The sequence below is a fragment of the Microbacterium sp. 1262 genome, assembly GCF_040544895.1.
GTDB lineage: Bacteria > Actinomycetota > Actinomycetes > Actinomycetales > Microbacteriaceae > Microbacterium > Microbacterium plantarum.
Window position 1 is genome coordinate 2,375,244 of sequence record NZ_JBEPKU010000001.1, and the last position, 115,343, is coordinate 2,490,586.

94 protein-coding genes (2 of these 94 cut by a window edge) are annotated in these 115,343 nt (G+C 70.5%); 38 read left to right on the top strand and 56 right to left on the bottom strand.

The window, feature by feature from the left end:
• From ABIC53_RS11340 to ABIC53_RS11355, 4 genes are all read left to right on the top strand, one after another.
• Positions 1–408, top strand: partial view of a malate dehydrogenase gene (locus ABIC53_RS11340; protein ID WP_354451513.1) — the end only. Its footprint begins 597 nt before the window's first position; the window shows 408 of its 1,005 coding nt (coding positions 598–1,005); the start codon falls outside the window, past its left edge; its stop codon occupies positions 406–408.
• Positions 409–423: 15 nt separating this feature from the next.
• The gene (locus tag ABIC53_RS11345; RefSeq protein WP_354451515.1) at positions 424–2,124 is read left to right on the top strand and encodes a cation:proton antiporter; all 1,701 of its coding nucleotides are present in this window, start codon (positions 424–426) and stop codon (positions 2,122–2,124) included.
• Between the two features lie 47 nt (positions 2,125–2,171).
• Positions 2,172–2,627, top strand: a complete 456-nt coding sequence (locus ABIC53_RS11350) for a recombinase family protein (protein ID WP_023952973.1) — start codon at positions 2,172–2,174, stop codon at positions 2,625–2,627.
• Between the two features lie 332 nt (positions 2,628–2,959).
• Complete coding sequence (locus ABIC53_RS11355; protein WP_354451517.1) at positions 2,960–4,660, top strand: ATP-dependent nuclease; 1,701 nt, start codon at positions 2,960–2,962, stop codon at positions 4,658–4,660.
• 178 nt (positions 4,661–4,838) lie between these two features.
• Here the strand turns inward: ABIC53_RS11355 and ABIC53_RS11360 are convergent, their stop codons facing one another.
• From ABIC53_RS11360 to ABIC53_RS11405, 10 genes are read right to left on the bottom strand one after another with little or no spacing between them, the layout of a single operon-like run.
• A complete protein-coding gene (locus ABIC53_RS11360) occupies positions 4,839–5,858 on the bottom strand; it encodes a LacI family DNA-binding transcriptional regulator (protein WP_354451519.1) in 1,020 nt (339 codons plus the stop codon).
• A 12-nt stretch (positions 5,859–5,870) separates the two neighbouring features.
• Positions 5,871–6,713, bottom strand: a complete 843-nt coding sequence (locus ABIC53_RS11365; RefSeq protein WP_354451521.1) for an aldose epimerase family protein — start codon at positions 6,711–6,713, stop codon at positions 5,871–5,873.
• Positions 6,710–7,315: a bifunctional 4-hydroxy-2-oxoglutarate aldolase/2-dehydro-3-deoxy-phosphogluconate aldolase gene (locus ABIC53_RS11370; protein ID WP_354451523.1), complete on the bottom strand. Its 606-nt coding sequence runs from the start codon at positions 7,313–7,315 to the stop codon at positions 6,710–6,712. Before ABIC53_RS11370 ends, ABIC53_RS11365 begins: the two co-directional genes overlap by 4 nt.
• Positions 7,312–8,259 carry a sugar kinase gene (locus tag ABIC53_RS11375; RefSeq protein ID WP_354451525.1) on the bottom strand — a complete coding sequence of 316 codons (948 nt, stop codon included), beginning with the start codon at positions 8,257–8,259 and terminating at the stop codon, positions 7,312–7,314. Before ABIC53_RS11375 ends, ABIC53_RS11370 begins: the two co-directional genes overlap by 4 nt.
• Positions 8,256–9,548 (bottom strand): apiosidase-like domain-containing protein, encoded by a 1,293-nt coding sequence (locus ABIC53_RS11380; protein WP_354451527.1) that lies wholly within the window; start codon positions 9,546–9,548, stop codon positions 8,256–8,258. Before ABIC53_RS11380 ends, ABIC53_RS11375 begins: the two co-directional genes overlap by 4 nt.
• A gap of 50 nt (positions 9,549–9,598) precedes the next feature.
• Positions 9,599–10,858: an enolase C-terminal domain-like protein gene (locus ABIC53_RS11385; RefSeq protein WP_282501892.1), complete on the bottom strand. Its 1,260-nt coding sequence runs from the start codon at positions 10,856–10,858 to the stop codon at positions 9,599–9,601.
• Positions 10,855–11,736, bottom strand: coding sequence for an NAD-dependent epimerase/dehydratase family protein (locus ABIC53_RS11390; RefSeq protein WP_354451528.1), 882 nt, complete (start codon positions 11,734–11,736; stop codon positions 10,855–10,857). The genes ABIC53_RS11385 and ABIC53_RS11390 overlap by 4 nt, the downstream gene beginning before the upstream one ends.
• Positions 11,733–12,671: a carbohydrate ABC transporter permease gene (locus tag ABIC53_RS11395; RefSeq protein WP_112615917.1), complete on the bottom strand. Its 939-nt coding sequence runs from the start codon at positions 12,669–12,671 to the stop codon at positions 11,733–11,735. The genes ABIC53_RS11390 and ABIC53_RS11395 overlap by 4 nt, the downstream gene beginning before the upstream one ends.
• The gene (locus ABIC53_RS11400; RefSeq protein ID WP_282501890.1) at positions 12,668–13,615 is read right to left on the bottom strand and encodes a carbohydrate ABC transporter permease; all 948 of its coding nucleotides are present in this window, start codon (positions 13,613–13,615) and stop codon (positions 12,668–12,670) included. Before ABIC53_RS11400 ends, ABIC53_RS11395 begins: the two co-directional genes overlap by 4 nt.
• 50 nt (positions 13,616–13,665) lie before the next feature.
• Positions 13,666–15,027 carry an extracellular solute-binding protein gene (locus ABIC53_RS11405; RefSeq protein WP_274178170.1) on the bottom strand — a complete coding sequence of 454 codons (1,362 nt, stop codon included), beginning with the start codon at positions 15,025–15,027 and terminating at the stop codon, positions 13,666–13,668.
• 232 nt (positions 15,028–15,259) lie between these two features.
• Here ABIC53_RS11405 and ABIC53_RS11410 point away from each other — a divergent pair, with 232 nt between their 5' ends.
• From ABIC53_RS11410 to ABIC53_RS11420, 3 genes are all read left to right on the top strand, one after another.
• Positions 15,260–18,217: a sugar-binding protein gene (locus ABIC53_RS11410; RefSeq protein ID WP_354451531.1), complete on the top strand. Its 2,958-nt coding sequence runs from the start codon at positions 15,260–15,262 to the stop codon at positions 18,215–18,217.
• On the top strand, positions 18,214–21,012 hold the full coding sequence (locus ABIC53_RS11415; protein ID WP_323987059.1) for an alpha-L-rhamnosidase: 2,799 nt from the start codon (positions 18,214–18,216) through the stop codon (positions 21,010–21,012). The genes ABIC53_RS11410 and ABIC53_RS11415 overlap by 4 nt, the downstream gene beginning before the upstream one ends.
• A gap of 115 nt (positions 21,013–21,127) precedes the next feature.
• Positions 21,128–22,498, top strand: coding sequence for a serine/threonine-protein kinase (locus ABIC53_RS11420; RefSeq protein WP_323987058.1), 1,371 nt, complete (start codon positions 21,128–21,130; stop codon positions 22,496–22,498).
• Between the two features lie 9 nt (positions 22,499–22,507).
• On the opposite strand, the gene ABIC53_RS11425 is transcribed toward ABIC53_RS11420, so the two are convergent.
• The 12 genes from ABIC53_RS11425 to ABIC53_RS11480 form a co-directional block, all read right to left on the bottom strand.
• On the bottom strand, positions 22,508–24,178 hold the full coding sequence (locus ABIC53_RS11425; protein ID WP_323987057.1) for a serine/threonine-protein kinase: 1,671 nt from the start codon (positions 24,176–24,178) through the stop codon (positions 22,508–22,510).
• Positions 24,175–25,404 (bottom strand): FHA domain-containing protein, encoded by a 1,230-nt coding sequence (locus ABIC53_RS11430; protein WP_354451534.1) that lies wholly within the window; start codon positions 25,402–25,404, stop codon positions 24,175–24,177. Before ABIC53_RS11430 ends, ABIC53_RS11425 begins: the two co-directional genes overlap by 4 nt.
• Positions 25,404–26,219: a PP2C family protein-serine/threonine phosphatase gene (locus ABIC53_RS11435; protein ID WP_354451536.1), complete on the bottom strand. Its 816-nt coding sequence runs from the start codon at positions 26,217–26,219 to the stop codon at positions 25,404–25,406. Before ABIC53_RS11435 ends, ABIC53_RS11430 begins: the two co-directional genes overlap by 1 nt.
• A gap of 5 nt (positions 26,220–26,224) precedes the next feature.
• On the bottom strand, positions 26,225–26,608 hold the full coding sequence (locus ABIC53_RS11440; protein WP_274178164.1) for an FHA domain-containing protein: 384 nt from the start codon (positions 26,606–26,608) through the stop codon (positions 26,225–26,227).
• Positions 26,605–28,896: a transglutaminase-like domain-containing protein gene (locus ABIC53_RS11445; protein WP_354452213.1), complete on the bottom strand. Its 2,292-nt coding sequence runs from the start codon at positions 28,894–28,896 to the stop codon at positions 26,605–26,607. The genes ABIC53_RS11440 and ABIC53_RS11445 overlap by 4 nt, the downstream gene beginning before the upstream one ends.
• Entirely contained in the window at positions 28,896–30,329 is a 1,434-nt protein-coding gene (locus tag ABIC53_RS11450) for a DUF58 domain-containing protein (RefSeq protein WP_282501884.1), read from the bottom strand. Before ABIC53_RS11450 ends, ABIC53_RS11445 begins: the two co-directional genes overlap by 1 nt.
• Entirely contained in the window at positions 30,329–31,300 is a 972-nt protein-coding gene (locus ABIC53_RS11455) for an AAA family ATPase (protein ID WP_114588976.1), read from the bottom strand. The genes ABIC53_RS11450 and ABIC53_RS11455 overlap by 1 nt, the downstream gene beginning before the upstream one ends.
• Positions 31,301–31,352: 52 nt before the next feature.
• Positions 31,353–37,424: an Ig-like domain-containing protein gene (locus tag ABIC53_RS11460; protein ID WP_354451539.1), complete on the bottom strand. Its 6,072-nt coding sequence runs from the start codon at positions 37,422–37,424 to the stop codon at positions 31,353–31,355.
• Positions 37,425–37,575: 151 nt separating this feature from the next.
• Positions 37,576–39,951 carry an ATP-binding cassette domain-containing protein gene (locus ABIC53_RS11465; protein WP_354451541.1) on the bottom strand — a complete coding sequence of 792 codons (2,376 nt, stop codon included), beginning with the start codon at positions 39,949–39,951 and terminating at the stop codon, positions 37,576–37,578.
• Entirely contained in the window at positions 39,932–40,579 is a 648-nt protein-coding gene (locus ABIC53_RS11470) for a DNA-3-methyladenine glycosylase I (RefSeq protein WP_274178161.1), read from the bottom strand. Before ABIC53_RS11470 ends, ABIC53_RS11465 begins: the two co-directional genes overlap by 20 nt.
• A gap of 58 nt (positions 40,580–40,637) precedes the next feature.
• Positions 40,638–42,758 carry an acyl-CoA dehydrogenase family protein gene (locus ABIC53_RS11475; RefSeq protein WP_354451543.1) on the bottom strand — a complete coding sequence of 707 codons (2,121 nt, stop codon included), beginning with the start codon at positions 42,756–42,758 and terminating at the stop codon, positions 40,638–40,640.
• Between the two features lie 154 nt (positions 42,759–42,912).
• Positions 42,913–44,028 carry an ROK family transcriptional regulator gene (locus ABIC53_RS11480; protein WP_274178159.1) on the bottom strand — a complete coding sequence of 372 codons (1,116 nt, stop codon included), beginning with the start codon at positions 44,026–44,028 and terminating at the stop codon, positions 42,913–42,915.
• Positions 44,029–44,143: 115 nt separating this feature from the next.
• On the opposite strand from ABIC53_RS11480, the gene ABIC53_RS11485 reads away from it, so the two are divergent.
• From ABIC53_RS11485 to ABIC53_RS11500, 4 genes are read left to right on the top strand one after another with little or no spacing between them, the layout of a single operon-like run.
• Positions 44,144–46,318: an alpha-galactosidase gene (locus tag ABIC53_RS11485; RefSeq protein WP_274178158.1), complete on the top strand. Its 2,175-nt coding sequence runs from the start codon at positions 44,144–44,146 to the stop codon at positions 46,316–46,318.
• A gap of 35 nt (positions 46,319–46,353) precedes the next feature.
• Complete coding sequence (locus ABIC53_RS11490; RefSeq protein WP_114588971.1) at positions 46,354–47,640, top strand: ABC transporter substrate-binding protein; 1,287 nt, start codon at positions 46,354–46,356, stop codon at positions 47,638–47,640.
• A gap of 1 nt (position 47,641) precedes the next feature.
• Positions 47,642–48,535 carry a carbohydrate ABC transporter permease gene (locus ABIC53_RS11495; RefSeq protein WP_274178156.1) on the top strand — a complete coding sequence of 298 codons (894 nt, stop codon included), beginning with the start codon at positions 47,642–47,644 and terminating at the stop codon, positions 48,533–48,535.
• A complete protein-coding gene (locus tag ABIC53_RS11500; protein ID WP_114588969.1) occupies positions 48,535–49,449 on the top strand; it encodes a carbohydrate ABC transporter permease in 915 nt (304 codons plus the stop codon). The genes ABIC53_RS11495 and ABIC53_RS11500 overlap by 1 nt, the downstream gene beginning before the upstream one ends.
• 35 nt (positions 49,450–49,484) lie before the next feature.
• On the opposite strand, the gene recQ is transcribed toward ABIC53_RS11500, so the two are convergent.
• From recQ to ABIC53_RS11530, 6 genes are all read right to left on the bottom strand, one after another.
• Positions 49,485–51,551, bottom strand: a complete 2,067-nt coding sequence (gene recQ / locus ABIC53_RS11505) for a DNA helicase RecQ (RefSeq protein ID WP_269266943.1) — start codon at positions 51,549–51,551, stop codon at positions 49,485–49,487.
• Positions 51,552–51,622: 71 nt separating this feature from the next.
• Positions 51,623–52,159, bottom strand: a complete 537-nt coding sequence (locus tag ABIC53_RS11510) for a DUF1697 domain-containing protein (protein ID WP_274178153.1) — start codon at positions 52,157–52,159, stop codon at positions 51,623–51,625.
• 60 nt (positions 52,160–52,219) lie between these two features.
• Positions 52,220–54,748 carry a DEAD/DEAH box helicase gene (locus tag ABIC53_RS11515; RefSeq protein WP_354451546.1) on the bottom strand — a complete coding sequence of 843 codons (2,529 nt, stop codon included), beginning with the start codon at positions 54,746–54,748 and terminating at the stop codon, positions 52,220–52,222.
• Between the two features lie 79 nt (positions 54,749–54,827).
• On the bottom strand, positions 54,828–56,027 hold the full coding sequence (locus ABIC53_RS11520) for a glycoside hydrolase family 3 N-terminal domain-containing protein (RefSeq protein WP_323987046.1): 1,200 nt from the start codon (positions 56,025–56,027) through the stop codon (positions 54,828–54,830).
• A gap of 18 nt (positions 56,028–56,045) precedes the next feature.
• Positions 56,046–56,252, bottom strand: coding sequence for a YbdD/YjiX family protein (locus ABIC53_RS11525; RefSeq protein WP_274178151.1), 207 nt, complete (start codon positions 56,250–56,252; stop codon positions 56,046–56,048).
• 90 nt (positions 56,253–56,342) lie between these two features.
• Positions 56,343–58,598: a carbon starvation CstA family protein gene (locus ABIC53_RS11530; RefSeq protein WP_354451549.1), complete on the bottom strand. Its 2,256-nt coding sequence runs from the start codon at positions 58,596–58,598 to the stop codon at positions 56,343–56,345.
• A gap of 128 nt (positions 58,599–58,726) precedes the next feature.
• On the opposite strand from ABIC53_RS11530, the gene ABIC53_RS11535 reads away from it, so the two are divergent.
• The gene (locus ABIC53_RS11535; RefSeq protein ID WP_112615867.1) at positions 58,727–59,068 is read left to right on the top strand and encodes a GNAT family N-acetyltransferase; all 342 of its coding nucleotides are present in this window, start codon (positions 58,727–58,729) and stop codon (positions 59,066–59,068) included.
• A complete protein-coding gene (locus ABIC53_RS11540; protein WP_354451551.1) occupies positions 59,065–60,036 on the top strand; it encodes a pirin family protein in 972 nt (323 codons plus the stop codon). Before ABIC53_RS11535 ends, ABIC53_RS11540 begins: the two co-directional genes overlap by 4 nt.
• Positions 60,037–60,079: 43 nt before the next feature.
• Here the strand turns inward: ABIC53_RS11540 and ABIC53_RS11545 are convergent, their stop codons facing one another.
• The 3 genes from ABIC53_RS11545 to ABIC53_RS11555 all read right to left on the bottom strand — a co-directional run bounded on the left by ABIC53_RS11545 (position 60,080) and on the right by ABIC53_RS11555 (position 61,038).
• A complete protein-coding gene (locus ABIC53_RS11545; protein WP_354451553.1) occupies positions 60,080–60,307 on the bottom strand; it encodes a hypothetical protein in 228 nt (75 codons plus the stop codon).
• A 75-nt stretch (positions 60,308–60,382) separates the two neighbouring features.
• Positions 60,383–60,901: an RNA polymerase sigma factor gene (locus ABIC53_RS11550; RefSeq protein WP_274178147.1), complete on the bottom strand. Its 519-nt coding sequence runs from the start codon at positions 60,899–60,901 to the stop codon at positions 60,383–60,385.
• Positions 60,898–61,038: a hypothetical protein gene (locus ABIC53_RS11555; protein WP_274178146.1), complete on the bottom strand. Its 141-nt coding sequence runs from the start codon at positions 61,036–61,038 to the stop codon at positions 60,898–60,900. The genes ABIC53_RS11550 and ABIC53_RS11555 overlap by 4 nt, the downstream gene beginning before the upstream one ends.
• A gap of 75 nt (positions 61,039–61,113) precedes the next feature.
• Here ABIC53_RS11555 and ABIC53_RS11560 point away from each other — a divergent pair, with 75 nt between their 5' ends.
• Complete coding sequence (locus ABIC53_RS11560) at positions 61,114–61,404, top strand: GNAT family N-acetyltransferase (protein ID WP_274178534.1); 291 nt, start codon at positions 61,114–61,116, stop codon at positions 61,402–61,404.
• A 32-nt stretch (positions 61,405–61,436) separates the two neighbouring features.
• Complete coding sequence (locus ABIC53_RS11565; protein ID WP_274178145.1) at positions 61,437–61,841, top strand: hypothetical protein; 405 nt, start codon at positions 61,437–61,439, stop codon at positions 61,839–61,841.
• A 10-nt stretch (positions 61,842–61,851) separates the two neighbouring features.
• On the opposite strand, the gene ABIC53_RS11570 is transcribed toward ABIC53_RS11565, so the two are convergent.
• Positions 61,852–62,385, bottom strand: a complete 534-nt coding sequence (locus tag ABIC53_RS11570; RefSeq protein ID WP_274178144.1) for a GNAT family N-acetyltransferase — start codon at positions 62,383–62,385, stop codon at positions 61,852–61,854.
• A 49-nt stretch (positions 62,386–62,434) separates the two neighbouring features.
• Here ABIC53_RS11570 and ABIC53_RS11575 point away from each other — a divergent pair, with 49 nt between their 5' ends.
• Positions 62,435–63,274 (top strand): acyl-CoA thioester hydrolase/BAAT C-terminal domain-containing protein, encoded by an 840-nt coding sequence (locus tag ABIC53_RS11575; RefSeq protein ID WP_354451556.1) that lies wholly within the window; start codon positions 62,435–62,437, stop codon positions 63,272–63,274.
• 38 nt (positions 63,275–63,312) lie between these two features.
• On the opposite strand, the gene ABIC53_RS11580 is transcribed toward ABIC53_RS11575, so the two are convergent.
• A complete protein-coding gene (locus ABIC53_RS11580; protein ID WP_114588955.1) occupies positions 63,313–63,642 on the bottom strand; it encodes a winged helix-turn-helix transcriptional regulator in 330 nt (109 codons plus the stop codon).
• Between the two features lie 72 nt (positions 63,643–63,714).
• On the opposite strand from ABIC53_RS11580, the gene ABIC53_RS11585 reads away from it, so the two are divergent.
• On the top strand, positions 63,715–64,362 hold the full coding sequence (locus tag ABIC53_RS11585) for an FMN-dependent NADH-azoreductase (RefSeq protein WP_274178142.1): 648 nt from the start codon (positions 63,715–63,717) through the stop codon (positions 64,360–64,362).
• 73 nt (positions 64,363–64,435) lie between these two features.
• On the opposite strand, the gene ABIC53_RS11590 is transcribed toward ABIC53_RS11585, so the two are convergent.
• Entirely contained in the window at positions 64,436–68,047 is a 3,612-nt protein-coding gene (locus tag ABIC53_RS11590; RefSeq protein ID WP_354451559.1) for a S8 family serine peptidase, read from the bottom strand.
• 191 nt (positions 68,048–68,238) lie between these two features.
• On the opposite strand from ABIC53_RS11590, the gene ABIC53_RS11595 reads away from it, so the two are divergent.
• The 5 genes from ABIC53_RS11595 to ABIC53_RS11615 all read left to right on the top strand — a co-directional run bounded on the left by ABIC53_RS11595 (position 68,239) and on the right by ABIC53_RS11615 (position 73,001).
• Complete coding sequence (locus tag ABIC53_RS11595; protein ID WP_274178140.1) at positions 68,239–68,781, top strand: ECF transporter S component; 543 nt, start codon at positions 68,239–68,241, stop codon at positions 68,779–68,781.
• A 75-nt stretch (positions 68,782–68,856) separates the two neighbouring features.
• Positions 68,857–70,668: an ABC transporter ATP-binding protein gene (locus ABIC53_RS11600; protein ID WP_354451561.1), complete on the top strand. Its 1,812-nt coding sequence runs from the start codon at positions 68,857–68,859 to the stop codon at positions 70,666–70,668.
• Positions 70,665–71,483 (top strand): energy-coupling factor transporter transmembrane component T, encoded by an 819-nt coding sequence (locus tag ABIC53_RS11605; protein ID WP_274178138.1) that lies wholly within the window; start codon positions 70,665–70,667, stop codon positions 71,481–71,483. Before ABIC53_RS11600 ends, ABIC53_RS11605 begins: the two co-directional genes overlap by 4 nt.
• A 40-nt stretch (positions 71,484–71,523) precedes the next feature.
• Complete coding sequence (locus ABIC53_RS11610) at positions 71,524–72,435, top strand: siderophore-interacting protein (RefSeq protein WP_274178137.1); 912 nt, start codon at positions 71,524–71,526, stop codon at positions 72,433–72,435.
• Entirely contained in the window at positions 72,432–73,001 is a 570-nt protein-coding gene (locus ABIC53_RS11615) for an ECF transporter S component (RefSeq protein WP_354451564.1), read from the top strand. The genes ABIC53_RS11610 and ABIC53_RS11615 overlap by 4 nt, the downstream gene beginning before the upstream one ends.
• Positions 73,002–73,109: 108 nt before the next feature.
• On the opposite strand, the gene ABIC53_RS11620 is transcribed toward ABIC53_RS11615, so the two are convergent.
• On the bottom strand, positions 73,110–74,303 hold the full coding sequence (locus tag ABIC53_RS11620) for a M15 family metallopeptidase (protein WP_354451566.1): 1,194 nt from the start codon (positions 74,301–74,303) through the stop codon (positions 73,110–73,112).
• 50 nt (positions 74,304–74,353) lie between these two features.
• Positions 74,354–74,938, bottom strand: a complete 585-nt coding sequence (locus ABIC53_RS11625; protein ID WP_274178133.1) for an NUDIX hydrolase — start codon at positions 74,936–74,938, stop codon at positions 74,354–74,356.
• A 307-nt stretch (positions 74,939–75,245) separates the two neighbouring features.
• On the opposite strand from ABIC53_RS11625, the gene ABIC53_RS11630 reads away from it, so the two are divergent.
• A complete protein-coding gene (locus ABIC53_RS11630; protein ID WP_354451568.1) occupies positions 75,246–76,310 on the top strand; it encodes an Rv2578c family radical SAM protein in 1,065 nt (354 codons plus the stop codon).
• Positions 76,311–76,576: 266 nt separating this feature from the next.
• Here the strand turns inward: ABIC53_RS11630 and ABIC53_RS11635 are convergent, their stop codons facing one another.
• From ABIC53_RS11635 to ABIC53_RS11650, 4 genes are all read right to left on the bottom strand, one after another.
• Positions 76,577–78,853 carry a DEAD/DEAH box helicase gene (locus ABIC53_RS11635; protein WP_354451570.1) on the bottom strand — a complete coding sequence of 759 codons (2,277 nt, stop codon included), beginning with the start codon at positions 78,851–78,853 and terminating at the stop codon, positions 76,577–76,579.
• A gap of 393 nt (positions 78,854–79,246) precedes the next feature.
• Positions 79,247–82,669 (bottom strand): efflux RND transporter permease subunit, encoded by a 3,423-nt coding sequence (locus tag ABIC53_RS11640; protein WP_354451573.1) that lies wholly within the window; start codon positions 82,667–82,669, stop codon positions 79,247–79,249.
• 121 nt (positions 82,670–82,790) lie between these two features.
• Complete coding sequence (locus ABIC53_RS11645; protein WP_323987021.1) at positions 82,791–83,177, bottom strand: fluoride efflux transporter FluC; 387 nt, start codon at positions 83,175–83,177, stop codon at positions 82,791–82,793.
• Entirely contained in the window at positions 83,174–83,578 is a 405-nt protein-coding gene (locus ABIC53_RS11650) for a fluoride efflux transporter FluC (protein ID WP_323987020.1), read from the bottom strand. The genes ABIC53_RS11645 and ABIC53_RS11650 overlap by 4 nt, the downstream gene beginning before the upstream one ends.
• A 116-nt stretch (positions 83,579–83,694) precedes the next feature.
• Here ABIC53_RS11650 and ABIC53_RS11655 point away from each other — a divergent pair, with 116 nt between their 5' ends.
• From ABIC53_RS11655 to ABIC53_RS11690, 8 genes are all read left to right on the top strand, one after another.
• The gene (locus ABIC53_RS11655) at positions 83,695–85,416 is read left to right on the top strand and encodes a dihydroxyacetone kinase family protein (RefSeq protein ID WP_354451576.1); all 1,722 of its coding nucleotides are present in this window, start codon (positions 83,695–83,697) and stop codon (positions 85,414–85,416) included.
• Position 85,417: 1 nt separating this feature from the next.
• Positions 85,418–85,873: a ribose-5-phosphate isomerase gene (locus tag ABIC53_RS11660; protein WP_023953069.1), complete on the top strand. Its 456-nt coding sequence runs from the start codon at positions 85,418–85,420 to the stop codon at positions 85,871–85,873.
• Positions 85,874–85,883: 10 nt separating this feature from the next.
• The gene (locus ABIC53_RS11665) at positions 85,884–86,624 is read left to right on the top strand and encodes a triose-phosphate isomerase family protein (RefSeq protein ID WP_354451578.1); all 741 of its coding nucleotides are present in this window, start codon (positions 85,884–85,886) and stop codon (positions 86,622–86,624) included.
• A gap of 31 nt (positions 86,625–86,655) precedes the next feature.
• The gene (locus ABIC53_RS11670) at positions 86,656–87,378 is read left to right on the top strand and encodes a GntR family transcriptional regulator (protein WP_274178127.1); all 723 of its coding nucleotides are present in this window, start codon (positions 86,656–86,658) and stop codon (positions 87,376–87,378) included.
• Between the two features lie 92 nt (positions 87,379–87,470).
• Entirely contained in the window at positions 87,471–88,418 is a 948-nt protein-coding gene (locus ABIC53_RS11675) for a sugar phosphate isomerase/epimerase family protein (RefSeq protein WP_274178126.1), read from the top strand.
• A 23-nt stretch (positions 88,419–88,441) separates the two neighbouring features.
• Positions 88,442–89,413, top strand: a complete 972-nt coding sequence (locus tag ABIC53_RS11680; protein WP_274178125.1) for a 3-hydroxyacyl-CoA dehydrogenase family protein — start codon at positions 88,442–88,444, stop codon at positions 89,411–89,413.
• Between the two features lie 11 nt (positions 89,414–89,424).
• Entirely contained in the window at positions 89,425–90,195 is a 771-nt protein-coding gene (locus tag ABIC53_RS11685; protein ID WP_269266904.1) for an SDR family NAD(P)-dependent oxidoreductase, read from the top strand.
• Between the two features lie 162 nt (positions 90,196–90,357).
• On the top strand, positions 90,358–91,752 hold the full coding sequence (locus ABIC53_RS11690; RefSeq protein WP_269266903.1) for an MFS transporter: 1,395 nt from the start codon (positions 90,358–90,360) through the stop codon (positions 91,750–91,752).
• Between the two features lie 104 nt (positions 91,753–91,856).
• On the opposite strand, the gene ABIC53_RS11695 is transcribed toward ABIC53_RS11690, so the two are convergent.
• Both ABIC53_RS11695 and ABIC53_RS11700 read right to left on the bottom strand, forming a co-directional pair.
• The gene (locus ABIC53_RS11695; RefSeq protein WP_274178123.1) at positions 91,857–92,819 is read right to left on the bottom strand and encodes a DNA topoisomerase IB; all 963 of its coding nucleotides are present in this window, start codon (positions 92,817–92,819) and stop codon (positions 91,857–91,859) included.
• 1 nt (position 92,820) lies between these two features.
• A complete protein-coding gene (locus tag ABIC53_RS11700) occupies positions 92,821–93,090 on the bottom strand; it encodes a DUF7218 family protein (RefSeq protein ID WP_274178122.1) in 270 nt (89 codons plus the stop codon).
• Positions 93,091–93,409: 319 nt separating this feature from the next.
• Between ABIC53_RS11700 and ABIC53_RS11705 the strand changes: the two genes are divergently transcribed.
• The 3 genes from ABIC53_RS11705 (at position 93,410) to ABIC53_RS11715 (ending at position 95,282) form a co-directional block, all read left to right on the top strand.
• Positions 93,410–93,574 carry a hypothetical protein gene (locus ABIC53_RS11705; RefSeq protein WP_023953086.1) on the top strand — a complete coding sequence of 55 codons (165 nt, stop codon included), beginning with the start codon at positions 93,410–93,412 and terminating at the stop codon, positions 93,572–93,574.
• Between the two features lie 173 nt (positions 93,575–93,747).
• Positions 93,748–94,671: a DUF4097 family beta strand repeat-containing protein gene (locus ABIC53_RS11710; protein WP_282501845.1), complete on the top strand. Its 924-nt coding sequence runs from the start codon at positions 93,748–93,750 to the stop codon at positions 94,669–94,671.
• Positions 94,672–94,673: 2 nt separating this feature from the next.
• A complete protein-coding gene (locus ABIC53_RS11715; protein ID WP_274178120.1) occupies positions 94,674–95,282 on the top strand; it encodes a PadR family transcriptional regulator in 609 nt (202 codons plus the stop codon).
• A 51-nt stretch (positions 95,283–95,333) separates the two neighbouring features.
• On the opposite strand, the gene ABIC53_RS11720 is transcribed toward ABIC53_RS11715, so the two are convergent.
• The gene (locus ABIC53_RS11720; RefSeq protein WP_323987014.1) at positions 95,334–95,864 is read right to left on the bottom strand and encodes a universal stress protein; all 531 of its coding nucleotides are present in this window, start codon (positions 95,862–95,864) and stop codon (positions 95,334–95,336) included.
• Positions 95,865–96,012: 148 nt separating this feature from the next.
• Here ABIC53_RS11720 and ABIC53_RS11725 point away from each other — a divergent pair, with 148 nt between their 5' ends.
• Positions 96,013–96,189, top strand: a complete 177-nt coding sequence (locus tag ABIC53_RS11725; RefSeq protein ID WP_023953093.1) for a DUF3073 family protein — start codon at positions 96,013–96,015, stop codon at positions 96,187–96,189.
• Between the two features lie 9 nt (positions 96,190–96,198).
• Here ABIC53_RS11725 and ABIC53_RS11730 read toward each other — a convergent pair whose 3' ends face one another.
• From ABIC53_RS11730 to ABIC53_RS11750, 5 genes are all read right to left on the bottom strand, one after another.
• Positions 96,199–97,422: an MFS transporter gene (locus ABIC53_RS11730; RefSeq protein ID WP_269266897.1), complete on the bottom strand. Its 1,224-nt coding sequence runs from the start codon at positions 97,420–97,422 to the stop codon at positions 96,199–96,201.
• Positions 97,419–98,879 carry an amidophosphoribosyltransferase gene (purF, locus tag ABIC53_RS11735; protein WP_112615803.1) on the bottom strand — a complete coding sequence of 487 codons (1,461 nt, stop codon included), beginning with the start codon at positions 98,877–98,879 and terminating at the stop codon, positions 97,419–97,421. The genes ABIC53_RS11730 and purF overlap by 4 nt, the downstream gene beginning before the upstream one ends.
• A 6-nt stretch (positions 98,880–98,885) precedes the next feature.
• A complete protein-coding gene (purM, locus tag ABIC53_RS11740; RefSeq protein ID WP_274178118.1) occupies positions 98,886–100,004 on the bottom strand; it encodes a phosphoribosylformylglycinamidine cyclo-ligase in 1,119 nt (372 codons plus the stop codon).
• 595 nt (positions 100,005–100,599) lie between these two features.
• Positions 100,600–101,385 (bottom strand): glucosamine-6-phosphate deaminase, encoded by a 786-nt coding sequence (gene nagB / locus ABIC53_RS11745; RefSeq protein ID WP_282501842.1) that lies wholly within the window; start codon positions 101,383–101,385, stop codon positions 100,600–100,602.
• Positions 101,386–101,435: 50 nt separating this feature from the next.
• Positions 101,436–102,581, bottom strand: a complete 1,146-nt coding sequence (locus ABIC53_RS11750) for an ROK family transcriptional regulator (RefSeq protein ID WP_354451585.1) — start codon at positions 102,579–102,581, stop codon at positions 101,436–101,438.
• Between the two features lie 98 nt (positions 102,582–102,679).
• Between ABIC53_RS11750 and nagE the strand changes: the two genes are divergently transcribed.
• Together nagE and ABIC53_RS11760 are read left to right on the top strand one after the other, a co-directional pair.
• On the top strand, positions 102,680–104,602 hold the full coding sequence (nagE, locus tag ABIC53_RS11755) for an N-acetylglucosamine-specific PTS transporter subunit IIBC (RefSeq protein ID WP_354451587.1): 1,923 nt from the start codon (positions 102,680–102,682) through the stop codon (positions 104,600–104,602).
• Between the two features lie 73 nt (positions 104,603–104,675).
• Complete coding sequence (locus tag ABIC53_RS11760; protein WP_354451589.1) at positions 104,676–105,287, top strand: zinc-binding alcohol dehydrogenase; 612 nt, start codon at positions 104,676–104,678, stop codon at positions 105,285–105,287.
• A gap of 105 nt (positions 105,288–105,392) precedes the next feature.
• Here the strand turns inward: ABIC53_RS11760 and ABIC53_RS11765 are convergent, their stop codons facing one another.
• From ABIC53_RS11765 to ABIC53_RS11795, 7 genes are all read right to left on the bottom strand, one after another.
• Positions 105,393–105,716: a potassium transporter Trk gene (locus ABIC53_RS11765; RefSeq protein WP_323987010.1), complete on the bottom strand. Its 324-nt coding sequence runs from the start codon at positions 105,714–105,716 to the stop codon at positions 105,393–105,395.
• Between the two features lie 63 nt (positions 105,717–105,779).
• Positions 105,780–108,665: an HtaA domain-containing protein gene (locus ABIC53_RS11770; RefSeq protein ID WP_354451591.1), complete on the bottom strand. Its 2,886-nt coding sequence runs from the start codon at positions 108,663–108,665 to the stop codon at positions 105,780–105,782.
• Between the two features lie 101 nt (positions 108,666–108,766).
• Positions 108,767–109,552, bottom strand: coding sequence for a heme ABC transporter ATP-binding protein (locus tag ABIC53_RS11775; protein ID WP_323987008.1), 786 nt, complete (start codon positions 109,550–109,552; stop codon positions 108,767–108,769).
• Positions 109,549–110,553 carry a FecCD family ABC transporter permease gene (locus ABIC53_RS11780; RefSeq protein WP_323987007.1) on the bottom strand — a complete coding sequence of 335 codons (1,005 nt, stop codon included), beginning with the start codon at positions 110,551–110,553 and terminating at the stop codon, positions 109,549–109,551. The genes ABIC53_RS11775 and ABIC53_RS11780 overlap by 4 nt, the downstream gene beginning before the upstream one ends.
• Before the next feature lie 41 nt (positions 110,554–110,594).
• Positions 110,595–111,698 carry a heme/hemin ABC transporter substrate-binding protein gene (locus ABIC53_RS11785; RefSeq protein WP_354452215.1) on the bottom strand — a complete coding sequence of 368 codons (1,104 nt, stop codon included), beginning with the start codon at positions 111,696–111,698 and terminating at the stop codon, positions 110,595–110,597.
• Positions 111,699–111,700: 2 nt separating this feature from the next.
• Entirely contained in the window at positions 111,701–112,585 is an 885-nt protein-coding gene (locus ABIC53_RS11790; protein ID WP_354451592.1) for an HtaA domain-containing protein, read from the bottom strand.
• A gap of 51 nt (positions 112,586–112,636) precedes the next feature.
• Positions 112,637–113,005, bottom strand: coding sequence for a sterol carrier family protein (locus ABIC53_RS11795; RefSeq protein WP_354451594.1), 369 nt, complete (start codon positions 113,003–113,005; stop codon positions 112,637–112,639).
• Positions 113,006–113,040: 35 nt separating this feature from the next.
• On the opposite strand from ABIC53_RS11795, the gene purD reads away from it, so the two are divergent.
• A complete protein-coding gene (gene purD, locus ABIC53_RS11800; RefSeq protein WP_354451596.1) occupies positions 113,041–114,312 on the top strand; it encodes a phosphoribosylamine--glycine ligase in 1,272 nt (423 codons plus the stop codon).
• A 39-nt stretch (positions 114,313–114,351) separates the two neighbouring features.
• On the opposite strand, the gene ABIC53_RS11805 is transcribed toward purD, so the two are convergent.
• Positions 114,352–115,343, bottom strand: partial view of a DHA2 family efflux MFS transporter permease subunit gene (locus ABIC53_RS11805; RefSeq protein WP_274178108.1) — the 3' portion only. Its footprint extends 499 nt past the window's final position; 992 of the gene's 1,491 nt are visible here — the last part of the coding sequence; its start codon lies off the right edge, out of view; the stop codon is at positions 114,352–114,354.

Here is a 115,343-nt window from a genome sequence, read left to right on the forward strand (position 1 = left end):
GCCGGGCGCCCCGTGGCCGACGCCCTCGCCGACCGGCTGGGCGAAACGGATGCCGCACGGGCCTGGCTCGACGACGAGTTCGTGCCTCGCGTCGCGAAGCGCGGCGCCGAGATCATCGCGGTGCGCGGGGCGTCATCTGCCGCATCGGCCGCCAACGCGGCACTGCGGCACGTGCGCGACGACGTGCTCGGCACCCACGGCCGGCGCACCTCGGCCGCCGTCGTCTCGCGCGGCGAGTACGGCGTGCCCGAGGGTCTGGTGTGCTCCTTCCCCGTCACGAGCGACGGCTCGGGTTATCGCGTCGTAACCGGGCTCGAACTCGACGAACGCGGCCGAACCCGGCTCGACGCATCGGTCGCCGAGCTCATCGACGAGCGCGACGCCGTCCGGGCCCTCGGCATCCTCTGACAGGCACCCGGACGCGTGGAACTGCTGCCCGGACTCATCCTCGGTGTCGTCGCGATCACCGTCTCGACCTCGCTGTCGAAACGTCTCGGTGTCGCGGGGCCGCTGATCCTCGTCGCGGTCGGACTGGCCGCGTCGTGGCTGCCGATCCTCGACGACTTCGAGGTCGACCCCGAGCTGATCCTCGTCGGCGTGCTGCCTCCCCTGCTCTATGCGGCGGCGGTGCGTCTGCCCGCGGTCGAGTTCCGGCGCGATCTGCCGTCGATCTCGGGGCTCGCCGTCGCGCTCGTCGTCATCAGCGCGCTCGCGATCGGCGGCTTCCTCACCCTCGTTCTGCCCCAGCTCGGGTTTCCGCTGGCGGTGGCGCTCGGGGCGGTGCTGAGCCCGAGCGACGCCGTCGCGACCTCGATCGTCAAGCGGCTCGGCATATCCCCGCGGGTCGTGACGATCCTCGAGGGTGAGAGCCTCATCAACGACGCCACCGCCCTCGTTCTGCTGCGCAGCGCGATCGCGGCGGTCGCCGGCGGGTTCGCATTCGCCGACACGGTCGGAACCTTCGTCTGGGGAATCGTCGCCGCCGTGATCGTGGGGGTCGTCGTCGGCGGACTGAACCTGCGCGTCCGGGCGCGCATGAACACGGTCGCCGCCACCGCCCTCGGATTCATCGTCCCGTTCGTGGCGTACCTGCCGACCGAGCACCTCGGCGGCTCGGGGCTCGTCGCCGCCGTCGCGGCGGGCATCACCACGGGTCAAGGTGCCGCACGACGCTTCACCGCCGAGCAGCGAGTCTCCGACGAGATCAACTGGCGCACGGTCGAGCTCGTCCTCGAGGGCGGGGTTTTCCTCGTGATGGGGCTCGAGCTGCGCGGCATCCTCGACGACAACTTCCGGCAGCAGAGCGGCCCCGGAAAGGCGATCCTGCTCGCCCTCGGCTCGCTCGCGATCCTGCTCGCCATCCGCGCCGTCTACGTCGCGGGGCTCATCTTCTTCCAGGGGCGTCGTGCACGCCTGCGCCAGCGCGACCGCCTCGAGCAGATCTCGGAGCGCCTCGACAGCCTGCCGCCTGATTTCGCCGGGCGCGGCCGCAATCCCGGGGCCACGCGCCGACGTCTGGAGAGCATGCGCACCCGGGTGACCCGGGCGTTCAACGACCTCGACTACTACGAGGCGTCTCCGCTGGGCTGGAAGCACGGCACGATCATCGTGTGGGCCGGGATGCGCGGGGTCGTCACCCTCGCCGCGGCGCAGACCCTTCCCCGTGAGACCCCGGAGCGCGAGCTCCTCATCCTCACCGCGTTCCTGGTCGCCGTCATCAGCTTGCTCCTCCAAGGCCTCACGCTGCCGGCTCTGGTGCGGGCGCTTCGTATCCCGAGCAGCACCGCCGACAGCTCGCTGCTGCGCGAGGAGGAGGAAGCGCTCGACGCCGAGCTGCGCACCGCGGCGATCGACCGGCTGGCCGACCCGACACTCGCCGTCGAAGAAGGCGGCAAGTGGGACGCCCGGACGCTGACGATCGCGCGCCGCCGGCTGGAGCACGCGGCAGACGAGGACGCCGGCGCCCTCGCCCGCGAGCTGCAGCTGCTGCTCATCGGTGCGATGCGCGCGCGACTGCTCGAGCTGTCGAGCGAGGGCGCGTTCTCGTCCGAGGTGCTGCGCGAGTCGCAACGCCGGCTCGACTCGCAGCAGGTGAGCCTCGAGATGCGCCAGAACGACCTCTGACGCGAACTCGTGGTGAAAACCGTTCTCGCGTCGGCGACAATGAGAGGGTGAGCACCCCGACCGACGACGACCGGACCACGCGCCCGGCGGCGGACTACGCCGAGACGCGTACGATCGCGCTGCCCGACTCCCCCGTCGACGAGCTGCCCGACAGCTTCGCGGCCCTGCAGCCGAGCCCGGAGTGGTGGGCAGCCCGCCCTGCCGGCGCTCGCCTCGTCGGTCTGGTCGTCTCGCGCGACGACATGCCGAGCATCGTGGCGCAGCGCGACGCCCTGGCCCAGTTCGGCGTTCCGATCGAGGGCTTCCGGCATCCCGCCCCCGAGACCGGGGAGAGCTGGCAGGAGCGCCTGTCGCGACTGTTCGGCCATCTGACGGCGGGCGATGTCGTCGTGGTCTCGGACGTGCACGCGCTCGGCCGCGACGCCGACGAGGAGACCCGGACGATCGCCGAGCTGCGCCGACGTTCCGTGATCGTGAAGGTGCTCGGCTCGCGCCAGGCCTGAGGACCCCCAGCCGGTCAGCCGGTCAGGTGCAACAACCTACCGATGTGGCGCCGAACCAGGAGCGGAGATCGTCCGCGCCCAGGGGGAACCGTGAAAGTCAGCCATCGGCCATCGTCGGTCAGCGGCTACGCGCGGCCGCCTGCCGCAGAAATCCCCCGCAGTTGCGAAAAAACCACTGAGGAATGGACTCCAGAGTTGAGGTCGCCAGACACTCGCACGCGGCACCTCTACCCGGACCTGATAGCTGAAGCAGGCACGGCGAAGAACTCGGAACCGAGCACCGTTTCGCGTAGCGTTCCCCCGAATCCTGCTTGATCCGGCAACATGTCCGCATGGACTCCATCAAGGGCATCGCTTTCTCAGGCTACCGAAGCTTCGCCTCCGTCCCTGTCAGCTCGCTCTTCCCGCTCTCGAAGATCAACCTGATCGCCGGGCAGAACAACGCCGGGAAGTCGAACGTGCTCCGCGTGGTGTCAGATACGCTCAACGGGAACGCGAGGCCCGAAGTTTGGGACCGACCCCTCGGAGATGCCGAGCACACCCCGCTGCGCCTGATAGCTTACGACCCGGACGTAGTGGCAGGCTGGATGAATCCAGGCAGGGGCGTGCGATCTTTTGACACGAAGATTCGAGAGTTCCTCGACACCCTCCGAGTGCACACGCCCGCCAACTCCGACGCGGTCTGGCTGGCACCTAAGAACGATGATGCCAGCGTAGCCCTATACCAAAAATGGGCCGGCGCCATCGGAAGAGATGCGCTTGCCTCCGAGCTATCTGGCGCCCTAACCGGCACTACTGGCGGCGGAGTCGGTCAGGACGCGTTTCGAGTCATTCAAGCCATATCGAGGAATCAGCCGGCCTGGCCTTCAGCGCACCGCATCGAAGGCGTACGCGAGATTTCCGCCGCGAACGAACTAGATCCAGACCTCAATGGGAGGAGCATAAAGAGGCGACTGCTCGAGTTGCAGGCACCGAGTTCAAACCGACTCGGTGACAAGCTTGTGTTCCAACGAATTCAAGATTTTGTTCGCGCCGTGATGGATGACCAGTCGGTCACAATTGACGTTCCTTACGATTTATCGACTATACACGTCAGTCAAGGCGGAAGAACCCTGCCCATCGAGTATGTCGGCACGGGTGTCCACGAGGTTGTCATCCTCGCAGCGGCCGCGACCATCATCGAAAATTTGGTCGTTTGCATAGAAGAACCTGAAGTACATCTCCACCCGATCTTGCAGCGTAAGCTGCTTCGTTATCTTGCCAAAAGCACATCGAACCAGTACTTCATCGCGACACATTCCGCGCACATGCTGGACTCCGCTCTTGGGTCGATCTTTCACGTCAGTCGCAAGAATGGCTCGTCGACCGTGCGTCACGCCGGCTCGGCACGCGCCCGCGCTGCCGTATGCGCCGATTTGGGGTACCGTCCATCTGACCTCGTGCAAACAAATGCGATCTTATGGGTCGAGGGCCCGTCGGACCGCACCTATCTCAAGCACTGGATCGAGATGATCAAGCCCGGCGCCTATATCGAGGGAACGCACTACTCGATCATGTTCTACGGCGGGTCTCTGCTGAGCGAACTGTCTCCCCTCGATCAAGACGAGGTTGACGAGTTCATTTCATTGCGTGCGCTAAATCGACACATGTGCGTACTTATGGACTCAGACAAGACTTCAGCTCGGAAGGCTCTAAATGCGAGTAAAAGACGGGTCATCGCAGCGTTAGACGACGACTCGTCCACCGGCGTGTCATGGGTGACGGCCGGATACACCATTGAGAACTATGTACCCGAGCCAGTTCTCACCGAGGCGATCAAAGCCGCTCACCCCACCACAGCGTCACGTTCCTTGCCCCCTCAGGATCGCTGGCAGAATCCGCTGTCACCGGATCGCGTCGGCGTCGGCAAGCCGAGCAAGACGGCCATCGCGCGCGCCGTGACTCAGCGATGGACGTCAGAGCTACCCTTTGACCTGAAAAGGAAGATCGATTCCGTGATCGCGCTGATCGAGCGCGCAAATGCGCACACTTGACGGCAACAGATACAGGACTGATGCGCGACGCAATGGTGTCCGCGTTTCGAGTCGACAACCGCAAGGAACCTGATCTCAGATGTGGAACGCCTGCATTGATCTCAGACGCTCCATGCCCCCGGGGTCAGAAGCGTCCAGACACGGACCGATGCGCGAAGCGCACCCGAGCCGCAGGCGGTCAGCCGGTCGCCGGTGCCGTCGACTCCCCCGCCACGAGGTCGCCGGCGATCCGGTGCAGGCCCGGCTCGTACGGCTGTCCGTCGATGACGTCGGCCAGGTGAGCGGCCGCCCGGGCGCCCAGGTCGGCGAGGCGGAAGTCGATCGTGGTCAGGCTCTCATCGTCCTGGCCCGTGAGGCCCGAGATGTTGTCCATCCCGGTGATGGCGACATCCTCCGGCACGCGGACACCGGCCTCGGCGAGCGCAGCGATCACCGCGCGGGCGATCGTGTCGTTGCCGCAGCAGACGGCGTCGAACCTCTCGCCCGACGCGATCAGCCGCTCGGCGGCCTCGCGACCCCAGCCCCGTGACCAATCGCCGCGCAGCACGAGCTCCGGCGCGAGGTCGGCGCCGGCGGCCGCGAGGGCCGCGGCGAGGCCGTCCGCGCGCTCGCGCGCCGAGTGGTCGTCGGCAGAGGCCGTGATGTGCGCTATGCGCCGACGACCGGAGGCGATGAGATGCTCGCCGGCGCGCTTCCCGGCGGCGTAGCCGTCGTGGACGAACGATGCGTCGGCGGCGTCGTCGGAGATGCCGTAGACGTAGACCACCGGCGCGGGGAACCCCGCGGTGACGGAGCGGATCTCCGACCCGGAGCCGTCGCCGACGACGAGCAGCCCGTCGATGCTGCGGGCACGGAGCTTGCGGACCGTGGCCGCCAGCACCGTGCGGTCGAGGTGCGAGTCGGTCACGAGGACCGACAGGTCACGCGTGCCGAGGGTCGTCGTGGCACCGGTGAGAACGGGCATCGTGAAGGCGCCCGGGGCGTTCATGGTGAGCACGCCCACGGTGGCGCTGCGCCCCTGGACGAGGAACTGGCCCAGCGCGTTGGGCTGGAAGTCGAGCCGCTCGGCAGCCTCGAAGATGCGCTCGCGCGTGGCATCCGACGCCTTGCCCTGTCCGCGCAGCACCTTCGACACGGTCGACACCGAGACGCCGGCGACAGCCGCAACGTCACGGAGGGAAATCGCTTTTCTCGCCATCTCGCTTCGAGTCTATGACGTCGCCCCCGGCGCCACATCGCCCGATCGGTCGACACGTAGCGAGACGACGGACTCCCGGCTCTCCCCGGGCTCGAGCTTCAGCGAGCCGAGCGCGTCGAGAGGTGTGCCGTACGGGTCGGCGGCCGGCTCGAGCCCGACGGCATCCATCGCACCCCACCACGGGAAGCCGGTGCTCCCCCGCTGTTCCTGCCACACGTAGAGTCGCGGCATCAGGCCCGCGTCCCAGGTCAGCGCGACCTCGACGCCGGCCTCGGGCGCGGTGATCATCACGTCGCCCGCGGGCGCGGCGAGGTCGGTGAAGGATGCCGCGGGTGCCGGGTCGAGCGGCACGACGCGGTCGCCCGTGCGCACGGTAGAGGCCGGACCGAACAGTTCGCCGGCGAACGCCGGGTGCTCGGCCCATCCGTAGCTCACCGGCTCGCTGCCCACGTTCCGTACCGCGGTCTCGATCACGAGCATGTTCGCGCGCACCGACATCCACCGGTCGATCGCGAGCGGGACGGTGCGAAGGACGACCGACGCGCGGCAGGCGTTGCGGCTGCCGGTCAGGCGCCACGTGCGCCAGGCCGCTTCGCCGTGAAACGGCTGGGGCGGAGACGCCGTTGCCGGGCTGTCGCCCGCCCGCGGCAGCAGCAGATGCCACCCGCCGCGGTAGGCGCGATGCCACTGCGCGCTCGAGTCGGCCATGACGAAGGCGTCGACGGGGTCGTCGGCCCACGGCGTCGACGCGAGCAGCTCACGCTCGGTGGGCAGGTGGCGCAGCGACGAGATGCGAGCCCCGTCTGCCTCGACGACCGCGACGAGGTCGTCCGACCCGATCCGGAACCGGGTCACGACGTCCGCCGGAGCGACCCGACGAGCCTGCGCACGCGGTCGACGGGCTCGCGGAAGAGCCCGCCGCCGATCCCGACGGCGATCGCGCCCGCGGCGATCCAGTCGGCGGCGTCGTCGACGCCGATGCCGCCGGTCGGCATGATCGCGACGTCGGGCAGCACGTCTCGAACCGCGCGCAGGTGCCCGAGACCGCCGCTCGCGGCGGGGAAGAGCTTCGCCATGCCGCTCGTTGCGGCAGCGGCGCGGAGCTCCGTCGGGGTGAATCCGCCCGCGATGAATGCTGCTTCTCCGGCCGCCGCGCGTACGGCATCCTCGACGATCGTCGGCGACACCAGGAAGCGTGCCCCGGCATCCCGCGCCGCCTCAGCCTGGGCCACCGTCGTGACGGTTCCCGCACCGAGCAGCATGCGATCGAACGCGGTGTCACCGGCGATCTCCGCCAGCACGCGGTCCCACCCCGGGGTGGTCGTCGTGATCTCGAGCACCGGCAGCTCGGCGTCGACGGCGAAGTCGATCTGCCGACGCAGTTCCGCCTCCGACGGCGCCCGCAGCACGGCGACGACGGCGGCGGCGCGGAGCGCGGCGCGCACGTCCGCGGTCATCGTCCCGCCTCCGCGAGCTCGCCCCGGGCCGCTTCGAAGGCGTCGAGCTCGGCACGCCGCGGAAAGCCGTCGTGATCGCCGGGATCGGCCACGACCCGGGCCGCGCACCACGCGGCGATGGGCAACGCGACATCGACGGTGTCGCCGCGCAGCGTGCACGAGATCCACGCGGCGGCGAAGGCGTCGCCGGCTCCCACGGGGTGCGTCGGCTCGGCGACGGCGGAGGCGGGGGTGAAACGCCGGCCGTCGGCGTCTCCGGCCAGCGCGCCGCGACCGCCGAGCTTGACCACGACGACGCGGGGGCCCCGGCGGGCGAGATCGTCGACGGCGGCTTCCGTCGAGGTGGTGCCGGTGAGGATGCGTGCCTCGTCCTCGTTGCAGAAGAACGTGTCGACGACGTCGAGCCAGTCGTCGACGACCGCTCGAAGCGCGTCCTCCGACATCAGCTGGGGCCGGTGGTTGGCATCGAGCGAGATGGGGATGCCGCGCATGGACGCCTCGTGCAGGACGTTCTCGAACAGCCCCTTCGGGCCCGCGCCGAGGGCCGGCGTGATGCACGTCGCGTGCAGCCAGTCGGCTCCGTCGAGCGCAGCCGCCGGAAGATCGTCCGAGCGCAGCCGGCTCGCGGCACTCGTGGCGCGATAGTGCTCGGAGCGGATGTCGCCGTCGTCGAGGCGCTGCTTGACGATCAGCCCCGTCTGCTCCCCCGGCGCCGCGACGACGAGACGATCGTCGATGCGCTCGGCCCGCAGTGTCTCGCGCACGAGCCCGGCGAAAGCGTCGTCACCGAGACGCGAGGCCCACGCGACATCGTGCCCGAGCCGCGCGAGCCCGACCGCCGTGTTGAGTTCGGCACCCGCGACGGTCGCGCGGGTGAGGATCCCCACCTCGTCGACGGTCGCGGTGGCGAGCGCCTCGCCGAAGGTCACGATCCGGGCGCTCATCGTTCGCCGCCGCTGTGAGCGGGGCGCAGCACGAACAGTGCGTCGCCGGTGAACTCGGGCTGCTCGAGCCGGATGCCGCCGTCCACCGCGGTCCACCGCGCGGCATCGGGTCGCCGCGCCGCCAGGTCGTGGACGGTGACCTCCAGGCCGGCAGCCTCGACGTTGCCGAGAACGAGGGTGAGCGCGAAGGGGGTGGGCGCGTAAACGGCGATCGTGCCGTCGGGAGCGCGCCCGGCGACGGCCCCGGAGGGCTCCGCGACGAGCAGATCGGGAGCCGCGTCGAGTCCCCACAGCCGTTCCGCGTCGACGACCCGGCGGAGGTAGGCGACATCGTCGGCGCCGGGGAACGCCGCGGCGACCGAGAAGGGGAAGGGCGCCCCGTGCACGTCTTCGGCTGAGAATCCCTCGCCGCGACGATGCCACGACCAGACGCCGTGCGCGCCGTACCCCAGGCCTGCGGCCGCACCCGAGACGACGCCGGTCCAGCTGGCGCGACGGACGTCGGCGGCCGAGTGCCGCGCGGCGCCGCGGAAACGCCCGAGTCCCTCGTAGCAGGGCTCGAGGTTGATGATCGGTCGAGCGACATCGAGCGCGCGGTAGTAGTGGGTCAGGTCGGCAGGCAGCGTGTCCCAGGCCTCGTTGTGTCCCGACTGCAGCGCATGGAAGTCGACGAGTTCGCTGTCGGCCAGCGGCTGCGGCATCCTCGCGGTCGGAGTGTCGTGCCACGTGACCAGCTGGCCGGGTGCGACCTCGCGCAGCAGCGCCGCCACCGAGCTGTACCGCTCCAGCGCGACGTCGTCGTCGAGGTCGTCGTCGCCCGACACGATCCAGATCGGATCGAAGCGGCGGAACCTCGCGACCGTTTCGCGCACGTAGGTCTCGGTCTGGTCCGCGCTGAGCACGTGCTCGGGCGTGAGGCGGGAGCCCCACGTACCCGGGACGAAGTTGTTCCACAGGAGCACGAGCATCGGCGTGAAGCCGCGCTCGCGAGCCTGCTCGAGCAGCCGCTCGGCCTCGGTCCAGTAGTCCGGATCACCGGCGCCGAAATCGACGGCACCGTCGCGCAGCGCGTACGGCGACCGGGTGCCCGTCGATCGGTCGTGCTCGATGGGCAGGACGCTGATCAGCAGGGCGTTGAAGCCCTGACGCCGGCGGAGTTCGAGATGGTCGAGCCATTCGTTCTCGGTGGGCCCGCCGAAGGCCGCCCAGACGGTGTCGGCCAGGAGGAACGTCGGTTCGCCGCCGTGCAGCAGCCAGCGCCCCGAGGGCGCGATCGACCAGGTGGTCATGGATCTCTTTCGGGTTCGGGTTCGGGTTCGGAGGTTCGAGAAGCGGACGCTCAGGGCGCGATGAGGGCGCCGTCGGGCGCGCGGACCCCCGCGGCCCAGGCGTCGTGCCCGGAGAGACCGGCAGGGAAGCGGGCGGCGGCGGCCTCGTCCATCTCGATCCCCCAGCCGGGGGCGTCGTTGGGCGTCAGCCAGCCGTCGACGATGTCGATCATGCCGGGGAAGACCTCGTGAGTCTCGTCGTTGTAGACGTGACCCTCCTGGATGCCGAAAGCCGGCGAGGTCACATCGAGCGCGACCGCCGCGGCCACGGCGAACGGCGAGGCATCGCCGGGCGAATGCCAGGCCGTGCGCACACCCTCGATGTCGGCGAGGACCGCGAGCCGGCGCGCGGCGCTGACGCCCCCGACATCCGAGAGGTGGCTGCGGATGTAGTCGACGTGATGCTCGCGGATGAGGCGGGCGGCGTCGGTGAAGGATGTCGCGAGCTCGCCGACCGCGATCGGCACCGGTGACGCGGCCCGCACCTCGGCGAGGCGGTGCCAGTGCTCGGGTGCGAGCACGTCCTCGAGGAAGAAGGGCCGGTACGGCTCGAGCGAACGGGCGAGGGCGATCGCGGTCGCGGGGGTCAGTCGCGAGTGGACGTCGTGCAGCAGCTCTACGCCGTCGCCGAGCGCCTCGCGCACGTGGGCGAACAGCTGCGGCGTGCGGACGAGATAGTCCTCGACCCGCCAGCCCGCGGGGTTCTTCGCCCACGCGAAGGAGCCCGCGACGGGCGGCGCGCCGTAATGTCCGACGCCCTGCTGGCCGGTCTGGATGCGCACGTGACGCTGGCCGGCGGAGATGAGCTCGCGCGCGTGCGCCGTGGTCTCGTCGAGGTCGGCGCCCTCGGCGTGCAGGTAGGTGTCGGCCGCGGCGCGCACCCGCCCGCCGAACAGCTCGTACACCGGCATCCCGGCGCGCTTGCCGGCGATGTCCCACAGCGCCATGTCGATGCCCGAGAGCGCGTTGTTGCCGACCGGTCCCTCGCGCCAGTAGCCGGTGAACCGCACCAGTCGCAGCAGGTCTTCGATGTCGCCGGGGTATCGACCGACGAGCAGCGGGCGCAGGTGGTCGAGGAAGGCGACGACGGCCTGCCAGCGCTGCGTGAAGGTCGCGCAGCCGTATCCCCACAGTCCGTCCTGGTCGGTGTCGATGCGGACGACGACCAGCGGAATGCCCTCGGGCGCCGTCACGATCGCCCGCACGTCCGTGATGCGGACGTTCTCGCGCGGCATCCAGGGCTGATCGAAGGTCGTGGGCTCTGTCGTCATCGGTCGCTCCTCACGAGTGCCGGGTAGGGGGTGGCGGTGCCATCGTGGATCGACTCTCGGGGCTCGAAGCCGAGCACCGTCCGCGCCGTCGTCAGGTCGACGAGCGCGTCGTGCCCGGCGAGGTGCGCCGGCGGCTCGACCGCAGGCGCGTAGCGGCGCAGGAGCTCGGCCGTCGGCACGTCGAGGAGGGTGTCGCGGGCACTGAGCGGCACCACTTCGGCGCCGGCGACATCCGCCCAGAGCGCCCGCTCCACCGCGCGCACGGCGTCGGTCATGGTCAGGTACGCCCAGCCCTCGCGGGCCATCCGCACGGGATCCGCGCGGACCTCGTCGGCGACGTCGCGCAGGACGTGCGGCCATTTCACCAACGGGAACCGCAGCGCGACGACGTCGATGCCGTACCGCCGGTGGGCGTACCGGGCCGTCGCCTCGTCGGCGAGCTTCGACAGCGAGTAGGCGTCGGCGATGTCGGGCGGCGTCGCGGCGTCGAGCGGGAACGCCGGCGGGAACGTGTCGTGCGGGTTGTTCGGGTAGCCGATGGCGTTGATGCTGCTGGCGATGACCGCCCGGTGCACACCCGCCTCGGCGGCGCGCGTGAGCACGTTGAACGTCGCCGAGGTGTTGACGCGGAAGATGTCGTACGGGGTGCCGAGGCTCGGATGCGGGATGGCGGCGAAGTGCGCGACCGCGTCGGCGTCGCGCATCGCTTCCTCGACGTCGGCCCGCGAGGTCGCGTCGCCCGTGATCTGACGGTCCGCGGGGTGTTCTCCGCCGAATGCGAGGGACAGCGCAGTGACCTGGTGGCCGCTCGCGACGAGATGGTCGCTGACCGCACGACCGATCTCTCCGTCGGCGCCGGTGACGAGGATGCGGCTCATCCCTTCACCCCGCCCGCCATGCTCGCGCCGCGCAGGAACTGGCGCTGGAAGATGAGGAACAGCGCCACGGGGATGATCAGCGAGAGGAACAGGGCCGCCATCTGCACGCTCAGCTCGGTCTGGTCGGCAAGGCGAGGCAGCGCCACCGACACCGGCTGCTTGTCGGGGTCGGGCAGCACGAGGAGGGGCCACAGGTAGTCCTTCCACGACGCGACGACCGTCAGGAGCCCGACGACCCCGAGGATCGGTCGCGACAGCGGAAGCACGATGCTCCAGAGGATGCGGAGCGGGCCGGCGCCGTCGATGCGGGCCGCCTCGTAGAGGTCGGCGGGGATCGCCTCGAGGAACCGGGCGATGATGAGCACGTTGAACGCCGCTGCGCCCGCGGGCAGCCACACGGCCCACCAGGTGTTGATCAGCGAGACGCCCAGCACCGGCAGCTCGCGCACCGTCAGGTACAGCGGCACGAGCGAGACGATCGACGGGATGAACAGCGTGGCGAGGATGGCTCCGGAGAGCAGCTTGCCCCACCGCGGCCGGAGCACCGTGATGACGAAGGCCGCCGTCGTCGAGACGACGAGGGTCACGACGACCGATCCCGCCGCGAGGATCGCGGTGTTGGTGAGGTAGTGGCCGATGCGGCCCCGCTCCCACGCGATCGCGAGGTTCTCCCACTGCACGGTCCCGCTGGCGAAGAACGAGAACGGGCCGCGGATGAGGTCCTGCGTCGGCGAGACCGCGGCGAGCGCGAGCCAGATGAGCGGGCCGAGTCCGGCGATCAGCAGACCAGCCAGCACCACGACTTGTCCGATGCCGAGCCACACGCGCACCGAGGGTCGCTGGCGGTCGCTGTCGGAGATGTTGGTGCGCGTGAGCGGATCGGGTGCGACGTCGCGACGCCGGGCGAGCCGCCGGGTGGGAAGAAGGGCGCTCATGCTCGGCTCCAGCGTCGGGTCAGTCGGAAGTAGAGGAGCGACAGCAGGCCGAGCGATGCGGCGAGCAGCACGCTGAGCGCCGTCGCGGCGCCGTAGTCGACGCGCACGAAGGCGTAGTCGTAGATGGTCATGAGCAGCGTCTTCGTGGCTCCCTGCGGCCCGCCGCCGGTGAAGAGGAACGGCTCGGTGAAGATCTGCATCGTGCCGATGATCTGCAGCAGCAGCATCGTCGCGATGATGCCGCGCATCTGCGGCAGGGTCACGTGCCAGACGCGACGCCAGATGCCGGCGCCGTCGAGCTCAGCGGCCTCGTAGAGCTCGGAGGGGATGCTCGTGAGGGCCGCGATGTAGATGATGATCGCCGTGCCCGCGCCGGCCCACGTCGTCTCGAGGACGATCGAGGGCATCGCGGTCGCCGTCGAGTTCAGCCAGGGCAGCGGCCCGATGCCGACCCAGCCGAGCACGGTGTTGAAGAGGCCGTCGGCGTCGGGGGCGTAGAAGAACTTCCACAGCAGGATCGCGACGACCGGCGGCACCATGACCGGCAGGTAGGCGAGCGCACTGAAGTACCAGCTGCGCGAACGCATCTCGGAGATGAAGACGGCGAGAGCCAGCGGCACCGGGAATCCGAACAGCACGGCGAGGACCGTGTAGTAGATCGTGTTCAGGGTCGCCTGCGGCAGCCCGGGGTCGGAGAGGACGTACGCGAAGTTCTCCCACCCGACGAAGCTGCTCTCGCCGCCGATGACGACGCGCTGCACGCTCATGGCGAGCGAGCTGACGATCGGTCCCCACGAGAAGTACAGGAAGACGAGGATCGCGGGCGCCGCGATGGCGAGCGCCGTCAGGCTGGGACGCCAACGGCGGCGCCGCCGCGGCGGGGCGGGCTCGGGGGAAGCGGACGCGGATGTCGTCGTCCGGGTCCGCGGTCTCACGTCGGTCATGGGGTCCTCCGGTCGGGGGCGAGCCGAGGTCGTCGGCCCGCCCCGTCGGGTCAGCGGCTCAGGCGGGACTGGACGTCGCTCTGAGCGGTGGAGAGAAGAGCGGGGATGTCGGCGCCCTTGTCGGTGAGCACCGTCTGGACGACGGTGTCGAGCGCGCCGTAGACCTCCTGCGCGTTGTTCACGGGCTCGGGCACGATCGGGATGTCGGCCGAGGCCTCGAGGTAGGGCGTGAAGTTCTCACTCGGAACGTTGATGTAGTCGGCGATCCAGGTGAAGTACTCGGAGTACTGATCGGCGTTGACGACCGGCAGTCCGGGCAGGCCCGTTACCGAGCCGGCCTCGTTCGAGGCGCGCGCGTCGTCGACGGCGGTGTCCTCGTCGAGGAAGCGCTGGAGGTAGAAGAACTCCACCCACTTCACGGCGGCGGCCTTCTCGGCGTCGCTCGCGTTCGGGTTGACGATCTGCACCGTGCCACCGCTCAGCGTGCCCTGCGTGCCGCTGGACTGCGGCATCCCGCCGATGCCGAACTGCTCGGCGGGCAGCTTCAGGTTCTGGACGACGTTGTAGTACGAGTCGCTCGCACCGAGGATCATGCCGATCTTGCCGGCGGCGAAGTCCTGCCCCTGTGACTGGACGTCGTAGAGGGTGTTCTCCGGGAGTGTGCCGTCCTCCCAGCGCATCGTCTGCAGCAGATCGAGCGCGTCGGTCGACGGGGTGTCGTCGAAGGTCGCCTTCGAGCCGTCCTCGTTCTCGACCGTCCCGCCGAACGAGTAGGTCATGCCGGTGAACTGCCACCCGCCGGTGTTCGCGGTCGTCAGCACGGAGAAGCCGGCGGCGTCGGTCGCGTCGCTGATCTTCTTCGCCGCCTCGCGGACCTCGTCCCAGGTCTTTGGCGGGTTCTCGGGGTCGAGACCCGCCTGGGCGAAGAGATCGCGGTTGTAGACGAGTCCGAACGAGTACGCGTTCGTCGGGATCGCGAAGACACGGTCTTCGCTGTTCTTCGTGAGCGCGAGGATGGTCGGGTTCAGCGCGTCGAGCAGGCCCTCGCTCTCGAGCGCGTCGGTGATGTCGGCTGCCTGGTTGCGCTTGATGAGCCCCTGCGGCTCGGTGAGCGGGACGCTCATGACATCGGGCAGGCTGCCGCCGGCGGCGAGCGCCTGGAACGTCGAGGCGTCGTAGCCCGTCTCGACGGGCTGCAGGTCGATGTCGGGGTTCGCCTTCTCGAACGCGGCGACGCGCTCGTCGAAGTAGGCGCGGTCCTCCGGCCGGTCGGCGGTCGGGCGGTCGCCGATCTCGATCGTGACGGTGCCGTCGGCGGGCGCCGATGCGTCGCTGCTGCAGCCCGCGAGGGCGGCGACGGACAGGCCTCCGACCGCGATTGCGGCCGCGACGGAACGGAAACGTTTCGTCATTGAAACTCCTAGGTGTGAGTGGCAAGCAGGAAAAACGATTGCTCTCCGATGTCTAGCACCTCTCGGCCCGACACGTCAAAACAAAAGTGTTTGAGCGTGTCGAGGCGCCGGAGATCCGGGATTCGTCTCGGCGCGCGTGTTGACAGACGACGCGCCTGGCGGCCAGACTGCCCGCTGGACAAACGATTTTCCTTCCGTCCACCATCCGCGAACACTCGATGAGGAGCACCGCGTGCCGAAGCATCCGTCCCCCCGTCCCGTCCCGCGGCTCGTCGCCGCCTCCGCCGCGCTTGCCCTCGCAGCCACAGCCAGCGTTGCGCTCGCCGCGCCGGCATCCGCAGACGCACCTGCGCTCTCGATCGAACCCGACGCGTGGGGCAACCTGTTCCACGCCGGCGACACGGTGTCGTTCCGGTACGACACGACGGCCCCGACGGTCGCGTGGCGCGTGGTCGACGGCTGGGGCCAGGTCGTCGACGACGGTACGGAACCGGCCGATGGCGCGCTGACGCCCGACGTCACCGAACGCGGCTGGTACCGCCTCGAGGTGACCGCGACCGGTGACGACGTGGCAGACGCCGCGACGACGTTCGCGATCCTCCCCGACGTGGAGGCCGCCGCTTCGGCGACCGGCCGGTTCGGTGCCGCCACGCACTACGGGCAGTCCTGGGATCCGGCGTCGATGCAGGCGCTGACCACGGGCGGCTTCGCCCAGCTGCGCGACGAGGTCTATTGGAGCGAGGTCGAGACGCAGCCGGGCGTCTACGACTGGTCGCGGGCCCGGGCGGAGTTCCTCGACCCCGCCCGCGAACAGGGGATCCGGCCGCTGCTGCTGGCCGGCTACGGAAACCCCCTGTACGACGCGGGCAACGGCCCCGTCAGCCCCGACGCGGTGGCCGCGTACGCCGACTATGCCGCGGCGATGGCCGCGGAGTTCGGCGACATGTCCACCGGCATCGAGGTGTGGAACGAGTGGGATCTCGGGCTCGGTGGCAACACCAACGTCTCGCCCGAGAACTATGTCGCCCTGCTCTCCGCCGCGGCACCCGCGATCAAGACGGTCAGTCCCGATCTGCCGGTCATCGGCCCCGCGGTGGCCAACCTCAACACCGACTGGCTCGAGCGGACGTTCCAGCTCGGCGCGCTCGATCACCTCGACGGCATCGTCCTGCACCCCTACAGCTACCCCGTCGGTGCCGACGCGCTCGACGACACGCTGACGCGCATCGACGCCCTGGTGCGGCGCTACAACGGCGGCGAGTCGAAGCCGCTGTGGATCACCGAGCACGGCTGGCCGACCGGCACCAACGCGCGGGCGGTGCCCGAGCGCCAGCAGGCGGCCGACATCGCGAAGTCGGCCGTGATCGCGGCAGCCCATGACGCCGCCCGGTACTACGTGTACGACCTCGTCAACGATGGCGTCGACGACGCCGAGACGGAGGAGAACTTCGGCCTGCTGCACCACCCCGACGACGAGCTGGGGGCCTTCACCCCCAAGCCCTCGTTCACCGCCTACTCCGTGGCGGCCGACGCCCTCGCGACGGCGACGTTCGCCGAGCGCGACGAACCGCTGCCGGGACTACGCCGGGTGCGATTCGACACCGCCGACGGACCGCTCCACGTCCTGTGGTCGGATGCCCCGCAGACGGTGGCACTCGAGGTAGCCGGGTCCGCCGAGCTGACGACGATGTACGGTGCCGCTGAAACCGTCACCGGCGGTGCCGGCGCCCCGGTGCTGGCGTCGACCGGCACGGAACCGCTGTACGTCCGCGGTGAGGTCACGTCCATCGCGCAGACCGATGCCGGACTGACGCTCGACCCGGGTGTCGTCGGAGCCCCGGTCACGGGCTCGTGGACCGTGCAGGGCCGGGCGGATGCCGCGTCGTCGTGGCGTCTCGTCCTGCCCGACGGGTCCGAGGCGGCCCAGACGACCGCTCCCGGCGAGACCGCGACCACGACGGCCTCGTTCCCGGCTCCCGCGACCGCGGGGACGTACGAGACGAGCGCACGCGTCTACGAGGGCGACCGCTACGCCGGCACGCTGCGCGCCGCCACGTCGGCGAGCGAAGCCGTGACGCTCCAGGCGGCGCAGGCCTTCACCGAAGAGGGGGCCTCGGTGCTCCGCATCCGTGTCGCGAACGCTTCGGCCGCGCCCCGCGCGCTCGACTCGCTGTCGTACACGCTGGCCGACGACGGCGGACAGCCGGACGCGCCGGCGACGATCGAGCCGGAGGCGGATGTCGTCATCGACGTCCCTCTCGATACGCTCGCGGGGCCCGCGCCCTTCACCGCGACGGCGGTCGTCGACGGGGTGACGCTGACCGCTTCGGGGCGCGTCGCGCCCGTCGAGCAGACGTCCGTCCTGCCGGCCGCTCATCGCACGATCACCGTCGACGGCACGCTCGACGACCTCGACGGCGTCACGCCGATCGCCTTCTCCGCCAACCCGGAAGCCGACGACGAGGCCGACCAGTCCGCTGTCGCCTGGCTCACGTGGGACGAGGAGTACCTGTACTTCTCGGCCGATGTCACGGACGACGTGCACGACCAGGCGGCGCAGGGCGCGAACATCTGGCAGGGCGATTCGATCCAGTTCACCGTCGCGGGCGGTGCCCCGGGGGCCGCGACCACCTGGCATGAGTTCGGCATGGCGCTCACGACCGCCGGCCCGCAGCTGTACCGCTGGCTCTCCGTAGATGCGGGCGCCGGCCCCGTCCCGGGAGCCCCGGTGGCCATCTCGCGCGATGACGACACCGGCCGCACGGTGTACGAGACGGCGATCCCGTGGAGCCTGTTGCGGGGCGTCGACAGGGCGACGTCACTCCTCAGCAGCGCCGCGATCGTCAACGAGGCGGACGGCACCGGGCGCGCCGGATTCCTCTCCTGGGGCGGCGGCATCGCGGGCGAGAAGGACTCGGGCGAGTTCACCGCCGTTCGGCTGCTCGCGCCGGCGCCGGTCGTCGAACCACCTGTCGAACCGACGCAGCCCGCGACGCCGGGCGACGGGGGTTCGGCGGCACCCGGCACCCCGTCCGGCGGCAACGGCACCGCGGCCGGCGGATCCACCGACGCCCGCGCGTTGGCGAGTACGGGCGGCCCATCACCGCTCGCGTGGCTCGCCGCCGCGTCCGCGACCGGAGCCGCCGGCATCGCACTCCTCGTCACGCGCCGCCTGGCCCGCCGGTCGTGACCGTCGCCCGCGAGCCACGCATCGTCGGCCTGCGCGTGGGACGGCGGCGGGATCTGTCCGTCGCCGCCTCACCGCGGCCGCCCGTGTCGTGGCTCGTCGAGGCGCCTGCCGCCTGGGAGGCGACCCGAGCCGAGCTGCGGCTCGACGGTGGGACGACCGTGGCCACGCGCCCCTACGGCATCCTCGAGGACTGGCCGTTCGCACCGCTACGGGCCGGCGCCGCGCACCGGCTCGAGGCCCGCGTCATCGGCGTCGACGGCACGGCGAGCGCCTGGTCGGAGCCCTGCGAGATCCGCGCGGGGTTCTCCTCCGGGACGTGGGCGGCTCCGTTCCTGCACCTCGCCGGCCCCCGCCGTACCGCGCAGCCGTTCCTCGCCCGACGCGAGTTCTCTGTCGCCGAGACGGTCGTCGCCGCCGAACTGCAGGTGGCGGCGCACGGCGTCCACCATGCTCGCCTCAACGGTGTCGAGGTCGACGACGCCGTGCTGAGCCCCGGCTGGACGGCATACCAGCACCGACTCCCCCTGCATCTGACCGATGTCACGGCCCTCGTCCGCGTCGGCGCGACGAACACCCTCGCGGTCGAGGTCGCCGGCGGCTGGTACACCGAGGCGTACGGGTTCGGCGAGACGGCGGAACGCTTCTACGGCGACCAGCCCGCTGTCGCACCCCTTCTCCGCCTGCGGCACCGCGACGGCCACGTCGAGGAGATCCGCCCCGATGACCGATGGCGACTCTCCGGTGATGGCGAACTCGTCTCGAGTGGGCTCTACGCCGGTGACGAGATCGACCTCCGCCGGCGGCCGCGCGGGTGGGAAGCCGCCGGCTTCGACGATGCGGCGTGGGAGACGCCGGCCCTGTCCGAACCCGGTCGGCAGCCGGAAGCCATCGACGTCGAGCCGGTGCGGCACATCCGGTCTCTGCCCGTCGCAGCCATGCCCGCGAGCGATGACCCCGAGCGCGTCCTGCTGGACTTCGGCCAGAACCTCGTCGGGCGCGTGCGGTTCCGCGTCTCGGGCCCGACCGGTACCCGCATCGTTCTGCGCCATGCGGAGGCGCTCGAGGGCGGACGGCTGAGCACCCGGCCGCTGCGGGCTGCCGCCGCCACCGACACGTTCATCCTCGACGGCGCCGCCGACACCGTCTGCGAGCCGCGCTTTACCTTCCACGGGTTCCGCTACGTCGAAGTCACCGGCTACCCGGGTGAGCTCGACCCGGCGGATTTCACCGCCGTCGTGCTGCACACCGACCTGAAGCGAACAGGGTGGTTCTCGTGCTCCGATGAGCGCCTCACGCGCCTGCACGAGAACATCGTGTGGAGCTTCGCCGGCAACGCCCTCGCACTGCCCACCGACTGCCCGCAGCGCGACGAGCGGCTCGGCTGGACGGGCGATGCCCAGGTGTTCGCCCCGACGGCGGCGTCCCTCTTCGACGCGGACGCGTTCTTCGCGTCCTGGCTGGAAGACGTCGCGGCCGAGCAGCGCGCGCGGGGCGGCCGCGTGCCGACGGTGGTGCCGCAGACGCTCGGGCGTCTCGGCGAGACGATGGCCGCCGGCTGGGGCGACGCCGTCACCGTCATCCCCACCGTTCTGCACGAGCGGTTCGGCGATCAGCGGGTGCTCGAGCGGATGACGGACGCGATGCGAGCGTGGGTCGATGCCGTGGCGGATGCGGCAGGACCCGAACGACTGTGGGAGCGCGGGTTCCAGTACGGCGACTGGCTCGATCCGACCTCGGCCCGGCCCGATAAGGCCAAGACCGACCCGGGGCTCGTCGCCACGGCCTACTTCGCCCGCTCGGCTCGGCTGACCGCAGACGCGCTCGCCCGCTTCGCCGACGCGTCCGCGGCCGGTCGCTACGCCGCTCTCGCTGCCGAGGTGCGCGATGCGTTCGTCGCGTCTTACGTCACCCCGCGGGGCCGCCTCGCCTCCGACGCCCCGACCGCTTACGCCCTCGCCCTCGAGTTCGACCTGCTCCCGGTCTCGTTGCGTCCCGCCGCGGCAGAGCGGCTCGCCTTCCTCCTGCGCGCCGGCGGGTACCGCATGGCGACGGGGTTCCTCGGGACGCCGCTCGTCCTCGACGCACTGCTGTCGAACGGACAGGAGTGGGCGGCCGAACGATTGCTGCTGCAGACCATGTGCCCGTCCTGGCTCTATCCCCTGTCGCAGGGAGCGACGACGGTGTGGGAACGCTGGGACGCCGTCCGCCCCGACGGCTCACTGCACCCCTCTGGCATGACCTCGCTCAACCATTACGCGCTCGGTTCCGTCGGCGATGTGCTGCACCGTCGCGTCGGCGGGCTCGCGTGCGCGGAACCCGGTTGGGCGCAGGTACGGATCCAGCCATGGTTCGTCTCTGCTCTCGAGCACGCCGACGTCGCGCACGACACCCCCCGGGGACGCGCCTCGGTGTCGTGGGAGCGGGATGCCGACATCCGAGGGCAGATCCGCGTTCGGGCGCAGGTTCCGCACGGGGTGACGGCGATCGTCGACCTCGGCGACCGCGCGCCGTTCCCGGTGGGCGCCGGAACCCATACGTGGGACGCGACCACGCCGGTCCGCACCCTCGCCCCGATCGGTGTCGACTCCGACCTCGCCCTGATCGCCGACACCCCGGACGCCTGCGCCGTCGTATCCCGATCGATCGCTGGACACTCCCCCGAAATGGCAGCGGAGTTCGACGCCTACATCCGATGGGTCCCGGGCAGCCGTCTGCGCGACGAGCTCGCCGCCGTCTCGGCGCCCGACACGCTCGTCACCTGCATCGATGGAGCGCTCGCAGCGCTCACGGATTGAGCTGCGGCATCCGCCCCGCCCCGCCGCCCGGTGTCAAGACCCTGGCACCCGGCCGGGCGATCTCTACCGTGGGGCCTGGCCGAGCCGTCCCGGGGCACGGCCGCCGGAGGACGCCATGGCCACGAACGAACCGCCGCCCACAGAGGCGATGCTCGACGGTCGCTACCTGCTGGGCGAATGCGTCGGCCAGGGCGGCATGGCCCGCGTCCACCGCGCCGAGGATGTGCTGCTCGGCCGCACCGTCGCCATCAAGCTGCTGCGTCCCGAGCTGGAAGGGGCGACGACATCCTCCCGCGCCCGAAGCGAGATGACCGTGCTCGCCTCGCTCAACCACCCCGCACTGGTGACCCTCTACGACGCGCAACTCGCACCGGGTCGCGCCGAGTACCTGGTCATGGAGTTCGTCGACGGTCCGACGCTCGCCGCCCGTATCGCCGGCGGCCCCCTCCCCGCGGGTGAGGTCGCCGCTCTGACCGCCGACCTCGCCGAGGCGCTGCACGTCGTCCACGACGCCGGGATCGTGCACCGCGACATCAAGCCCTCGAACGTCCTCCTGTCGCAGTCGCCGATGCTCGGCAGTCGGTCGGGTGCGAAGCTGGCCGACTTCGGGATCTCCGTCCTCGTGGATGCCGCTCGGCTCACTCAGCCCGGAACCGTCATCGGAACGGCTGCCTACCTCTCCCCGGAGCAGCTCACCGGCGCGCCCCCTGCTCCGCCCGCCGACATCTACGCGCTCGGCCTGGTCGTGCTCGAGGCTCTCACCGGGCAGCGGGGCTTCCCCCGCGCGGAAGGATTCGGCGAGGCGCTTGCACGACTCACGATCGCGCCCGAGATCCCCGACACGCTCGACCCCGCCTGGGCCGCGCTGCTCCGGGGTATGACCGCGATGCGTCCGGAAGACCGGCCGAGTGCGGCCGAGGTGTTCTCGGCCGCGAACGAGCTCGCGGAACGCCCCGCAGCGCCGGCCCCGCCTTCCGTTCCCGCATCGGTCGCGGCGGCGACGCCCGTTGGCGCAACCGGCACCGCGACGCGCATCCTCCCCGCGGCTGCCGCGGGAACCGCGCGAGCGCCGGTGCGCGAGCGCCGGCGGCCCTCGCGGGCGCGGATAGGACTCATCGGGGGCTTGGCCGCCGCGACTCTCGCGGCCACCGCGCTCGGCGGCATGTGGCTTGCCGGTTCCACCGGCGAGACCGCTCCGAGCACGCCCGCCGACACCGAGCAGTCCGCCGTTCCCGAGCCGACGATCACCGAGACAACCGAGCCGGTCACCGTCGTGGACGAGCAGACCGACGAGTCGGAAGAACAGCCGGCCGCGCCCGTCGAGAACACGACGGAGCAGGACGGACCGGCCTCCGAGGCCGACCGGAAGGCCGCCGAAGAGGCGGCGAAGAAGGCAGAGCGAGAAGCTGAGAAGGCCGCCGACGAGCAGAAGAAGGCCGAGGAGCGCGAGAACAAGCGCGATCAGGACAAGCCCGGCCGCGGCTGACGGCCGACGTCAGGGCGTGCAGCCCCGCACGGCATCCCCCGCCCCGCCATTCGCCCGCACGAGCTGGACTTCGATGCAGGTCCGGCCCGACGGGTCGGCGGGAACGGTGACGGTCTCGTCCTCCACACGCTGGGGTGCGGCGGCGCCGTCGAGCGTGACGGGGTACCAGAGATACGAATCGCCCTCGGCCGGATTCGGATTCGTCCAGGTGAACGTCACGTCGGCACCGGCCGCCGTGCCCGCGAGGTCGCCGACGCGCGGCACGAAACCGGCGAGCGGATCCTGAGGGGCGCTGGAGGGAGACTCGCTCGCTCGAGGTTCCGCGGGCGCGGTCGGCTGAAGCATGCTCGCCACCACGACGACGGCGACCACGAGCGCTGCCGCGACGCCGCCGAGGGCGATCCACAGCCAGGAACGCGAACGTCCGGACGAGGTGCTCTCGGCCGGACCCGCGGCCGAATGCCCATCGGGCTCGGCGTGTGCGGCATCCGGGTTCGACGAGCTCGCGGCGGTGCCGTGCGCCGCGGCTGCGCGCTGCACTGTCTGGTCGGCGACCGGCTCGACCGTGCGCGGTCGGCGGACCGTCGAGTCCTGCCCGGCACGCGCCGACGGTCGGAGCATCGTCTCGTCGGGCGCCGACGGCGCGAACGGCGAGCCCGATGCGGACGGCGCGAACGGCGACGACGCCTCCGCGCCGCTCTTGCGACGGGTCGACCCCGCAGGAGGCGCGGTGGTCGGCTCGATGCTCACGATCCCGCGAACGCGAGTCAGCTCGCCGTCGGCATCCTCTTCCTCCTCCGCGTCGGGCGAATCATCGAGGATGTCGATCGGCGTGACCGAATGGGCCAGCTCGATCTGAACGCGCTGCAACGCGCGGGCGAACGACACGGCGCTGTCGAAGCGAGCTGCCGGGCTCTTCGCCATCGCGCGTGCCAGTGCCTGCTGCAGCGAGGGCGGAACGTCGGCACGGTCGAGTGGCGCGAGCGGCGCGGTCTCGATGCGCTGGATCAGGTCTGCGGCGCCGTTGCGGCCACCGGGCTGCTCGAACGGCGAACGACCGGCCAGAAGCGTGTAGATGGTGGCGCCGAGCGCATAGACGTCCGACCGCACGCCCGAATCGGGACCGTCGCCGAACGCCTCGGGCGGCGACCACGGAATGGACATCCCGGCGGTCTCGTCGGCCCCCTCCGTCGTCGTCGCGATGCCGAAGTCGGTCAGCGCCGGGCGGTTGTACTCCGTCACCAGGATGTTGGCGGGCTTGATGTCGCGGTGCAGGATGCCGGCGCGATGCGCGGTCTCGACGGCGGCGGCGACTTGGATGCCGACGCGGAGGGCTTCGGCGACCGAGAACGCAGCGGCGCGATACCGCACCTGCAGGTTCGGCCGCGGACAGTTCTCCATGACCAGGTACGGACGCTGGTCATCCGAGAGGCCGGCCTGATAGATCGTGACGATCGCCGGATGCGTCGACAGCATCGCCATGACGTTCGCCTCGGCGGTGAACTGCTCGACCGAGCCACCGGCCATCCGCTCGGGAAGCAGCACCTTGACCGCGACCTTGCGCCGGGGCAGGTGCTGCTCGTAGAGGTAGACGTCGGCGAAGCCGCCCGAGCCCAGAAGCTCGAGGTAGGTGAAGCCCGGCAGCTGGGGCGGCGGCGCCGGGGGTCGCTTCGCGCTCACGGGAGATCCTCGAAGGCGATCGTCACACCGTCGCCGATGTCGAGCACGTCGCCCGAGACGACCATCGTCGGCTCGCTCGGATGCAGCCGCACCGGGTCGTTGCCGCCGCGAAGCAGCACCGATCCGTTCGTCGTGTCGAGGTCGACGACGAGGACGTGCTCGCCCTCCGCGCGGATCTCGACATGGTTGCGCGAGATGTCCTGCTCGGGGCTCTCGACAGCGACGAGCGTGGGCAGCATGTCGCCCGTCGAGCGCGAGGAGCGCGGACGCCGACCGATGATCACCGTGTTGTCGAGTTCGACGACCTGCCCGTCCGACACGCGGATGCGTCCCCGCGCGAGACGGCGTGCGGGGACGATCTCCGTCGACTCGTAGACCGCAGGCTCGCTCCGACGCGCGCTGCGGATGTCGGCGACCGCGATGGTCTCGCCGTCGTGATCACCAGCGGGGGCGAGCGGCGACGACACGACGGTGGCGTCGTCGGCGGGGGTGGCTGATTCGGCTGCTTCCGGCTGCTCGACGGAAAGCGTCGGACGCACGACCGTCTCACCCCAGATCATCGCGTGCTCGTCGGCGGCTGCCGTGTCGCTGAGCGGGACGAAGGTCTGCGCCCCAGGCGACTCGTCGAACGGGAGTTCGCTCTCGTCCTCCGCCGGGGCAGCCGGGGGCGCCGGCGACGCGGGAGCAGCAGCGGTGGGGGGCTCGAGTGCGGGCACGGCCGGTGTGGTCGGTGCCGCGACGAACGGGCTCGCGGGGCGGACGCCCGGTCGCGCGCCCGTCAGATCCACCGTGACCGAATCGGCCGCGACGACACCTTCGACGAACGGAAGCGATGCGGCCTCGTCCGCCGCGTCGGCGAAGAGCGCCGACGCGCGCTGCACGCCGGGGATGTGGCGCTCGACCCACGTCGAGACCCCCTGGCCCGAGACCGACAGCGGGCCCGACTCCGTCTCGACGACGAGCTCGACCGGGCCGCGCACGGCGACGCGGAGCCCGTCGCCCTCGACGATCGCCAGGATGAAGTCGGGAATGGCGGCCAGCGACGTGCCGAACGCGCCCGTCAGGGCCTCGATCACCGCCCCGATGCCGCGCTCCTCCAACCGGCGCCACACGGCCTCGACCGTCGGGATCGAGACGTTCGCGGGCAGGGCGACGGCCGCGGCGGGCGCGAGTGCGACGCGCCACTGCTCCGCGCCCGTTGCCGGAACGTAGCGGACCTCGACCATCAGGCTCTCCCCCCTGCGGCCGCTGCGCGCGGCCGGGTGTCTATGTCCGCGTCATCCGGCTGGGCGGACGGCACGGTGTCGTACGCGTCGTCACCGCCGTCTCCCAGCGCATCGACGACGATGACCGTGACGTTGTCGCGACCTCCGTGCAGCAACGCCTCGTGGACGAGCCGCTGCGCGGCTTCCTGCGGCTCGGTCTCCTCGTCGAGGATACGGGCGATCCGCTCGTCGTCGAGCTCGGTCGACAGGCCATCGGAGCAGACGAGGATGCGGTCGCCGCTCTCCGCCGGCAGCATCCAGAAATCGGCCTGGCCGACGCTGCCGGCGCCGAGCGCCCGCGTGATCTCATTGCGCCGAGCGTGGCGCGCGGCGGTCTCGGCGTCCATCTGGCCCGAGTCGACGAGCTCCTGCACGACGGAGTGGTCGACGCTGATCTGCTCGAGGCGTCCGCGAGTCCACCGGTATGTGCGCGAGTCGCCGATGTTCAATGCCAGCCAGTAGCCGGCGTCTCCGACGCGCGTGAGCACGACACCGGTGAGGGTGGTGCCCGCCGCACGCTGGCCGGTGGCGAGCGCGTCGATGTTCACGCGGGCTCGCTCGATGGCGGCGCGGACCTCGCCGTTCGACACCACGGCGGCCCCCACCAGGGACTGGAACTCTGCGACGGCCGCGGCACTCGCACGCGCTCCGGCCTCGTGTCCGCCCATGCCGTCGGCGACGACGAAGACGGGCGCCGCGGCGAGATACGAGTCCTCGTTCGCGCGACCGCGCAGGCCGGCGTGAGTCGCCGCCCCGTGCCCCACCCGTAGCGACATGGGGCTCACCGCATGACCTCGACGACGAGCCAGCGGTCACCGAGATCGAGCCGGTCACCGCTGTGGAGCACGGTCTGCGCTCCGGGCACGACCGGAACGCCGTCTCGCCCGCGCGTGACGACGACTCCATTGGTCGAGGCCCGATCGATGACCGCGAGGCCTCCGGCGTCGAGGGGCACGAGTTCGAAATGCGTCCGAGAGAGGGTCAGCGTCTCGTCGCGCAGCACGATCGCATCGGCGCCGGCGGCACGCGACGGATCGCGGCCGAAAACCGTCCGCCCGTAGACGGCCGTGCGGGTGCCGTCATCCCACAGGAGCAGCGCCCGGGTGCCGGTGCGGATGTCGGGGACGCCCGCGAGCGGTTCCGTGTCGAAGATCATCGCGCTCATGCGTTCCCTCCCCGGGCACGCCGGGCACGGCCGCGCAGCAACGAGCGCAGGCTGAGCCGGGCTCGCAGGCGGCGCCACACCGACACCCGGCCGCTCATGCCGACGACGATCGCGTCGACCTCGCGCCAGAAGGCGTCGACGTCCTCGGCCGTGGGCTCACCCGGACCGAACACGCGGGCATCCGCCGACGTCGCGAGGGCGGTCACGTCGGGCTGCTCCATCGTCGCGGCGACGACCTGTGCGCTCTCGGTTCGCGTCGCACCCGAGGCGACGGGCGCGTTGAGGTCGACAGCGCGGTCGATCAGTTCGTCCCAGCCGCCCGAGATCCGGTCGGCGGGCTTGTCGGCGTTGCGCCGCTTCGTACGTCGAGCGGTCTTCACCGCCCCCATGATGACGAAGGGAGCGAAGATGATCGCGAGCACGCCGATGCCGATGCCGACGGGTGCGAGGATGGCGCCGATCCAGTCGAAACCGGGATCTTCCTCTTCTTCCTGATCGCGGTCGTTGGCGATCGCGGGCGGCAGCTCGGCCGGCTCCTGAGCCGGGGGCGGCGGCTGCAGCACCTGCGGCTTCGGGTTGGCCCGCGGCGTCGTGGTCTGCTCGTTCGGCTCGTTGTCCTCGTCGGGCGTCGGGTCGAACGGGATCCACCCGTACCCCTCGAACGCGACCTCTACCCACGCGTGAACGTTGTCGCCGGTCGCGGTGAACTCGCCGGCGGTGTCGCCCTCTTCCGGGTGCCACCCCATGACGACTCGCGCCGGGATGCCCAGCTGCGCCGACAGCAGAGCCATCGCGACCGCGTACTGCTCGTCGTCGCCGATGATCTCGTCGCCGCCGAAGAAGCTCGTGATGCGGGCCGCGCCGTGACCGGACGGCGAATACGGATCGTCCTCGAGACCGTGGCTGAAGTATCCGTCGGTCGAGAGCCAGTCCGCCAGCGCCTGCACCTGCTTGATGGGAGTCTCCGCGTCGCCGACGGCATCGGTGGCGATCTGAGACAGCCCGTCGGGAATGCCCTCCTGCTTCGGCATCTTCACCGGCGCGAAGGCGACATCGGCGAGCGCTTCGTTCGTGGGCCGGACGGGGAACACCGTGTCGACGGTGTAGGTCGTTCCCGGCGCGAGACCCGCGGTGACCGCAGCCGTCCCGGTGGCGTCGTTGTAATGGGCGGTGCGGCGCAGCTCGTCGGCGCGTTCGCCCTCGAACTCGATCGACCGCACGGCACCGGCGTCGGGCAGCCACACGCCGCGCAGCTCGTCGATCTCGAACTCCAACCGACCGGGCACACCTTCGGCGTCCGGCGACATGTTCGAGCGCAGGGGCGTGAACGAGCTGGACGAGCCGGCACCCTCGTCCGAGACGTTGAACACGATGCCGTTGTAGGCGTCCATCGTCGCCAGGCGGATGCGGCCGTCCTCCGGGAGGCCCTGCACCGTGAAGAGCGGCGTCTCCGCGTCATCCCGGACGAGTCCGCGGAAGCCCTGCAGCGGGCTCGGGTACTGCTTGACGTCGAAGGGCGGGATGACGATGTCGCGCAGTACGTAGCGCGTCGACGGCGGGCTCGCCACGGCGGCGGTCGCGACGCCGGCGCCCACCGCCACGGCGACGACGGCGGTTCCCGAGATCAGGCGGCGCAGCCGCGTGTGCCGGAGGGTCGCGGCATCCGATGTCGCGGTCGGCTCGATGCGCACGGCGGCGTTGTCGGGGTCCCATGCCTGTCGCAGCGCGAGCCACACCGATGCCACGACGGCGAAGACGACGCCCTGCAGTACGGGCACGGCGGGCTCGGTCATCCCGAGCAGGATCTGCGTGACGAGGAAGGCGGTCACCGGGATCAGGGCCCACGCCGCCTGGCGCAGACGGAGGGCGAACGAGGCGGTGAGCACCGCCGCGACGAGCGTCAGCAGGAACGGAACGATCAGGTGTCCGTCGTACGGCGCCACCGGAGCCACCGTGGTGAGCAGGCGCTTCCACGACTGCACGGAGCCGAGGGCGAGCTGCGTCCAGGTGTCGAGCGTCGGGATGACGCCGAACAGCGCCGTCTGCGGCAGCGCGAGGGCACCGCCGAAGATGAAGTAGGCGGCGACGGTCAGGCCCGCCGTGGGCAGCACGCCCCAGCGACGGTGGGCGCACAGCCAGGCGATGCCGACGCCGATGACCAGTGCGCAGAATCCCGCGAGGAGGTAGGCCGGGCCGTCGAACGTCGGCCCGAAGCCGACGATCGCCACGGCGAGGAGCAGCACGACGGCGACGAGGTCGAGCACGAGCCGGCGGCGCGCGGGCGACATCACGACAGCACCTTCCGCATCGCGGGGGCGAGCTGGTCGAGCGCGCTGATCGAGATGACGTCGGCATCGCCGACGCGGCGCAGCACCGGGACCTCGGCCGATCGATCGGCGACGACGGCGAGCACCCGCACGCCCTGAGGCAGTCGCGAGCACGCGAGCTTGAGCTCGGCCGGGTCGGCGCCCGACCCGCAGAACAGCACGACGATGGCGATGCCGTGGGAGTTCATCGCGATCGTTCCGGCCAGGGCCACGACGCCGCCGTCACGCTGGCGCGAGTGCTCCAGAGCCGACAGGTTGTCCAACAGCCGACGCGGCCCCTGCGTGCGGAGCGGGCCGCGCTGCGTGCGCGCCTCGAGCATGCGGGAGTCGCGCAGCGCGCGCAGGCCGATCGAGCCGGCCGCGGAGATCGCGAGCTCGAACTCGTCGGAGTCGGCGTAGTCGCCGGCGTACGTGGAGAGCCCGAGCACGAAGTGCGACCGACGGGTCTCCTCGTACTGGCGCATCATGAGATTGCCGACGCGTGCGGTGGACTTCCAGTGCACATGACGCAGGTCGTCGCCGGGCTGGTACTCGCGCAGGGCGTGGAACGACACGTCGTCGGGTGCCAGCTGCGTCGAGGGGAGCCCTTCGAGGTCGCGCAGGCGCCCGAGCGAGAGCCCCTCGAGGGGCACGGTGCGCGGGTGCACGTAGAGGTCGACGGCCTGGCGGCGGTCGCTGCTGCGCTCGAAGAGTCCGAGCGGGTCGCCGCGGAGCACGCTGACCGGTCCGACCGCCAGCACTCCGCGGGCGGTCGTGGGGATCGCGAACAGCTCTTCGTGGGCGGCCCCGGGTGCGAGCCGGGGCACGTCGAACTCGCCGCGCCCCGAGCCGACCGGCAGGACGACCCGCGAGGGCAGGATCGGCCGCGACGTGCCGTTGACGAGAGTCAGCCCGCCGATCGCGCGCTCCCCCACGACGACGTGGGTGCGTGTCAGGTCGAGGTCGACGTCGTAGGCGGTGCCGCCGAAGAGGAACGGCACGCTGATGACGACGATCGCGGTGAGGATGACGGCTGCGATGACCATCTCCTGCCAACCGAAGCTGAGTGCGACGACCCACAGCAGCACGGTCGCGAACAGCAGCACCCACCCGAGCGGGCGGATGGTGCGGGTGACGAGGCGGATGCCGCGGCGCGCAACCGCCCACCACGACTCGAGCCGCTCGCGCCAGACGACCAGCCGCGACGGCGCCTCCGCGTTGACGGGGGCGGCGTCGGCCGACAGCGTCGTCGTCCCCACGCGGAGGGTCGCGTCCGCGTCTCGCGTGGTGTCACCGACGGTCCGGGTATCGGCCGTGGTTCCGGCCGCGCGCTCGGCAGCCGCCTCACCGCCGGCAGCACCGCGGCCCCGGCGCGTGCGACGCGTCGGGGTCGGGGCGGCAGGGGGTGTGGCCATCAAGCGTCCGCCCGCGCGAGCGGCGCCTCGACGTCGGCGAGGGCGTTGTTCATGACCGTCTCGGCGGTCGTGCCGGTGAACTCGGCTTCGGGATCGAGCACGAGGCGGTGGGCCCACACCGGCAGCGCGAGCAACTTGATGTCGTCGGGCACGACGTAGTGGCGACCCTGCGCGGCGGCGTAGACCTTGGCGATGCGGATCATCGCGATGGCGCCGCGCACCGAGACGCCGAGGCGCGTCGCCGACGCTTCACGCGTGGCCTCGACGATCTGCGCGGCGTAGCGTGCGACGACCGGATCGATGTGGACGGTCGCGGCCAGGTCGGCCATCTCGCCGACGGCGCGGGTCGTGATCACGGGCTTGAGGCTTGCCGACGGGTTGCGGTCGACGGCGCCGACGAGGATGCGCTCCGAGACCGCGAGGGTCGGGTAGCCGATCGACGTCTTGATCATGAAGCGGTCGAGCTGAGCCTCGGGCAGCTTGTAGGTACCGGCCTGCTCGATCGGGTTCTGGGTCGCGATGACGAGGAACGGACGACCCACCTCGTGCGCGACGCCGTCGACGGTGACCCGCGACTCCTCCATCACCTCGAGCAGGGCCGACTGCGTCTTCGGCGAGGCGCGGTTGATCTCGTCGGCGAGCACGATCGAGGCGAAGACCGGACCGCGGTGGAACTCGAAGCGCTTGTTCGCCTGGTCGTAGATCGTCACACCGGTCACGTCGGAGGGCAGCAGGTCGGGCGTGAACTGGATGCGCGTCGAAGTGCCCTGCACGCTCGCCGCGATCGCCTTCGCGAGGCTCGTCTTGCCTGTGCCCGGCGCATCCTCCAGCAGCACGTGCCCCTCGGCGATCATCGCCGACAGCACGAGCGCCACGACCTCGCGCTTGCCGAGGAGAGCGGCGTCGACGTTGTCGACCAGGCGCGCGAAGGTGTCGCGGAACCACGCTGCCTGCTCGGGTGTCATGCTCATTCGTTCGTTCTCGTTCCTCGTGATGAGTGGATGCCGGGGGCGGATGCGGGGACTACCAGCGCGTCGTGCCGGTTCGTCCCCAGCCGATGATCTCGGCGGAGATGTCGCGTCCGTCGGCCCCGATCCAGCAGTCCAGCTGGATCGAGCCGTTGGCCGGGACGTTGTACGACGACGGGTAGGTGTTGAACTTCCGGTTGCCGTCGTAGCAGTCGATGCGGTAGTTGCCCGCCGGGAAGTCCTGCGTGTTCAGCTTCAGGTGGAAGCAGCCGTTCACGCAGCCGCCGACGGGGGATCCCTTCTCGACCGAAGCGCGCGGCTGCGGCGGGGGCGGGGGGTTCGGCGTCGTCACGCTCGCGGAGGCTTCACGCGCCTCGCTGCCGGCGGCGCTCACACGCACCCGGATGGACTGCGTGCTGCTGTAGCCGACGTCGCCCTGCGAGCGCGATCCGCTCGCGTCGACGCGCTGCCAGCCGCCGCCGTTCACGCTGATCTCCGTGGTGATGTCGCGACCGTTGCGGGCGGGCGACGACCACGACAGCGTGACGCGGTTGCCGTCGCGGCTGGCGTTGGCCGACGGGTTACCGATCTGGCCGTACGGCGCGACCTGGTTGGATGCCGCCGAGGGCTCGCCCTCGTACCGCGATCCGTCGGCCGTGGCGACGGCACGAACGCGCACCGTGTAGGTGCCGTTGTTGTTGACCTGACCGTTGCCGATCGTGCCCGATCCGCCGTTGCCGCCGCCGATCCAGTCGTTGCGCCAGCCGCCGTTGTTGACGGAGTACTGGTAGCTGACCTCGCCCGGGTTCGCGCCGTTGAGCGGCCCGGCCGTCCACGAGACGGTGACGCGGTTGTCGCCTTCGCTCGCGCTGATGCCGGTCGGGGCGCCGGGAGGCGTGAAGGCGCGTCGAGGCGCGGATGCCGCACTCCACTCGCCCCAGCCCGCCTTGTTCTGGGCGCGGACGACGAACGTGTAGTCGGTCGTCGAGGTGTCGACGGTCACGGCCTGGCTCGTCTGACCGGCGGGCACGCTGATGGTGTCGACGGTCGCCCCGCCGCGGCGGACCTGAAGCTGGTATCCCGCGATCGCGTCGCCGTTGTTCGCCGGCTGGTTCCAGCTCACCTGCATCTGCGAGCGATTGCCGACCGGGTTGAGGCGCTGCGTCGACGGTGCTCCAGGAGCGTCCGGCTTGCCGGCGGGCACCATCGCCTGCGACCAGACGCTCCAGCTCGACGGCTCGGGCGCACGGTTGTGGGCTCGGACGCGCACCTGGTACTGGACGCCGTTCTGCAGCCCGTCCCACGTGATGCGGGTACCGGTCACGCCGGTCTTCTCGGCGACCCCGGACGGCGGTGCGGGCGAGATCTGCAGGCTGTAGCTCTCGACGGGCGAGCCCTCGGTGCGCGGAACCGTCCACGACACGTCGAGGCTGCGGTCGCCGAAGGCCAGGCTCGGCGGGTTCGGCGTGTCGGGCCGCTGATCGGGACGCGCGGTCTCGGACGGCAGCGACGGGTCGGACTCGCCGACGCGGTTGGTCGCGGTGACCACGAAGTTGTACTCGACGTTGTTCGTCAGTCCGTCCAGCGTGCACGTCGTCGAACGGCACTCGCGCGTGTACGAACCGGCCGTGGAGCGCACGGTGTACCCGGTGATGGACGCGCCGTTGTCCACCGGCGGCGACCACGACATCACCACGGTGCGGCTCTCGACGCTCGTCACTGTCGGCTTGCCGGGAGCATCCGGACGCCCCTGGACGGTGATGCGGATCTGGCCCTCGACCTCACGGTCGGGGTCGCCCGTCGCGTCCTGGATCCGGTACCGCACGACGAGGGTTCCCACGAAGTCGTCGCGGCTGGTGACCTCTACGCGATCACCGGCGACGGTCGCCGAGGCTCCCGAGGTCTCGGTGAACGCTCCGACGACCTTCAGCGGCGTCTCGGGGAACGGGTTCACGTCGTTGTCGAGCACGGCGACCGAGATGGTCTCACCCTGGTCGGCCTGCTCGATGACATCGGCGTTCGCGGTGGCGAGCGGGCGCGTCGAGGCGGTCACGGTGACCGTGATCGTCGCCGTCACCGGGTCCGATTCGCCGTCGGTGACGCTCACCTGCACGGGCAGCGAGGTCCCCTTGGCGACGTCCGTGCTCGCCTCCACCGAGAGCACCGAGCCGTCGATGCGCGCGGTCAATCCGTCGGGCGAGCCGCCGACGATCGCGAACCGCAGCTTCTCGGCATCGCCGGGATCGGGGTCGGTCGCGAGCGCGGCGAGATCGAGGGTCCGCGCATCCTCGCCCTGCGCGACCTCCATCTGCGCGCCGATCATGCTCGGCGGGCGGTTGTCGGGCGGCGTGACGGTGATCGGGATCATCAGGGTCGCCTTGCGGCCCTCGGGGTCGTCGGGCCCCGAACCGTCGGTGACTTCGAAGGTCAGGGCGTCCTGACCGAAGTAGTCGGCAGCGGAGGTGTACTCGAGCGTCCGCTCGTCCTTGACGAGGGATGCACCGTTGGAGTGGGCCGCCGTGACCTTCTCGGCCTCGGTGATGACGACATCCCGTCCGCCCGAGGCGCGCACGTACTCCGACAGCGGCAGCTCGACGGTCTCACCGCTCTGGACGACGAGAGGCTCGGTCGAGATGAGGCTCGGCGGCAGCTCGGCGAGCGAGGGCACGTGGATGAAGGCGGCCGCGGTGAGCTCGTCCTCGTCGGTGATGAAGTAGGTGATGAGCTGGCGCTCGTCGGTCAGCGGCACCGACACCGTGCCGTTGGGGCGCACGGTGGCGTTCTCGCCGCCGGCGCCGAGGGTCACGCGCAGCGCACTGCGTGTGCCGTCGGGGTCGTCGTCGTTGTCGAGCACCGCGACCTCGGCCACGCCGTTCTCGTCGACGTCCTCGGCGCGCACGCGATCGTCGCGGGCGATCGGGCGCTGCAGCGGCACGTCGGGGTCGACGGTGATCTGCACGGGGGCCGTCGCGGTGAGGCCGCGGGCGTCCTCGATAGTGTACTGGATGCTCGTGTTCATCGGCACGTCGGGCGCAGTGATGACGATCTGCTCGCCCGACACCTCGGCCGCGAGACCGTCGACGTCCGGCACCTCGAGCGCGTCGGCAGCGAAGCCGAACTGGTCGCCGTCGGGGTCGGAGTCGTTCTCGAGCACCGAGACCGCCACCTGGCGTCCCGGCCGCATGATGACGGCATCCTTCACGGCGTACGGCGCCTGATTGGTCGTCTCGGGCGGCGCGACGCCGACCTGGATACGCGCCGTTCCCTCCTTGCCGAGGCGGTCGCGCACCCGGTAGGTGAACGAGTCGGAGCCGACGCTCGTGTCGAAGGCCTCGTAGACGAAGGTGTTCGACCCGGTCTCGACGATGCGACCCTTGCTCGGCGAGCTCGCGATGCCGATCAGCTCGACGGAGTCGCCGTCCTCGTCGATGCCGTCGAGGGGCACCGGGATCGTGACCTTCGAGCCGCTGAGGGTTCGCGCGGTGAGGTCGCGCGGACGGGGCGCGGCGTTCGCGTCATCCTGACGCGGCAGGATCTGGATCGTCACATAGGCGCCGGCGCGCTGACCCGAGCTGTCGACCGCCTCGTACGTGGCGTTGACGGTCTTGGGCTCGTCACCGGCACGGAACCGGAGCTTGTCCTCCGAGACGAACACCTGGCCGTCAGTCTCGTCGACGAGCGGCGGAACGAGCTCGGGAGACACATGCAGGGTGTCGCCGTTGGGGTGGGTGTCGTTCGCGAGCACGTCGATCGTGACGACATCGCCGACGCGCACGACCGCCGTGTCGTTGTTCGCGACCGGTGGCCGCAGCCGGTCGGGCGCCGGGATCGGGATGACGACGATCTCGCCCGTGGCGGATTGGTCGCCGTTGGAGATCGTGTACGACACCCGCGTCTGCTCGCTGAGCGAGCCCTGGTCGGTGATCCGGACGGTCTCATGGCCGAGCACGGCCGCCGTCACCCCGCCATCGGGGTCGGCCGTCACCGACTGGACGACGAGGATGCCGCCGGCCGGATCGGTGTCATTGCCCAGGACGTTGACGAGCACGTCGCCGCCCGTCGGCAAGAGCGCGACGTCTCGCACCGCGACGGGCGGAAGATTGGTGTCCGCCGCCGGCAGAACGTCGACGCGCACGAGTCCGGGAACGCTGTTGGGTCCCGCCGACACCAGGTAATCGACGTAGTAGGTGTTGACGGCGTCCGAGCTGAAGGTGAAGGTCTGCTCGGCGAAGTCGGGTTGGATCGTCGCGCCCTCGACCTCGTCGACGCGCGTCAGGCGCAGCGGCTCGCGTCCCGCGCTCGTGTCGTTCGTCAGCGGCGACACCGTGACCGATTGACCGACACGGGTCACGACGTGGTCGGCGTTGGTGACGGGAACAGTCGTCCCGGGAGGGCGAACGTCGATCCGGAGCACGCCGGCGCCGTCATCCGTGCCGTCCGAGACGATGATGGGCACGTCCTTTCGGCCCTGCACCGCACCGATCGCGCGATACGTGATCTGGCCGTCGGACGTGAAGTCGGCCTCGTCACCGCCGTCGGGCTGGACCGACTTGAGGAAGATGTCGTCGCCGTCCGGGTCGATCCATTCGCTCAGCACGTTGTACGAGGTGGTGCCGCCGGCCTCGACGGTGACCGGCGTGACGCGCTGCTGGACGGGCGGGGAGTTCTCGTTGTCGCCGCGCACCGAGAGCCGCACCGTCGCGGATGCCTCGCCGCCGCGGCCGTCGTCGGCGGTGTAGGTGAACGACGTCGAGCCTGACGCATCGTCGGGCACGGCGATCTGGAGGGCGCCACCGTTCTGGATCTGCGAGATCTCACCGAACGCGGGATCGCTCGTGGCCTCGGCGACCAGCACGTCGCCGTCGGCATCGGTGTCGTTGAAGAGGACGGGCAGCACGGTCGTGCGACCGGGGCGCACACCGAACGAGTCGTCTACGGCGATCGGCGGCGTGTTCTCCTCGGTCCGCTCGGGCAGGGCGGTCTCGACCGTCTCCTCGGTCGTCTCCTGCTCCTCGTCGCCGGTGCCTTCCGGCGGGGTGATGTCGGTCCAGTTGTCGACGCGCTGCATGTTCTCGCTCGCGAGCCAGGCCGCACCGCCGAACACGTCGTTGAGCACGACGACATCCCGATTCACGCGGAACTCCAGTTTCGCGGCGGGATCGATGCCCTCGATCTCCTGCACCAGATCGTCGGCGTCGTTCGCACAGTCGCGGACGAAGACTCCCGATCCCGACCACGCGCCGTAGGCACAGCCGCCGACGTAGACGGGGTCGGCGGGGGTGCCCTCGGCACCGGCCTCGATCGTCGTCGTCTGTCCCCCGGGCTGCACGCGCAACAGGGCGCTGCGCGTGCTCACGGTGAGGGTATCGGCGGAGTTGGACGGACGCTGCAGCAGCGCATCGGCGGGAAGATCGGTCTGCGAGCCGTCGCCGCCATAGAGCACATTGGTCTCGCGGTCGAGCACGAACGGCGTCTGCCCGAGTGAGGTGATGGCCAGCTCGTGATCCTCGGCGATGCCCTCGAGGCTCCGCTCGGCGGTCTGCGCGACGGTGCCGTCGCCGATCGGCGCGTAGGCGTACAGCGACGCGCCGGCCGCGGACGCGGCATAAATCGTGCCGTCTGTGCCGACCGTCGCCGTCGCGTTCTCCCCGAGCTCGGCGATCGGCTCGTTGCCTTCGAAGCTGAAGCCGTTCACACCGGCGAACTGGACGGTGCGCAGGTCTCCCGCGGCGTCGAGCACCGAGACGGTGTCGGATCCGAGGGCGATCTGCGCGCCCGGCTGCACCTCAGCGGTTCCCGAAAGCACGACCTTCGCGGGATCGACGGCCGACATCGCCGATCCGTCCGCGTCGACCACGACGACGCGGGGACCGGATTGGAGCACGTCGTACTCGGCGGATGTCGTGCGCAGGCTGCCGTCGAGCACGCGGGACTCGTTGTTGTAGTGCCCCACGAGCAAGCTGGACTGCTTCGTCACCCACACGCCGCCGTCGTGGAGATCGACCTCGGTCGTGGGCTCACCCTCGTAGGCGACCGCGAGGGTTCCGATGGTCAGTGCCGCGACGGTGACGATACCGGCGGAGATGAACGTTCGCGGGCGTGCCCGCAGCCACGAGGTCGACGTCATTGGGCTCGGCTCCCCCCGGGGCGACGGTGATCGGCCCGGCTTCCGGGCTCGCACTGGTTGAACTGCGGAACCACCCTATGTCAGGAGAAGTGCCGGATTTGTCGGTTGACATGGGGAGTTCTCCCCATGTCGACCATCGCGATGGTGTGCATCATCTCTCCGATCCGGCGCGGGTGCCGATGTAGCGGCCGAGATGCTCCGCTGTGAGGGTGCCGCCAGCCGCGACGAGGTCGGCCGGTGTCCCCTCGAACACGACCCGCCCGCCGTCGCGCCCGGCACCCGGTCCGATGTCGATGATGTGATCGGCGTGCGCCATGACGGCCTGATGATGCTCGATGACGATGACCGAGTTGCCGGCGTCGACGAGCCGGTCGAGCAGCGCGAGCAGATTGTCGACATCCGCGAGATGCAGACCCGTCGTCGGCTCGTCGAGGATGTAGACCGAGCCGGACGTGGCCATCGAGATCGCGAGCTTCAACCGCTGCCGTTCTCCGCCCGAGAGGGTGCTCAGCGCCTGTCCCAACGTGATGTACCCGAGGCCGACGTCGATCAGGCGCGACAGGACTCCTCCCGCCACCCGCGGCGGAAGCGCCTCGGCGGCCTCCGTCGCACTCAGGGCGAGCACCTCGGCGATGGTGCGCCCGTCGAGGGTGTACTGGAGGACGTCGGGACTGAACCCCGACCCCTCGCATACGTCGCACTCCGTCTCGACGGATGCGGTGATGCCGAGCTTCGTGACGATGACGCCCAGCCCCTTGCAGGCCGGGCACGCGCCCTGCGAGTTGGCGCTGAAGAGAGCGGGCTTGACCCCGTTCGCCTTGGCGAACGCCGAGCGGATCGGATCGAGCAGGCCCGTGTAGGTCGCCGGACTGCTGCGCCGGTTGCCCCGGATCGGCGACTGATCGACGACGACCACCCCGTCCCGCCCTGCGAGGCTGCCGTGGATGAGCGACGATTTGCCCGAGCCGGCCACACCGGTGACGACGGTGAGAGTCCCGAGCGGGATGTCGACGTCCACCGACTTGAGATTGTTGGCGGTCGCACCCCGGATCTCGAGGATGCCGGACGCCGTGCGCACCGCCGGTTTCAGCTGTGCCCGGTGGTCGAGGTGCCGACCGGTCAGCGTGCCGGATACCCGCAGCTCGGCGACCGATCCCGTGAACTGGATCCTCCCGCCGTTCCGTCCTGCGCCGGGCCCGAGATCGATGACGTGATCGGCGACCTCGATGACCTCGGGTTTGTGCTCGACCACGAGCACCGTATTGCCCTTGTCGCGGAGCCCGCGGAGCAGATCGTTCATCCGCTGGATGTCGTGCGGGTGAAGACCGGCTGTCGGCTCGTCGAAGACGTACGTGACGTCGGTCAGGCTCGACCCGAGATGCCGGATCATCTTCGTTCGCTGGGCCTCGCCGCCCGACAGTGTTCCCGAGGAGCGGTCGAGCGAGAGATAGCCGAGGCCGATGTCGATGAACGACTGCACGGTGGCACGCAGTCCCGCGAGCAACGGCTCGACGGAGGGGTCGTCTATCGAGCGGAGCCAATCGGCGAGGTCGGTGATCTGCATCGACGCGGCATCGGCGATGTTCACTCCGGCGATCCTCGCCGAACGTGCCCCGTCGTTGAGCCGCGTCCCCCCGCATGCCGGGCAGGGCATGAACTTCACCGCCCGCTCGACGAACGCCCGGACGTGGGGCTGCAGCGACTCGCGGTCCTTCTGCAGCATCGACTTCGTGACCCGCGGGACGAGTCCCTCATAGGTCATGTTGATGCTCTGGATCTTGACCTTGGTGGGCTCTTTGTAGAGGAAGTCCTCGAGCTCGGTATCCGAGTAGTCGGCGATCGGCTTGTCGGGATCGAGCAGTCCCGACTCGCTGTACCCGCGCACCATCCAGCCGTCGGCGCTGTAGCCCGGAACCCGGATGGCGCCGTCATTGAGAGACTTCGACCGGTCGACCAGCTCATCGATGTCGATGTCGCTGACCTCGCCGAGCCCTTCGCAGTCGGGGCACATGCCGCCCGTCACCTGGAACGACCGGCGTTCCGCACGGCCTTCCTCGCCTCCGACGGCGATCATGATCTCGCCGGCACCCGACACCGACGGCACGTTGAACGAGAACGCCTGCGGCGACCCGACGAACGGCTGGCCGATACGGCTGAACAGCACGCGCAGCATGGCATGCACGTCGGTCGCCGTGCCGACCGTCGAGCGGGCGTTCGCGCCCATCCGCTCCTGGTCGACGATGATCGCCGGACTGATGTTCTCGAGCGCGTCGACATCGGGGCGCCCGATCTGCGCCATGAACTGCTGGACGAAGGTCGGGTAGGTCTCGTTGATGAGACGCCGCGACTCGGCGGCGATCGTGCCGAAAACGAGCGAGGACTTGCCGGAACCGCTCACGCCCGTGAAGACGGTCAGCCGTCGTTTCGGGATGTCGACGTCGACACCGTTCAGATTGTTCTCACGCGCACCGCGGACGCGGATGACCTCGTGCGAATCGGCGGCGTTCTCAGCGGATGCGGCGGCCATCGGACATCCTCTCGGTACGAACCTCCCCATTGTGGGGCTTCGTGTCGTCGAGGGCGAGAGCTCGGTGGCATCCGACGACGTGGTCGTCGACCATGCCGGACGACTGCATGAGCGCGTACATCGTCGTCGGCCCGACGAACCGGAACCCGCGGCGCCGCAGGGCCTTGCTCATCGCCTCGGATTCCGCCGTCACCGGGGGCACGTCGGCGAGCGTTGCGGGGCGCGGCCGGCCGGCCTCGGGCGCGAACGACCACATGAGCTCGTCGAACTCGCCGTCGGAGAAGCCGAGCAGCAGCCTCGCGTTCGAGATGGTGGCCTCGATCTTCGCCCGATTGCGGATGATGCCGGCATCCGCCATGAGGGCCGCGATCTCGTCCGCGCCGAATGCGGCCACGCGCACCGGCTCGAATCCCGCGAAGACTTCGCGGAAGCGCGGGCGTTTGCGCAGGATCGTGATCCAGCTGAGCCCCGCCTGGAACCCCTCGAGGCTCAGCTTCTCGAACAGCGCGCGGTCGCCGTGGAGCGGGCGCCCCCATTCTTCGTCGTGGTAGCGCCGGTACTCGACGTCATCGCCCACCCAGCCGCATCGGTCCAGGCCGTCGGGTCCGGTGATGAGGTCGAGCGCCATTCCGCCAGGCTAGCGAGCGCCGCCGACATGCCGCGGTTCGCCACCGCCGCAGCCGGTCTCAGGAGCCCCGTTTGCCCGACTTCGCGAGCGTCTTCTCCGAGACGGGCGCGGTGCCCGACGCGGCGAGGTCGGCGAAGTACTCGCGGGCCTCGCGCTGCCGCTCCGCCTCCGCGCCCGACGCGATGGGCGCGCGGACGTGCTCGGGCGCGAAGCCGAAGGCGTCGACGAGATCCTGCGCGTGCGGGCGCAGCCGCGCGCACAGCCGGTCGATGTAGCTCGTGACGGCCGCCGCGCGCTGGGTCGAGAGACGACCGTTGATGAGGTACCACGCGAGGTGCCGCTCGATGAGGGTCAGGCCGAAGAGGTCGCGCAGCCACACGAGCACCTGGCGGGTGCCCTCGTCTTCGATGCGCTCGACACCCTGTGCGAACGCCTCCCACTGGAGGAGCTCACCGTGAGCGCGGGCGGCCTCGATCAGCTCCGACTGGTGCTGGTTGAAGACGGCAGCGGCATCCTGCTGCGACATCTTCGATGCGGGCCGCAGCGCGGCGGCGATGTCGGCGATCATCTGCTCGACGCGGCCGGTCAGCAGCTCGTGCTGCTGCTCGGCCCGCAGCCCGAGCTGCACCGATCGTGCCGTCTGCCCGAAGTCGGCGACCGACTGACCGAGCCGGCGGAGCCCGGCACCGTGGAACACGCGCTCGGCGGTTGAGACGGCGGCGAACTTGGCGAGGGCCTTCGCGTCGGCTCCCTTGAACTGCTTCGCGTAGTCGCTGAGAAGACGCTTGCCCACCAGCTGCAGGAGCACGTTGTTATCGCCCTCGAAGGTGGCGAAGACATCGAGGTCGTGGTGCAGGTCGACCATGCGGTTCTCGGCGAGGAAGCCCTGGCCGCCGCACGCTTCACGGCACTCCTGGATCGTGTCGAGCGCATGCCACGTCGACAGCGGCTTGAGGGCGGCGGCGAGCGTCTCGAGGTTCTCCCGCCCCTCGGGGGTGTCGGTGCGCCCCGAGAACACGCCGTCGAAGGACTGCAGCAGCTCGTCGTGCGAGAAGAACTGCGCGTAGGTCTGCGCGATGCGCGGCAGCAGACGGCGCTGATGCCGACCGTAGTCGAGCAGGGTGACCTCGTCGGTGCCGGCACCGGAGTCGAACTGACGACGCTGGTTGGCGTACGTCACGGCGATGTACTCCGCGAGCGCCGAGGCGGTCGTGGCGGAGCCGTCGAGCGACACACGCCCCTGCACGAGGGCGCCGAGCATCGTGAAGAACCGGCGGCCGGGGCTCGCGATGTCGGAGCTGTAGGTGCCGTCCGCAGCGACGTCGCCGTACCGGTTGAGCAGGTTCGTGCGCGGGATACGGACGTGATCGAAGTGGAGACGGCCGTTGTCGATGCCGTTGAGCCCGCCCTTGACGCCGTCGTCCTCGCCGCCGACACCGGCCAGGAAGCTGCCCTCGTCGTCGCGGAGCGGCACGAAGAAGCAGTGGACGCCGTAGTTCACGCCGCCCGTGATCAGCTGAGCGAAGAGGGTGGCAGCCTTGCCGTGCACCGCCGCGTTGCCCAGGTAGTCCTTCCACGCACCGCGGAACGGCGTGTGGATGACGAACTCCTCGGTCTCGGGGTCGTACGTGGCGGTCGTGCCGATGGCCGCGACATCCGATCCGTGCCCGGTCTCGGTCATCGCGAACGCGCCCGGCAGGCGCATCTCCATCGCGTCGCGCAGCCAGGCGTCGTGGTGGGGCTTCGTGCCGAGCTGGTGGATGGCCGAGCCGAAGAGGCCCCACTGCACGCCGGATTTGATCTGCAGGCTGGGGTCGGCCAGCACGAGCTCCTGGAAGCCGGCGAGGTTCGCACCGTTGTCGCCGTCGCCGCCGTACTCCTTGGGGTAGCCGCGTCCGGAGGCGCCGCGTTCGACGAGCAGGTGGAGCTGCGTGAGCACGCGTTCGCGGTGCTCGGCCATCGGCTCGCCCGGGATCTGCCAGAACACGGGATCTTTGATCATCTCGCGTGCCTCGCGCCGCGTCGCCGCCCAGGTTCCGAGCAGCATGTCGGTGACCGCGTCGATGTCGATGCGCGCCTCGTGCGCCTCCTCCGCGGTATGGGGCGCGGTCGGGGCTCCCCCGGCGGGGGTGCGGTCTGCGGTTGCGGGCTTGTGGGGACGAACAGCGGCGTCGGTCATCGCGTGCCTTTCGACGTCGGAAGGATCGGAGTCAGTATTCACGGTAGGACTTCCACAACGCCTCGCCAAGCGAGTTGGTCGGTCAGCACAACCGGATGCCGGTACGTCGGCGACCCGCATTGTGCGACGGCGACATCCACGCTCGCCTCTGCGATCAGCGCGCGCCCTGCATCCGCGCCATCGCGGACTGGATCGCCACCGCCGCCGCGCCCCGGGCCCACGCTCGGAAGCCCGTCTCGTCGACGTGGATCGTGATCTCGGCGGCATCCGCGGACCGCCCCGCGCGGATCGCGTCGCGGATCTCGGTCTCGGCGAGCGCGAACAAGCCGATACCTTCGCCCGCGAGGACGACGTCCGCCTGCAGCGAGAGGTTCGCCGCGAGCGCGATCATCCGGCCGAGAGCGATACCGGCGCCGGCGACCACGGCGCGCGCCGCGGGCTCTCCCGCACTGGCGAGCCGCAGCGTCTCGTCGTAGTCGACGGGCCGGCCGAGTGCCGCCGAGACCTGCGCTGCGATCGACCCCGACGAGAGCATCGCCTGCGAGCAGCCGCGGTGCCCCTCGGAGCACAACGGGCCATAGGGATCGAGCGGCAGATGCCCGCCGGTGCCGACGATGGCGTCGAGCGTGCGCACGACCCGACCGCCGACGACGAGGCCATAGCCGACGCCGGCGCCGATCGTGATCGTGATGAACCCCGGCAGACCGCGACCGGCGCCGAACCACCGCTCGGCCTCGGTGAGGGCGACGAGGTCGTTCTCGACCGTCACGGGCGCGCCGATCGCCTGTTCCAAACGCGCGCCGAGGTCGACCTCGCCCCACCCGAGGAACGGCGCGTGGCGCACGACGCCGTCGTGGACGTTGCCGCCGAGCCCGAGACCCACGCCGACGAGCCCGTCAGCGCCGAGCGCCGTAACGGCCGCGGCGACCTCGCCGACGACGGCATCCGGGTCGCGATCGGGGATGGGTCGCTCGTGTTCGGCGAGAAGGTCGGCACGGATGTCGGTACGCACGGCGTACAGGCCGTCTCCGGTGAGCTTCATGCCGATGAAGCAGCCCGAGTTCGGGGCGATGTCGAGCGGGCGCGACGGTCGGCCGATCGAGCCGTCGGCGATGTCGTCGAGCTCGACGAGCAGGCCGCTGTCCAGCAGCGGTTTGGCGAGCCGGGTCAGGCTCGCCGGCGACAGACCGAGTCGCGTCGTGAGCTCGCGTCGCGACAGCGGACCGTGAATGAGGACGGCGCGGGCCAGGGCGGCTTCGTTGTCGCTCATCGTCACCCCTTATCGAGTTGGTTCCAGTGTGACACAAAAGTGGGTGCTGGCTGGCGCAAATGGCGTCGAATCATCGCGCTGGGTGATCCTTTATTTTCATGGTAGAACTAACCCCATGCCCGATTCCGACAACGATGTCCTCCACGATCCGACCGACACGACGGCACCGGTCGGCGCGGTCGCCCACCTGCGCCGCGACGGCACGAGCGTCGTCGTCGACCTCGCGGCACAGCCGCATCCTGCGATCGTGCACTGGGGCGAAGACCTCGGCGACGCCTCGGAACGCACGCTGCAGTCGCTCGCGATCGCGGCGCGGCAGCAACGCGTCTCGGGCGGCCTCGACACGACGGCCCGACTGACCCTCGCGCCGACCGAGGCATCCGGCTGGCTCGAGACCCCCGCCGTGGAAGGACACCGCGACGGCCGCGGCGCGAGCGCCCTGTTCACTCTGCGCGACGCCGTCGTAAACACAGACGCAATGCGCGTCGACCTGGCCGACGACGAGGCCGGGTTGGCCCTGCGGGTCGATCTCTCGGTCGGCGCCGGCGGGCTGCTGCGCGGCCGCCTCACCCTGCGCAACACCGGCTCGACCCCGTACACGGTGCTGACGCTGCAGGCGATGCTGCCGTTGCCGTGGGATGCCGCCGAGATCCTCGACACGACGGGGCGACACCTGCGCGAGCGCTCCGCCCAGCGCCACGATCTCACCTTCGGATCGCACGTGCGCGAGAGCCGGCGCGGCCGTCCCGGCGCCGACGCCACGCTGCTCCTGGCCGCCGGACGCCCCGGCTTCGGCTTCGAGCACGGGCGCGTGCACGGCGCACACGTCGCGTGGAGCGGCAACCAGCGACTGCTTGCCGAGCGCACCCCGACGGGCGATGTCTTCCTCGCCGGCGGCGAGCTCTACGGACCCGGCGAGATCATCCTGGCCCCGGGCGAGGAGATCGCCTCGCCCGAGCTCCTCGGGTCGTGGGGCGACGGCCTCGACGAGCTCGCGGCGCGGTTCCACGCCGGCGTGCGTGCCCGCCCGCAGCACCCGCACCGTCCGCGCCCCGTGACCCTGAACACGTGGGAGGCGGTCTACTTCGACCACTCGCTCGAGAAGCTCCTCGCGCTCGCCGACCGGGCCGCCGAGCTCGGCGTCGAGCGGTACGTGCTCGACGACGGCTGGTTCCGGCTGCGCCGCGACGACACGGCCGGACTCGGCGACTGGTACGTCGACGACACCGTGTGGCCGCAGGGACTGCACCCCCTCGCCGACCACGTCGTCGCCCGCGGCATGGAGTTCGGCCTGTGGTTCGAGCCCGAGATGGTCAACCCTGACAGCGACCTCGCGCGGCAGCATCCGGAATGGCTGTTCCGCGGGCGCGCCGGACTGCCACCCTCGGCCCGCCAGCAGCAGGTGCTCAACCTCGCGCATCCGGGCGCCTACGACTACATCTCCGAGCGCATCCACGCGATCCTCGCCGAGTACCCCATCGCCTACATCAAGTGGGACCACAACCGAGACCTCGTCGACGCGGCATCCGGTCCGGGAGGCGCACGCCAGGTGCACGCGCATACCCTCGCCGTGTACCGGCTGATCGACGAGCTCAAGGCGACCCACCCGGGGCTCGAGATCGAGAGCTGCGCGTCGGGTGGCGCCCGCACCGACCTGGGCATCCTCGACCGCACCGACCGGATCTGGACCAGCGACTGCCTCGACCCCGTCGAGCGCCTCGAGATCCAGCGCTACACCGCCCTCGTGGTGCCGCCCGAGATGATGGGCATGCACCTGACCACGCCCCATGTGCACTCGACGGGGCGCACCGTGTCGCTCGCCCTGAGCGGCGCCGTCGCCCTGTTCGGACACTTCGGGATCGAGTGGGACGTCACGACGATCTCGGATGCCGACGCGGTCGCGGTCGCGGAGTGGGTGGCTCTCGCCAAACGCGTACGCCCGCTCGTCGCGACCGGGCGGCTCGTCAACGTCGACGTCACCGACCCGGGGCTCGACGTGCGCGGCGTCGTCGGCGCCGACCGGGACGCGGCGTTCTTCACGATCGCCCAGACGCAGACGCTCATCTCCTCGCCCGCCGGCCGCGTCCGGTTGCCGGGACTCGACGACGCGACGGAGTACCGCGTGCGACTCATCACTCCGTGCGGCCTCGTGCAGACCCCGGCGCAGTCGCCGCTGGACTGGGCGCACCACGACACGGTGCTCACCGGACGCCAGCTCGCCGTGACGGGGGTGCGTCCCCCCGTGCAGAACCCGCAGCAGGCCGTCGTCGTCGAGATCACCCCGGCCTGACCGACCCATCCCCCCAGCGCAAGGAGGCGCGCCCCATGAGAAGACGAACCATCCGCACCGCCGCCGCCGTCGTCGGGCTCACCGCCCTGATGATCGGAGCCGGCGGATGCGCGGCGAACCCCGGCGACGGGGTGACGACTATCGACTTCTTCCAGTTCAAGGGAGAAGCCCTCGAGGACTTCACCGAGATCATCGCGCAGTTCGAGGCCGAGAACCCCGACATCCGGGTGGTCCAGAACCAGGTCGCCGATGCCGAGACGCTGATCCGGACGCTGCTCGTGAAGAACCGCACGCCCGACGTCATCACACTCAACGGCAACGGGAACTTCGGCAAGCTCGCCGAGGCCGGGGTCTTCTACGACTTCTCGGACGAACCTGTGCTCGACACGATCAACCCCGGGGTGCAGCAGATCCTCGAGCAGCTCGGCAACGCCCCCGGCGAGGTCAACAGCCTCGGCTACGTCAACAACGCCAACGGGATCATCTACAACCGCGCCATCTTCGCCGAGCAGGGCCTCGAGGTGCCCGAGACGTGGGACGAACTGATCGCGCTGTGCGACACGCTCGTCGAGCGCGGCATCCCGCCGTTCGCCACCTCGCTCGCCGAGAACTGGACCGCCATGCCGTCGTGGAACGGCATCGGCGCGTACGCCGCGCAGGACGGCTTCTTCGACGCGATGCGCTCGGAGGGCGAGAACGTCGGCCCGGACGCTCCGGTGTCGTTCGAGCAGGACTTCCCCGAGATCATGGAGCGTCAGGCGCAGCTGTTCGCGTATTCGCAGGAGGGCTACCGCGGGGCCTCGTACGACGACAGCACGGCGCTGTTCGCGCGGGGCGGTGCCGCGATGATGCTGCAGGGCATCTGGGCCCTCAGCCCGGTCAAGGCCGTCAATCCCGACATCGACGCGGCAATCTTCCCCTACCCGGTGCCCGAAAGCCCCGACGACCGCATGCTCGTATCGGGTGTGGACGTGACGGTGACGATGGCTCGCGACACCCCGCGCAAAGAAGAGGCGCTGCGCTTCATCGAGTTCCTCTTCCGCCCGGATGTGATCGAGCGGTTCGCAGCAGCCCAGACCATGGTGCCGTCCGTCGTCGGCGCCGAACTGGGCGACGACCCGGCCCTCGAGTCGATCGCGCCCTACTTCGACAGCGGCCGGATCACCGGCTTCATCGACCACCAGGTGCCGACGGCCATTCCGCTGACGGGCATCGTGCAGCAGTTCCTCTACGACGGCGACGTCGACGGGGCCCTGCGCACCCTCGACAACGAGTGGCGCAAGGTCGCCGCCCGCACCATCACCCCGGTCGAGGAGGACTGAGATGGCCACCACCGTCGCCCCCGCCCCGCGCTCGCGATCGAAGCTCGCTCCCCGCGCCTACTACTGGTTCGTGTGGCCCGCCGTCATCGCGTTCGCCGCGTTCCACACCCTGCCGGTCATTATCGGCGTGTTCTTCAGCTTTACGAACTATGCCGGCTACGGCACGTGGGACTTCGTCGGCATCGCGAATTACGTCAACATCTTCCGAGACGACCGCGTCCTGCAGGCCTACACCTTCTCGTTCCTGTTCGCGATCGTGGCCACGGTGCTCACCAACGCCATCTCGCTCGCGATCGCGCTCGGCCTCAACGCCAAGATCCGAGCCCGGAACTTCTGGCGCGGCGTGTACTTCGTGCCGTACATCCTCGCGGTGCTGGTCGTGGGCTACGTGTTCCAGTTCGTGTTCTCGAACTCGCTGCCGAAGATCCTCGCGGGCATCCCGCTGTTCCGCGACAACATCCTCACCAACCCCGACTGGGCGTGGACGGCGATCGTCGTGCTGGCTGTCTGGCAGGCCTGCGCCTTCTCGATCATCATCTACCTGGCGGGGCTGCAGACCATCCCCGCCGACATCTACGAGGCGGCATCCATCGACGGCGCCACCCCGGCCCGCCAGTTCCGCTCGATCACCTTCCCCCTGATCAGCGCCTTCTTCACCATCAACGTCGTGCTCAGCCTGAAGGGCTTTCTGCAGGTGTTCGACCCGATCATCGCCCTCACCAACGGCGGCCCGGGAACCTCGACCGAGTCGGTGACGATGCTGATCTTCCGCGGCGGCTTCACGGGCGGCGAGTTCGCCTACCAGACCGCCAACGCCGTGATCTTCTTCATCGTCATCACGATCGTTTCGCTGCTCCAATTCCGGGTCCTTCAGCGCAGAGAGGCCGACTTCTGATGTCCAGCTCCACCTCCACCCCGGTCGAGGCCGGCCCCGCCACCACCGCCGTCGTCGTCCCCCGCCGTCGTCGCGGCGGTGGCGACCCCGGAGACACCCGCCCCACGAACTGGTGGGCGACCGCGCTCATCGCGGTGTGCTCGCTCACGGTCATCATCCCGCTGTACCTCGCCGTCGCCGTCGCCCTCAAGACGCCGGCGCAGCTCGCCGACGGCACCGGGTTCGAGCTGCCGTGGCCGATCAACTGGGACAACTTCGCCGTCGCGTGGGAGCGCACCGACTTCCCGCAGGCGCTGCTGAACACCGCCATCATCACCGTGGGCTCGGTCGTGTTCACACTGTTCACGAGCTCGCTGGTCGCCTACGCGCTCGCCCGAAACCTGCACCGCCCGTTCTTCAAGGGCGTGTTCTACTACCTGCTGGCCGCGCTGTTCGTGCCGTTCCCGATCATCATGCTGCCCCTGGTGAAGCAGACGTCGCTGCTCGGGCTCGACAACCCCGGCGGCATGATCGTCCTCTACACGATCTACGGCCTGAGTCTGAACATCTTCATCTACACCGCGTTCATCCGCTCGATCCCCATCGAGCTCGAAGAGGCGGCGCGGATGGACGGCGCCTCGACGTGGCGCGTGTTCCGGCAAATCGTCTTTCCGCTGCTCATGCCGATGAACGCCACCGTCGGCATCCTGACGTGCGTCTGGGCCTGGAACGACTTCATCATGCCGCTGGTCGTGCTGACATCGCCCTCAGACCGCACGCTGTCGCTCGCGCAGTACGTGTTCCAGGGGCAGTACAACACCGACTACACCGTGGCCTTCGCCTCGTACCTCATGGCGATGGCGCCGCTGCTGATCATCTACATCTTCTCGCAGCGCTGGGTGATCTCCGGGGTGATGCGCGGCTCGATCAAGTAGCCGCGGCGGGAGCCGGCGAAGCGCGGTGCTCGTCGTCAGTGGGATGCCACGACGGCGAGCACCGCGTCGCCGTAGGCCTCGCGCTTCTTGGCTCCGATGCCGGTGATGCCCTCGAGGTCGGCCGAGGTGCGCGGCCGGCGATCGGCGAGCGCGCGCAGCGTCGCGTCACCGAAGACGATGTAGGCCGGAACGCCCTGCTCGCGCGCCTGTTCGGCACGCCAGGCACGCAGCGCCTCGAACAGGTCGCGATCGCTCTCGGCGACCTGCTCGACCGCGGCCGACTTGCGCACGCGAGAGCCGCCGCTGTTCTGGCCCCGCCCGAGCACGTCGCGGCGCAGGGGGACGTTAGCCTCGCCCTTGAGCACCGGCGCTCCGGCCTCGCCGACCGCGAGCACGCCGTACTCGCCGCGAGCGACGAGGATGCCGCGGGCGAGCAGCTGCCGGATGACACTGCGCCAGTCCTGGTCTGACAGATCGGAGCCGAGGCCGTACGTCGCGAGTTCGTCATGACGCTGCTGCCGGATGCGCTCGGTCGACGCTCCGCGCAGGATGTCGACGAGGTGGCCGGCGCCGAACGACTGGTTGCGCTCGCGCTGCAGCCGCACGATCGTCGAGAGCAGCTTCTGGGCGGGGATCAGGCCGTCCCACGTGTCGGGCGGCGTGAGGCAGGTGTCGCAGTTGCCGCAGGGCTCGGAGTCCTGGCCGAAGTAGCCGAGCAGGTTCTGCCGACGGCACGCGACCGTCTCGCAGAGGGCGAGCATCGCGTCGAGGTGCTGCCCCATGCGCATCTTGAACGTGCGGTCGCCGGGGCTCTGATCGATGAGGCGCCGCTGCTGCACGACATCCCCCAGGCCGTAGGCCATCCAGGCGATCGACGCTTCGCCGTCGCGTCCGGCGCGCCCGGTCTCCTGGTAGTACCCCTCGACAGACTTCGGCAGATCGATGTGGGCCACGAACCGGACGTCGGGCTTGTCGATGCCCATGCCGAACGCGATCGTGGCGACCATGACGACACCGTCTTCGCGGAGGAACCGCGACTGGTGCTTGGCGCGCATCTCGGCCGGAAGACCCGCGTGGTACGGCAGGGCGTCGAGACCCTGTGCGGCGAGGTAGTCGGCGGTCTGCTCGACCGACTTGCGGCTGAGCGCGTACACGATGCCGGCGGATCCCTCGGGCATCGAGCGGATGAAGGTGACGAGCTGCCGCCGCGGATCGACCTTCGGCTCGATGCGGTACTGGATGTTGGGTCGGTCGAAGCTCGCGACGAAGTGCCGCGCCTGCGGCAGGCGCAGCCGCTCGGTGAGCTCCTGGTGCGTCGCGCGGGTCGCAGTGGCGGTGAGCGCCATCCGCGGCACCCCGGGGAACCGCTCGTCGAGGTCGCCGAGGGCGAGGTAATCGGGACGGAAATCGTGGCCCCACTGCGAGACGCAGTGCGCCTCGTCGATCGCGATGACGCTCAGGGCGCCCCGCTGGAGCAGCTGCGTCGTCTGCGGCACGCTCAGACGCTCGGGGGCGACGTAGAGCAGGTCGAGCTGACCCGCGAGGTACGCCTGCTCGACACCGGCGCGCTCACCCGGAGACTGTGTGGAGTTGAGGTAGGCCGCCCGCACGCCGTTGGCGATCAGCGCATCGACCTGGTCGTGCATGAGCGCGATGAGCGGGCTGACGACGAGTCCCGTTCCCGGGCGCACGAGCGCGGGCACCTGGTAGGTGATCGACTTGCCGCCGCCGGTGGGCATGAGCACGACGGCATCCCCGCCGCCGATGACGTGCGAGACGATGTCGCCCTGGTCGCCGCGGAAGTCGTCGTAGCCGAAGACCTCCTTGAGCACGGCGCGCGGGTCGGCGCCGGTGAAATCGCGACGCTCGAGCGAGAGGACGGCGGCGGGGGCCGCGTTCGGCACGGCACGCGGCGGCGCGGCACGCGGCGGCGCGGCGCCGGCGGATGCGCGGTCGCGGGTGGCGCGAGCGACGGCAGCGCCGTATCCGTCGAACTCGGGCGGCGGCGGCGCGTCGAAATCCTCGGGCGGTGCGAACTCGTCGGGGTTCCAGTCGAGGTCGGCGTAGGGATCGGCATCCCAGGACTGCTGCTCTCGACTCACTCGATTCACGATAGCCGCGGCATCCGACAGCCCGCTCCGTGCGTTCACAGGCGGGGTCACCTCCCGCCTCGTCAGCACCACCGTTCGGCGAGCGTCATGACGACGTTGAGGTTGCGGTTGGTCGCGATGCCGAGGAGCTTCGCCGCGCCCAGGGGATCGACCGTCCCGTCCTGATACCCGGGTTGCAGGAGCGCGTGGACCGCGCGGCCGCGGACCAGCATGCGGCCCGCGGCGGTCGCGAGCGCTTCGACCCGGGCGGCCGTGTCGGCGTCGAGCTCGTCCTTGAGCAGGTAGACGTAATGGCGGGCCAGGCCGGGGTTCGCCTCGCTCAGGGCGAGTGCCTCGGCGGCGAGCGCGGCGAACTCGTCGGCGCGGAACGTGATCGCCGGAACCTCGAACCCTCGATCGGCCGCGTATGCCCGCTCGAGCGTCTGCTCGATCTTCGCGCGGGAGCGCATGCGAGTGTCGAAGCGGATGTTGCCGGTGTTGATGTGCGTCGCGACGTCCTCGAAGCCGACGGCCTCGGTCACGCGGCGGATGTCGTCCTTCGGGAAGACGCGCGTCGCGCCGAGGTTGATCGCCCGCAGGAACCCGAGATGTGTGGCCACCGGCTCATCCTGCCCCAGGCCCGCGACATCCGGCATGGCCCGGCCATTCACGTCCCGGAGTCAGAGGCGGACGACCTCGGTCACGCGCACAACCGCCGTGCCTGCCTCGACGGACTGCTCCAGGTCGACCTCGGCCCGGATGCGCCAGTCGTGGTCTCCGGCGGGGTCGTCGATGACCTGCTCGACGCGCCAGAGTCCGTCGCGGGCCGCGGACTCGTCGATCACGCAGAGCGACGGCGAGCGCGCGGCACCCCCGGTGAGGACCTCGTCGTGGTCGTCGTAGTAGCGGTCGAGGACCTCCGGCCAGTCGACCTCGGGGTCGAGGGCTTCGAGCGCTTCGTCGTCCTGCAGCGCGGCGAGCTGTACCCGGCGGAACATATCGTTGCGCACCAGCACCGTGAACGCGCGCCGGTTCGCCAGCACCGACGGCGGCGCGGGCGGAACGACGGGAGCGTCGGGGTCGCCGGTGGGGTGCGCGAGCGACTCCCATTCGTCGACGAGGCTCGAGTCGACCTGGCGCACGAGCTCGCCGAGCCACTCGATGAGGTCCATGAGGTCGTCGGTGCGGGCCTCGGCGGGCACCGTCTGGCGGATCGCCCGGTACGCGTCGCTGAGGTAGCGCAGCACGAGGCCCTCGCTGCGACCCAGTTGGTAGAACGACACGAACTCGCCGAACGACATCGCCCGCTCGAACATGTCGCGCACGACCGACTTCGGCGACAGCTCGAAGTCGCGCACCCACGGCTGGCTCGACGCGAAGGTCTCGAACGCCTGGGCGAGCAGGTCGGCGAGGGGCTTGGGCCAGGTGATCTCCTCGAGCAGCGCCATCCGCTCGTCGTACTCGATGCCATCGCGCTTCATCGCGCCGACCGCCTCGCCGCGCGCCTTGTACTCCTGCTGCGACAGGATCGCGCGCGGGTCGTCGAGCGTCGCCTCGATCACGCTCACGACGTCGAGCGCGTAGTGCCCGGTGCCGGTCTCGGCATCATCGGGCGACAGCAGCTCGATCGCTGCGAGCGCGAACGGCGACAGCGGCTGGTTGAGCGCGAAGTTCGGCTGCAGATCGACGGTGAGCCTGATCGTCGACTCGGCCGGAGAAGCAGAAGACGCGGGGCGCACGACCTCGACGATGCCGGCGGCGACCAGGGTGCGGAAGATCGCGAGGGCCCGGCGGGCGAGGGCATACTGACGGGCGCGAGGCTCGTGGTTGTCGAAGACGAGCGAGCGGACGTTGCCGAACACGTCACCCCCGCGGCCGATGACGTTGAGCAGCATCGCGGCGGACAGCTGCAGCTGTGGCGTGAGGGGCTCGGGCTGCGCCTCGACGAGCCGCTCGAACGACCCCTCGCCCCAGTTGACGACGCCGGTGGGCGCTTTCTTGCGCACGATCTTCTTGCGCTTGGCGGGGTCGTCTCCGGCCTTCGCGAGCGCGACGGCGTTCTCGATCTCCCACTCCGGCGCCATGACCACGACGTTGCCGTGCGGGTCGAACCCGGCGCGACCCGCACGGCCCGCGACCTGGTGGAACTCGCGGGCCGTGAGCTGCCGCATCCGGGTCCCGTCGTACTTCGACAGCGCGGTGATGACGACCGTGCGGATCGGGACGTTGATGCCCACCCCGAGCGTGTCGGTGCCGCAGATGACCTTGAGCAGCCCGCGCTGTGCGAGCGTCTCGACGAGGCGCCGGTAGCGCGGCAGCATTCCGGCGTGGTGCACGCCGATGCCCGCCCGCACGAGGCGCGAGAGGGTCTTGCCGAAGCCGGTCGTGAATCGGAACCCGCCGATCGCCTCGGCGATGGCATCCCGCTGCTCGCGCGTCGTGATCTTCACGCTCGACAGCGCCTGCGCACGCTCGAGCGCCGCGGCCTGCGAGAAATACACGATGTACACCGGGGTCTCGCGCTCCTCGAGCAGCCGCTCGAGCACGTCGTGCACGGGGCGCCGCTCGTACGAGAAGTGCAGCGGCACCGGCCGCTCGACGCCGGTGACAAGAGCGGTCCGCCGGCCCGTACGACGTGAGAGGTCGTCGGCGAGGTCGGTCACGTCGCCGAGCGTGGCCGACATCAGCAGGAACTGCGCGCGCGGCAGCGTGAGCAGCGGCACCTGCCACGCCCAGCCGCGATCGGGGTCGCCGTAGAAGTGGAACTCGTCCATGACGACCTGGCCGACGTCGGCGTCGGCTCCCTCGCGCAGGGCCAGGTTCGCGAGGATCTCGGCCGTGCAGCAGATGATCGGCGCCTCGGGGTTGACCGACGAGTCGCCCGTCACCATGCCGACCCTCTCGGCCCCGAAGATCTCGACGAGCGCGAAGAACTTCTCGCTCACGAGCGCCTTGATCGGAGCCGTGTAGTACGTGCGTCCACCACGGGCGACGGATGTCGCGTGCGCCGCGACCGCGACGAGCGACTTGCCCGTGCCCGTCGGCGTGGCCAGCACCACGTTCGCCCCCGAGACGAGCTCGATGACCGCTTCGTCCTGCGCCGGGTAGAGGGTGAGGCCCCGCCCTTCCGCCCACGTCGTGAACGCGTCGTAGATGGCGTCGTCGGAGGGATCCGGGCCGATGAGGTCGAGCAGCGGCGCGGAGGTCATCCCTCGAGTCTGCCCTACGCCCGCGGAGCGGTGGCCGCCGCGTCGACCTGCGGCCCACGGCCGTTGCGTCGCACGCCGATCACCCGGCCGTGCCGGCATCCTTCGCCTCGAGCACCCGGCCGCACGACTCGTCGACTCGCGCGGCGAACGCCGGATCGGACTGCGCCCGGGCGAGCACCGCGTCGTACATCGCGGGGAGCACCGTCGGATCGGCCGACGCCAGCACGATGTCGACCCCGGCCGACAGCGCCTCGACGGCCCGATCGCCGGGGGCGACGATCTCCGCTGCCGCCGCGGCCGAGAGGTCATCGGTGATCACGACGCCGTCGAAACCGACGCGATCGCGCAGCAGGTCGAGCACCGCCGGAGAGAACGCGGCCGGGTGATCCGGATCGATGTGCTGATACCGCGCCGTGCCGACCATGACGAGCGACGGACCGGATGCCGTGAGCTCGCGGTACACGTCGACATCCGGCGAGTCCGCCGAGACCACGCTGTCGAGCACTTCGGCGGTGTAGTCGGTGTTGGCATCCACCCGGCCGAGCCCGGGGAAGTGCTTGAACGTCGGCAGCACGCCCGATGCGCGCATTCCGTCTGCGAATGCGCCGGCGCCCGCGGCGACGGCCTGCTCGTCGTAGCCGTACTGCCGCCCGAGCGCGCCGATGGGCGGGTTGTTCAAGCGGGTCTCGGCGCTCGTGACGATGTCGGCCACGGGGGCGAGATTGACGTCGATGCCCGCGGCGGCCAGCTGCCCGCCCCAGGCGGTGGCGGCCGTGCGGAGCGCGTCGCGGCCGAGGTCGGCCTGCCGGATGGCGTAGGGGATCTCGTCGAACCCGGGTCCGCTCAGCACCTGCACCTCGCCGCCCTCCTGGTCGGTCGCGACCCAGAGCTTCGGTGATCCGTCGATGGCGAGGTCGCGGAACTGCGCGACGAGGGCCGCCGTGGCCTCGACGCCCGAGCTCGAGCGGCCGTGGAGGAAGAGGCCGCCCACGCCGCGGTCGCGGATCGCGGCTGCGGCATCCGGCGAGACCGTGTCGACCGGCGTGCCCACCATGAGCATCTGACCGACGCACCCTTCGAGCCCGAGGGCCGCGGCGGGGTCGGGGGAGGCTGTGGGAGTCGGGGGTGCCGGAGCCGTCGCGGTCGGGCTCGGGGCGGACGTCGTCGGGTCGGCCGGTGCGGGCTCGGGGGCGCAGCCGACGGCGAGCGCCAGCACCCCGACCAGGGCGGCGGCGAACGCGGAACGGGCGGCGCGCGAGGAGGAGGGAGTGCGGGTCACCCCTCCATGGTCACCCGGTCAACAGCAGCGCGCACCCGGGTTGCGGTCCTGGTCGTCCATGCGCTGGCGCCAGAACTGCCGCTCGGTGAGGGGCGGGGTGTCCGGGTGCGTCCGGCGCTGGTGGGCGAGGTACGTCGCGTACGCGTTGTCACCCATGAGCGAGGTGACGTACCAGTGCAGCGCACGCGCGGCGCGGAGGACGGCCCGACCGGCGCGCGCGCACAACTCCTTCGATCCGGGGCGCGGCGGCGCGGAAACAGCGGTTCGCGGCCCGCGAGGCCCCGATTCTGAGGAGTTGTGCGCGAGCGCCATCGGTCAGTGCCCCCGGCGAGCGGTCTCAGCCCGCTCCTCGGCGAGGAGCGGCTCCCACTCCTTCTCGAGCTCGCGCTCGGGGGCGGTGGGGATGAGTCCGGCGGGCGCGAAGCGGCGAGACGGGACGGCGGGGTCTTCGGTGTCATCTCCCCCGCCGCGCACGATGGCTCGCACCGCGACGATCACGGCCGAGACGATCACGATGATCGCGAGGACGACGAAGATGATCGACAGCGTGCCCTGCACCCCCGTGTTGCGGATGACCGCCTCCACCGTCGCAACCGGCCCCAGGCTCGCGTCTCCCGAGGCGAGGGCATCGCGGTAGCGGAAGTGGTTCGCCCAATAGCCGATCGCCGGCACCGGCGAGAAGATCTTGTACGCCGAGGCCGTGATCGTCACGACCGCGGTGAAGGCCAGCGGGACGGCGATGATCCAGATCCACTTCACGTACGAGCGCCCGCGCTTCGCGACGATCGCGAGCACGACGGCGAGCGCGATAGCGGCCAGCAGCTGGTTGGCGATGCCGAACAGCGGGAAGAAGGTGTTGATGCCGCCGAGCGGGTCGGTGACGCCGAGGATCAGGATGGCACCCCAGCCAGCGACCATGATCGCGGTCGTGATCCAGACACCCGGGCGCCACGAGACGTCGCGGAACTTCGGGATCCAGGCGCCGATCGAGTCCTGCAGCATGAAGCGGGCGACGCGGGTTCCGGCATCCACCGCCGTCAGGATGAACAGCGCCTCGAACATGATCGCGAAGTGGTACCAGAACGACATCATCGCCTGGCCGCCGAGGGCCTGCTGCATGATGTGCGCGAGCCCGAGGGCGAGGGTCGGCGCCCCGCCGGTGCGCGAGACGATCGACTCCTCTCCGACGTCGGCGGCGGTGGAGATGAGCAGGTCGGGCGTGATCTCGACCCCGGCGAGCCCGAGCGAGTTGACGAACGCGACCGCTCCCTCGACGGTGCCGCCGGTCGCAGCCGACGGGGCGTTCATGGCGAAGTAGATGCCCTGGTCGATCGAGATCGCGGCGACGAGCGCCATGATCGCGACGAAGGACTCCATCAGCATGCCGCCGTAGCCGATGAAGCGCGTCTGACGCTCCTTCTCGACGAGCTTCGGCGTCGTCCCCGAGGCGATGAGCGCGTGGAATCCCGAGAGCGCGCCACAGGCGATCGTGACGAACAGGAACGGGAAGAGCGGGCCGGCGAACACCGGACCCAGTCCGTTCTCACCGAAGATGGTGACCGCCGGCACCGAGATCTCGGGGCGGACGAGCACGATCGCCCCGGCGAGCATGACGATGACGCCGATCTTCATGAACGTCGACAGGTAGTCGCGCGGAGCGAGCAACAGCCACACCGGCAGCACCGCGGCGATGAAGCCGTAGATGATGATGCCCCACGCGATGACCGTGCGGTCGAGGTGGAAGATCTCCTGCCCCCAGGCGGTGTCGGCGACCCATCCGCCCGCGATGATCGCGCCCATCAGCAGCACGAACCCGATGATCGACACCTCGGTGACCTTGCCGGGCCGGAGGTAGCGCAGGTAGACGCCCATGAAGAGCGCGATCGGGATCGTCATCGACACCGAGAAGACGCCCCACGGGCTCTCGCCGAGCGCGTTCACCACGACGAGCGCGAGGATCGCGACGATGATCAGCATGATGAGCAGGGATGCCACGATCGCGGCGGTCCCGCCGATGCGCCCGAGCTCCTGACGGGCCATCTGCCCGATCGTCCGGCCGCCCCGGCGCATCGAGAAGAAGAGCACGGTGTAGTCCTGCACGGCGCCCGCGACGACGACCCCGACGATGATCCAGATCGTCCCGGGGAGGAATCCCATCTGCGCCGCGAGCACCGGGCCGACGAGCGGACCGGCGCCGGCGATGGCCGCGAAGTGGTGGCCGTAGAGCACGCGGCGGTCGGTCGGCACGTAGTCCTTGCCGTCCTGCTTGACCTCGGCGGGCGTCGCACGCCGGTCGTCGGGCCGCAGCAGGTAGCGCTCGATCACCTTCGAGTAGAAGCGGTAGCCGATGAGGTACGTGCAGACGGCGGCGAAGACGAACCAGATCGCGTTCACCGTCTCGCCGCGGACGACGGCGAGCATGACCCATGCGAGCCCGCCGAGCAGCGCGATCGCGATCCAGATCACGACCTTGAGCGGTGTCCACCGGGCGGCGGCGCGGTGCTGCTCGTCGGAGACGGCGACCGGCGGCAGTTTCGGATCGGTGACGATGTCGGACGAGGATCGAGGCATCGGTTCTCCTGGGGGAAGGCGCTTCATTGCGTTTTCTCAGCTTAGGCGGACGCACCCCGGCAATCCCGGTATTCGGTCGTAATGGTCTCGACCGGCCTTACCGTGGAGGTGATCGAGAGGAGATCACCATGACCGACGAGACCCCCACCGTGATCCGCAACGACGAGCAGGACCGCTACGACCTCCACGTCGGCGACGTGGCCGCCGGTTTCGCCGCCTTCCGGCGCGACGACGAGGGGCGCCTGGTGTTCGATCACACCGAGGTCGACAAGGCCTTCGGCGGGCGCGGCCTCGGCAAGGCGCTGGCCGCCGATGCGCTCGCCGACGTCGCGCGCCGTGGCGAGACCGTCGTTCCCGAGTGCCCGTTCATCGTGAAGTTCCTTCGTGAGAACGAGGTTCCCGGCCTGAAGATCGAGTGGCGCGACGAGGATGCCGCCGACGCCGCTGCCCCGGCGGAACCGTCGGCGTGACCCGCTTCGACGCCGAGACGGCGCCCGTCGACGAAGACCCTGGGACGGGTTCCCCCGGTCCCCGACGGGCGTTGCTCGAGGCGCGCGAGGTGCCGCTCGGCGGCGTGCGGGCGATGTCGGTGTACCGCTTTCTGCCACAGCGCGATCTGCCGCTCGTCGGCGCCTGGTGCTTTCTCGACCGCTTCGGCCCGCAGCGCACGCGGATGCGGGTTGAGCCGCATCCGCACATCGGACTGCAGACCGTCACCTGGCCACTCGCCGGCGAGGTGCACCACCGTGACACGCTCGGCAGCGATGTCGTCATCGAGCGCGGCGCACTGAACATCATGACCAGCGGTGCCGGCATCGCCCACTCCGAGTATTCAGTCGGCGACGAGCCCGTCCCCCTCGACGCGCTGCAGCTGTGGGTTGCCCTCCCCGAGGAGCGCCGCCACGGCGCCCCCGACTTCGAGCGTCACGTCGACCTGCCCGAGCTCGACCTCGGCGGCGGCGCCAGGGCGACCGTCGTCGTCGGCGAACTCGCCGGACGCGTCTCGCCCGCGACGATGCACACGCCGATCGTTGGCGCCGAGCTGCGGCTGCCCGCCGGCGCGATCGTCGACCTGCCCCTCGAGACCGCGTGGGAGTACGCCGTCGTGCCGGTCTTCGGGTCGGTGCGGGTCGACGGGGCGGAGGATGCCGTCGCGCCCGGCGCTCTGCTGTACCTCGGCGACGGACGCCGCGGCATCCGTCTGACCGCCGGAGACGAGGAGGCGACGGTGTTCCTCCTGGGCGGGGAGCCGTTCGGCGACGAGATCGTCATGTGGTGGAACTTCGTCGGCCGCAGCCACGACGAGATCGAGGTTGCGCGCGAGGAGTGGGAAGCGGCATCCGATCGGTTCGGCCACGTCGTCGGTCACGGCGACGAGCGCATCCCCGCCCCGCCGCTCCCGCACGTGCGGCTGACGCCCCGCCGCCGGCGGCTCTGACTCATCCCCTCATGGATGTGTCGGCTGGTTCAGGTCGCGCGGGTCAGGTATCGCTGTCGGTGGCGTCATAGTGCTCCGATGCCCGGAGGGCTTCATCGGCGAGGGCCCGCTTGCTCGCTTGCCAGAACCAGATGGCGAGGGGAGCAGCGAGCGCCAGGGCCGCTAGGCCGGGGACCCACAGGCCAGCCATCAAGAACTTCGCCGCGACGAGCATGAGGCCGATGGCGAGCATGCTGACGCAGCTGCGAATGATGAGTGCCCCCGCCTTCATGCTCGGACTGTAGCGGTCTCGGTTTTCGCGATGGGCTATCGAAGCGGTTGTCCGCCTTCCACCAGACGCGGCCCGTCAGACGGGTTCGGTGTGCAGGAGCGTCTGCAGCATCGACCTCGCCCTGGCGTGTCGGCTGCGCACCGTGGCGGCGTTCATTCCCAGGTGCCGCGCGGCCTCCACCAGCGTGAATCCATCCCAGTAGACGAGGCGGATGATCTCCTGATCGACCACCTGGAGCTTGGTGAGCGCAGCGCGCACATCGGCGGCATGATCCTGCTCCTCGGTCGGCGCCACCTCCACGAGGTGTCGTGCGAGCTTGTTCGTGAGCGCATGCCGACGCGCATGCGATCGCCAGCCTTGAGAGAGAACGCGGCGAGCGATACCGAACATCCACATCCGCGCCTCGACGGCATCGGAGGGAACCGACCGCGCCTTGCGCCACACAACGACGAGGGTTTCACCCAACAGGTCTGCGGCATCTTCGCGATCGGGCACACGCCGGACGAAGTAGTCGAGGAGTGCACCGGCGTGATCCTTCACGAGCTGGGCGACGCGCTGGTCGTTCGTCGGGGCGGGCTCAGATGCGCCCGTCAATGCAGCTGTCCCGTGCAGTCGGTGTCGGTGCCGACACCACCGTCGCCGGGCAGGATGTGAACGTCGGCCCCGGCGAAGATCACATCCTGAGCCGCCCCGAAGAACGGCGCGAAGTCACCGGCCGCGTCGCGCTCCAAAGCCCTCTACGCGAACGACCGCGTCGCCGTCTGCGGCGAGTGGGCGGTGGCGGGGAGTAACGGCACCTACTACGCCTGGACTCCGGCCAAGGAGGCCGAGTAGCCCTGATCGACGGGACGGATGCCGGTTGCATCACGACACGCTCCGACGACACCACGCGCTGGATCGAGCACTTCCACCTGCCCGCGTCCGTACAGGGGCAGGGCATCGGAAGCGCTGTCCTGCAGTCGGCGATCATCGAACCGCACGACGGACCGACGCGCCCGAACGTCCTGCAGGGCAGCGCCGCACGGCGCTTGTACCAGCGGCATGGCTTCGCCCTGGACAGCGAGGACGACGTCGACGTATGGCTGACCCTGCGCTGAGGCCTGATGCTGAACCCCAGTATCGTCGCCGTGTGCAGCGATTCGTCCGATTCCAGAGCGCGGTTCCCAACCGAAACGGACACTTCCCCGGCGTCTTCGCCCTAGCAAACGGCCTGGCGCACGACGGCATGCTCCAACCCGAGGACGAAGCCTGGTGGCGGGCGGCAAATGATCGCGCCAACAGCCTCTACGACGAACCGGCTGAGGCCTATGGCCCGGATGCGCCTCCCGGCGGGCGCTCGTGGTTCAAAACGGAAGCGCACGACATTCTCGCCCTGACGGCGGGATACCTCGACCTGCTCGACCGCTACGACGTTCCCTGGCATGAGGTCAGGACTACTTATCCGGGAACGATCCTCTACGAGGACCCCGTGCAGGTGGTCGCTCTCCCCTTCACGCACGCGGAGAATTGGCCGTTCACCAGACAGAGCTCGTGACGACTCTCGGTCATCGGGCGCTGGTCGTTGCTGAGGGCACGGCGTACTTGAACCCGACGTGCGAGTCGGCGAAGCCGAGCCTGCGGTAGAAACGGTGCGCGTCGACGCGCGCGGCATCCGATGTCAGCTGCACGAGGGCGGCGCCGAGCTCGACCGCCGCGGCATCCATCACCCACCGCATGAGCGCCGTGCCGATGCCGGATGAGCGTTCGGCGCTCGCGACGCGCACGGCCTCGACGAGGAGACGGGTGCTCCCCCGCCGCGCCATCCCGGGGATCAGGGTCAGTTGCATGGTCGCCGTGACTCGACCGGCCTCGTCGACGGCGACCAGCAGCTCGTTCGCGGGGTTCGCGACGATCCGCTCCAGAGCATTTGCGTACGCACCGCGGTCCTCGTCGCGGGCGGCGTCACCACGCCCCGCGCTGATCGGGTCATCCGACAGCAACCGCACGATCGCATCGAGATCATCGGGCGTCGCGCGACGGATGACGACATCTGCCGAGCGGGAGCGGACGGATGCCGGGAGGTTCAGGCCTTCGATCACGGCACTCATTCTCGCCCCCGCTACCGGGTGGTCCCGGCAGAATTGCGTCGTGCGCCGCGTTGAGCTGACCTCGATCGAAGGCGTGCGCTGGGTCCCGGATGCCGAGACAGGCTCAGGTGTTCTGACCATCGCCGGCTCCAGCGGTCGTATCGACGACGCTCGCGCGCATGTCTTCGCCCGTCACGGCGTGCTCGCCGAGTCCGTGCGGTGGTTCGGCGGCGCCGGACAGCACCCGGCTCTCTGGGAGATCCCGCTTGAGACCTTCCTCCGGCGGATCGAGAATCTCCGAAGGGATTGCGATCGCGTATGGATGGTGGGCAGCTCGTTCGGCTCCGAGGCGGCTCTCCTCTGCGGCGCACTGTGCCCTCAGATATCCGGCGTGGTCGCGTTCGCGCCCTCGGATGTCGTGTGGGCCGGCAACGATGGCGGTCGCGAGACATCGCATTGGAGTCTGGGCGGCGAACCCGTGCCGTTCGTTCCCATCGACCGGCAAGCCCGCGAGGTCGCGACTGCGTCGCGGTTTCGTCCGATCTACGAGCGCTCCCGACGGACATTCGCGGACCGGGTCGAAGCAGCGACGATACCCGTCGAACGCATTGCGGAGGTCATACTCGTCGCCGGAGCCGACGATCGTGTCTGGCCGTCGATCGCGAGCACTGAGCGAGTAAGCCAGCGTCGCACACGCCATGGCCGTGAAACCACAGTCGTAACATCGCACGACGCCGGTCATCGTTCAATTCTTCCCGGCGAGCCGGCGATTACAGTCGGCGTAGCTATGGATCGTGGCGGGACCGAATCGGCCGATAGGGAGCTGGGCGCTCGGGCCTGGGAGGTTATCTCAATGGCTCTCGAGCTGACCGCTCGCTCCGCGGACACTCCATCAAACTGAACCGAGCTTCTCGAACGGCCCGCCCCGGAGCGTCGCGCTCAGCGCCGCGTGAGGTTGCCGTCGGCCCACTCGCCGAGCTGACTCAGGATCGGCACCAGGCGCGACCCGGCATCCGTCAGTGCGTAGGTGACCGCGACCGGCGGTCCCGCCTCGACCCGCCGGACGACCAGCCCGACGTCGGAGAGCTCGGTGAGCCGGTCGGAGAGAACCGCATCGCTGATGCCGGCGACGGCCCGACGCAGACCGACGAACGAGAGCTCGCCCTGTCCGAGCACGTCGACGATCATGCCGTTCCACCGCTTGCCGAGCACCGAGAACGCGTGCGACACCGCGGCGTCGCACTGTCGCGCGTCGTGGGGCTCGGTCATGCCTCCATCGTACGTGTGCTAGCGTTCCCGAAGCCGCTTTGTTTTTCATAGTTCCTCTGATCGGAGAAGCGCATGACTCTCTTCCGTCTGGATGCCAGCATCCTGCCCGCCACCTCGGCCAGCCGTGAGCTGGGCGACCTCGTCGAGGCCGAGTGGCTCGCCGCCCACCCCTCGAGTGATGTCGTGCGCCGCGACATCGCCGCCGACCCGGTTCCGGCGACCGCTTGGCGGGATGCCGTGACCGCCGGGTTCACGCCCGCCGAGCAGCAGACCGCTGGTCAGCGCGACGCAGTCGCCCTGCGCGAGCAGCTGGCCGACGAGCTGATCGCAGCCGACGCCCTGCTCTTCACCGTGCCGCTCTACAACTACGGCGTCTCACAGCACGTGAAGACGTGGTTCGACCTGGCGTACACCGACCCGCGGATCGACCCCCAGGGAACGGCGTTGCGCGGCAAGCCCGCAACGCTCGTCACGGTGCTGGGCGGCAACTACGAGCCCGGCAGCCCCAAAGAGGGCTGGGACCACTCCACCGGGTGGCTTCGGCGCGTCTTCGAGGACGTCTGGGGGCTCGACCTCACGGTCGTCCACCGCCCCTTCACGCTCGTCGGCGTGAACCCCGCACTCGATGCCTTCACCGAGGCTGCAGCCGAGCTTCGCGCGACGGCCGAGCGGGATGCCGTCACGGCCGGCCGCACGCTCGCGGCATCCCGCACCGCCTGAAACATGACGACGGGGCGCCCGGACCGAAGTCCGCGCGCCCCGCGCGTCCGCGCCGCAGCGCGTCAGCCGGTCATCACCACAGCACGAGGAAGCCGCTGAGTCCCAGCGATCCCTCGACCGTGTCACTGCCGTTGTAGGTGGCGACGGCGACCTTCAGCCCGCGCGACTGCCGGGGCAGTTCGACACGCGCCGTGCCGTCGACGACATCCGCGCTGTACCGGGTCGAGTTCACCCAGATGTCGACGGTGCCCGTCGCGGGGGCGCCGCCGGTCGGCGTCACCTTCACCGAGACCACGTAGGGCTGCGAGGCCGTTCCGACGTAACGGTTGAGCGAAACGCTCGCCGCCGAGGCGAACTTGACGAACACCTCTCTCGAGACCGCGGTTCCGACCTGGGGGTTGCCCTCCGCCGTCGCGGTGACCCGCACCGACAGGGCGGTGCCCACATCGGCGCGCGTCACTTTGTACGACGCCGAGGTAGCACCCTCGATGGGCTCACCACCGCGAAGCCACTGGTACGCGACGCTGACCTCGGCGGGATCCCACTCACCGGCGGTCGCCTTCAGCGTGCCGCCGACCTTCGCCGAACCCGACACCTCGGGAGCGACGACCGCGACCGGCGCACCCTGGCCCGACTCGACCTCGACGATCGTCCGGATCGAGGAGTCGCCGTAGCGAACGACGCCGAGGTACGACGTCTCGGGCTCGAGGCCCGCCCACGACAGGGTGTAGGTCGCCTTCTCGCCCTGCACCGTCGGCAGCGGATCGGGGGTGGCGGTGAACTCGCCGCCCGATGCCCCCGCTGCGACGACCGCAGTAGTGAGGTCGTAGGTGAAGGGCTCGCTGAACGAGTACCGGTTGACCTTGACCAGGTAGGTGCCCGCGGTGGGCGCGGTGAGCGAGACGGCCTCGTTGGCGGATGCCGTCGCCGACGACCACTGCTCGTAGTAGCGCAGGTCGTCGGGGCTGACCACGCGGTACACGGTCATGTCGAGGTCGGTCGTCTCGGTCGCTTCGGTCTCGACGGCGAAGCGCGCGTACTCCGTGCCCTCCGGGACGTCGACGATCTCGTACGTGTTGAAGCCGGCCTCACCCTCGTCGTAGAACGAGTCCTGGTCACCGGAGTGTCCGGGCACCTCCGGGAAGTCCGGGTTCACGCGCAGCTCCTGCGGCACGAGGCCCGAGAGACCGAGATCGATCTCACCCGTCAGCGACGGTGCCACCGTGACGTCGACCGAGCCGGTGGTGCCGGTGCCCGACACGGACTCCGGAGCATCGACCGGCACCGGGAACACTGCGATCGGCGAACGCACGTCGTTCGCCCCGCCCGTCCAGGTGAGGAAGCCGGTGGCCCACTCGCCCATCGGAGCGTCGACGCGCGACAGGGTGATCTCGACCGTCGCCGACTCGCCCGCCCCGAGCGTCACGGACGACGGCGAGACCTGCACGTCGACACCGGGAACGGATGCCTGCGCCTCGTACGTCCCGGCCTCGGTCGCCGTGATCGTGCGGGTCACCGTCTGCGGCGCGCCGAGCGCACCGACGCCGATGGACGGCAGGTTGAGGTCGCTCGGATCGATGGGGTCGACGCCGAAGTCGCGCAGCCCCAGACCCTGCAGGTACGCGGCCCAGTCGGCCGGACCGTTCAGGTAGAGGAGCCCCGGCTCGAAGTACTTCGTCGGGTCGGTGTGGCCGGCGCCCTGCGTGAACGGGTCGGTGACGGCGTCGCCGGCGGCATCCACGGTGTCGTACGCGGTCGTCATCATCGCCGACTTCACCTCGGCGGGCGTCGCCTGCGGGTGCTCGCCGAGGTACAGCGCGGCGAGCCCGGCGACGTGGGGCGACGACATCGAGGTGCCCGAGAGGATGCCGAAGGTCGGGTCCTCGTCGATGCCGTTCTCGGTGGCCGCGAGGATCGCGACACCGGGAGCGGTGATGTCGGGCTTGATGACGTCGCTGCCATCGGCGAGCATCGGTCCGCGGCTCGAGAAGCCCGCGACCTGCGGGACCGGGGTCTCGGTGCCCGTGACGTTCTCGCCGATGAGGGTGACGACGCGGTCGGTGCCGCCCTGGACGTACTCGAGCACGGCCGGCCGGGCGGTGTCGGAGACGTGCACCGTGGGAACCGAGTGGAAGTCGTTGTCGAGCGAGGCGGGCGTGACGTTGGTCAGGATCATGCCGATGCCGCCGGCCTCTTCGACCGCCTGAGACTTCTCGACACGAGCGTTCGATCCGCGGTCGCAGACGACGATCTTGCCGGTGACCTTGGCCGGATCGAGCGAGCCGAGCAGGCAGAGCTCGGGCGTCGCAGCACCGGCCAGGCCGGCGTCGCCCGCGAAGACCGACGGGCCCGAGATCGTGTCGCCGAATCCGACCGACACCGACGCGCCGGGGAACTGCGCGGCAGACGTGTCGCCCTCCTCGCCGAGCCGGACGGTGCCCTCCCAGGTCGGGATCGTGGATGCCGCGACCGTGGCGTACCACGGCGACGCGTGGTCGGCCGTAACCGGGTCGGGGCCGGAGTTGCCGGCGCTCGTCGCGACGAAGACACCGGCCGCAGCCGCGTTGAAGAACGAGATGTCTTCCGGCGCGAGCACGGTCGTGGCCGAGCCGCCGCCGATCGAGTAGTTGATGACGTCGACGCCGTCGGCGACGGCCTGGTCGATCGCGGCCAGCAGGTCGCTCAGCGCGCAGATGTCGTCAGTCGTGACGAGCGGGTCGGGCCCGACGTAGCAGGCCTTGTACGACGCGACCTTGGCAGCCGGTGCGACGCCGGAGATCGAGCCGAAGTCGACTCCCTCGACGGACGCCTCGACGCCGTTATTGCCCGCCGCCGTGCTCGCGGTGTGCGAGCCGTGGCCGTCGCCGTCGCGGGGCGACAGGTGGTCGTCTGCGAACGAGAACCCGTTCGCCGCGGCGCCGTCGCTGAAGTAGTGGGCTGCAATGAGCTTGGTGTTCAGGAGCGACGGGTCCCAGGCATCCTTCGTGCCGGCGCCCTGATCGACGACCGTGCTGCGGAACTCGCCGCCGTCGGCCTTCGTGAACACGACCTCGTCGCCGTCGCGGTAGGGCTGGTCGCCCGCCGAGGCGCCGAGCGCGTCGCCGGCGAACGCGGGGTTCTCGGGCGCGATGCCGGTGTCGACGACGCCGACGACGACGCCTTCGCCCGCCGCATCGATGCCGCCGACCTTCTCCCAGACACCACCGGCGCCCTCGAGCCCGAGGAACTCGGTCGAGGGCACGGCGTCGACGTGACGGATCTCGTCGGGGAAGACGCCGAGCACGCCCTTCTTGGCGGCGAGCTTGCCCGCCTGGTCGGCGCTCAGCTGGGCCGCGAACCCGTTGAGGGTGGTCTGGTAGGTCGCGTCGGGAGTCGCGCCGACCTCGCTCGCGACCTCTTCTTGACGCTGCTCGAGGAAGCCGGAGTAGTCGGTGACGGCGCGGGACTGGGCGTCGAGACGCTCGCCCTCGTCGGGCTTGGTCGGCGCGAGGCCGGCCTCGCCGCCCTCGTAGGTCGCGACAGGAGCCTCATCGAGCAGGACGATGTAGCGCCCGCTCTCGCTCTCGATCGGAACCGGGATGTTCACCCCCTCTCCCGTTGCAGCAAAGGATGCCGTTGCGGCAGAGCTCGTGAACAGTGCAGCCAGGGATACAGCCGCGACTGTTCGCAGGGTGGTGCGAACCATGTGCGCTCCAGTGGGGGGATGGATGAGCAGTCCGCGCGGCGTCGGCGGCGCGCGGTGAAGTCAACCTAGCTCACAGTTCCGACACAAGGAACCCTCGGCTTTCATTCAGGTCACGGAAGCGCCACCCCGACCGAGGCATTTCTCACGGCCCACGAGGGAACCGCCCTGCGCGCGTCCCATAGGCTGGGCGGGTGGCCCCGGCATCCCGCCTTTCGACGCGCGTTCTGCTCGTCTGCGCTGCCATCGGCGTCGCCACAGGTCTGCTCGGCGGCATCGAGGGATGGCTCGCCGTCCCCGTCATCACGGGTCTGCCGATCGTCTACGGCTTCCTCCTCGGCATCCACGTGCTGCCCGGAATCGTCGCGCAGGAGACCCTGCGGCTGCCCTGGGTCGCGCTCATCACGCACCTGATCGCGGCGCTCGCATCGTCGGCCGTCGCGCCGCCGTACACGTTCCAGTTCCTGGGGACCGCCGTGCTTTTCGGAGGCCTGCAGGAGGGCGTCGCCGCTCTCGTCCGCTATCGCTCGTGGGCGCCCTGGCGGTTCTTCGTCTCGGGTCTCGTGATCGGCGTCGTCGTTGCCCTCGCGGTGTTCTTCGCCGCTCACCTCAGCGCCCTCCCGCTGTGGGCTCAGGTCACCTACCTCGCCCTGGCCGTACTCGGGCCCGTCGCCTGGACGGCCATCGGCCTGTGGATCGGCGTCGGCCTGCGCCGCGCCGGCGTCGCCCGTCGCTGAACACCCCCGCCGGCCTTTCCGGGCCAAGTTAGGGTCGGCTAAGCTAAGCGCATCCGATCCGATCCGAGGACGCCCGTGACATCCGCCGCATCCGGTGCCGCCACGGCGGGAACGCCGGTCGCCGCGACCGCATCCGCGCCGTTGCTCGCCGTGCGCGATCTCACGGTGACCTACGAGGGATCGGATGCCGCAGCTACCCGCGGCGCCGCGTTCTCCGTCACTCCCGGTGAGGTCGTGCTGCTCCTCGGGCCGAGCGGTTCGGGCAAGTCGACGGTCGCACTGACGCTCAACGGGCTGATCCCGCAGTCGATCCCGGCGACGACCGAGGGCACGGTGCTCGTGTCGGGCGAGGATGCCGCGGCCACCCCGATCCCCCGGCTCACCACGCGCGTCGGCATGGTCTTCCAGGACCCCGACGCGCAGCTGGTCACCGGCACCCTGCTCGACGAGGTGGCCTTCGGCCCCGAGAACCTGCGGCTGCCCGTCGACGATGTCCTCGCGCGGAGCGAGCGGGCGCTGCGCCGGATGGGGCTCTGGGACCGGCGGCACGAGAACCCCGACCGCCTCTCGGGCGGCGGACGCCAGCGCCTCGCGATCGCGTGCGCGCTCGCGATGGAGTCGCCCCTGCTCGTGCTCGACGAGCCCACCGCGAACCTCGACCCCGAGGGCATCGAAGACGTCTACGCCGCCCTGGGCGAGATCGCTGCCGCGGGCGACCGGGCGATCCTGCTCGTCGAGCACAATCTCGACGCGGCGATCGGCTTCACCGACCGTGTCGTCGTGCTCGACCATGGCGGTCGCACCATCGCCGACGGTCCGATCGACGCGGTGCTGCGCGAACGGGCGGCCGAGCTGCACGCGATCGGCGTGTGGCTGCCGGTGTCGACCATCGCGGCGCTGCGGCTGCGCGAAGCGGGCTATCCGCTCGACCCACTCCCCCTGACGCCGGACGAGCTGCGCGCGGGGCTCGAGGCCGCGGCATCCGGTAGCGAGAATCGGAGAATCGCGGCATCGTCGGGGGCAACCTCCGATTCGGTCCGAGTTTCGCGCGATTCTCCGGCGCAGGCGCAGGCGCACGCGCCGACGCCGGCGGTCTCGGTGCGCGATCTGACGCTGCGTCGAGGTCGGACGACAGTGCTCCACGACGTGGACCTCGAGGTCGCGACCGGCGAGTTCGTCGCGATCGTCGGCGCGAACGGCGCGGGCAAGACGAGCCTCATCCAGGCGATCGCCGGCGTCGTCCGCGGTCCGCGCGGGCGCATCGACGTGGGCGGGCTCGACCCGAGTCGGGCGGACCCTCGTGCGGTCGCCGAGCGCGTCGGGTTCGTCTTCCAGAACCCCGAGCACCAGTTCGTCGCACCCACGGTCTTCGACGAGCTCGCCCACGGCCTGCGCCGCCAGCGGACGCCCGAGGACGAGGTGCGTGAGCGCGTCGACGGGATGCTGCGCCGCTTCGGCCTCGAGGCGCACGCCGACCGGCATCCGTTCCTGCTCTCCGGCGGTCAGAAGCGCCGACTGTCGGTCGGCACGGCCCTCATCGCCGGCGCACCCGTGCTCGCCCTCGACGAGCCGACGTTCGGCCAGGACCGCGCCCGCGCCGACGAGCTGCTGCACGTGCTGCGCGACCTCAACCGCGACGGCACGACGATCCTCGTCGTCACCCACGACATGCAGCTGGTGAGCGAGTACGCCCAGCGCTGCGTCGTCGTCGGAGATGGCCGCATCGTCGCCGACGGAGCGACCGCCGACATCCTCGGCGACGACGAGCTGCTGCGCTCCGCCGCCCTGCGGATGCCGCCGCTGCGCCGCGCCCTGCACGGGCTCGACGGGTACCCCGAGCTGTCGGGCATCGCCCGCCTCCGCGATCTGCCGGGGAGCGATCGATGAGCGCGACGGCGAGCATCGCGCTCGATCCCTACGCGGCCGCGCCGCCCTCCCGTCGGCTGCTGTTCCGGCTCAACCCGCTGGCGAAGCTCGCGGCCCCCGTCCCCGCGATGGTCGCTCTCATCTTCACGCGCGATCTCGTCACGCCGCTCGCTCTGCTCGCACTCGCGTACGGCGTGCTCATCGTCGGAGCGCGTTGGACGCTGCGTACCGTTCTCCTGCTCGCGGTCGCCGTGCCGATCGGCATCCTGATGGTGGGAGCCGGGATGTCGCTGTGGGTCGATGCGGCGCGGGTGGCCGACACCCCGGTGCTGCTTCAGCTCGGCGCCTGGAGTCTGCACGCGGGGGCGTTGGAGACCGGGATGGCGACCGGGTTGCGGCTCGGCGCGATCGCCGCGCTGGCGTTCATCGCGGGGCTCACCACAACGGGGCCGGACCTCGTGCGGGCGACCGTCCAGCAGCTGCGCGTCCCCTACCGCGTCGGCTACACGGCGCTCGCCGCGTTCCGGTTCGTGCCGCGGTTCGGCTACGAGCTCGACCTCATCCGACAGGCCCACCGCGTACGCGGCGCCCATGGCGGGCGGGGACCGTTCTCGGCGATCGCACGGTGGGGCGGTTACGTCGTTCCGCTGCTGGCCGGCGCCATCCGCCATGCCGAGCGGGTCGCGCTCGCGATGGACGCGCGCGCCTTCGGGGCCCATCGCGACCGCACCGAGCGGCACCTGGTGCCGTTCCGGCGGCGCGATGTCGCCTTCGTCGCGCTCTTCTGGCTCGTGTCGGCCGCGATCCTCATCGCCCTCTTCCCCTGGACCCCCTGATGCCGACCGCACCCCGTCGAGCCTGGAAAGGATGCTGCGCATGACCCGCAACATCGTGAAGCCCATGACGCCCGGTCTGGTGCGTCTGGAGGTGCTGCGTGCAGAGCGCCTCGCCCCGCACTGGATGCGGGTCACCTTGGGGCGCGGCGACATCGACCGGTTCGTACCGCTGGGCTACGACCAGTGGTTCCGCCTTTTCCTGCCGCTCGGCGGCGATGAGGCCCTCGACCGCATCCCGGCCAAGGCCAACAAGCTGTTCGGCTACCTGAAGTACCTCCGCATCCCCGAGGGCGAACGGCCGGTCATGCGCAACTACTCGGTGCGGGCGTACCGGCCGGCGGGGCCGGCGGGCGGTGCCGAGATCGACGTCGACTTCGTGCTGCACGGCTCGGGGCCGACCGCCGGACCCGCCTCCCGCTGGGCGTCGCAGGCCCACGAGGGAGAGAGCGTCGTCATCATCGACGAGGGGCTGCGCTTCAACCCCGAGCGAGGCATCGATCATGTGCTCCTCGTCGCCGACGAGACGGGGGCACCGGCCGTCGCCTCCATCTGCGCTTCGCTGCCGGCAACGGCATCCGGAACCGCGTTCATCGAGGCCCCGTCGAGCGACGACGTGCTCGAGATCGATGCACCTCCGGGGGTCGAGGTCCGGTGGCTCGTCCGGGCGCCCGACGCGAAGCCGGGGTCAGCCGCCCTCGCAGCGCTGAGCGGATTGGCACCGGGCGCATTGCCCGCGCAGCCCCTCCACGCGTTCGTCGTCGGCGAGCAGTCGCTGCCGACCACCGCCCGGCGTATGCTCGTCGCCGACCACGGCATCCCGAAGGAACAGATCAGCTTCGTCGGGTACTGGCGCGAGGGCGCGAGCTCGCCGACCCCCAAGCCCCAAGCGGCATCCGAGCACGCACCAGATGATGAACGCCGAGCCACGACGGAGCGGGAGATGCGAGCATGACCGCGGCACCCCGATCGCGCGCCGCGCGTGTCTCGACGGCATACCTGTTGACGTGCGCCGCGATCGGCGTCGCGGCGACCGCGTTGCTCGCGCCTGCGTGGGTCGCGTCGACGACCCTGTTCCTCACGGTGCCGTTCGCGACGGTGGCGATCGCCGGGCTGTGGGTTCTGCCCGCGGTCATCGCCCTCAGGCTGCTGCAACGCCCGGGAGCGGGGCTGCTCGTGGGGCTGATCTCAGGACTCGTGCTTGCGCCGTTCTTCACGATCGGATCGGTCGCGACGATGCTCTACTGGTCGTTCTTCCCCGAACTGCCGTTCCTCGCGACGCTCTACCGGCGCTGGAACACCTGGATGCACTATGCAGGCGCCGCGGTCATCGGCGCGACGTATCCCGTGTTCGCAGCGCAGTCGTTCGATCTGTGGAGCATGACCGCGCCCGTGCTGATCGGGTTCGTCGCCCTTTGCATCGCCAGCTGCGTCGGAGCGACGTGGCTCGGCATCCTGATCGGCGATCGCCTGCGTGCCGCGGGCGTCGCGACCCTCGCCCGCCGCCGCACGCCCGCCTGACCCCCCTCTCCCCCCTCTCCGTCGACTCGCCAGAGGATGCGGATGCGGGGGGGTGCGGCATCCGCAGAACCTGGCGAGTCGACGGGCGGGCGCGGGCGCCGGGCGGGGTCAGTCGGCGTAGGTCGGGGCGGGCGGCATCCCGAAGAAGTCTTCGAGAGTGCGGTAGCCGCCCTCGGCGTAGAGCGCGGCGAGGTCAGGGCCGATGTACCGCAGGTGCCAGGGCTCGTACTCGTACCCGGTCGTCTCGGTGAAGCCGTCGGGGTAGCGGATGATGAACCCGAAGCGATGCGCGTTGGCGGCGACCCAGTCCGACTGCGCCGTGCCGCCGAACTCTTCGATCGCCCCGCACCCTCCATCGCATGCGACCACATCGACGGCGAGGCCCGTCTGATGCTCGCTGTGCCCGGGGCGGGCGCTCGTGAGGTCGGCGCTGCTCTGGCCGAGCTGACCGACGTAGTTGCGGTACGTCGACACCTGGAAGTCGTACGAGCGGAACCCGCTGTTCACTCCGATCGTGCCCGCGCCCTCAGCCTGCGCGGCGGCCGCGAGCTGCGAGAGGGCCGCCGCGACGTCCGCACGCATGTGCCCCCCGCTGGTTCGCTCGACGCCCTCGGCGCGCGCCTGCGGCTCGGGCCAGTAGTCGATCGGATCGAGCGCGTTCAGCTTGTTCACGACGACCCACGTGCGGCCGGCCGTGTGCAGATCGATGCACGGGGCCGCACCGCCCGCGATCGCGGCCCGGAAAGGCTCGGCTCCCCCGGCCGCGGCGATGACGTCGGCGTCAGAGCCCGACGCGAGCGCCTGCTGGAATCCGGGATCACCGCAGATGTCGCCCGCGGCCGCGGCATCCGTCGTCGCGTCGTCGGCCGGCTGGGCGGCGGCAGCATCGCCGGACTGCGCGGGCGCAGGAATGGACGAGGCGTTGGGCGCGCCCGCCGCGGCGTCACCGACGAGCGCGGCGACGGGGTCGACGGGAGCCTCATCCGGTCCGCTGAGTGCCGACGTGAAGCCGGCGGTACCGGCGACGACGAGGCCGACGAGCGCGAGTGCAGCCGTGGCCGCGACGGCGCGACGGCGGACGTAGACGGATGCCGGCAGACGCACGGATGCCGACAGGGCGGCGGCATCCGGTGATCGGCCCTCCGCCGACGAAGCCGAGGCGACCTCGCCACCAGCACCGCTCGCCGCGGAACCGGAAGCGCCGGCCCGCTCACGCAGCTCGCGCCGCGAGGGGAGAGGGCGCGCCTCCGCCGATCGCTCGCGTCGCGAGCGACGCGTCTCGGGCTCGGTCGGGTGCACCACGACCCCATTCTGCCCTGCGGGTCCGGTTGAGTTCCCGTTCGCAGCGCGGTTCACCCGCGACCCGGGCTGGTCCCCTCGCCGAACACGGCATCGGGTCCGGCGGGCGATGCCCCCGGGCTCACGCTGCCCGCGCGCCCTTCCGCAGCCGCCGGAGCGAGCAACTCTCGCGCGATCACCTTCACGGAGGGGAACGCGTCGAGCTCGTCGATCTCGATGCTCGAGAACCAGCCCGCGTCGTGGACCTCTCCGGCCGCGGGCGACAGGGCGCCGCGCTCCGAAGTGTGCAACACGAAGGCCATGTCCATATGGATGTGCGCGGGTTCGCCGGGGCGCTCGGGGATGAGCTGATAGCTCATGCTGATCGGGAGGTCGAGCTGAGCTTCGGTGCGACCGTCCGCGGCGAGGTCGACGCCCGCGTGCGGGCGCAGCACGGCTGCCACGCCGGTCTCCTCGAACACTTCTCTCACGACCGCCGCCTGGGGCGTCTCATCCTCGTCGACATGACCGCCCGGTGGAAGCCACTTCGCGAGCTTCTTGTGATGGATGAGGAGGATTCGGTCCTCTGCGGGATTGAGCACGTAGCCGCTGACGGTGAACTGTTTGGCGTACGACGCGGTTCGATCGATGATCGTCATCGTGCGGCACCGTTCACACCGGCACCGACAGCGCGGCGGATTTCATCCATTCGGACGAGCCGGGGGCGCACCCTCGTCGTCGGCGGGCGGGTGCGATCCGGCTGGCAGAAACCGACCACGTCGGCTACCCCGGCGTATCTCACCCTCTCCCCAGCTGACGTCAATGTCACAGCGCGCTCCCCCATCCGCTCGCAGCGTCCTCGATCCCCGGTGAAACGATCTGCCTGTCACCTCACCGGCACCCGAGCATACGAGGGTTCGCGCTTTTATGTTTGACAACACTTCGAATTTCTGTTCGAATCTTCTCATGCGATGGCAGGGGCAGCAGATGGGCGTGGCGGATGCCGCTGCGCTGCCCGGCCTCGAGACACTCAACGGCCTCGTGCGCTCGGTGACGACGCCCGAGTTCGCAGGAGTTACCTTCCACGAGGTCATGTCGCGCTCGGCGCTCAACCGGGTCCCGGGCCCATCGGCGATGCCCTTCGACTGGACGGTCAATCCCTATCGGGGATGCACGCACGCCTGCGTCTACTGCTTTGCCCGCGGCACGCACGAGTACCTCGACATGGACGCGGGAGCCGACTTCGACTCGCAGATCGTCGTCAAGCTGAACGTCGCCGACGTACTGCGCCGCGAGCTCTCGAAACCGACCTGGGCGCGCGAGCAGGTGGCTCTCGGCACGAACACCGACCCCTACCAGCGTGCGGAGGGCCGCTATCGGCTGATGCCCGGCATCATCACGGCGCTGGTCGACAGCGGCACGCCGTTCTCGATGCTGACGAAAGGCACCCTGCTGCGCCGTGACCTACCGCTGCTGGCCGAGGCGGCACGTTCGGTGCCCATCGACCTCGCGATGTCGATCGCGGTACTCGACGAGCCGCTGCGGCAGCTGCTCGAACCCGGCGCGCCGACATTCGCCGCTCGCCTCGACACGGTGCGAGCGGCAAGCGCCGCGGGGTTCCGGGTGACGGTGTTCCTGATGCCGATCGTGCCGCACCTCACCGATTCGACCGAGGTGCTCGACGATGCCCTGAGCCGGATCGCGGATGCCGGCGCCGCCCGCGTCGTCTACGGCGCGATGCACCTGCGACCGGGCGTCAAACCCTGGTTCCAGCAGTGGCTCGCGCGCGAACGCCCCGACCTCGTGCCGATGTACCGCGGTCTGTACCCCGGGGCCTCGGTGCAGGCACCGCAGGGCTACCGGCGCATGCTCGCGGCGCGCGTTCGACCTCTGCTCGCGCGGCATCGCCTTCGGGGAGGGCTCGAAGAGGAAGAGGCCCAGCCCGCCACGCGACGATTCCGCCCCGGACCGGTGGTCACGACTTCGCGCGGCCGCGCCGCTGCAGCGGCATCCGTTCCCACGCTCTTCTGACGCAAGCAGCACAGTGGCCCGAGTTTCGCGGCCCGGGGCGCTGCGAACCGGAGCCGGGAGTGCGAGCCGGGACACTCTCGCGCGCTGCCGGGGTATGGTCCCGAGATCAGGCTCAACGCGCGGCCGGCTCCCACCGCTCAGCCTCTCAGGGCCCTCAGCCCGCGCACGGCACGGCGAACCGCGAGCGCCCCGCCAACGGAAGCGCCCCGCCGAACGCCACGACCGTCGGGTCGCAGCGTGCGGCGGGGCGTCAGAGCGGCGTCGGCTCAGGCGTCGACGTTCGCGAGCTGTCGACCCGAGACCTCCTCGAGGATGTCGTCGCCGGGGCGGACATCGTCGAAGGGGGCGTCGATCTCGGCACGCTCGAGCATCTCGGTCATGCGACGGCGACGCTGACGCGTGATGAGAGTGACGACCGCGCCCGAGCGACCGGCGCGGCCGGTGCGCCCTGCGCGGTGCAGGTAGGTCTTGTACTCGTCGGGAGCGTCGGCCTGGATGACCAGGTCGATGTCGTCGACGTGGATGCCGCGGGCTGCGACATCCGTCGCGACCAGCACCCGCACCTTGCCGTCGGTCAGGCGCTGCAGGTTGCGCGTGCGCTTGCCCTGGTTGAGGTCGCCGTGGAGCGCGACCGCGGCGATCCCGGCATCCTCGAACTGCTCGGCGAGCATCTCGGTGTAGGCACGGGTACGCGCGAAGACGAGCGTCTTGCCGTCGCGGTCGACGAGGGAGTTGAGGATCTCGGCCTTGTCACGGTGGTCGAGGACGAGCACACGGTGATCGATCGTCGAGGTGTCCTGGCTCTCGCCCGCGACCTCGTAGACGGCCGGCTCGACGAGGAACTCGTCGACCAGAGCGGCGACCTCGCGGTCGAGCGTCGCCGAGAACAGCAGCTTCTGCGCGCCGTCCTGCACGAGGCGGAGGATGCGCTGCATGGGCTCGAGGAACCCGAGCTCGCTCATGTGGTCGGCCTCGTCGAGCACGACGATCCCCACCTCGGAGAGGTCGAGCTTTCCCTGGTTCTGCAGGTCTTCGATGCGGCCGGGGGTGCCGATGATGATGTCGACGCCCTTCTTGAGCGCACCGACCTGACGCGCCTGCGGCACTCCGCCGTAGATCTGCGTCGTGAAGAGCCCGACGCTGCGCGCGATCGCCTGGACGGTGCGGTCGATCTGCAGCGCGAGCTCGCGCGTCGGAGCGAGGATCAGCGCCTTGGGTGAACGCCCGAACTCGCGACCCTTGCCGGCCTGGCTGCGCAGGATCGACTCGACGAGCGGAGCGCCGAACGCGATGGTCTTGCCCGAGCCGGTGCGGCCGCGGGCGAGGACGTCCTTGCCCTCGAGGATCGGCGGAATGGTGGCCGCCTGGATCGGGAACGGGGATGCCGCACCCAGGGCGTCGAGCTGACGGACGATGTTGTCACCGAGGCCGAGGTCGGCGAACGACGACTGGGCGACGGATGCCGCATCCACGGCCTCCGCCTGCAGGCGCTCGTGGACGGTGTCGACGTGGTCCTGGTGGGCCTTCGACTTCGTCTCGGCGTTCCAGTCCGAACGGTTCGGACGGTCGGCGAAGTCACGGCGCGGGCGGTCATCGAACGAACGCGCCGGGCGGTCATCGCGACGCGGACGGTCCGAGAAGTCGCGACGCGGACGGTCATCGCGGTTCGGACGGTCATCGCGGTTCGGACGGTCGCCGAAATCACGACGAGGGCGGTCATCGAACGAACGCGCCGGGCGGTCATCGCGACGCGGACGGTCCGAGAAGTCGCGACGCGGACGGTCATCGCGGTTCGGGCGGTCGCCGAAGTCACGACGAGGCCGGTCATCGAACGAACGCGCCGGACGGTCGTCACGACGCGGACGGTCCGAGAAGTCACGACGCGGACGGTCGTCACGGTTCGGGCGGTCGCCGAAGTCACGACGGGGACGGTCATCGAACGAACGCGCGGGGCGGTCGTCGCGGCGGGGCCGGTCGCCGAAGTCCCGACGCGGCCGGTCATCGAACGAACGCGCCGGACGGTCATCCCGACGCGGACGGTCGTCACGGTTCGGGCGGTCGCCGAAGTCACGACGCGGACGGTCGTCACGGTTCGGACGGTCACCGAAGTCACGACGCGGACGGTCGTCACGGAAGGAGGGACGCGCATCACCGAAGGTGCGGCGATCGTCGCGGGGCTGCGCTTCGTAGGGGCGCCGGCCGCCGGCATCCGATCGGCGGTCGTTCCCGTACCCGCGCTGCTCGCGCTGACCGCGGTCGTCGCGTCCGCCGCGGTCGTCGCGTCCGCCGCGGTCGTCGCGGGCCTGCGAGCGGATGCCGCGCGCTTCGTCACGACCCGCACGGTCCTGCGAGGACCAGCGGTTCTTGCGACCGGTGTCTTCGCTCTCGGCACGGTAGCCGCGGTGACCGGGGCTCTTGCTGCCGGGGGTTCCGGCCGAGGACTGGCCGGGGCGACGCTTCGCGTCCTGGTACGACGTCTTCTTGCCGTAGCGGGGCTCGAAGTTCTGCGCGCGGCCGCCGGCCGGCTTCTTGTTCTTGGGCATGGGTGTGTCCTTCTGGGTTCTCTGCACGAGAACAGCGCCCGCGCGCACGCGGGCAAACCCGGACATCCGTCGGCCGGGGGCCATTCACATGATGGTCATGCGCGCCGATCGGCGCTCACCATCGGCCCCATGGACTCACAAAACCTGTCGCGATCACGCGCTGCCCAGAGCCGACCCGCCCACGATACGGCATCCGCCTGAGAAATCGCCCGCCGCGGCGCCGAGGCCCGGGCTCGAGGGCCGGGGCGGGGGCAACGCGTGCTGCGATGCAAGGGTTCCGGCGCAACACCCCGGCGCCTCGCTCCCGGCCACGGCGCGTCGCGGGCAATCCCTTGCATCGCGGCAAGCCGGCAGCCCGGCGCGAGCCCGCCGCGAGCCCGGCGCGTGCCGCGATCAGGCCAGGCGGCGGCGACGGGGTCCGCGAGAAGGCCCGGGAATGCGCTGAACCTGTCGACGGGACGACCCGGCCTCCGGTTCACCAGAATCCACCGGCCCTCCAGCATCAGCATGGGCGTCGCCGACCTCGTGGTCATCAGGCGCGACCGGGATGACCAGGTGCGTGGGCGCATCGGGTGAACCGTCCACCGGCACGACGAGGTGGGTCGGCTCGGCTGTGGCCGCCTCCGCGAGGCGCCGCTCGCGCCGAGTCATCGGCGCCGCAGACACCCCGTCTCCCGCGGAACCGGCTGTCGAACCAGCATCCGCGCCGGCCTCCGCGCCGGCACCGACGTCACCGCGCCGCCGTGCCGCGCGGCGCTCGCGCGCACCCTCGACGAGGTTGTAGAGGGTCGGCAGCACGAGCAGGGTCAGCAGGGTCGACGAGATGAGCCCGCCGATGACGACGATCGCCAGCGGCTGCGAGATGAACCCGCCGTGGCCGGTGATCCCGAGCCCCATGGGCGTCAGCGCGAAGATGGTCGCGAGCGCGGTCATCAGGATCGGCCGCAGACGACGCGATCCGCCGGCGATCGTCGCGTCGTGGGCCGACAGCCCCTTCTCGCGGTACTGGTTCACGAGGTCGATGAGCACGATCGCGTTCGTCACGACGATGCCGATGAGCATCAGCACGCCGATGAGCGACGCGACGCCGAGCGGCACGCCCGTCGCGATCTGCAGCAGAATCGCGCCGGTCGCGGCGAACGGCACCGAGATGAGCAGCAGCAGCGGCTGCCGCAGCGACTTGAAGGTCGCGACCATCACGATGTAGACGATGAGGATGGCGGCGAGCGCGGCGAGTCCGAGCTGCGCGAAGGCGTCCTGCTGCTGCGTGAGAACACCGCCGATCTCGGCGTCCGCGCCCTGCGGCAGCTCGACCTCGTCGAGCGCATCCCGGACGATCCCGGATGCCGCGTTGAGGTCGTCGCCCGCGGGCGTCACGGTGGCCGTCGCGGTGCGCTGACCGCGCTGCGTCGTGATGGAGGTCGGCCCCTCGCTCTGCTCGACGGTGGCGACGTCCTGCAGCGGGATGGGGCCGCCGGCCGTGGGGATCGTCAGCTGCCGCAGCTCGTCGATCGACGCGGGCGCCTGCGACGCCGCGAGGTAGACGGTGAGCGAGGTGTCGTCGATCTCGACGGTTCCGATCGACTGCGGCTGCATCGTTCCCGAGACGATGCCGCCCACCGCGACCTCCGACAGGCCGCGGGATGCCGCCGCGTCGCGGTCGACGGTCACGGCGATGTACGGCAGCGAGGCCGAGAGGTTCGACGTGACCTGGCTGACGCCGTCGGCATCCTGCAGCGACGCCACGACGGCGTCGGTCGCTTCGCGCAACGCGGCCTGGTCGGGCGCGGTGACATCGATCTCGATGTCGCTCGAGCCGAATCCGCCGCCACCGGCGGCGATCTGGATGTCGCCGACGCCCTCGAGGTCGGCGACGGCGCGCTGCACGCGATCGCGCACGTCGAGCTGATCGGCCGAGCTGTCGGTCGTGATCGAGTAGGTCACCCCGCCGCCCCCGCCCGAGAAGGCGTCGCGCAGCTGCGATCCGGACGAGCCGATCGAAACCTGCACGGCGTCGATTCCCTCGAGGCCGGTGACCGCGTCCTCGACGCGCTGGGCGGCGGCATCCTCCGCCTCGAGGGATGCCGCAGGCCCGAGCGTCTGCGTCATGGTGAAGGTGTTCTGACCGGAGTCGCCGAGGAAGTTCGTCTTCATCAGCGGCACGGCCGCGAGGGTGCCGCCGAGCACGAGCACCGCCAGCACCAGCGTGACGGCGGAGTGGCGGAGGGTCCAGCGCAGGACCGGCAGGTAGGCCTTCTGCAGTCGCGACGGCGGCGCCTCGGGGTCTTCGGGGTCGATGCGCCGGCCGTCGGACGTCACGACGGGCTTACCCGGCCGCAGGAACCAGTACGCGAGCACCGGGACGATCGTGAGCGAGACGAACAGCGAGGCCGACATCGCGATGGTGACCGTCAGGGCGAAGGGACGGAACAGCTCGCCGGTCAGGTCTCCGACGAAGGCGATAGGCAGGAACACGGCAACGGTCGTGATCGTCGACGCCGTGATGGCGGCGGCCACCTCGCGAACGGCCAGGGTGATGGCCGCGAGCTTGTCGGCTCCCTCGACGTAGTGCCGCTTGATGTTCTCGATGACGACGATCGAGTCGTCGACGACTCGGCCGATCGCGATCGTGAGGGCACCGAGGGTCAGGATGTTGAGCGAGTAACCGAACGCCTGGATGCCGACGAAGGTGATGAGCACGCTCGTGGGGATCGAGATCGCGGTGACGATCGTCGAGCGGACCGAGAGCAGGAACACGAGGATCACGAGCACCGCGAACACGAGCCCCAGGAGACCCTCTTGGGCGAGGGCCTCGATCGACTGCTCGATGAACGGCGCCTGGTCGAAGACGACCGTGAACTGAGCCTCGCCGCCGAGGTCGTCTTCGAGCGCGGGCAGCGCGTCGAGCACGCCGCGCGAGACGTCGACGGTGTTGGCGGCGGGCAGCTTCGTGACCGCGATGGTCAGGGCCGGCTCGCCGTCGACACGCGAGATGGAGGTGACCGGTGACGGTTCCTGCGCGACGGTGGCGACGTCGCCGATCGTGGTCGTGCCGCCGGTGAGCTGAGCGGCATCCGTCGGCACGAGCGGCAACGCCGACAACTCGTCGACCGAGGCGATCTTCGCGCCGGTCTGCACGGTCAGCGACTGGTCGCCCTCGGTGATCTCGCCGCCGGGGAACAGGACGCCGTTCTGATCGAGCGCGTCGCGGATGGCCTGCTGCGTGTACCCGGCCTCGGCGAGCGCGGTCTGGTCGGGGGTGATCGTGATGCGCTCGACGCGGCCTCCGACGACCTGGGCGGCGTTGACGCCGTCGACGTCTTCGAGGTCGGGGATGACCGTGCCCTCGAGCCGGGCCTGCACCGATTCGGCGTCGTCGTAGCCGGTCACGGCCAGCTGGATCACAGGGAGGTCGTCGAGCGAGAAGCTCAGCACGTTCGGGCTGACGCCGTCGGGGAGCTGGCTGTCGATGCGGTTGATGGCCTGCAGGATCTTCTGCTCCGCGGTCGCCAGATCGGTGCCGTAGGTGAACGACGCCTGGATGATCGAGGCGTTCGTCGAGCTCGTCGCCGTCGTCGACTCGAGCCCGGGCACGCCCTGGATCGCGGTCTCGATCGGGGTCGAGACGTCGGTGTTGACGACCTCGGGCGAGGCACCGGGGTAGGTCGTGACCACCGAGAGCTGAGGCAGCTCGATCGAGGGAATGAGCTCCTGCTTGAGGTTCGTGAGCGCGAGGCCGCCGAACACCGCGGCGACGATCGTGATGAGCGCGATGAGAGCGCGGTTCTTCAGGCTCAGGACGGCGAGTTTCGACACAGGTTCCCTCGGGCGCACCGGACCGGCGCAGGTAGGTGTGATGCAGGCGAACGGGATGCGCTCGTCGATACATGGATGTATCGACTTCAGTATCCCACGCGGGCGCCGCGCGAGCGTGGGCTCAGCCTGGGAGCAATCCCCCGATGACGATGCCGATCGCCGCAGCGATGACGGCCATGGCGAAGGTGCCGACGAGATTGACGATCGCCCAGTCGCGCCGGCCGCGCCGCATCAGCTGGACCGTGTCGACCGACACCGTGCTGAACGTCGTGTATCCGCCCAGCAAGCCGATGCCGAGGACGGCCAGCCAGTCGGGCGCGACGAGCGCGCCGAGTCCGGTCAGGAGCCCCAGCAGCCCGGAACCGGTGACGTTGATCACCAGGATGCCGACGGGGAAGGCATCGCGGCGCCCCCGCGTGAGGAGGACATCGAGGACGTACCGGATGCCGGCGCCTGCCCCGCCCGCCACCACCAGGGCCACGAGCATCCCGGCACTCACCCCGTTCATGCGGCATCCCCGTCGCGGCGGATGCCGAGGGCGAGCCCGAGCGCCGCGGCGACGGCACCGCCGGCGAGGCTGATGGCGATGAGCGCGAGCCCGACGATGGGCGCGGCGGTGGCGACCTGGATCGATTGCACAGCGAAGGCGCTGTACGTCGTGAAGCCGCCGAGCACGCCGGTGCCGACGAACGCGCGGAGCCGGGGCCGGCTGACCGCCCAGCGACCGACGACGATGCCGAGCAGGAAGGACCCGAGCAGATTGCATCCGAGCGTGAGCGCGGGCACCGCGAGGGGGTGGGTCCATCCGGTGAACGGAAGAGTGAGCGCGGCTCGCACGGCGACGCCGGCCGCACCGCCGATCACGACGAGGACCAGCGTGAGCGGCGAGATGCGCGCCCGCTCGACCACGTCGCCACCGTAGACCCCGGGATGGGTCGGCGGATGCCGCCACTCCGGGTCGCACCGCGACTCGTTTCCTATAGGATCGACGAAAGGTTCGCTCCCCCATCGCAGAGGAGAACGCAATGACGCGTCTGTTCAACGACCCCGACGAGTTCGTCGAGGACTCCGTCGCCGGTTTCGTCGCGGCATCCGGCCGGTGGGTCCGCCCCGTCACGGGGGGTGTTGTCCGCTCGACCCGCGGCGCGGAGCCCACGGTCGCTGTCGTCGTGGGGGGCGGCAGCGGCCACTACCCCGCCTTCGCCGGGCTCGTCGGTCCCGGGCTCGCGCACGGCGCGGTGATGGGCAACCTGTTCGCGTCGCCGTCGGCCCATCAGGTGCGATCTGTGGCGAAGGCCGCGCACGAGGGTCGCGGAGTGCTCCTCAGCTACGGCAACTACGCCGGCGACGTCCTGCACTTCACCCAGGCTCAGGACCGTCTCCGCGAGGCGGGCATCGACTGCCGTACCGTGACGGTGACCGACGACATCTCCAGCGCTCCCCCGCACGAGCGTGAGAAGCGCCGCGGCATCGCCGGCGACCTCGTCGTCTTCAAGATCGCCGGCGCGGCCGCGGAGCAGGGCCACGACCTCGACGACGTCGAGCGACTGGCACGGCTCGCCAACGACCGCACCCGCTCTCTCGGTGTCGCCTTCGGCGGCTGCACCCTTCCGGGCGCGACCGAACCGCTCTTCACCGTGCCGCAGGGACGCATGGCGGTAGGCCTCGGCATCCACGGCGAACCCGGCATCGACGAGGTCGACATCCCCACTGCGGCCGAGCTCGCGCAGCTGCTCGTCGAACGGCTGCTCGCTGAGCGGCCCGACGACGCCGCCCCGACCGGTCGCGTGGTGCCGATCCTGAACGGACTCGGCTCGGTGAAGTACGAGGAGCTCTACGTCGTTTACGGCGCCGTCGACCGGTTGCTGACCGAAGCGGGAGTCGAGGTCGTTTCGCCCGAAGTCGGCGAGTTCTGCACGAGCTTCGACATGGCCGGCGTCTCGCTCACCCTCCTCTGGCTCGACGACGAGCTCGACCGGCTGTGGCACGCGTCGTGCGATACCCCCGCATTCCGTCGAGGCTCGGTCGACGGCCGCGTCGCGGTGACGACCGTCGCCGACGACGACGATGAGACCGAGGCGATCGGGCCGGCCGGGGAAGAGTCGCGTCGCGCAGCCACCGTCGTCGCCCACGCGCTCGACGCCGTCGCGGCGATGCTCGATGACCAGGCCGACGAGCTCGGACGCATCGACCGCATCGCGGGCGACGGCGACCACGGCATCGGCATGCAGCGCGGCAGTCGCGCGGCCGCGGCCGCCGCCTCACGTGCCGTCACCGCCGGCGCGGGCGCGCGAACGGCACTGCAGCACGCAGGCGAGGCGTGGGCTGACAAGGGCGGCGGCACGTCGGGCGCGATCTGGGGCGAGATGCTCGTCGACCTCGGCGCCGCCCTCGGCGATGACGACGCGGTCGACGCCTCGGCCCTGTCCGCGGGCGTGGGACGCATGAAGGATGCCGTGATGTCGTTCGGCAAGGCCACGGTCGGCGACAAGACGATGATCGACGCGATCGTTCCCTTCGCCGACACGCTCCGCGACCGACTCGCTCAGGGCGATGCACTGCTCGACGCGTGGGCGACGGCCGCCGACGCCGCACAGGCCGCCGCCGAGGCGACCGCCCAGCTCACCGCCCGACTCGGCCGCGCCCGTACGCACGGCGACCGCAGTCTCGGCACCCCCGATCCCGGCGCGGTCTCGTTCGCGCTGGTCACCCGCACGGTTCTCGATGTCCTGAAGGAGGACGCCTGACATGGCACTGCGACTGATCGTCGGCTCGGATGACGCCGGCTACGAGTACAAGGAACGCATCAAGGCCGACCTGGAGGCGAACCCCCTCGTCGCCGAGGTCATCGACGTCGGTGTCGACGCCGACAGCCACACCAACTATCCGGCAGTCGCGACCGCCGCCGCGGAGCGTGTGCGCGACGGCGAGGCCGATCGCGCGATCCTCATCTGCGGCACGGGGCTCGGCGTCGCGATCGCGGCGAACAAGGTCACCGGCATCCGCGCCGTCACGGCGCACGACTCGTACTCGGTCGAGCGCTCGATCCTGTCGAACGACGCCCAGGTGCTCTGCATGGGCCAGCGCGTCGTGGGGATCGAGCTGGCGCGGCGCCTCGCGGCGGAATGGCTCACCTACACCTTCGACACCTCGAGCGCCTCGGCCGAAAAGGTGCGCGAGATCTGCGCATACGAAGAGGGGTGAGGTCTGCCCGATGATCATCGGCGCGAGCCTCAAGACCTATTTCTCGCACGCCCGCACGCTGACCTGGGTCTCGGAGGTCGCGGCGATCCTCGACGAGCACCCTGCACGCGATCGCGTCACCGCTTTCGTCGCGCCGCAGTTCCCCTCGATCCCCGGCGCTCTCGAACGCGCAGGGCGCCTGGCGGTCGGGGCGCAGGACCTCGCCGTTCATGACACCGGCGCTTACACCGGCGAGGTCTCGGGAGCCGTCTTGGCTGAGCTCGGATGCCGCTACGCCGAGGTCGGGCATGCCGAGCGTCGTCGCCTGTTCGGCGAGACCGAGAGCGTGGTGTCCGCGAAGACTCATGCGGCGCTGCGGAACGGTCTCACCCCGGTCGTCTGCGTCGGCGAGGAGGACGAGGCGGGGATCCACGCGGCGATCGCGACCTGCGCGCAGCTGGTGCGCAGCGCCCTCCGGGATGCCGACGGCGCAAGCGCCGCCGGCGCAGTGGTGATCGCCTACGAGCCGCTCTGGGCGATCGGGGCGCCGGCGCCCGCGACATCCGAACACATCCGGTCGGTCTGCTCGGGACTGAGATCGCGAATAGACGCCGCCGACCGCGAGGTCTCGATCATCTACGGCGGCAGTGCGGGGCCCGGTCTGCTCTCGACCATCTCCGACGCCGTCGACGGCCTGTTCCTCGGCCGGTTCGCGCACGACCCGCGCGCAGTTCGTGACATCCTCGATGAGGTGGAGGCCCTCTCGGGGTGAGGCGCGCTCCGTGCGAACCGGAAGAGGGACGATGACCGCATCACGGGATGGCAACCTGCGGGGACTCGATGCGACGATCGAGCGGCGGGGCCTGCGCGACCACGTCTACGAGCGCATCCTCCAGCTGCTCCTCTCCGGCGAGGCGGTTCCCGGCCGCCGCCTGTCGATCGACACGATCGCGCGTCAGCTGGACGTGTCGCAGACCCCGGTGCGCGAAGCGCTCGTGCAGCTCGAGCGCACGGGTCTCGTCACGCGCGAGGCGCTGCGCGGCTACCGAGTCGCCCCGCCCCTCGGACTCGATCAGCTGCGCGAGCTCTTCGACGCCCGCATCATGCTCGAGACGCATGCCACGCGCCTCGCGACGCCCGCCTCGCCCCAGATGATCGGCGAGTTGCGCGCCGCGGAGGAGGAGCACCGCAGCATCGGCAAGCGTGTCATCGAGGCCCTGAACGCCGGCGCGGCCGACCTCGAGCTGACTGCGGCCTACTTCGTCGCGGACGCCGCGTTCCATCGGGTCGTGTTCGACCACTGCGGCAACCGGTATCTCACCGAGATGTCCGAGACCCTCGGAGCCCAGCTGCACCGGATGCGGCAGTCGGTCCGACACGGTGTGACCGACGTGCGCGAGGCGATCGCCGAGCACGAGGCTCTCGTCGACGCGTTCGCAACGGGCGACCCCGACGCTCCCGAACGGTCGATGCTCCATCACCTCGAGCAGGTGCGCCAGCGATCGCTCGGGCTCGAGCAGGCCTGAGCTCCTCGCCGCGAACTCCCTCTTGCAGCGTTCTCTATTTCCTATAGGATCTACGGGAGTCCTCGTCGGACACGCTCGCCAATGGAGTCGTCATGAACGCAACGTCGCACCCGTCCGCCCCTACGCCCGGCCCGATCGCGGTCTGCATGCACGGCTTCTCCCCCGTCGCCGCGGACGGGACCCGTCTGCACGACGCCGACGCCGAGACCTGGGACGGCGTGTTCTCGCAGGTCGAGCGGCTCGGCTTCACGGCGATCGAGATCGCGGACAGCCACATCCGCCCGTCCGAGCTGACAGCCTCTCGCCGGGCCGAACTGAAGTCCATCGCGACGAGCCACGGGGTCGAGCTCGTCTCGGTCCACGTGCAGCGCCAGAGCGTCATCCAGCCCGGTCGGGGTGAAGAGAACCTCGCGTACGCGCACCGCGCGATCGACGCGGCGGCCGAACTCGGCATGCGCGTCTTCTCGACCGGCCTCCACCAGCCCTTCAACGAGGCGCAGCGCGCCGCCCTGTGGTTCTGGACCGCGCCGGGCCCGGTCGACCCCGATGACGCCGACACCCGCGCACTCGCGGTCCGACGCCTGCGCGAACTCGGCGAGCACGCGGCATCCGTCGGCCTGCCGATGTCGCTGGAGATGTATGAGGACACCTACCTCGGCACCGCCGACAGCGCGGTGCGCCTCATCGAGGAGATCGGGCTCGACAACGTGGGCCTCAACCCCGACATCGGCAACCTCGTGCGCCTGCACCGCCCCATCGAGGACTGGCGCGAGATGCACGAGAAGACCCTCCCCTACGCGAACTACTGGCACATGAAGAACTACGCACGCGACGAGTCCGCCGACGGCAGCTGGCAGACCTCGACGCCGACGAGCATGGAGCTCGGCCTCATCAACTACCGGGCGATGGTCGCCCGCGCGCTCGAGCTCGGGTTCCGCGGCCCGTTCCTCATGGAGCAGTACGGCGGCGACAGCCTCGGGGTGTGCGCCCGCAACCGCGACTACCTGACCTCCCTGCTTCCGGCGACCGCCGGAGCCTGACCGACACCGACGAGGAGAACGTCATGACCGAGAACGAACGCCCCGTGTACGCGGTGGTGGGCAGCGGCTACATGGGCGGCGGCATCGCGCAGTCGCTCGCCCTGTCGGGCGCCGACGTGCGCATCGCCGACGTCGACATCGAGGTCGCCCGCGGCAACCGCGACCGCCTCATCGCCGAGGCCGCGCAGTTCGCCGCCGACGGCCTGTTCCCCGCCGACGCCAGCGCCGTCATCGCCGAGCGCATCACGGCGATGACGATCGAGGATGCCGTCGCCGGCGCCTCCTTCATCGAGGAGGCCGTGCCCGAGAAGATCGAGATCAAGCACGCGACCCTCCGCCGCATCTCGGCTGCGGCCGCGCCCGACGCGATCATCGGCAGCAACACCTCGACGATCCTCATCGGCCGCCTGGCCGAAGCCGTGACCGAGCCCGGCCGGTTCCTCGGCGTGCACTTCTCGAACCCCGCCCCCTTCATCCCCGGCGTCGAGCTGATCCCGCACGCCGGCACCGACGAGTCGGTCCTCCCCGTCGTCGAGGCCATCGTCGCCGCGACGGGCAAGGAGACCGCACGCGTGAAGGATGCGACCGGGTTCGTGCTCAACCGCCTGCAGTACGCGCTCTTCCACGAGGCGACGCAGCTGGTCGAGGAGGGCGTGGCCACGCCGGAGGACATCGACACCATCGTGCGCACGACCTTCGGCTTCCGCCTGCCCTTCTTCGGGCCGTTCGCGATCGCCGACATGGCCGGACTCGACGTGTACGCCTTCTGCTACGCGTCGCTGCAGACGGAGTTCCCCGAGCGGTTCGCGACACCGCCCATCCTCGACCAGCTCGTCTCGGCCGGCAAGCTCGGCACGAAGTCCGGCGCCGGGTTCCTCGACGTCCCCGCCGAGCGCACGCCCGAGCTCATCGCCTACCGCAACAAGGCGTACGTCGCGATGAAGAAGCTCATCGACGAGCTCGGCCCCGCCCCCATCCACCCCGCACAGGACTGAGAGAACACGCCATGGCATCCGTCTTCCCCGCTGAGCGCACCGTCATCCTGACCGGCGCCGCGAGCCCCCGGGGCATCGGCCGCACGACCGCCTTCCACCTGGCCGAGCGCGGCTGGCACATCGGCATCGTCGACGTCGACGCCGCGGCCGCCGAGCGCACCGCCGCCGAGGTCGCCGAGGCCCATGGCGTGCGGGCCGTCGGCGTCGGCGCGAACGTGGCCGACCGCGAGCAGGCCGTCGCCGCGATCGACGCGCTCGAGGCGTCGCTGCCGCAGATCGTCGCCCTCGTGAACTTCGCCGGCGTCTCGTCCCCGATCCCCTACCTCGAGGTCACCCCCGAGGAATGGCACCGCGTCGAATCGATCAACCTCGACGGCGTGCACTGGGTCACGCAGCGCGTCGCCCGGACGCTCGTCGCGAACGGCGTGGGCCGCCTTGTGGGCATCTCCTCGGTGTCGGCGCAGCGAGGCGGCGGCACCTTCTCGAAGACGCCCTACTCGGCGGCGAAGGCGGGCGTGATCGGTCTGATGCGCTCCGTCGCGCGCGAGCTCGGTCCGCTCGGCATCACGGCGAACGTCATCTCCCCCGGCCCGATCGACACCGACATCATGGGCGGAACGCTGACGGAGGAGCGGAAGACGGCGATGGCCGCCGACGGCGTTCTGCCGCGCATCGGCACCCCGACCGACATCGCCGCCGCCGTGGCCTACCTGATCAGCGAGGACGCCGGATTCGTGACGGGCCAGACCCTGAACGTCGACGGTGGCCTCTACATGCACTGAGGCTCCCGTGAACCGCAACTGGACGCGCGGGCGCCTCGGGTTCCTGGCCATCGGGGTGATCTGCGTGGTCGTCGGCCTCGTCCTGATCATTCCCTCACTCGGCGGCTGAGCCGCTACCTCGTCACCCCGTAACACCTCACACGAACTCGAAGGAGAGTCACTGTGTCCTCATCGGACTACGGTCCCGCGACGCGGGCCAACGTCACGGTCGCGAATGAGCTGCTGAGCAGCCCGCACCTGGCGAGCGGCATCAAGAAGGCCACCTACCGGCTCATGCCGATGCTGATCATCCTGTACTTCGTCGCGTTCCTAGACCGCACGAACGTCGGGTTCGCCGAGTCCGCCCTCGAGGTCGACCGAGGCATCTCGGCGGGTGCCTACGCCCTCGGAGCCGGCATCTTCTTCATCGGATACGCCCTCTTCGAGATCCCCTCGAACCTGCTGCTCGACAAGTTCGGCGCGCGCTTCTGGCTCGCCCGGATCGCCGTCACCTGGGGCATCGTCGCCTCGCTGTTCGCCTTCGTCAACGGCGAGACGATGTTCATCGTGCTGCGCTTCCTCCTGGGCGTGACGGAGGCCGGCCTGTTCCCCGGCGTGATCATGTTCCTCGCGCAGTGGTTCCCCAACAAGCGCCGCGTGCAGATGTTCGCGCTGTTCTACCTCGCGCAGCCGTTCTCGCAGATGCTCGGCGCCCCGCTGTCGGGCGGCCTGATCAGCATCGGCGACCAGGTCACCCCCTGGGCCGGCTGGCAGGTGATGTTCTTCGTCGAGGGCATGATGGCGGTCGTCGCCGGTATCGCGGCTCTGTTCTTCCTCGTCGATTCGCCGCAGAAGGCGAAGTTCCTCGACGACGACGAGAAGGCCGCACTGAAGGCGGTGATGGAGCACGAAGACACGGTGAAGGAATCCGATGGGCCCCGCGGCATCGGCGCGGCGCTCATCAGCTGGAAGGTCTGGTACTTCACGGTCATCTACTTCTGCCTGCAGATCGCCGTCTACGGCACCACGTTCTACCTGCCGCAGCAGGTGTCGAACCTCATCGGAGAGTCGGTCGGCTGGCAGGTGGGCCTCGTGTCCGCCATCCCGTGGGCGGTCGGCCTGTTCGCCTGCTACTACGTCGGCAAGCACGCCGACACGGTTCGCCGGCGTCGCGTCTGGGGTGCGCTGTTCTTCCTCGTGACGGGCTCGGCCATCCTGGTCTCGGCGTGGGCCGGGGCCAACGGACAGGGCCTGCTCGGCATCATCGCGATCACCGTCGCGGTCGCGGCGTTCCTCTCGACGGGCCCTATCACGTGGTCGTTCCCGACCTCGTTCCTCACCGGCGCGGCCGCCGCGGCCGGTATCGGTCTCATCAACTCCCTCGGCAACCTGGGCGGATTCGTCGCCCCGATCATGCGCACGGGGATCAACGAGGCCGTCCCGACCGAGAGCGGCGCGTGGGGCGTGGTGTCGCTGGGCCTGTTCGCGTTCCTCGCCGCCGTCATGATGTGGGCGACCCGGTTCTTCAGCTCGAAGGCCGACGCCCTCCTCACCTCGGGCGAGAGCAAGCGCCGCTGACGCATCGCCCGCTCTCGAACGGCCCGGTGTCGCCTCGCGCGGCCCGGGCCGTTTCGGCGCTGCGGTTGGATGTTGCGGTTCGGCGTGCTCGCGCGAGCCGCGCGTCAGCCGAGGACGAGCGAACGGATGGCCGTCTCGGGTGAGACCGTCGTGTCGAGCAGCATCCCCGAGCGATATCGTTCGAACACGCGCGGGTCGATGTACGAGCTGCGCGCGACCGCGGGGGTGTTCCCCAGCGCCGTCGCGGCGGCGCGCACGGCTTCGACCTCGGCCTGATGCACGGCCCGGGCCGTCTCAGCGACGCCGATTCGTGCGAGGGCGTCCGCCGCGATGACGGTGCCGCGAAGAGTGCGGAAGTCCTTGGCGGTGAACGGGCCGCCCGTCAGCGCACGCACGTATGCGTTGACGTCGTTCGGGGTGAGTGGAACCCGCCGGCGCTGCCGCTGCCACGCGAGCAGCGGCGACGAGGGGCGCCCCTCGATCAGGAGCATGATGGCCGTGGCGAGGTCCGGGTCGGGGATCTCGAGCGCCTGGCGCTGTCCGCTCTTGCCCGAGAATGCCAGGCTCACGACGGTGTCGGCCACGGAGGCGTCGCGACGTCTCAGCGTCGTCAGCCCGCGGCTGCCGTGCTGCAGCAGGTAGCGCTGCGAACCGATGCGCAGCGCCGACCGGTCGAGCAGCCGGAATGCCGCGGCGAGGACGCGCTCGCGATCGAGGTCGGCGCGTCGCAACGACGCGGTCGCACGCGAGCGGGCACGTGGCAGGGATCCGGCGAGCTGCAGCGCCCGGGCGTACTTGCCCTTGTCACGACTGCGCGTCCAGTCCGGGTGGTAGATGTACTGTCGACGACCCGCATCGTCGGTTCCGACGACCTGGATGTGCCCCTGCGGATCCGCGCAGATCCAGACGTCCTTCCAGGCGGGCGGGATGACGATGCTGCGGATGCGGGCGAGGTCGCGCCGCCCGACCGCCCCGCCGTCGGCATCCGTGTACCGGAAGCCCTTGCCTGAGCGGATGCGCCGGATGCCGGCATCGACATCGGGCCGGACCCGGACGAGTCGGGCCACCTCAGTGGTTGCGCAGCATCAAGATGATCTGCGCCTTCTTCTTGCCGGAGTACCCGGAGATGCCGAGTTCCTTGGCGCGCTTCTTCAGCTCGTCGACGGTCCAGTCCTCGTAGTCGCCGGACTGTCCGCCCCGGCTGCCGACCTTCTTACGGCCGTCACGGGCGGCGGCGTTCGAGATGCGGGCAGCCTTCTCTTTCGAGGCGCCGTCCTCGCGCAGCTCCTCGTAGAGCTCGGGGTCTTTGAGACTGTTCGATCCGCGTCCCTGTGGCATGGCGGTCTCCCCTCTTCGTCAGGCTGACGCTACGACCGTCGCGAGGGTCGCCGCAGGTGCTTGACAGGCGTTCGCGAGAGGCCCTAACCCCACCCCACCCCACCCGCCGTTCGACCGCGACCCGACACAAAGGGCGCCTTCCTCGCCGCCGAGACGACCATGTGCGTCGGGTCGGCGCCTGGTGGAATACCACCATGGCGAATCCGTCGTCAAGGCCTCGGCACTCACGCTCGGCATTCTCTAACGTTGCGGTCAGCCCTTCACGGGGTCGGAACGTCTCGCAGTGGGACGGACATTGGGAGACAGACAAGGAGCCCCCATGAACATCTTCCTCATCATCATCATCGTCGTTGCGATCGTGCTCGCGATCGTCAGTGGCCTGAACAGCGCACTGAGCTGGCTGCTCTGGGTCGCCCTGATCGTCGGTGTGATCGCGCTCATCGCGTTCCTCTTCCGAGTGATCAGCGGCAACAAGCGCGTCTGACCGCCGCGCTGCGCGAACGCCTCCGCCTTCGGGTGGGGGCGTTCTGCATTTCCCGGAGCAGCGAACGAACGGCCCGTCGACTCTAGACGAGTCGCGATATATCGTGTTACCGTCAGCAGACGCGATATATCGCGATCATGCGCGACGACCGTCGCCAGAGGAGAGGGAACGCCATGACACTGCAGAAATGGATCGTCCACCCGGAGGAGACCCGGGTGATCGACATCGACGACATTCGGAAGCTCAAGGTGAGCATGGTCGGGGGCCAGATCGACATCGTCGCCCACGACGAGCCCGGCGTCCGCATCGAGGTGCACGCCGTCACCGGCAAGGACCTGCGCATCGAGGCGACCGGCGACGTCGTGGAGATCGACCACCCGCAGTTGCGCTGGGACAACTTCACGCAGGTGTTCCGCAACTTCGGCTCCTCCGGCCCGAAGGCCGAGATCAGCGTCGCCGTCCCCCGCGGCACGGACCTCACGCTCGGCGTCGTCAGCGCGAGCGCGCTCGTGTCGGGCCTCACGGCCGATGCGCGGGTCAACACCGTCTCGGGCGACATCATCATCGACGGGATCACGGGTGATGTGAACGCGAACGCGGTCTCGGGCGACGTGCAGGCGCGCGAGCTGACCGGTGCGCTCACCGCGAAGTCCGTGTCGGGCGACGTGTCGGCTATCGGCGCCCTGCGCGCGGCCGACATCGACACGGTCTCGGGTGCCATGCTCGTCGACTCGTCCGGTCCGATCCAGTCGATCACGCTCCACACCGTGGGTGGCGACGCCACGGTTCGCCTCGAGGAGAGCCTGCCCGCGAACTACCAGGTGCGCAGCGTCAGCGGACGCGTGCTCATCGACGGCGTCGTGCGCTCCGGGCAGGGCGCCGGCCCGCTCACGAGCTTCACCGGTTCGACCGGTGAGCTCAGCGGCTCCTTCGTCGATGTCCGCACCAACTCGGTCTCGGGCGACCTCACCGTCCTGCGGCGCTCCGCCCCCGCGGCCACCGACGTCGCCGGCACCAGCGCGCCCGAGGTCGCAAGCGAGGCAGCACCCGAAGCCGCCCCGGTCGAGGACGCCGCGGACCGTCGCGAGGATCACTGACCATGCCGCCCGTCTTCTCACACGGCGACCTGCGTCTTTACCTGTTGTCGCTGCTCGACGAGTCGCCGCGGCACGGGTACGACCTCATGCAGGCCCTCACCGAGCGCACCGGCGGCACCTACTCGCCCAGCGCCGGCACGATCTACCCCCGCCTCGCCAAACTCGAGGACGAGGGACTCGTGACCAAGACCGTCGACGGTCGCAAGACGGTCTACGAGATCACGGATGCCGGTCGCGACGAGCTCTCGGCCCGCCGCCATGACCTCGACGGCATCCAGGCCGGCTTGGCGGACAGCATCCGCCTCATCGCCGACGAGGTCCGGGGCAGTGTGCGGGCGGCGATGAAGAGCCTCCAGGCCGACCTCGCCGCCGCCGCGAACGTCGACCACGAGACCGCCACGCGTCCGTCGCCGCCCGAGAACCCGCGCGCAGAGGCCCGCTCGCAGGCGCAACGAGCGGATGCCGCGATCGCCGAGTTCCGCGCGAACGTCAAGGCCGACCTGCGGTCGCACATCGCGCGCGACGGCGACGTCACGGCATCTGCCGTCGACGACCTCGTCGCCGCGCTCACCCGGACCCGGGAAGAGATGCTGCGGGCCTTGCGGGGCTGACGACGCACGGTGGCGCGCCGCATCGCGCCGAGGACCTCTGCTCCGGGCCGCTCAGGGCTCGGGCCAGAGGTCCTCGTCGTCCGCGGCGGTCTCACCCTGCGGCACGACGAGGATGGGCCGCCGCTGCCGATGCGCCAGCCGCGCCGCGACCGAGCCCGTGAAGAACTCACGGATCGACTCGCCGATGCCCCGGCGACGCGTGCCGACCACGAGCAGCTTCGCGTCCAGCCGGTCGGCGAGGTGCTTGATGGCGAGCGCGGGATCCCCGACCAGCTGATGCACGGTCCACTCGACGGTCGACGACGCGAGCGCCTCAGCGGCGGCGGCGCGGATCTGCTCGAGCTGCGCCGCGCTCGAGACCGCCCCGAGGTCGATGGGAGCGGTGTGGACGTAGCCGTCGGGGTCCTCGTAGGTCACGAATCGCGTGACATCGACGTGCACCACGATGAGTCCGACACCGAGCATCGACGCATACCGGGCCGCCTCGACCACGACGCGGGGCGACTGCCCGGGAATGACTCCCGCGATGACGGGCGTCGACGGAAGACGACTTTCGTCGCCTGCGAAGTGCTGATCGGCCATGGTCGCCCCCTGTCTCAGCGGCGGCACCGGCGATGGCTCGGGGCCCCCGTGTTATTCTTGATGCTACTCTTCCCCGGCCCAGCGCCGGATCGTGAAATGCTCCGGGCACCGCTGAACAGCCCGTGACTCAGAAATGAGGGGGTCTCGCATGGGGCGTGGCCGTCAAAAGGCGAAGCACACCAAGATCGCGCGTGAGCTGAAGTACGACACCTACAATGTCAACTTCTCCTCGCTCGAGAAGGAGCTCGCTCATTCCGACGACGATCAGTACGTCGACAAGTGGGCTGACCAGTACTCCGACGAGTACGAGGACGAGAAGGCCTGACCGGGCTCATCACCATGCGCCGTGACGCTGCTCCCACTCGTCTTCGATCGTGTGGGGGCGTGTGACGACGATCCCCGCGGGGATCGCAGCGAGCATCAGCACGCCGACCATGATCAGCGGGGCCGTCCATTCCCCCGTCGCCTCGTGCAGCAGCGCGAACGAGATGGGGAAGACCGCAGCAACGGCGTAGCCGACGCTCTGCGCGAATCCGCTGAGCGCGACCGTGCCCTCGTGCGTCCTCGTCTTGCGCTGGATGAACACCAGCGCAGCCGGGAACAGCATCTGCGGCGTGCCCAGCAGCACGACCCACAGCACGACGGCCGACCCGGGCGCGATGAGCAGTCCCGCGACGGCGACGAGCCCGGCCGACGCCGCGACGGCGTAGATCACGCCGAGCCGCTGCCAGCGCGTGATGACGAGCGGCACGATGATCGACCACGGCAACCCCATCGCGCCGAACAGTGCGAGGAGCGAACCGGCGGCGGCATGGGATACGCCCGCGAGGTCGACGAGGATGATCGGCAGCCACGCGAACGACGCGTAGACGCTGGATGCCGACACCGCGAAGGTGACGGCGACGGCCCACGCCATCGGCAGGCGCACGAGGCGGCTGAGCACGTTCGGCGACGGGGTCGGGGCGATGACGGCATCCGCCGTGGCCGCCGCGATGCGCGACCGGCGCAGCGTCACGAGCCAGGGGATGACCGCGAGCACGGCGAACACCGACCACAGCCCGAGAGAGAACCGCCATCCCGCGGTGTCGGCGATCGGCACCGCGACGAGCGGCGGCACGAAGGCCGCCACAGCGAGCATCGTCGAGTAGACCGCCGTCATGGTCCCGACGCGGTCGGGGAAGTACGTCTTGATCAGCGGCGGCAGCACGACGTTGCCGATGCTGATCGCGGCGAAGAGCACGGTCGTGGCGATGAGCAGGATGCCGGCATCCGGCGCCAGCGCTCGACCCAGCAGGGCAGCCGCAGCGACGACCATCGCGGCGACCGCGAGTCGCTGCAGGCCGAACCGCCGCTCGAGAATCGGAGTGATGACGCCGAAGACCGCGAAGCACACCGGCGGCGCCGCGCCGATGAGGCCGGCCACCCACGACGGCACGCCGAGGTCCGCGTCGATCTCGGTGAGGATCGGCGACAGCGACGCGACGGCCGAGCGCAGTGAGAAGGCGACGAGGATGACGCCGAGGAACGCGAGGACGCGTCCTCGCCAGAGCGAAGTCACGACTGCTGGGTGCCCTCGACCCAGTTCAGATACTCCTCGCTGACCGTCCCGGTGACGTAGCGCCCGTCGAAGCAGCTCATGTCGAGGTCGACGATGTCGGTGCCCTCGACGATCGCCGCCTTCAGGTCGTCGATCTCCTGGTACACGAGATAGTCGCAGCCGAGCTCCTCGGCGATCTCGGGGATCGTCCGGTCGTGGGCGATGAGCTCGTGACGCGAGGGCATGTTGATGCCGTAGACGTGCGGGTAGCGCACCGGCGGCGCGGCGGACGCGAACGTGACGCTCTTGGCACCGGCATCCCGGGCCATCTGGATGATCTCCTTCGACGTCGTGCCGCGCACGATCGAGTCGTCGATGAGGAGGACGTTCTTGCCCTTGAACTCGCTCGACATCGCGTTGAGCTTCTGGCGCACGCTCTTCTTGCGCACGGCCTGGCCCGGCATGATGAAGGTCCGGCCGACGTAACGGTTCTTGTAGAAGCCCTCGCGGTACTCGATGCCGAGCTTGCGCGCGACCTGCATCGCCGCCGGACGCGATGAGTCGGGGATCGGCATGACGACATCGATCGCACCCTGAGGGGTGTACTTGGCGATCGTGTCGGCGAGACGCTCGCCCATGCGCAGACGAGCCTCGTAGACCGAGATGCCGTTCATGATCGAGTCGGGACGGGCGAGGTAGACGTACTCGAACGAGCACGGCGCGAGCTGCGTCTGCTGCGCGCACTGACGCGTGTGCAGAGTGCCGTCGGCGTCGATGAAGACCGCCTCGCCGGGCTCGACGTCGCGCACGACCTCGAAGCCGCCGTTCTCGAGCACGAGCGACTCGGATGCGACGGTCCACTCGTCGCGGCCGTTCTCGGCCCGGCGAGTGCCGAGGATGAGCGGACGGATGCCGAACGGGTCGCGGAAGGCCAGCAGGCCGTGACCGGCGATGAGGGCGATCGCGGCGTACGAGCCCTCGACGCGCTCGTGGACGCGTTCGACGGCCTGGAACACCTGGTCGGGGTCGAGGTCGAGGCCCGAGATCGTAGTCTGCAGCTCGTTGGCGAGCACGTTCACCAGCAGCTCCGTGTCGGAGCTGGTGTTGAGGTGGCGGCGGTCCTTGCGGAACAGCTCGTCGGTCAGCTCGCGCGTGTTGGTCAGGTTGCCGTTGTGCACCAGCACGATGCCGTACGGCGCGTTGACGTAGAAGGGCTGCGCCTCTTCTTCGCTCGACGCCGTGCCCTTCGTGGCGTAGCGGACGTGGCCGAGCCCGATGTTGCCGAGCAGCGAACGCATGTCACGCGTGCGGACCGCCTCGCGCACCTGGCCGTTGGCCTTGAAGATGTGGAAGACGCCGCTGTTCTCAGCGGTCGCGATTCCGGTCGAGTCCTGGCCGCGGTGCTGCAGCAGCAGGAGGGCGTCGTAGATCTCCTGGTTCGCCGGGGACTGCCCGACGATTCCGACGATTCCGCACATGGGGTGTCAGTTCGCTCCTGCTTCGCGGTACCCGCCGACGAGACGCACTGCTCCGCCGTCGACGCCCTTGGCGCCCTGTTCGTAGTCGCCCGCGGGACGCGGACCCGTCGAGACGACGCCGACCTGCCAGGTGTCGATGCCGTCCGCGCCGAGGGCCGCGATCGCGGCATCCGCTGCCGCCGGCGACACGACGGCGAAGAAGCCGATGCCGAGGTTCCAGGTGCCTTCGGTGCGCTCGAGCTCGAGGCCGCCGAGGTCGGCGAGGACGCGGAAGACCGGCGACGGCGACCAGGTCGCGCGATCGACGTCGACCCACGTGTCCTTCGGCAGGACGCGCGCGAGGTTCGCCGCGATACCGCCGCCCGTGACGTGGCTGAGGGAGTGGATGCCGTCGCCGAGCTCGCCGATCAGGCGCAGCAGCGGCGAGGTGTACAGGCGCGTCGGCTCGAGCAGCTGCTCGCCCCACGTGCGGCCGAAGTCGGCGGCCTGGTCGCCGTAGCCGATGCCCGCACCGGTGATGATGTGACGGATCAGCGAGTAGCCGTTGGAGTGCGGGCCGCTCGAGGCGAGCGCGAGCACGACGTCGCCGTCCCGCACCCGGTCGGCGCCCAGCACCTGCTCGGACTCCACGACTCCCGTCGCAGCACCCGCGACGTCGTAGTCGTTCACGCCCAGAAGACCCGGGTGCTCGGCCGTCTCGCCGCCGACGAGCGCGGTGCCCGTCGCAGAGCAGCCGTCGGCGATGCCGCGCACGATGTCGGCGATGCGCTCGGGCACGACCTTGCCGCACGCGATGTAGTCGGTCATGAAGAGCGGCTTCGCGCCGACCACGACGATGTCATCGACGACCATGCCGACCAGGTCCTGCCCGATCGTGTCGTGCTTGTCGATGGCCTGCGCGATCGCGACCTTCGTGCCGACGCCGTCGGTCGAGGTCGCCAGCAGCGGCTTCGTGTAGCCGAGCAGCGCGCTCGCGTCGAAGAGGCCGGCGAAGCCGCCGACACCCCCGAGGACTTCGTCGCCGTGGGTTCGCCGGACCGCCGACTTCATCAGTTCGACGGCGAGGTCTCCCGCCGCGGTGTCGACGCCGGCTTGGGTATAGGGATCAGTGGGACTCGAGGCCACGGCATCCAGAGTACCGGCCCGTGGAGCGCCCGAGCGCCGGGCGTGTCTCGCGGTCCCGAATCGGCCGGCGGCGTGCCGCAAACAGGCTCAGGTGAGCCAAGGGTTGCCAGCTGGGCGGTGGGGCGCAGTTCAGCCTGTTCGCGGAACCGCGGGCTGGGTGACCGCGGCGTCCCGCCGACCGGCGGAGCGCCCGCCCGCAGATAGGCCGCTCCGATGACCCGAACCGCCGCGCAGGCGCGACACACGCGCCGCAGACAGGCCCAGACGCGCCGAACCCCGCCCGCGCGGGCAGCGCGCCACCGCTCAGCCTGTTCGCGGCACAAGAGCCGGGCCCAACCGGGCACGGTCGGTGGGGCCCAACCGGTGGGCCCCAACCGGCGGGACCCAACCGGCGGGGCACGGTCGGTGGGGCACAGTCGGTGAGGCACGGCCGGACAGTCAGCTCCGGCGCTCGAGATCGGCGAGGGCACGCGGGTGTGCCGTCAACAGGCTCAGGTGTGCCGCACACCGCCCGGCGGGCGAGGTTGCACCGCTCAGCCTGTTCGCGGCACAACGCAGGGGCTCTCCTGGGCGGGACTACGCCCGTGCCCGCGGCTCAGATGCCCTGCCAGGCGGGCTTGTTGGCCCACGCGTGCCGGTAGTAGGGCGTCTGAGTCAGGGCGCTCGCGGCGGCCTCGTCGACGACGACCGTGACATGGGGATGCAGTTGCACGGCCGAGCCGGGCGCCGAGGTGCTGACCGGTCCCTCGACGGCGGCGGCGACGGCATCCGCCTTGGCCTCGCCGAAGGCCAGCAGCACGAGGTGGCGCGCGCGCAGGATGGTCCCGATGCCCTGGGTGATGCAGTGCATCGGCACATCGTCGGGCGAGTCGAAGAAGCGGGCGTTGTCGGCCCGAGTCTCCTCGGTGAGCGTCTTCACGCGCGTCAGCGAGGCGAGCGAGCTGCCCGGCTCGTTGAAGCCGATGTGCCCGGTACGGCCGATGCCGAGGATCTGCAGGTCGACCCCGCCGGCGGCGCGGATCGCGGCCTCGTACTGCTCCCCCGCGGTCTCGATGCCGTCGAGGTCACCGTGCGGCACCTCGATCCGGGCCGGGTCGAACCCGACGGGCTCGACGACCTCTCGCTCGATGACGCTGCGGTAGCTCTCCGGGTGCCCCGCAGGCAGTCCGACGTACTCGTCGAGCGCGAACCCGCGCACACGCGACACGTCGACGCCCTCGCTGCGCACACGTTCCGCGAGATGCCGGTAGACCGCGAGCGGGGTCGACCCGGTCGCCAGTCCGAGCACGGCATCGGGGCGTCGCTGGATGAGGTCGACGATCGCGTCACCGACGAGACGGCCCGCCTCCTGCTCGCTGGGGACGATGACGACTTCGGCCATGACTCTTCCTTCTTTCGATTCGGTCGGGAGGGCGGATGCCGGGGCTCGGCTCAGGCGAGCCCGAGGGTCTCCGACAGCACGAGGGCTGCGGCTCCCCGCAGTCGGAGGTCGCCGTGGGTCTCGGCGAGGCGCACGGTCAGGTCGTCGAAGAGGATCGGCAGGACCCGGGCGGCCACCGCATCGCGAGCGGCGTCGATGAGCGCCCCCTCGATCAGCTCGGCCGGTCCGCTCAGCACGACGTCCGTCAGCCCGAGCGTCGCGACGAGCGGTGACAGCGCGATGCCGAGGCACCGCCCCGCCTCGCGGCGAACGTGCAGAGCGGCCTCGGCGTCGGGCGCCGCTGCGAGCCGAGCCTCGAGCTTCGGCACCGACAGCCAGGCCTCGAGGCATCCGGTGCGGCCGCACGCGCAGACGGGGCCCTCGCCCTCCGTCACGACGACGTGGCCGATCTCGCCCGCGGCCCAGTTGCGTCCGTGGACGACCGCGCCGTTCACGATCGCGGCGGCTCCGACGCCGGCGCCGATCCGGACGAGCAGCAGATCGTGATCGACCTTGCCGAAGCTCAGCTCGCCCATGCCCGCGGCGTTGAGCCCGTTGGTGACCGAGACCGGCAGACCGGTGCGGTCGAACAGGATGCCGCGGAGCGCGACGTCGTGCCAGTCCAGATGCGACGACTCGCGGACGACGCCCGCGCCGTCGACGACGCCCGGTGTCGAGACGCCGATCCCGAGGATCGGGGCCTCAGCCGTGCGGACCAGCCGGTCGATGAGGTCACCGAGCACGGCGAGCGCCTCGGCGCCGGTCGACCCGCCGCGCTCGACGACCTCGCGCGCGATGACGGTTCCCCCGAGGTCGACGACGGCGCCCTCGATCGTGTCGCCGCTCGAGATCGACACGGCGACCACGTTGCGCGACGACCTCGCCAGCGCGAGGGCCCGGGAGGGCGCGCCAGGCCCCGACCGGTGTCCGCGGCCGCTCTCGACGACGAGCTGCTCGTCGACGAGCTCACCGACCAGATCGGAGATCGTCACGCGCGAGAGTCCGGTCGCACGCGCGATGTCGGCGCGCGACAGCCCTTCCTCTCGGTGGAGCGCCTGCAGGACGAGGCGACGGTTGTTGCTGCGCGCGTCCTCGGGACGGATGCGGCGGCCGCGCGCCCTCGGCGAAGCAGCGCCTTCCGCTGACGTCGTAGTCATACGTTCCCCGATCGAGTACAGTTCCCGAGAAATAATTCGGAAACGTTCTTAACCAATACTGTCAGAACCCCGTTCCCCCGCGCACATCGGAGTGACCCGTGAAATTCTTCCAACGACTCGGCCGGTCGATCATGCTGCCGGTCGCCGTGCTTCCCGTCGCCGCCATCCTCGTCGGGATCAGCTACTGGATCGCCTCTGCCGCAGGCCCCAACATCATCGCGACGTTCCTCGCCGCCGCGGGCGGCGCACTGATCGACAACATGGCCCTGCTCTTCGCGATCGGCATCTCGATCGGCATGGCCAACAAGTCTGACGGGACCTCAGCGCTGGCCGGGCTCGTGTCGTGGCTCACGATCACGACCCTCCTGAGCCCCGCGACCGTCGCCGGCTTCCTCGGCATCGAGGATGTCGCCGAGGTCGACCCCGCGTTCGGCAAGGTGCAGAACGTCTTCATCGGCATCATCTGCGGCCTCATCGGCGCGTGGGCCTACAACCGGTTCAAGGACGTCAGGCTCCCGGACGCGCTGTCCTTCTTCTCGGGAAAGCGCTCCGTGGCGATCGTCACGGCCGGCATCTCGCTCGTCGTCGCCGCGGTGCTGTTCTTCGTCTGGCCCATCGTCTACACGGGCCTGGTCATCTTCGGCGAGTGGATCTCGACCCTCGGCCCCGTCGGCGCAGGGCTCTACGGCTTCTTCAACCGCCTCCTGATCCCGCTCGGGCTGCACCACGCTCTGAACTCGGTCTTCTGGTTCGACGTCGCCGGCATCAACGACCTCAACAACTTCCTCGCCGGCTCCAACGGCGACGGCGTCTTCGGGGTGACCGGTCAGTACATGACCGGCTTCTTCCCGATCATGATGTTCGGTCTGCCCGGCGCCGCCCTGGCGATGTACGTCACCGCCAAGACCAAGCGCAAGAAGATGGTGTCGGGCATCCTCCTCTCAGCCGCCGTCGCCTCGTTCTTCGTCGGCGTCACCGAACCGCTCGAGTTCACCTTCATGTTCCTCGCGCCGTGGCTGTACCTCGTCCACGCCGTCTTCACCGGCATCTCGGTCTTCATCGCCGCGCTGCTCCCGACCCGCATGGGCTTCGGCTTCTCGGCGGGCTTCATCGACCTGGTGCTCGGCTGGATGAACCCGCTGGCTCAGAACCCCTGGATGATCCCGATCATGGGCCTGTTCTGGTTCGCGGTCTACTTCGTGGTGTTCCGGTTCCTCATCCTGAAGTTCCGGCTGAAGACTCCGGGCCGTGAAGACGACGACGAGCTTGCAGCCGACATCGGCCCGGGAATCAACCGCGACGCGGGCTACGGCCCCACCGCGGAGAAGATGATCGCGGGCCTCGGCGGCAAGGACAACATCGTCCAGCTCGACAACTGCGCGACCCGCCTCCGCCTCGAGGTGGCCGACACGTCGCGCGTCGACAGCGACGCGCTCAAGCGCGCCGGCGCCGCGGGCACCATGATCTCCGGCGCCAAGTCGGTGCAGGTGGTCTACGGACTCAACGTGCAGTTCGTGAAGGATGCGATGGACGACGTGCTCGCCGGCCGCGAGGTCGAGCCGCCCGCGGCATCGTCGGCACCGCAGGGTGCGGGCACGGTGACGACCACCGCCCCCGCGGTGGTGCGGCTGCGTCAGCCCATCGCCGGCACGGTCGTGCCGCTCGCGCAGGTTCCCGACCCGATGTTCTCGCAGGGGACCATGGGTCCCGGCCTCGCGATCGACCCGTCCGGAGACACGGTCGTCGCGCCCGCGGACGGCACCGTGACCACGGTGTTCCCGACCGGTCACGCCGTGGGCATGACCCTTGACGACGGCACCGAGCTGCTGATCCACGTGGGCATCGACACCGTCGACCTCAAGGGCCGTGGGTTCCAGGCGCTCGTCCAGCAGGGCGAAGGTGTGCATGCCGGGCATCCGTTGCTCCGCATCGACACGGGCGTCATCCGCGGCGCGGGCTACTCCCCCATCACGCCGGTCATCGTGCTGAACAACGAACACGCGTCGATCGAGTTCGAGTGACGTCTCGGCCGGTGCCGAGCGTCATCTCCTCGGCACCGGCCGCACCCCGCCACCCCCGCTCTAAACTGGCGCCATGAGCGCGGCGAAGACTCCCGAGTGGGTGGTGCGGGAGGATGCCGCGCCCTCGGTCGTCGTCGCGCTGTACCTGCGCCAGGCGCTCGGCATCCGCACTCCGGATGAGCTGCCCCACCTGCGTGGGATCGAGCCGACACCCGTCGAGCGCGACCCCGAGACGCAGGCCGAGCTCGAGCGGCAGTGGCGAGCGTACTGGGAGATGACGGTCGAGCCGCTCGCGCATCCCTCTCCCGTGCCGCTCGATCTCGTCGACGGCTTCGACACCCTCGTGGCACTGCCGACCGAGGGATTCGAGCGGCTCGAGCGCGAGATCCGCCCTCATGCGGCCGAAGCGGTGGCTTTCGCGCGTGACGTGCACGCCCGGTACGCCTCGCGCTCGTCGGGCGCCGGCGCCGTCGCCTATCGCGCCTACGCCGGAGCGCTCGCCCAGCACGAGCGCCGCATCGGCCGGCGGGCGCACTCGTTCGAGCTGAACGTGCAGGTGCTGCCGTTGAGCCAGCGCGGCGTGTGGTGGATCGGCGCGCTCACGATCGCCGTCACCGACGGTCTGCGCAGCGACGTCGTGGCCTTCGACGCCGCGATCGCGCCGATCATCGCCGAGATCGCCTGACCTCGCGCGATCCCGCATCCGTGGTGCGCGGCGCGTGAAGCGCACTTACGTGAATGAGGCGCGGTTCGAACTGCGGCCGACGTGCGAAAGTGCGCCTGACCCGGGTCAGGCGTTGTCGACGGTGCGGACGCGCTCGTGCAGGATACGCACCTCGCGCGTGCGCCGACGCGCGGCGCGGTCGAGCACGACGGCGATGACGCCCGCGATCGCCATGCACGCCGGGATGGCGCCGAGCGCGATGAAGCCGAAGACCTGACCTGCGGAGTACTGCAGGCCGGTGTTGGTGCTGACTCCCTCATCCGGGATGCCGAACGTCAGGGCCAGCGCGACGATGATGCCCGCGGCGGCCCCGAGCAGGAGGAACACGCTGTACTTGGGCACGCGACGCACGCGCGCCGACTCGACCCGTTCGGTGATCTCCTCAGCCATGACTCCATTGTCGCACCGCCCGAGCAGTGCCCGGGCGGTGCGACGACAGGGCTCAGCGGCTGGTCAGAGCGCGCTGCGACGGCGACGCGTGAACGACACGGCGAGCGCGCCGATCAGCAGCATCCCGGCACCCAGCCACAGGGTGTCGACGGGAGCCTGTCCACCGGTCGCGGCGAGGGTCGCGTCGGTCGATGCGTCGCACGGCACCTCGGCGCCGAGCGGGAACGTGATGCTCACGGGATCGAGGGCCTCACCGGCCGAGTAGAAGCCGGCGAAGGCCTCGGCGCCCGCGGCCGTCAGCGTGGCCGATGCACCCGTCCAGCTGATCCGATTCGCCGTCGTCGTGGCGGCGGGCAGCGAGAGCGTCGCGAAGACGACGCCGTTCGCGTTCACGTCGGGCGAGCCGTTGTACCCCTTGGACTGCACGTTCACGATCAGCGAGGCGGTGTTCGCGCCGGTGATCTGCACGCGCGGGTTCGACAGGGTCATGTCGAGCAGACCGCTGTGGCCCGTGTAGTGCACCGATCCGCCGAAGCTGACGCGGCCGCGGTCGTTCTCGGGGCTGTACGCACCCGAGCCGGTGCCCCAGCCGCCGGAGATCTCGCCCTTGGCGATCGGGCCGGTGATGTACGAGCGGTACGACTCCTTCACACCCCACTCGATCGTCGCTCCCGAGACCGACCGGGCGACGCATGACGGTGCGGCCGGCGACTCGACGGCCGCGGCGACAGCGGCAGGCGTGACCCGGAAGAACGCGGATGCCGCGACGGTGCCGCCGACGCTCAGCTCGAGCGTGTGGTCGCCCGCCGCGAATCCGACGGGAACCGTCCACGAGAACGACACGCGTCCACCGGCATCCGCCGTCGCCGTACCGATCGTGACCGGCTCGGAGTGCGCCACGGCCGTGACGACGTCGCCGGGCGTGAAGCCGCCTCCCGTGAACGCGAGCACTCCGCCCTGGGCGACGGTCGCCGAGCCCGCGAACGCGACGAACGGAGCCGTCGGCTTCGCGACGGTGACGTCGGCGAAGGTGTCGAGTGTGCGATCGGTGATCGACAGCGCGTGGGCAGCGGATGTGGCGACGTGGTAGCTCTTCGTCGGGTCGAGCGAGCCCGCGGGAATCGTCAGCTCGACGGTGAAGGCGCCGCCCACGATCGAGCCCGGGCGCACCCAGGCCAGCTGCACCCACCCCTCGGCGGGCAACGGGCCGGCGCCTGCCCAGAGCGACTTCTCACCGAACACCACGTACGCGCCGTTGGCGGCGCTGTCGCCGACGAAACCGCTGCCCGAGACCGTGAGCGTGTTGGCCACGGCCGGGTCGAGGTCGGCATTCGGGGTGACCGTGATCTTCGGGCTCTTCGTCGGCTCGGGCTGCGGCGCGACCTCGGCCCACGTCACCGGGACGAAGAGCTCGTTGTCGGGCTGCAGACCCTGCGACTTCTCGTTGCCGAAGGTGAAGACGCCGAGGCGGTAGTCGTCGCCGGGGCGCTTCTCGTTCGCGGACTTCTCATCGACCCGGACGGTCCACGTGAAGTCGACCGTGCCGTCGGCGTTCTCGGTCCACGGGAGGTTGGTGCCGCCGGTCGCCGCGTCGGAGACACGGACGTACGAGACCGACGGGCGCGCGGCATCCGCGGCACCGTCGGTCGGCTTCCAGGTCTCGGCGACCCAGCCGAAGCGCAGCGCGAATCCGGCTCCCACCTCGCTCTGGCGGTAGTTGCGTCCCTCGACGGTCAGCGTGGCACCGCTCGGGTCGACATCCGTGTTCGGCGTGACCGTGAGGGTGGGGGCGGGGAGCGGCTCGGCCGGCGTCGTCGCGAACGACACGACCGCCTTCGCGTCCTGGGTGCGGTTGGTCATGCCGCTGTGATTGGCGATCGTGTAGACCGCCGTCGTCTCGCCCTTCGGCGCGACCGTCAGCGTGGTCTCGAACGAACCGTCCTCGGTGAAGCTCACCATCGTCGGGGTGAGGGGAGTCGACGTGACGACCTTCGCGCCGTTCGTGCATCCCGCTGCGATGAAGGCGAAGTCGACCTCTGCGAGCGGGCGGTCGGTGCAGGTCGTGAGGTAGATCGGCTGGGCGGGGTCGTAGCCCGTGCCCCTGACGGTGATCTCCTCGCCCGCGGGGTCGAGCCCTGTCGACTTCGACAGCGTGAGGGTGGGCACCCGCACCGGGGTCTCGGGCTCGGTCGCCTTCGCGGTGACCGCGTAGCTCAGCGCCGGCGCGGTCGAGGCGGAGTAGGCCGTGGCGTCGGCCGGGGTGAACGCGGCCGCAATGCTGTGCGTGCCGACGGCGAGCGACGAGGTGACGATGCTCGCGACGCCCCCGTCGACCGGAGCCGAGCCGAGCGATGCGTCACCGGCCGTGAACGAGACGGAGCCGGATGCCGCGGGCGAGACCGTCGCCGTCAGGGTGACGTCGGCGCCCTCGACGGCCGTTCCGTCGGGCGAGACCGACAGGGTCGTCGTGGTCGACTCGGCGACGGGCGGGAAGAGCGCGTCCCAGTCGATCGAGACGTCGGCGCGGGCGAGGAGATTCGCCCCGGTGGGGAACGAACGAGACGGCCACGAGATGACCTCGTAGGCCTTCGTGCGATCGAGCTCGCTCGCGATCTGCTCGAGGCTTCCGGTGATCTCGCCCGCAGCGGAGACGTCCAACGAGGTGTTGGGCGTGGTCGCCTGGTCGACCGTCAGGTCGCCCTTCTCGACGAGGGCGACGTAGGCGTGCCGGCTCGGCTGGCCCGGGTACTGGGGGGCGACCTCGAAGCCCGTGCCGGAGACGGCCACGGTGATCTTCTCGTTCGCGACGACGGTGGTCGACGTCGTCAGAACGGGGCCGGCGGCCGACGCCGGTGCGGCGACGCCGACGACGGCGGCCATGGCTATGAGCGCGCCGGTCAGCACGCTCGCGAGCGGACGCTGCAGCGCCGCCCTCCTGGTTCTCAGCATGGGAACCCTCCGAATCTCGATGCAGGTGAAGCTCGCGCGTCGGGCACGCGACGTCAGTTAGCTTAGCCTTACCTAATCCAATTTTGTGAAGAGGCTGATAGTCAGCGCTCGGCGTGACGGCGAGGGAGGATGACCGGGCGGCCGGTATCCGGATCGTCGAGCACGCGCACCTCGGTGCCGTAGACGGCCGTGACCCGCTCCGCCGTGAGCACCTCTCGCGCGCTGCCCCGGGCGACGAGCCGGCCGCCGTCGATCATCGCGACCTCGTCGGCGTACGCCGCAGCGAGCGACAGGTCGTGCAGCACGACGACCACCGCGCACCCGTCACGGGCGAGGTCGCGTGCGACGCCGAGGACGGCCTCCTGGTGCCGGAGGTCGAGCGCCGCCGTCGGCTCGTCGAGCAGCACGACGGGGGTGTCCTGCGCGAGCACGCGGGCGAGCGAGACGCGTGCCTTCTCGCCGCCCGAGAGTGACGGGTAGGCGCGATGGAGCAAGTGCGCGACATCCGCCCGTTCGACCGCTTCGGCGATACGCGCATCGTCGAGGGCCGCCTGCTCGGTCCCGATCCAAGGCGTCCGCCCCATCGCGACGACCTGCCCCGCCGTGAACGAGAACGCCACCTGGTTCGACTGCAGCAGCACGGACCGCCGCCGCGACAGGTTGCGGGCCGACCACTCGCTCACCCGGCGTCCGTCGAGACGGACATCCCCCGAGGTGGGTGCACGGTCGCCCGTCAGCAGCGACAGCAGGCTCGACTTGCCGGCGCCGTTGGGCCCGACGAGGGCGAGCAGCCGACCATAGCCGACATCCATCGTCACGTCGTCGAGGATCGTCGCATCACCCAGCCGCAGGCTGGCGTGCTGCACCTCGACGGCGGCCCCGGTCACGTCCAGCCCCCGGCGGTGCGGCGCGTGCGGCGGATGAGCCAGAAGAAGAACGGACCGCCGACGAGCGACGTCAGGATGCCGATCGGGAGGTCCGCCGACACGACGAGGGTCCGGGCCAGGAGGTCGGCGTAGACGAGCACGACGCCGCCGGCGAGCGCTGACAGCGAGATGAGCCCGCGGTGCGCCGGCCCGACCAGCATGCGGATGATGTGGGGCACGACGAGGCCGACGAACGCGATGATGCCGACGAACGCGACGGCGACGCCGGTCAGCAGGGCGACGAGGACGATCGACCCGACCCGCAGCGCCTCGACGCGCACACCGAGGTGGGCGGCGGTGCGATCGCCGAGCGCCAGAAGGTCGTAGCGGCGCGCGAGAGCGAGGGATGCCGCGGTGCCGAGCGCTCCGACGAGGGCGACGACCGCGACCTCCGTCCAGCGCGAGCCGTTCATCGAGCCCAGCTGCCAGAACACGATCTGCTCGCGCGACGCCGTGTCTCCCGCGAACATCAGGAGCGCCAGCGCGGCCCCCGCGAACGCATTGACGGCGATGCCCGTCAGGATGAGCGTGATCGACTCGGTCCGGCCCTGCGCGCGGGCAGCGGCATACACGACCAAGGTCGCGACGAGACCGCCCGCGAAGGCGCAGACCGCGATCGACCACGGACCGAGGAACGAGAAGCCGAGCGTGATCGCTGCGGCAGCGCCGACGGCCGCGCCCGACGAGACGCCGACGACGCCCGGCTCGGCGAGCGGGTTCGCGAAGATCGCCTGCATGACGGCACCGGCGACCGCGAGCAGCGCACCGACCAGAAGCGACATCGCGACGCGCGGGAAACGGATCTGCCACAGCGTCTGCTCGATGAGCGGCTCGGTCGGCGCCCACGAGCCGGGCATGCCGAGGGCGCGAAGGACGGAGCCCACGACCTCGGCGGGACCGACCGGCAGCTGACCGAGCCCGGCCGAGAGCACGACGCCCACCACGAGCAGCACCGCGCTCACGATCGCGACGAGAACTCCGCGGCGCCCAGCGGCACGCCCGCTCACGGGGCGGGATCGGGCGCGTAGACAGCGCGTGCCAGCGCGTCGAGCACCCCCGCGCTGCGCGGCCCGAACGACAGGATCTGTCCGTCCGCCATGTCGACGAAGCGGCGATGCTGGCCGGCTGCGGTCAGCGCGATCGCGGGCTTGTCGGAGAGCAGACCGTCGACGCCGCCGACCGATTCGAGCCCGGCGGTCATCACGAGGATGAGGTCGGGGTCGGCGGCGACCATGGCTTCATCGGTGAGCGGCTGCATGCCGTTCCAGCCGAGCTCGCCGGCGACGTCGACGCCGCCGAGCGCGGCGATGAGCTGGTCGGCGCCCGATTCGGAGCCGAAGAGGTAGTACACCCCCGCCGTGCCGCGCAGGTAGAGGAAGACCATGCGCAGCCGGTCCGCCGCGGCCGCCGGCGCAAGCGCGGCGATCTGGGCACGCGTCTGGTCGACCTCGCTCGCGATGCGCTGGGCGAGCTGCTCGCCCGCCTCGGGCACGCCGAGCACGTCGCCGACCGACCGCGCGAGATCGGCGGCGCCCGCGAACGAGGCGGAGCGCTCGACGAAGACCACCGTGATGCCGACATCCCGCAGTTGCTGCACGACGTCGACCGGCCCGATGCTGCCGTCCGTGATGACGAGGTTCGGAGCGAGGCCGATGATCGACTCGGCGTTGACGGTGTGGCCGCTGCCCGTGACGACCGGCAGGTCCGCCGCACCGGGGAACGTCGTCGAGACGTCGCGGCCCACGAGGTGGTCCCCGAGCCCCAGGCCCCAGACGGTGGCGGCGAGCGAGCCGGAGAGGTCCATCGCGATGATGCGCGCGGTGTCGGCGACCGTCACCTCGACGTCGCCCGTGAGGTCGTGGGAGGTCACGGTCACCGGCAGGCGCTGGGTGGGATCCGTCAGGACCGGCTCGACCGCGGCATCAGCGAGCACCGCGGTCGACGGGCCCTCGAGGGAGCGCGGATCGGCCACGGGCGCGAGTTCGCTCAATGGAGGCCGGTCGATCGCGACCTGCGCCGCGGCCTCGCCGTGAGACGTCGCCGCAGGAGCGCACGCACTGAGCGACAGGGCCGCGGCGGCGAGCGCAGCGACGACGAGCCGCCGCATCCTCACGCCGACGACCCCTCGGCGGACGCCTCGCGGCGCTTGCGGCGCGAGGCCACGATCGCGGCGGTGGTTCCGCCGACCGTCGCGACGAGCGCGCCGCCGATCGCGGCGATGAGCGCGACGGGGAGGGCACCGCTCGATCCGCTCTCGTCGTCGCCCGCCTCTGCCGCATCCGCGGCGGGAGACGCGTCGACGACGGGCGACGGCTCGGCCGTCGGGGTAGCAGCCGCGCACACCCCGCTCGCGGTGAACGAGAGCGGGTCGAAGGCGGTGCCCGTCTCGTAGTTGCCGAAGGCGGCGTACCCCTCGTCGGTGATCGCGGTGGCGGCCTCCGTCGCGGCGAGGGTGAGGGCCTCGCCCGAGACCGTGCTCCCCAGACCCGCCAGGTCGAGGGTCACGAGCGGAACCTGGGGCGTCGTGACGACGGTGTCGTCGCCGGCGAGCGCGCTCTCCATCGACACCCCGGCGAGGTCGACGAGAACGCGCCCCGCCGCCGGCGCGAGCTCGAGCGTGGCGTTCTGCACGGTCGAGTCGAGCAGTCCGCCGTGCCCCGTGAATCGGATGCCGCCGGGGAAGGCGATCGACCCAGCGCCGGTCGCGGGGTCGTAGCTGCCCGTGCCGCCGGTCCAGGTGAACGCGGGCGTCTCGTAACCGACGCCGCCGAAGGGCTCCCACGCTCCCTTCGCGATGGAGCCGGAGATGTACGAGCGGAACGACTCCTTGAAGCCCCACGTGATGGTCGCGTCGGTGATGTCGCATGCGGGCGGCGAGCTCACGGTGGCGAGATCGGGACCGCTGACAGCAGAGGCGGGGGCGGCGATGCCGAGGAGGATCGACGCGGCGGCGAGCGCCCCGAGAGACGCTCGAGGCAGAAGGGAAGAGCGCACAGCAGACTCCAGAAGTAAGGTCAGGCTTGCCTAACCTTACCGGAGTCGGCGTCAGGGCCGCAGCGGCAGCAGCGCTCCGAGGTCGGCGCGGGTGCCCGACGCTCTGAGCCGGCCCGCGGTGGCGGCATCCGCCCAGGCCAGCTCGCCGAGGGCGAGGGCGATCCAGGTCGCGGCATCCGTCTCGACGACGTTGGGGGGAGTGCCGCGCGTGTGTCGCGGACCCTCGACGACCTGCACGGCACCGAAGGGCGGCACGCGCATCTCGACCGAGTTGCCAGGCGCCTTCTCGACGAGCAGCTGCAACAGGTAGCGCACGGCCGTCGCCAGGTCGGTGCGCGCAGGTTTCTCGCCGGAGGCGTCGGCGACGGCGACCGCGGCGAGCGCGGCGCGGCCATCGGCGGTGAGGATGCTGCGGGCCATGGGTTCCACGCTAGCCCGGTCGGTAGGCTGGCCGGGTGAAGATCCTGGTCCTCGGCTCGGGCGCGCGCGAGCACGCCATCATCCTCGCTCTCGCCGCGGAAGGCGCAGGTCACGACCTGCTCGCGGCCCCCGGCAACGCCGGCATCGCGCGCGATGCCGAGATCGTCCCGGGCCTCGACCAGAACGACCCGGTCGCGGTGACCGAGTTCGCCGGCAGCGCCAACGTCGACCTCGTCATCGTCGGCCCGGAGGCCCCGCTCATCGCCGGTGTCGCCGATGCACTGCGGGAACGCGGCATCCCCGTCTTCGGGCCCGGAAAGGTCGCCGCGCAGCTCGAAGGGTCGAAGGCCTTCGCGAAGCGCGTGATGGACGAGGCCGGTGTGCCCACCGGTCGGGCGGTGCGCGCGCGGAGCCGCGCCGAGGTCGAGGCCGCGCTCGACGAGCTCGGCGCCCCCCACGTGGTCAAGGCCGACGGTCTCGCTGCCGGCAAGGGCGTCATCGTCACCGATGACCGTGACGCGGCGCTCGCCCACGCCGACACCTACCTCGCGAGCGGCCCGGTGCTGATCGAGGAGTTCCTCGCCGGCCCCGAGGTGTCGCTCTTCTTCGTCTCGGACGGCGACACCGTCCGAGCCCTCAGCCCCGCGCAGGACTACAAGCGCGCCTACGACGGCGACGCCGGCCCGAACACCGGGGGCATGGGCGCCTACTCGCCGCTCCCTTGGCTCGCCGACCGGTTCGGCAGCGAGGCCGAGTTCGTCGCCGAGGTCACGCGCGACGTGGCCGAGCCCGTCATCCGCCACCTCGACACCGAGGGCACGCCGTTCATCGGCCTCCTCTACGCGGGCCTCATCCTCACCGAGTCGGGCATCAAGGTGATCGAGTTCAACGCGCGGTTCGGCGACCCCGAGACGCAGGTCGTGCTCGCGCGGCTGACCTCGCCGCTCTCGGAGCTGCTGATGGCCGCGGCGAGCGGGCGCCTCGAGTCCGAGCCCGAGCCGACGTTCTCGGGCGACGCCGCCGTCACGGTCGTGCTCGCGAGCGAGGGCTACCCCGAGAACCCGGTGACCGGCCGGGCGCTCACGGGGCTCGACGCCGCGGCATCCGTCGAGGGCGTGCACCTCGCGCATGCCGCGACCGCCGAGACGGTCGACGGGCTCGTCGCCACCGGCGGGCGCGTGCTGAACGTCGTCGCGCGCGGCACCGACTTCGCCGAGGCCCGTGACCGCGCCTATCGCGCGCTGTCCGAGATCAGCCTCGACGGCTCGCACCACCGCACCGACATCGCCGCCCGCGTCGCGGACTGAATCCACAACGCGGGCGGTCCCGTTCGGTCGCGGCCGGGGTCAGCGCCGGACGAGGTGGGCGGGGCGCTTGAGGAAGATCACGACGATCACGGCGACCCCGATGACGATCGCCGGCAGGATCATGGCCTGCGCCATCGCGGCGGAGAAACCCTCGGCGATCGCGGGAGGCATCGCGCCGCCGCCGCCGAAGTCGCCGCCCGCGGCATCCCCGGCACCCGGCAGGTTCGCCGTCAGCCGCGACTGCATGTAGGCCGCGATCGCCGCCGAGCCGATCACCGAGCCGACCGTGCGGGTCGTGTTGTAGATGCCCGAGCCGGCCCCTGCCTGACGCGGCGGCAGGTTGCGGGTCGCCGTCGTGGCGAGCGGACCCCACATGCCGGCGTTGGCGACGCCGATGATCGCGGCGGGGATGAGCAGCAGCAGGACGGGCGCCTCGGTGTTCATGAGCAGCGCGTAGCCGACGAGGCCCAGGACCATCAGCGTCAGGCCGGGGACGAGCAGCAGGCGCGGGTCGACGCGGTCGAGGATGCGGCCGGCCAGCGGTGCGAGCGCGCCCGAGAGAACCGCCATCGGCACGAGCAGCAGCGCCGACTGCGTCGGGGTGAGCCCGCGCGCGAGCTGCGTGAAGAACGCCATCGGCAGCGCCATGCTCGTCACGGTGAAGCCCACCGCGGCGATCGCGAGGTTCGAGATCGCGAAGTTGCGGTCGCGGAAGAGCTCGAGCGGCACGAGGGGCTCGCTCTTCGTCCGTCCCTGCGTCCAGACGAACACCGCCATGACGACGACACCGGCCCCGATCATCGCCCAGATGCCGGCGGCCCACTCGTAGTGCTCGCCCTCCTGCAGGCCGAACACGATGAGGAAGAGCCCGATCGCGCTCAGCACGACGCCCACGACGTCGAAGCGGTGGGGGTGGGTCTCGAGCTGCGGCACCAGGCGCCACGCCAGCACGAACGCCACGACGCCGACGGGGATGTTGACGAAGAAGATCCACTCCCACCCGAAGCCGTCGACGAGAAGGCCGCCCGCGA

Excerpts from the sequence above, each read along its gene's own strand:
- ABIC53_RS11500 (WP_114588969.1), top strand. The coding sequence starts at position 48,535 with ATGTCCAGCTCCACCTCCACCCCGGTCGAGGCCGGCCCCGCCACCACC.
- ABIC53_RS11545 (WP_354451553.1), bottom strand. The coding sequence starts at position 60,307 with ATGAAGGCGGGGGCACTCATCATTCGCAGCTGCGTCAGCATGCTCGCC.
- ABIC53_RS11680 (WP_274178125.1), top strand. The coding sequence starts at position 88,442 with ATGACCGAGAACGAACGCCCCGTGTACGCGGTGGTGGGCAGCGGCTAC.
- ABIC53_RS11625 (WP_274178133.1), bottom strand. The coding sequence starts at position 74,938 with ATGACGATCATCGATCGAACCGCGTCGTACGCCAAACAGTTCACCGTC.
- ABIC53_RS11385 (WP_282501892.1), bottom strand. The coding sequence starts at position 10,858 with ATGACGACAGAGCCCACGACCTTCGATCAGCCCTGGATGCCGCGCGAG.
- ABIC53_RS11485 (WP_274178158.1), top strand. The coding sequence starts at position 44,144 with ATGCCCGATTCCGACAACGATGTCCTCCACGATCCGACCGACACGACG.
- ABIC53_RS11460 (WP_354451539.1), bottom strand. The coding sequence starts at position 37,424 with ATGACGTCGACCTCGTGGCTGCGGGCACGCCCGCGAACGTTCATCTCC.
- ABIC53_RS11535 (WP_112615867.1), top strand. The coding sequence starts at position 58,727 with ATGACCGACGAGACCCCCACCGTGATCCGCAACGACGAGCAGGACCGC.
- ABIC53_RS11445 (WP_354452213.1), bottom strand. The coding sequence starts at position 28,896 with ATGTCGCCCGCGCGCCGCCGGCTCGTGCTCGACCTCGTCGCCGTCGTG.
- ABIC53_RS11605 (WP_274178138.1), top strand. The coding sequence starts at position 70,665 with ATGAGCGCGACGGCGAGCATCGCGCTCGATCCCTACGCGGCCGCGCCG.
- ABIC53_RS11630 (WP_354451568.1), top strand. The coding sequence starts at position 75,246 with ATGCGATGGCAGGGGCAGCAGATGGGCGTGGCGGATGCCGCTGCGCTG.
- ABIC53_RS11480 (WP_274178159.1), bottom strand. The coding sequence starts at position 44,028 with ATGAGCGACAACGAAGCCGCCCTGGCCCGCGCCGTCCTCATTCACGGT.
- ABIC53_RS11585 (WP_274178142.1), top strand. The coding sequence starts at position 63,715 with ATGACTCTCTTCCGTCTGGATGCCAGCATCCTGCCCGCCACCTCGGCC.
- ABIC53_RS11450 (WP_282501884.1), bottom strand. The coding sequence starts at position 30,329 with ATGGCCACACCCCCTGCCGCCCCGACCCCGACGCGTCGCACGCGCCGG.
- ABIC53_RS11660 (WP_023953069.1), top strand. The coding sequence starts at position 85,418 with ATGGCACTGCGACTGATCGTCGGCTCGGATGACGCCGGCTACGAGTAC.
- ABIC53_RS11580 (WP_114588955.1), bottom strand. The coding sequence starts at position 63,642 with ATGACCGAGCCCCACGACGCGCGACAGTGCGACGCCGCGGTGTCGCAC.
- ABIC53_RS11380 (WP_354451527.1), bottom strand. The coding sequence starts at position 9,548 with ATGACCACCTGGTCGATCGCGCCCTCGGGGCGCTGGCTGCTGCACGGC.
- ABIC53_RS11370 (WP_354451523.1), bottom strand. The coding sequence starts at position 7,315 with ATGACCGCGGACGTGCGCGCCGCGCTCCGCGCCGCCGCCGTCGTCGCC.
- ABIC53_RS11430 (WP_354451534.1), bottom strand. The coding sequence starts at position 25,404 with ATGGTCGAGGTCCGCTACGTTCCGGCAACGGGCGCGGAGCAGTGGCGC.
- ABIC53_RS11635 (WP_354451570.1), bottom strand. The coding sequence starts at position 78,853 with ATGCCCAAGAACAAGAAGCCGGCCGGCGGCCGCGCGCAGAACTTCGAG.
- ABIC53_RS11610 (WP_274178137.1), top strand. The coding sequence starts at position 71,524 with ATGACCCGCAACATCGTGAAGCCCATGACGCCCGGTCTGGTGCGTCTG.
- ABIC53_RS11665 (WP_354451578.1), top strand. The coding sequence starts at position 85,884 with ATGATCATCGGCGCGAGCCTCAAGACCTATTTCTCGCACGCCCGCACG.
- purF (WP_112615803.1), bottom strand. The coding sequence starts at position 98,879 with ATGTGCGGAATCGTCGGAATCGTCGGGCAGTCCCCGGCGAACCAGGAG.
- ABIC53_RS11395 (WP_112615917.1), bottom strand. The coding sequence starts at position 12,671 with ATGAGCGCCCTTCTTCCCACCCGGCGGCTCGCCCGGCGTCGCGACGTC.
- ABIC53_RS11750 (WP_354451585.1), bottom strand. The coding sequence starts at position 102,581 with ATGACTACGACGTCAGCGGAAGGCGCTGCTTCGCCGAGGGCGCGCGGC.
- ABIC53_RS11465 (WP_354451541.1), bottom strand. The coding sequence starts at position 39,951 with ATGGCCGCCGCATCCGCTGAGAACGCCGCCGATTCGCACGAGGTCATC.
- ABIC53_RS11405 (WP_274178170.1), bottom strand. The coding sequence starts at position 15,027 with ATGACGAAACGTTTCCGTTCCGTCGCGGCCGCAATCGCGGTCGGAGGC.
- ABIC53_RS11530 (WP_354451549.1), bottom strand. The coding sequence starts at position 58,598 with ATGCCTCGATCCTCGTCCGACATCGTCACCGATCCGAAACTGCCGCCG.
- ABIC53_RS11470 (WP_274178161.1), bottom strand. The coding sequence starts at position 40,579 with ATGGCGCTCGACCTCATCACCGGACCCGACGGCCTGGACCGATGCGGC.
- ABIC53_RS11675 (WP_274178126.1), top strand. The coding sequence starts at position 87,471 with ATGAACGCAACGTCGCACCCGTCCGCCCCTACGCCCGGCCCGATCGCG.
- ABIC53_RS11495 (WP_274178156.1), top strand. The coding sequence starts at position 47,642 with ATGGCCACCACCGTCGCCCCCGCCCCGCGCTCGCGATCGAAGCTCGCT.
- ABIC53_RS11795 (WP_354451594.1), bottom strand. The coding sequence starts at position 113,005 with ATGGCCCGCAGCATCCTCACCGCCGATGGCCGCGCCGCGCTCGCCGCG.
- ABIC53_RS11710 (WP_282501845.1), top strand. The coding sequence starts at position 93,748 with ATGACACTGCAGAAATGGATCGTCCACCCGGAGGAGACCCGGGTGATC.
- ABIC53_RS11590 (WP_354451559.1), bottom strand. The coding sequence starts at position 68,047 with ATGGTTCGCACCACCCTGCGAACAGTCGCGGCTGTATCCCTGGCTGCA.
- ABIC53_RS11355 (WP_354451517.1), top strand. The coding sequence starts at position 2,960 with ATGGACTCCATCAAGGGCATCGCTTTCTCAGGCTACCGAAGCTTCGCC.
- ABIC53_RS11720 (WP_323987014.1), bottom strand. The coding sequence starts at position 95,864 with ATGGCCGATCAGCACTTCGCAGGCGACGAAAGTCGTCTTCCGTCGACG.
- ABIC53_RS11390 (WP_354451528.1), bottom strand. The coding sequence starts at position 11,736 with ATGAGCCGCATCCTCGTCACCGGCGCCGACGGAGAGATCGGTCGTGCG.
- nagB (WP_282501842.1), bottom strand. The coding sequence starts at position 101,385 with ATGGCCGAAGTCGTCATCGTCCCCAGCGAGCAGGAGGCGGGCCGTCTC.
- ABIC53_RS11435 (WP_354451536.1), bottom strand. The coding sequence starts at position 26,219 with ATGTCGCTACGGGTGGGGCACGGGGCGGCGACTCACGCCGGCCTGCGC.
- ABIC53_RS11760 (WP_354451589.1), top strand. The coding sequence starts at position 104,676 with ATGAGCGCGGCGAAGACTCCCGAGTGGGTGGTGCGGGAGGATGCCGCG.
- ABIC53_RS11785 (WP_354452215.1), bottom strand. The coding sequence starts at position 111,698 with ATGCGGCGGCTCGTCGTCGCTGCGCTCGCCGCCGCGGCCCTGTCGCTC.
- ABIC53_RS11455 (WP_114588976.1), bottom strand. The coding sequence starts at position 31,300 with ATGAGCATGACACCCGAGCAGGCAGCGTGGTTCCGCGACACCTTCGCG.
- ABIC53_RS11615 (WP_354451564.1), top strand. The coding sequence starts at position 72,432 with ATGACCGCGGCACCCCGATCGCGCGCCGCGCGTGTCTCGACGGCATAC.
- ABIC53_RS11490 (WP_114588971.1), top strand. The coding sequence starts at position 46,354 with ATGAGAAGACGAACCATCCGCACCGCCGCCGCCGTCGTCGGGCTCACC.
- ABIC53_RS11700 (WP_274178122.1), bottom strand. The coding sequence starts at position 93,090 with ATGCCACAGGGACGCGGATCGAACAGTCTCAAAGACCCCGAGCTCTAC.
- ABIC53_RS11360 (WP_354451519.1), bottom strand. The coding sequence starts at position 5,858 with ATGGCGAGAAAAGCGATTTCCCTCCGTGACGTTGCGGCTGTCGCCGGC.
- ABIC53_RS11440 (WP_274178164.1), bottom strand. The coding sequence starts at position 26,608 with ATGAGCGCGATGATCTTCGACACGGAACCGCTCGCGGGCGTCCCCGAC.
- ABIC53_RS11645 (WP_323987021.1), bottom strand. The coding sequence starts at position 83,177 with ATGAACGGGGTGAGTGCCGGGATGCTCGTGGCCCTGGTGGTGGCGGGC.
- ABIC53_RS11670 (WP_274178127.1), top strand. The coding sequence starts at position 86,656 with ATGACCGCATCACGGGATGGCAACCTGCGGGGACTCGATGCGACGATC.
- ABIC53_RS11420 (WP_323987058.1), top strand. The coding sequence starts at position 21,128 with ATGGCCACGAACGAACCGCCGCCCACAGAGGCGATGCTCGACGGTCGC.
- ABIC53_RS11515 (WP_354451546.1), bottom strand. The coding sequence starts at position 54,748 with ATGACCTCCGCGCCGCTGCTCGACCTCATCGGCCCGGATCCCTCCGAC.
- ABIC53_RS11770 (WP_354451591.1), bottom strand. The coding sequence starts at position 108,665 with ATGCTGAGAACCAGGAGGGCGGCGCTGCAGCGTCCGCTCGCGAGCGTG.
- ABIC53_RS11475 (WP_354451543.1), bottom strand. The coding sequence starts at position 42,758 with ATGACCGACGCCGCTGTTCGTCCCCACAAGCCCGCAACCGCAGACCGC.
- ABIC53_RS11655 (WP_354451576.1), top strand. The coding sequence starts at position 83,695 with ATGACGCGTCTGTTCAACGACCCCGACGAGTTCGTCGAGGACTCCGTC.
- ABIC53_RS11400 (WP_282501890.1), bottom strand. The coding sequence starts at position 13,615 with ATGACCGACGTGAGACCGCGGACCCGGACGACGACATCCGCGTCCGCT.
- ABIC53_RS11375 (WP_354451525.1), bottom strand. The coding sequence starts at position 8,259 with ATGAGCGCCCGGATCGTGACCTTCGGCGAGGCGCTCGCCACCGCGACC.
- ABIC53_RS11685 (WP_269266904.1), top strand. The coding sequence starts at position 89,425 with ATGGCATCCGTCTTCCCCGCTGAGCGCACCGTCATCCTGACCGGCGCC.
- ABIC53_RS11725 (WP_023953093.1), top strand. The coding sequence starts at position 96,013 with ATGGGGCGTGGCCGTCAAAAGGCGAAGCACACCAAGATCGCGCGTGAG.
- ABIC53_RS11715 (WP_274178120.1), top strand. The coding sequence starts at position 94,674 with ATGCCGCCCGTCTTCTCACACGGCGACCTGCGTCTTTACCTGTTGTCG.
- ABIC53_RS11765 (WP_323987010.1), bottom strand. The coding sequence starts at position 105,716 with ATGGCTGAGGAGATCACCGAACGGGTCGAGTCGGCGCGCGTGCGTCGC.
- ABIC53_RS11705 (WP_023953086.1), top strand. The coding sequence starts at position 93,410 with ATGAACATCTTCCTCATCATCATCATCGTCGTTGCGATCGTGCTCGCG.